This window comes from Corynebacterium casei LMG S-19264 (assembly GCF_000550785.1).
Lineage (GTDB): Bacteria > Actinomycetota > Actinomycetes > Mycobacteriales > Mycobacteriaceae > Corynebacterium > Corynebacterium casei.
The window spans coordinates 458,357-573,066 of the sequence record NZ_CP004350.1 but is presented as its reverse complement, the minus strand read 5'-3'; the positions used below and the strand labels follow the sequence as shown (position 1 = coordinate 573,066).

111 protein-coding genes, 4 tRNA genes, 4 pseudogenes and 1 riboswitch (2 of these 120 running past the window's edge) are annotated in these 114,710 nt (G+C 56.0%); of the genes and pseudogenes, 36 read left to right on the top strand and 83 right to left on the bottom strand.

Going from position 1 to position 114,710, the window contains the following annotated elements; translation table 11 throughout:
• Positions 1-1,687 carry the 3' portion of a sucrose-specific PTS transporter subunit IIBC gene (locus CCASEI_RS02840; protein ID WP_025387082.1) on the top strand. 290 nt of this gene lie to the left of the window's left edge, so only the last 1,687 of its 1,977 coding nucleotides appear in the window; its start codon lies off the left edge, out of view; its stop codon occupies positions 1,685-1,687.
• Between the two features lie 150 nt (positions 1,688-1,837).
• Here CCASEI_RS02840 and CCASEI_RS15270 read toward each other — a convergent pair.
• From CCASEI_RS15270 to rpsJ, 12 genes and pseudogenes are all read right to left on the bottom strand, one after another.
• A pseudogene (locus tag CCASEI_RS15270) lies at positions 1,838-3,040 on the bottom strand (IS3 family transposase).
• Positions 3,041-3,113: 73 nt separating this feature from the next.
• Positions 3,114-3,398, bottom strand: coding sequence for a 30S ribosomal protein S17 (gene rpsQ, locus CCASEI_RS02825; RefSeq protein WP_006823230.1), 285 nt, complete (start codon positions 3,396-3,398; stop codon positions 3,114-3,116).
• A 2-nt stretch (positions 3,399-3,400) separates the two neighbouring features.
• Positions 3,401-3,631 carry a 50S ribosomal protein L29 gene (gene rpmC / locus CCASEI_RS02820; protein ID WP_006823229.1) on the bottom strand — a complete coding sequence of 77 codons (231 nt, stop codon included), beginning with the start codon at positions 3,629-3,631 and terminating at the stop codon, positions 3,401-3,403.
• A complete protein-coding gene (gene rplP / locus CCASEI_RS02815) occupies positions 3,631-4,047 on the bottom strand; it encodes a 50S ribosomal protein L16 (protein WP_006823228.1) in 417 nt (138 codons plus the stop codon). The genes rpmC and rplP overlap by 1 nt, the downstream gene beginning before the upstream one ends.
• Before the next feature lie 3 nt (positions 4,048-4,050).
• Complete coding sequence (rpsC, locus tag CCASEI_RS02810; protein WP_006823227.1) at positions 4,051-4,794, bottom strand: 30S ribosomal protein S3; 744 nt, start codon at positions 4,792-4,794, stop codon at positions 4,051-4,053.
• Positions 4,794-5,156 carry a 50S ribosomal protein L22 gene (gene rplV, locus CCASEI_RS02805; RefSeq protein WP_006823226.1) on the bottom strand — a complete coding sequence of 121 codons (363 nt, stop codon included), beginning with the start codon at positions 5,154-5,156 and terminating at the stop codon, positions 4,794-4,796. The genes rpsC and rplV overlap by 1 nt, the downstream gene beginning before the upstream one ends.
• 3 nt (positions 5,157-5,159) lie before the next feature.
• A complete protein-coding gene (gene rpsS / locus CCASEI_RS02800; protein ID WP_006823225.1) occupies positions 5,160-5,438 on the bottom strand; it encodes a 30S ribosomal protein S19 in 279 nt (92 codons plus the stop codon).
• 13 nt (positions 5,439-5,451) lie between these two features.
• The gene (gene rplB, locus CCASEI_RS02795) at positions 5,452-6,288 is read right to left on the bottom strand and encodes a 50S ribosomal protein L2 (protein ID WP_006823224.1); all 837 of its coding nucleotides are present in this window, start codon (positions 6,286-6,288) and stop codon (positions 5,452-5,454) included.
• A gap of 28 nt (positions 6,289-6,316) precedes the next feature.
• On the bottom strand, positions 6,317-6,619 hold the full coding sequence (rplW, locus tag CCASEI_RS02790; protein ID WP_006823223.1) for a 50S ribosomal protein L23: 303 nt from the start codon (positions 6,617-6,619) through the stop codon (positions 6,317-6,319).
• Positions 6,612-7,277, bottom strand: a complete 666-nt coding sequence (rplD, locus tag CCASEI_RS02785) for a 50S ribosomal protein L4 (RefSeq protein WP_006823222.1) — start codon at positions 7,275-7,277, stop codon at positions 6,612-6,614. The genes rplW and rplD overlap by 8 nt, the downstream gene beginning before the upstream one ends.
• The gene (gene rplC, locus CCASEI_RS02780; protein ID WP_098073191.1) at positions 7,274-7,930 is read right to left on the bottom strand and encodes a 50S ribosomal protein L3; all 657 of its coding nucleotides are present in this window, start codon (positions 7,928-7,930) and stop codon (positions 7,274-7,276) included. The genes rplD and rplC overlap by 4 nt, the downstream gene beginning before the upstream one ends.
• Positions 7,931-7,959: 29 nt before the next feature.
• Positions 7,960-8,265 carry a 30S ribosomal protein S10 gene (gene rpsJ / locus CCASEI_RS02775; RefSeq protein ID WP_025387081.1) on the bottom strand — a complete coding sequence of 102 codons (306 nt, stop codon included), beginning with the start codon at positions 8,263-8,265 and terminating at the stop codon, positions 7,960-7,962.
• Positions 8,266-9,023: 758 nt separating this feature from the next.
• Between rpsJ and CCASEI_RS02770 the strand changes: the two genes are divergently transcribed.
• From CCASEI_RS02770 to CCASEI_RS02745, 6 genes are read left to right on the top strand one after another with little or no spacing between them, the layout of a single operon-like run.
• Entirely contained in the window at positions 9,024-9,587 is a 564-nt protein-coding gene (locus CCASEI_RS02770) for an Asp23/Gls24 family envelope stress response protein (RefSeq protein ID WP_006823220.1), read from the top strand.
• Between the two features lie 48 nt (positions 9,588-9,635).
• Positions 9,636-9,986, top strand: coding sequence for a hypothetical protein (locus tag CCASEI_RS02765; protein ID WP_006823219.1), 351 nt, complete (start codon positions 9,636-9,638; stop codon positions 9,984-9,986).
• Between the two features lie 41 nt (positions 9,987-10,027).
• A complete protein-coding gene (locus CCASEI_RS02760) occupies positions 10,028-10,219 on the top strand; it encodes a hypothetical protein (protein WP_006823218.1) in 192 nt (63 codons plus the stop codon).
• On the top strand, positions 10,219-11,136 hold the full coding sequence (locus CCASEI_RS02755; protein WP_006823217.1) for an Asp23/Gls24 family envelope stress response protein: 918 nt from the start codon (positions 10,219-10,221) through the stop codon (positions 11,134-11,136). The genes CCASEI_RS02760 and CCASEI_RS02755 overlap by 1 nt, the downstream gene beginning before the upstream one ends.
• Complete coding sequence (locus tag CCASEI_RS02750) at positions 11,129-12,013, top strand: DUF6286 domain-containing protein (protein ID WP_025387080.1); 885 nt, start codon at positions 11,129-11,131, stop codon at positions 12,011-12,013. The genes CCASEI_RS02755 and CCASEI_RS02750 overlap by 8 nt, the downstream gene beginning before the upstream one ends.
• Positions 12,006-12,563 carry a hypothetical protein gene (locus CCASEI_RS02745; RefSeq protein WP_006823215.1) on the top strand — a complete coding sequence of 186 codons (558 nt, stop codon included), beginning with the start codon at positions 12,006-12,008 and terminating at the stop codon, positions 12,561-12,563. Before CCASEI_RS02750 ends, CCASEI_RS02745 begins: the two co-directional genes overlap by 8 nt.
• 56 nt (positions 12,564-12,619) lie before the next feature.
• Here CCASEI_RS02745 and CCASEI_RS02740 read toward each other — a convergent pair whose 3' ends face one another.
• Positions 12,620-13,300 (bottom strand): GTPase domain-containing protein, encoded by a 681-nt coding sequence (locus CCASEI_RS02740; RefSeq protein WP_006823214.1) that lies wholly within the window; start codon positions 13,298-13,300, stop codon positions 12,620-12,622.
• Between the two features lie 119 nt (positions 13,301-13,419).
• On the opposite strand from CCASEI_RS02740, the gene ppc reads away from it, so the two are divergent.
• Positions 13,420-16,194, top strand: a complete 2,775-nt coding sequence (gene ppc, locus CCASEI_RS02735) for a phosphoenolpyruvate carboxylase (RefSeq protein ID WP_025387079.1) — start codon at positions 13,420-13,422, stop codon at positions 16,192-16,194.
• Between the two features lie 112 nt (positions 16,195-16,306).
• Here ppc and tuf read toward each other — a convergent pair whose 3' ends face one another.
• The 10 genes from tuf to rpoB all read right to left on the bottom strand — a co-directional run bounded on the left by tuf (position 16,307) and on the right by rpoB (position 33,195).
• Positions 16,307-17,497, bottom strand: coding sequence for an elongation factor Tu (tuf, locus tag CCASEI_RS02730; protein WP_006823212.1), 1,191 nt, complete (start codon positions 17,495-17,497; stop codon positions 16,307-16,309).
• A 388-nt stretch (positions 17,498-17,885) separates the two neighbouring features.
• Entirely contained in the window at positions 17,886-20,015 is a 2,130-nt protein-coding gene (gene fusA / locus CCASEI_RS02725; protein WP_025387078.1) for an elongation factor G, read from the bottom strand.
• A gap of 365 nt (positions 20,016-20,380) precedes the next feature.
• Entirely contained in the window at positions 20,381-20,848 is a 468-nt protein-coding gene (gene rpsG / locus CCASEI_RS02720; protein ID WP_006823210.1) for a 30S ribosomal protein S7, read from the bottom strand.
• Between the two features lie 6 nt (positions 20,849-20,854).
• Positions 20,855-21,226: a 30S ribosomal protein S12 gene (gene rpsL, locus CCASEI_RS02715; RefSeq protein ID WP_006823209.1), complete on the bottom strand. Its 372-nt coding sequence runs from the start codon at positions 21,224-21,226 to the stop codon at positions 20,855-20,857.
• Positions 21,227-21,539: 313 nt separating this feature from the next.
• Entirely contained in the window at positions 21,540-22,265 is a 726-nt protein-coding gene (locus CCASEI_RS02710) for a nucleoside/nucleotide kinase family protein (RefSeq protein ID WP_225868432.1), read from the bottom strand.
• Positions 22,266-22,527: 262 nt separating this feature from the next.
• Positions 22,528-23,298, bottom strand: coding sequence for an energy-coupling factor transporter transmembrane component T family protein (locus tag CCASEI_RS02705; RefSeq protein ID WP_025387076.1), 771 nt, complete (start codon positions 23,296-23,298; stop codon positions 22,528-22,530).
• Complete coding sequence (locus CCASEI_RS02700; protein ID WP_025387075.1) at positions 23,291-24,646, bottom strand: ABC transporter ATP-binding protein; 1,356 nt, start codon at positions 24,644-24,646, stop codon at positions 23,291-23,293. The genes CCASEI_RS02705 and CCASEI_RS02700 overlap by 8 nt, the downstream gene beginning before the upstream one ends.
• Entirely contained in the window at positions 24,646-25,251 is a 606-nt protein-coding gene (locus CCASEI_RS02695) for an ECF transporter S component (RefSeq protein ID WP_006823205.1), read from the bottom strand. The genes CCASEI_RS02700 and CCASEI_RS02695 overlap by 1 nt, the downstream gene beginning before the upstream one ends.
• A riboswitch (TPP riboswitch) is annotated at positions 25,242-25,360 on the bottom strand. (Overlaps the previous gene by 10 nt.)
• Positions 25,361-25,553: 193 nt before the next feature.
• Positions 25,554-29,549, bottom strand: a complete 3,996-nt coding sequence (locus tag CCASEI_RS02690) for a DNA-directed RNA polymerase subunit beta' (RefSeq protein ID WP_006823204.1) — start codon at positions 29,547-29,549, stop codon at positions 25,554-25,556.
• Between the two features lie 148 nt (positions 29,550-29,697).
• Positions 29,698-33,195: a DNA-directed RNA polymerase subunit beta gene (gene rpoB / locus CCASEI_RS02685; protein ID WP_025387074.1), complete on the bottom strand. Its 3,498-nt coding sequence runs from the start codon at positions 33,193-33,195 to the stop codon at positions 29,698-29,700.
• A 519-nt stretch (positions 33,196-33,714) separates the two neighbouring features.
• Between rpoB and CCASEI_RS02680 the strand changes: the two genes are divergently transcribed.
• Positions 33,715-34,671, top strand: coding sequence for a DUF3068 domain-containing protein (locus CCASEI_RS02680; RefSeq protein WP_006823202.1), 957 nt, complete (start codon positions 33,715-33,717; stop codon positions 34,669-34,671).
• 38 nt (positions 34,672-34,709) lie between these two features.
• On the opposite strand, the gene CCASEI_RS02675 is transcribed toward CCASEI_RS02680, so the two are convergent.
• Both CCASEI_RS02675 and CCASEI_RS02670 read right to left on the bottom strand, forming a co-directional pair.
• On the bottom strand, positions 34,710-35,723 hold the full coding sequence (locus tag CCASEI_RS02675) for an NADP-dependent oxidoreductase (RefSeq protein WP_006823201.1): 1,014 nt from the start codon (positions 35,721-35,723) through the stop codon (positions 34,710-34,712).
• Positions 35,724-35,827: 104 nt separating this feature from the next.
• A pseudogene (locus CCASEI_RS02670) lies at positions 35,828-36,757 on the bottom strand (IS256 family transposase); the annotation flags it as partial.
• Between the two features lie 71 nt (positions 36,758-36,828).
• On the opposite strand from CCASEI_RS02670, the gene CCASEI_RS02660 reads away from it, so the two are divergent.
• Positions 36,829-38,030 (top strand): IS3 family transposase gene (locus CCASEI_RS02660; RefSeq protein ID WP_404825269.1). Its coding sequence is split into 2 segments (ribosomal slippage): positions 36,829-37,123 and positions 37,123-38,030, totalling 1,203 coding nucleotides; the frame shifts between segments, so codons are not numbered across the junction.
• Between the two features lie 37 nt (positions 38,031-38,067).
• Here CCASEI_RS02660 and CCASEI_RS02655 read toward each other — a convergent pair.
• Positions 38,068-38,481 (bottom strand): annotated as a pseudogene (locus tag CCASEI_RS02655) (transposase); the annotation flags it as partial.
• Between the two features lie 33 nt (positions 38,482-38,514).
• The gene (locus CCASEI_RS02650) at positions 38,515-38,919 is read right to left on the bottom strand and encodes a DUF1304 domain-containing protein (protein ID WP_025387072.1); all 405 of its coding nucleotides are present in this window, start codon (positions 38,917-38,919) and stop codon (positions 38,515-38,517) included.
• Positions 38,920-39,028: 109 nt separating this feature from the next.
• On the opposite strand from CCASEI_RS02650, the gene CCASEI_RS02645 reads away from it, so the two are divergent.
• The gene (locus tag CCASEI_RS02645; protein ID WP_025387071.1) at positions 39,029-39,601 is read left to right on the top strand and encodes a TetR/AcrR family transcriptional regulator; all 573 of its coding nucleotides are present in this window, start codon (positions 39,029-39,031) and stop codon (positions 39,599-39,601) included.
• Between the two features lie 154 nt (positions 39,602-39,755).
• The gene (locus tag CCASEI_RS14665) at positions 39,756-40,958 is read left to right on the top strand and encodes an IS1249 family transposase (RefSeq protein WP_025387070.1); all 1,203 of its coding nucleotides are present in this window, start codon (positions 39,756-39,758) and stop codon (positions 40,956-40,958) included.
• A 186-nt stretch (positions 40,959-41,144) separates the two neighbouring features.
• Here CCASEI_RS14665 and rplL read toward each other — a convergent pair whose 3' ends face one another.
• The 12 genes from rplL to CCASEI_RS02580 all read right to left on the bottom strand — a co-directional run bounded on the left by rplL (position 41,145) and on the right by CCASEI_RS02580 (position 48,840).
• Positions 41,145-41,528 (bottom strand): 50S ribosomal protein L7/L12, encoded by a 384-nt coding sequence (gene rplL, locus CCASEI_RS02635; RefSeq protein WP_006823198.1) that lies wholly within the window; start codon positions 41,526-41,528, stop codon positions 41,145-41,147.
• A 76-nt stretch (positions 41,529-41,604) separates the two neighbouring features.
• A complete protein-coding gene (rplJ, locus tag CCASEI_RS02630) occupies positions 41,605-42,120 on the bottom strand; it encodes a 50S ribosomal protein L10 (protein WP_006823197.1) in 516 nt (171 codons plus the stop codon).
• 270 nt (positions 42,121-42,390) lie between these two features.
• Positions 42,391-42,936: a DUF1990 domain-containing protein gene (locus CCASEI_RS02625; protein WP_038574371.1), complete on the bottom strand. Its 546-nt coding sequence runs from the start codon at positions 42,934-42,936 to the stop codon at positions 42,391-42,393.
• Positions 42,937-43,041: 105 nt separating this feature from the next.
• Complete coding sequence (gene rplA, locus CCASEI_RS02620; protein WP_006823195.1) at positions 43,042-43,746, bottom strand: 50S ribosomal protein L1; 705 nt, start codon at positions 43,744-43,746, stop codon at positions 43,042-43,044.
• Positions 43,747-43,827: 81 nt separating this feature from the next.
• Entirely contained in the window at positions 43,828-44,274 is a 447-nt protein-coding gene (rplK, locus tag CCASEI_RS02615; protein ID WP_006823194.1) for a 50S ribosomal protein L11, read from the bottom strand.
• Between the two features lie 165 nt (positions 44,275-44,439).
• The gene (nusG, locus tag CCASEI_RS02610; RefSeq protein ID WP_006823193.1) at positions 44,440-45,396 is read right to left on the bottom strand and encodes a transcription termination/antitermination protein NusG; all 957 of its coding nucleotides are present in this window, start codon (positions 45,394-45,396) and stop codon (positions 44,440-44,442) included.
• A 109-nt stretch (positions 45,397-45,505) separates the two neighbouring features.
• A complete protein-coding gene (gene secE / locus CCASEI_RS02605; protein WP_006823192.1) occupies positions 45,506-45,823 on the bottom strand; it encodes a preprotein translocase subunit SecE in 318 nt (105 codons plus the stop codon).
• A gap of 147 nt (positions 45,824-45,970) precedes the next feature.
• Positions 45,971-46,046: transfer RNA gene (locus CCASEI_RS02600), tRNA-Trp, on the bottom strand.
• Positions 46,047-46,144: 98 nt separating this feature from the next.
• Positions 46,145-46,216: transfer RNA gene (locus tag CCASEI_RS02595), tRNA-Met, on the bottom strand.
• A gap of 49 nt (positions 46,217-46,265) precedes the next feature.
• Positions 46,266-46,338: transfer RNA gene (locus CCASEI_RS02590), tRNA-Thr, on the bottom strand.
• Between the two features lie 165 nt (positions 46,339-46,503).
• Positions 46,504-47,160 (bottom strand): response regulator, encoded by a 657-nt coding sequence (locus CCASEI_RS02585; protein ID WP_025387068.1) that lies wholly within the window; start codon positions 47,158-47,160, stop codon positions 46,504-46,506.
• Entirely contained in the window at positions 47,161-48,840 is a 1,680-nt protein-coding gene (locus tag CCASEI_RS02580) for a sensor histidine kinase (RefSeq protein ID WP_025387067.1), read from the bottom strand.
• Positions 48,841-49,069: 229 nt separating this feature from the next.
• Between CCASEI_RS02580 and CCASEI_RS02575 the strand changes: the two genes are divergently transcribed.
• The gene (locus tag CCASEI_RS02575) at positions 49,070-50,635 is read left to right on the top strand and encodes a CitMHS family transporter (protein ID WP_025387066.1); all 1,566 of its coding nucleotides are present in this window, start codon (positions 49,070-49,072) and stop codon (positions 50,633-50,635) included.
• Positions 50,636-50,779: 144 nt separating this feature from the next.
• Here the strand turns inward: CCASEI_RS02575 and CCASEI_RS02570 are convergent.
• Both CCASEI_RS02570 and CCASEI_RS02565 read right to left on the bottom strand, forming a co-directional pair.
• A tRNA-Tyr gene (locus CCASEI_RS02570) sits at positions 50,780-50,865 on the bottom strand.
• Between the two features lie 98 nt (positions 50,866-50,963).
• Positions 50,964-51,953, bottom strand: a complete 990-nt coding sequence (locus tag CCASEI_RS02565) for a polyprenyl synthetase family protein (RefSeq protein WP_006823188.1) — start codon at positions 51,951-51,953, stop codon at positions 50,964-50,966.
• Between the two features lie 109 nt (positions 51,954-52,062).
• On the opposite strand from CCASEI_RS02565, the gene CCASEI_RS02560 reads away from it, so the two are divergent.
• Complete coding sequence (locus CCASEI_RS02560) at positions 52,063-53,277, top strand: geranylgeranyl reductase family protein (RefSeq protein WP_025387065.1); 1,215 nt, start codon at positions 52,063-52,065, stop codon at positions 53,275-53,277.
• Between the two features lie 140 nt (positions 53,278-53,417).
• On the opposite strand, the gene CCASEI_RS02555 is transcribed toward CCASEI_RS02560, so the two are convergent.
• From CCASEI_RS02555 to CCASEI_RS02520, 8 genes are all read right to left on the bottom strand, one after another.
• Positions 53,418-54,113 (bottom strand): demethylmenaquinone methyltransferase, encoded by a 696-nt coding sequence (locus tag CCASEI_RS02555; protein WP_025387064.1) that lies wholly within the window; start codon positions 54,111-54,113, stop codon positions 53,418-53,420.
• A gap of 10 nt (positions 54,114-54,123) precedes the next feature.
• On the bottom strand, positions 54,124-55,311 hold the full coding sequence (locus CCASEI_RS02550) for a glycosyltransferase family 4 protein (RefSeq protein WP_025387063.1): 1,188 nt from the start codon (positions 55,309-55,311) through the stop codon (positions 54,124-54,126).
• 182 nt (positions 55,312-55,493) lie between these two features.
• Complete coding sequence (locus CCASEI_RS02545) at positions 55,494-55,928, bottom strand: DUF3592 domain-containing protein (protein ID WP_006823184.1); 435 nt, start codon at positions 55,926-55,928, stop codon at positions 55,494-55,496.
• A gap of 5 nt (positions 55,929-55,933) precedes the next feature.
• Positions 55,934-57,562, bottom strand: coding sequence for a 2-succinyl-5-enolpyruvyl-6-hydroxy-3-cyclohexene-1-carboxylic-acid synthase (menD, locus tag CCASEI_RS02540; protein ID WP_025387062.1), 1,629 nt, complete (start codon positions 57,560-57,562; stop codon positions 55,934-55,936).
• A gap of 31 nt (positions 57,563-57,593) precedes the next feature.
• Positions 57,594-58,151, bottom strand: coding sequence for a hypothetical protein (locus tag CCASEI_RS02535; protein WP_025387061.1), 558 nt, complete (start codon positions 58,149-58,151; stop codon positions 57,594-57,596).
• An 11-nt stretch (positions 58,152-58,162) separates the two neighbouring features.
• A complete protein-coding gene (locus CCASEI_RS02530) occupies positions 58,163-59,131 on the bottom strand; it encodes a S41 family peptidase (RefSeq protein WP_025387060.1) in 969 nt (322 codons plus the stop codon).
• On the bottom strand, positions 59,124-60,530 hold the full coding sequence (locus tag CCASEI_RS02525) for an FtsX-like permease family protein (protein WP_025387059.1): 1,407 nt from the start codon (positions 60,528-60,530) through the stop codon (positions 59,124-59,126). Before CCASEI_RS02525 ends, CCASEI_RS02530 begins: the two co-directional genes overlap by 8 nt.
• A complete protein-coding gene (locus CCASEI_RS02520) occupies positions 60,527-61,234 on the bottom strand; it encodes an ABC transporter ATP-binding protein (protein ID WP_038574367.1) in 708 nt (235 codons plus the stop codon). Before CCASEI_RS02520 ends, CCASEI_RS02525 begins: the two co-directional genes overlap by 4 nt.
• 85 nt (positions 61,235-61,319) lie before the next feature.
• Between CCASEI_RS02520 and CCASEI_RS02515 the strand changes: the two genes are divergently transcribed.
• Together CCASEI_RS02515 and CCASEI_RS02510 are read left to right on the top strand one after the other, a co-directional pair.
• Positions 61,320-62,087, top strand: coding sequence for a sensor histidine kinase (locus CCASEI_RS02515; RefSeq protein ID WP_025387057.1), 768 nt, complete (start codon positions 61,320-61,322; stop codon positions 62,085-62,087).
• Positions 62,088-62,096: 9 nt separating this feature from the next.
• Positions 62,097-62,753, top strand: a complete 657-nt coding sequence (locus CCASEI_RS02510; protein WP_006823177.1) for a response regulator — start codon at positions 62,097-62,099, stop codon at positions 62,751-62,753.
• A 4-nt stretch (positions 62,754-62,757) separates the two neighbouring features.
• Here the strand turns inward: CCASEI_RS02510 and CCASEI_RS02505 are convergent, their stop codons facing one another.
• Together CCASEI_RS02505 and CCASEI_RS02500 are read right to left on the bottom strand one after the other, a co-directional pair.
• On the bottom strand, positions 62,758-64,692 hold the full coding sequence (locus tag CCASEI_RS02505; protein WP_006823176.1) for a vWA domain-containing protein: 1,935 nt from the start codon (positions 64,690-64,692) through the stop codon (positions 62,758-62,760).
• A 99-nt stretch (positions 64,693-64,791) separates the two neighbouring features.
• A complete protein-coding gene (locus CCASEI_RS02500) occupies positions 64,792-65,817 on the bottom strand; it encodes an o-succinylbenzoate synthase (protein ID WP_006823175.1) in 1,026 nt (341 codons plus the stop codon).
• Between the two features lie 35 nt (positions 65,818-65,852).
• Between CCASEI_RS02500 and CCASEI_RS02495 the strand changes: the two genes are divergently transcribed.
• The 4 genes from CCASEI_RS02495 to CCASEI_RS02480 all read left to right on the top strand — a co-directional run bounded on the left by CCASEI_RS02495 (position 65,853) and on the right by CCASEI_RS02480 (position 70,047).
• Positions 65,853-66,800 carry a 1,4-dihydroxy-2-naphthoyl-CoA synthase gene (locus CCASEI_RS02495; RefSeq protein WP_006823174.1) on the top strand — a complete coding sequence of 316 codons (948 nt, stop codon included), beginning with the start codon at positions 65,853-65,855 and terminating at the stop codon, positions 66,798-66,800.
• Between the two features lie 317 nt (positions 66,801-67,117).
• Positions 67,118-67,837: an Abi family protein gene (locus tag CCASEI_RS02490; protein WP_025387056.1), complete on the top strand. Its 720-nt coding sequence runs from the start codon at positions 67,118-67,120 to the stop codon at positions 67,835-67,837.
• Between the two features lie 102 nt (positions 67,838-67,939).
• Positions 67,940-68,401: a DoxX family protein gene (locus CCASEI_RS02485; RefSeq protein ID WP_025387055.1), complete on the top strand. Its 462-nt coding sequence runs from the start codon at positions 67,940-67,942 to the stop codon at positions 68,399-68,401.
• Positions 68,402-68,679: 278 nt separating this feature from the next.
• Positions 68,680-70,047 carry an FAD-binding oxidoreductase gene (locus CCASEI_RS02480; protein WP_025387054.1) on the top strand — a complete coding sequence of 456 codons (1,368 nt, stop codon included), beginning with the start codon at positions 68,680-68,682 and terminating at the stop codon, positions 70,045-70,047.
• On the opposite strand, the gene CCASEI_RS02475 is transcribed toward CCASEI_RS02480, so the two are convergent.
• The gene (locus tag CCASEI_RS02475; RefSeq protein ID WP_025387053.1) at positions 70,044-70,310 is read right to left on the bottom strand and encodes a hypothetical protein; all 267 of its coding nucleotides are present in this window, start codon (positions 70,308-70,310) and stop codon (positions 70,044-70,046) included. The two genes, CCASEI_RS02480 and CCASEI_RS02475, sit on opposite strands and share 4 nt — an antisense overlap.
• A 36-nt stretch (positions 70,311-70,346) precedes the next feature.
• Entirely contained in the window at positions 70,347-71,027 is a 681-nt protein-coding gene (locus CCASEI_RS02470) for a metal-dependent transcriptional regulator (protein ID WP_025387052.1), read from the bottom strand.
• A gap of 93 nt (positions 71,028-71,120) precedes the next feature.
• Between CCASEI_RS02470 and CCASEI_RS02465 the strand changes: the two genes are divergently transcribed.
• From CCASEI_RS02465 to CCASEI_RS02440, 6 genes are read left to right on the top strand one after another with little or no spacing between them, the layout of a single operon-like run.
• Positions 71,121-72,077 carry a metal ABC transporter substrate-binding protein gene (locus CCASEI_RS02465; RefSeq protein ID WP_038574364.1) on the top strand — a complete coding sequence of 319 codons (957 nt, stop codon included), beginning with the start codon at positions 71,121-71,123 and terminating at the stop codon, positions 72,075-72,077.
• On the top strand, positions 72,074-72,784 hold the full coding sequence (locus CCASEI_RS02460) for a metal ABC transporter ATP-binding protein (protein WP_006823529.1): 711 nt from the start codon (positions 72,074-72,076) through the stop codon (positions 72,782-72,784). Before CCASEI_RS02465 ends, CCASEI_RS02460 begins: the two co-directional genes overlap by 4 nt.
• Before the next feature lie 8 nt (positions 72,785-72,792).
• Positions 72,793-73,662, top strand: coding sequence for a metal ABC transporter permease (locus CCASEI_RS02455; RefSeq protein WP_006823530.1), 870 nt, complete (start codon positions 72,793-72,795; stop codon positions 73,660-73,662).
• A gap of 1 nt (position 73,663) precedes the next feature.
• Positions 73,664-74,500, top strand: coding sequence for a metal ABC transporter permease (locus tag CCASEI_RS02450; RefSeq protein ID WP_006823531.1), 837 nt, complete (start codon positions 73,664-73,666; stop codon positions 74,498-74,500).
• Positions 74,501-74,522: 22 nt separating this feature from the next.
• Positions 74,523-75,662, top strand: a complete 1,140-nt coding sequence (gene menE / locus CCASEI_RS02445) for an o-succinylbenzoate--CoA ligase (protein ID WP_006823532.1) — start codon at positions 74,523-74,525, stop codon at positions 75,660-75,662.
• A gap of 47 nt (positions 75,663-75,709) precedes the next feature.
• The gene (locus CCASEI_RS02440; protein ID WP_006823533.1) at positions 75,710-76,981 is read left to right on the top strand and encodes an alpha/beta fold hydrolase; all 1,272 of its coding nucleotides are present in this window, start codon (positions 75,710-75,712) and stop codon (positions 76,979-76,981) included.
• An 85-nt stretch (positions 76,982-77,066) separates the two neighbouring features.
• Here the strand turns inward: CCASEI_RS02440 and CCASEI_RS02435 are convergent.
• Together CCASEI_RS02435 and CCASEI_RS02430 are read right to left on the bottom strand one after the other, a co-directional pair.
• A pseudogene (locus tag CCASEI_RS02435) lies at positions 77,067-78,213 on the bottom strand (NAD(P)-dependent malic enzyme).
• Between the two features lie 303 nt (positions 78,214-78,516).
• Positions 78,517-79,692, bottom strand: coding sequence for an MFS transporter (locus CCASEI_RS02430; RefSeq protein WP_025387050.1), 1,176 nt, complete (start codon positions 79,690-79,692; stop codon positions 78,517-78,519).
• A 248-nt stretch (positions 79,693-79,940) separates the two neighbouring features.
• Between CCASEI_RS02430 and CCASEI_RS02425 the strand changes: the two genes are divergently transcribed.
• Genes CCASEI_RS02425 through CCASEI_RS02415 form a run of 3 tightly spaced genes read left to right on the top strand, consistent with a single transcriptional unit; the run spans position 79,941 to position 83,114 of the window.
• Complete coding sequence (locus CCASEI_RS02425) at positions 79,941-80,813, top strand: 1,4-dihydroxy-2-naphthoate polyprenyltransferase (protein WP_225868431.1); 873 nt, start codon at positions 79,941-79,943, stop codon at positions 80,811-80,813.
• A 3-nt stretch (positions 80,814-80,816) separates the two neighbouring features.
• Complete coding sequence (locus CCASEI_RS02420) at positions 80,817-81,716, top strand: AEC family transporter (protein ID WP_025387048.1); 900 nt, start codon at positions 80,817-80,819, stop codon at positions 81,714-81,716.
• Between the two features lie 33 nt (positions 81,717-81,749).
• Positions 81,750-83,114: an alpha/beta hydrolase-fold protein gene (locus tag CCASEI_RS02415; protein WP_025387047.1), complete on the top strand. Its 1,365-nt coding sequence runs from the start codon at positions 81,750-81,752 to the stop codon at positions 83,112-83,114.
• 4 nt (positions 83,115-83,118) lie between these two features.
• Here CCASEI_RS02415 and CCASEI_RS02410 read toward each other — a convergent pair whose 3' ends face one another.
• The gene (locus tag CCASEI_RS02410; RefSeq protein WP_006823538.1) at positions 83,119-83,448 is read right to left on the bottom strand and encodes a DUF4229 domain-containing protein; all 330 of its coding nucleotides are present in this window, start codon (positions 83,446-83,448) and stop codon (positions 83,119-83,121) included.
• A gap of 48 nt (positions 83,449-83,496) precedes the next feature.
• Here CCASEI_RS02410 and CCASEI_RS02405 point away from each other — a divergent pair, with 48 nt between their 5' ends.
• Complete coding sequence (locus tag CCASEI_RS02405) at positions 83,497-83,793, top strand: hypothetical protein (RefSeq protein ID WP_006823539.1); 297 nt, start codon at positions 83,497-83,499, stop codon at positions 83,791-83,793.
• Between the two features lie 47 nt (positions 83,794-83,840).
• Here the strand turns inward: CCASEI_RS02405 and CCASEI_RS02400 are convergent, their stop codons facing one another.
• The 7 genes from CCASEI_RS02400 to hemL all read right to left on the bottom strand — a co-directional run bounded on the left by CCASEI_RS02400 (position 83,841) and on the right by hemL (position 90,344).
• The gene (locus tag CCASEI_RS02400; RefSeq protein WP_006823540.1) at positions 83,841-84,101 is read right to left on the bottom strand and encodes a helix-turn-helix transcriptional regulator; all 261 of its coding nucleotides are present in this window, start codon (positions 84,099-84,101) and stop codon (positions 83,841-83,843) included.
• 5 nt (positions 84,102-84,106) lie between these two features.
• Positions 84,107-85,162, bottom strand: coding sequence for a c-type cytochrome biogenesis protein CcsB (gene ccsB, locus CCASEI_RS02395; protein WP_025387045.1), 1,056 nt, complete (start codon positions 85,160-85,162; stop codon positions 84,107-84,109).
• A gap of 132 nt (positions 85,163-85,294) precedes the next feature.
• Complete coding sequence (locus CCASEI_RS02390) at positions 85,295-86,929, bottom strand: cytochrome c biogenesis protein ResB (RefSeq protein ID WP_025387044.1); 1,635 nt, start codon at positions 86,927-86,929, stop codon at positions 85,295-85,297.
• A 27-nt stretch (positions 86,930-86,956) separates the two neighbouring features.
• Entirely contained in the window at positions 86,957-87,718 is a 762-nt protein-coding gene (locus CCASEI_RS02385; protein WP_051461238.1) for a cytochrome c biogenesis CcdA family protein, read from the bottom strand.
• A 33-nt stretch (positions 87,719-87,751) separates the two neighbouring features.
• Positions 87,752-88,366, bottom strand: coding sequence for a TlpA disulfide reductase family protein (locus CCASEI_RS02380; RefSeq protein WP_006823544.1), 615 nt, complete (start codon positions 88,364-88,366; stop codon positions 87,752-87,754).
• 39 nt (positions 88,367-88,405) lie between these two features.
• On the bottom strand, positions 88,406-89,014 hold the full coding sequence (locus CCASEI_RS02375) for a histidine phosphatase family protein (protein WP_025387042.1): 609 nt from the start codon (positions 89,012-89,014) through the stop codon (positions 88,406-88,408).
• Between the two features lie 7 nt (positions 89,015-89,021).
• Entirely contained in the window at positions 89,022-90,344 is a 1,323-nt protein-coding gene (gene hemL, locus CCASEI_RS02370; protein WP_006823546.1) for a glutamate-1-semialdehyde 2,1-aminomutase, read from the bottom strand.
• A gap of 153 nt (positions 90,345-90,497) precedes the next feature.
• On the opposite strand from hemL, the gene CCASEI_RS02365 reads away from it, so the two are divergent.
• Positions 90,498-91,067, top strand: a complete 570-nt coding sequence (locus CCASEI_RS02365) for a hypothetical protein (protein WP_025387041.1) — start codon at positions 90,498-90,500, stop codon at positions 91,065-91,067.
• Between the two features lie 30 nt (positions 91,068-91,097).
• On the opposite strand, the gene CCASEI_RS02360 is transcribed toward CCASEI_RS02365, so the two are convergent.
• A complete protein-coding gene (locus tag CCASEI_RS02360) occupies positions 91,098-91,412 on the bottom strand; it encodes a DMT family transporter (RefSeq protein WP_006823548.1) in 315 nt (104 codons plus the stop codon).
• A gap of 40 nt (positions 91,413-91,452) precedes the next feature.
• Between CCASEI_RS02360 and CCASEI_RS02355 the strand changes: the two genes are divergently transcribed.
• Positions 91,453-92,289: an NAD(P)-dependent oxidoreductase gene (locus CCASEI_RS02355; protein ID WP_006823549.1), complete on the top strand. Its 837-nt coding sequence runs from the start codon at positions 91,453-91,455 to the stop codon at positions 92,287-92,289.
• A gap of 125 nt (positions 92,290-92,414) precedes the next feature.
• On the opposite strand, the gene CCASEI_RS02350 is transcribed toward CCASEI_RS02355, so the two are convergent.
• From CCASEI_RS02350 to CCASEI_RS02310, 9 genes are all read right to left on the bottom strand, one after another.
• Entirely contained in the window at positions 92,415-93,836 is a 1,422-nt protein-coding gene (locus tag CCASEI_RS02350) for a protoporphyrinogen oxidase (RefSeq protein WP_025387040.1), read from the bottom strand.
• Positions 93,837-94,895, bottom strand: coding sequence for a uroporphyrinogen decarboxylase (hemE, locus tag CCASEI_RS02345; RefSeq protein ID WP_006823551.1), 1,059 nt, complete (start codon positions 94,893-94,895; stop codon positions 93,837-93,839).
• A gap of 59 nt (positions 94,896-94,954) precedes the next feature.
• Complete coding sequence (locus tag CCASEI_RS02340) at positions 94,955-95,437, bottom strand: hypothetical protein (RefSeq protein ID WP_025387039.1); 483 nt, start codon at positions 95,435-95,437, stop codon at positions 94,955-94,957.
• 70 nt (positions 95,438-95,507) lie between these two features.
• Positions 95,508-96,449 carry a hypothetical protein gene (locus CCASEI_RS02335; protein WP_006823553.1) on the bottom strand — a complete coding sequence of 314 codons (942 nt, stop codon included), beginning with the start codon at positions 96,447-96,449 and terminating at the stop codon, positions 95,508-95,510.
• 50 nt (positions 96,450-96,499) lie between these two features.
• The gene (gene hemB / locus CCASEI_RS02330) at positions 96,500-97,492 is read right to left on the bottom strand and encodes a porphobilinogen synthase (protein ID WP_025387038.1); all 993 of its coding nucleotides are present in this window, start codon (positions 97,490-97,492) and stop codon (positions 96,500-96,502) included.
• Between the two features lie 53 nt (positions 97,493-97,545).
• Positions 97,546-99,270, bottom strand: a complete 1,725-nt coding sequence (locus tag CCASEI_RS02325) for a bifunctional uroporphyrinogen-III C-methyltransferase/uroporphyrinogen-III synthase (RefSeq protein ID WP_006823555.1) — start codon at positions 99,268-99,270, stop codon at positions 97,546-97,548.
• A gap of 343 nt (positions 99,271-99,613) precedes the next feature.
• The gene (gene hemC / locus CCASEI_RS02320) at positions 99,614-100,507 is read right to left on the bottom strand and encodes a hydroxymethylbilane synthase (protein ID WP_025387037.1); all 894 of its coding nucleotides are present in this window, start codon (positions 100,505-100,507) and stop codon (positions 99,614-99,616) included.
• Between the two features lie 29 nt (positions 100,508-100,536).
• A complete protein-coding gene (locus tag CCASEI_RS02315) occupies positions 100,537-101,889 on the bottom strand; it encodes a glutamyl-tRNA reductase (RefSeq protein ID WP_025387036.1) in 1,353 nt (450 codons plus the stop codon).
• Positions 101,890-102,139: 250 nt separating this feature from the next.
• Complete coding sequence (locus tag CCASEI_RS02310; RefSeq protein ID WP_038574359.1) at positions 102,140-102,400, bottom strand: glutaredoxin family protein; 261 nt, start codon at positions 102,398-102,400, stop codon at positions 102,140-102,142.
• 115 nt (positions 102,401-102,515) lie between these two features.
• Between CCASEI_RS02310 and CCASEI_RS02305 the strand changes: the two genes are divergently transcribed.
• Entirely contained in the window at positions 102,516-103,589 is a 1,074-nt protein-coding gene (locus CCASEI_RS02305) for an HAD-IB family hydrolase (protein ID WP_025387034.1), read from the top strand.
• A 110-nt stretch (positions 103,590-103,699) separates the two neighbouring features.
• On the opposite strand, the gene CCASEI_RS14660 is transcribed toward CCASEI_RS02305, so the two are convergent.
• From CCASEI_RS14660 to CCASEI_RS02285, 5 genes are all read right to left on the bottom strand, one after another.
• Positions 103,700-103,801 (bottom strand): 30S ribosomal protein bS22, encoded by a 102-nt coding sequence (locus CCASEI_RS14660; RefSeq protein ID WP_003855542.1) that lies wholly within the window; start codon positions 103,799-103,801, stop codon positions 103,700-103,702.
• A 252-nt stretch (positions 103,802-104,053) separates the two neighbouring features.
• The gene (locus tag CCASEI_RS02300) at positions 104,054-104,245 is read right to left on the bottom strand and encodes a helix-turn-helix domain-containing protein (protein ID WP_006823560.1); all 192 of its coding nucleotides are present in this window, start codon (positions 104,243-104,245) and stop codon (positions 104,054-104,056) included.
• 265 nt (positions 104,246-104,510) lie between these two features.
• Positions 104,511-105,308, bottom strand: coding sequence for a pyrroline-5-carboxylate reductase (gene proC, locus CCASEI_RS02295; RefSeq protein ID WP_025387033.1), 798 nt, complete (start codon positions 105,306-105,308; stop codon positions 104,511-104,513).
• A 116-nt stretch (positions 105,309-105,424) separates the two neighbouring features.
• A complete protein-coding gene (locus CCASEI_RS02290; protein ID WP_025387032.1) occupies positions 105,425-106,471 on the bottom strand; it encodes a hypothetical protein in 1,047 nt (348 codons plus the stop codon).
• 4 nt (positions 106,472-106,475) lie between these two features.
• Entirely contained in the window at positions 106,476-107,405 is a 930-nt protein-coding gene (locus tag CCASEI_RS02285) for a Ppx/GppA phosphatase family protein (protein WP_081748507.1), read from the bottom strand.
• Positions 107,406-107,439: 34 nt separating this feature from the next.
• Between CCASEI_RS02285 and CCASEI_RS02280 the strand changes: the two genes are divergently transcribed.
• Positions 107,440-108,372, top strand: a complete 933-nt coding sequence (locus CCASEI_RS02280; RefSeq protein WP_006823564.1) for a hypothetical protein — start codon at positions 107,440-107,442, stop codon at positions 108,370-108,372.
• A 252-nt stretch (positions 108,373-108,624) separates the two neighbouring features.
• Here CCASEI_RS02280 and CCASEI_RS02270 read toward each other — a convergent pair whose 3' ends face one another.
• The 5 genes from CCASEI_RS02270 to mshA form a co-directional block, all read right to left on the bottom strand.
• Positions 108,625-109,296 carry a hypothetical protein gene (locus CCASEI_RS02270; protein WP_025387029.1) on the bottom strand — a complete coding sequence of 224 codons (672 nt, stop codon included), beginning with the start codon at positions 109,294-109,296 and terminating at the stop codon, positions 108,625-108,627.
• A gap of 205 nt (positions 109,297-109,501) precedes the next feature.
• On the bottom strand, positions 109,502-110,194 hold the full coding sequence (locus CCASEI_RS02265; RefSeq protein ID WP_006823566.1) for a response regulator transcription factor: 693 nt from the start codon (positions 110,192-110,194) through the stop codon (positions 109,502-109,504).
• On the bottom strand, positions 110,191-111,444 hold the full coding sequence (locus CCASEI_RS02260; RefSeq protein WP_025387028.1) for a sensor histidine kinase: 1,254 nt from the start codon (positions 111,442-111,444) through the stop codon (positions 110,191-110,193). The genes CCASEI_RS02265 and CCASEI_RS02260 overlap by 4 nt, the downstream gene beginning before the upstream one ends.
• A 130-nt stretch (positions 111,445-111,574) precedes the next feature.
• Complete coding sequence (locus tag CCASEI_RS02255) at positions 111,575-112,321, bottom strand: phosphoglyceromutase (protein WP_006823568.1); 747 nt, start codon at positions 112,319-112,321, stop codon at positions 111,575-111,577.
• 62 nt (positions 112,322-112,383) lie between these two features.
• Positions 112,384-113,652, bottom strand: coding sequence for a D-inositol-3-phosphate glycosyltransferase (gene mshA / locus CCASEI_RS02250; protein WP_035095895.1), 1,269 nt, complete (start codon positions 113,650-113,652; stop codon positions 112,384-112,386).
• Positions 113,653-113,712: 60 nt separating this feature from the next.
• Here mshA and CCASEI_RS14320 point away from each other — a divergent pair, with 60 nt between their 5' ends.
• Positions 113,713-114,228, top strand: a complete 516-nt coding sequence (locus CCASEI_RS14320; protein ID WP_006823570.1) for an aminoacyl-tRNA deacylase — start codon at positions 113,713-113,715, stop codon at positions 114,226-114,228.
• 209 nt (positions 114,229-114,437) lie between these two features.
• Positions 114,438-114,710, top strand: the 5' portion of a protein-coding gene (locus tag CCASEI_RS02240; protein WP_025387026.1) for a long-chain-fatty-acid--CoA ligase. 1,443 nt of this gene lie beyond the right edge of the window; 273 of the gene's 1,716 nt are visible here — the first part of the coding sequence; it begins with the start codon at positions 114,438-114,440; its stop codon lies beyond the right edge, outside the window.

The window sequence follows — 114,710 nt, the reverse complement described above, 5'->3', positions numbered from 1 at the left end:
GAATTCCGGAAACTGGTTCTCCCGCGCCGTTAAGATTCTCGCGGACATCTTTGTGCCACTGATTCCGATTCTGGTCGGCGGTGGTCTGCTCATGGCCATCAACAATGTGCTCACACAGCCAGGTCTTTTCGGTGAGCAGTCTGTGATTGAGATGTACCCGGCGTGGGAGGGCACCGCCGGGCTTATTAATACTCTGGCGTCGGCGCCATTCGCGTTCTTGCCTGTGTTGGTGGGATTCACCGCAACCAAACGCTTTGGCGGCAATGAATTCCTCGGCGCCGGAATTGCCATGGCGATGGTAATGCCGGACCTGATCAATGGCTACGCCGTTGCTGCCGCGATGGAAGATGGCTCGATGACCTATTGGGACATTTTCGGCTTTGATGTCACGCAGACTGGTTACCAGGGCTTTGTCTTACCGATTCTTGTTATTTCCTGGGTGCTGGCAACGCTGGAGAAGTTCTTCCAATCCAAGTTCAAAGGCACCGTGGACTTCCTAGTCACGCCAGTGTTGACGCTACTCATAACAGCATTCATTACCTTTATGGCTCTGGGTCCTGCCCTGCGTTGGGTCGGTGACCAGTTGGCGTACGGGCTGGCCAACATTTACGACTTCGCCGGTCCTGTGGGTGGCCTTCTCTTTGGTCTGGTCTACGAGCCAATCGTGATTACAGGCCTGCACCAGTCCTTCCCTCCTGTGGAAACCATGCTGTGGACCCAGGGTGGTTCCTTCATCTTCCCAATCGCAGCGATGTCGAATATTGCGCAGGGTGGAGCAACACTCGCGGTCTATTTCCTGGCCAAGTCTGACAAACTTAAAGGTCTTTCCGGCGCTTCTGGTGTCTCCGCGCTCTTTGGTATCACTGAGCCTGCCATGTTCGGTGTTAACCTGCGTCTGCGCTGGCCTTTCTATATCGCCATCTGTGCCTCCGCTATTGGCGGTGCACTCGTCGCGCTCTTTGGTGTTCTGGCCACTGCGCTGGGTGCCGCGGGATTCATCGGCCCCGTCTCGATCCAAGGGTCTTCCGTGCCAGCGTATCTGCTAATTTGTGTGATTACGCTGGTCGTGTCCTTTGCTGGGGCATACATCTACGGCCGAGTACTGCTTAGCCGCAATGGCACCATCGATCCAGATGAGATCCCAGCTGCTGCAGATTCTCCTGCACAGGAACCTCTCGTGGCGCCTGCAGACAACGCCACGACTATTGCATCACCGCTGCACGGTAACGCAATGAATCTGTCGGAAGTCAGTGACCCAATGTTTGCAGCTGGCAAACTCAGATCCGGCATGGCGGTTGAGCCAGAGACCGGAAAGCTGCTCTCCCCTATTGACGGCAAAGTAACCGTCACATTCCCCTCAGGGCATGCCTACGCTGTTCGCGGTAAAGACGCCGAGGGGAACAACGTGGACATCTTGATGCACATCGGTTTCGACACCGTGAATCTCAAAGGAGAGCACTTCACCGCGCACGTAAACAAGGGCGATGAAGTCAAAGCCGGGGATCTATTGGCTGAATTCGACATCCCAGCAATCAAGGCAGCTGGCTACCCGGTCACCACACCAGTGGTGGTATCGAACTCTAAGAAACTCGGTGCGGTCCTACCAGCGGCAGTCGCAGGCCAATCCGTAGGTTTCGGAGATGCACTATGCACGGTCGACCCGCCGGTTGTAACTTCGACTGTCTAGCTTTTCGAGGCCATATGCTCCTTCGCCTAGTTTAAAGACGCAAAATGCGGGCTACATGATTTCTCATGTAGCCCGCATTCGTTTCCGCGGTTAAGCCGTGGAGAGGGTGTAAGTGGGCCTGACCCCCGGAAAGTAGACACAGGGATTTAATCAAGAAGCACGTTTGAGTGTAGCTTCATTGTGCCGCTCAAACACGTTTGGTGCGAGGTGATTACACCACGAGTGCCTTCGCATCGTGTTGTACCTGGTGCACCACCGGAACACCTCCCTCCGACACACCAGCTGGTTAGTGAATGTTTTAGAATCTTGCAGCACTTCACGCTTCATTGAGGCGTTAAACGATTCAGCTAAGGCGTTAATCTGCGCTGGTTCCAATTGCTCCCATCGACTGTTTCACCCCAAGTAGCGTGCATGTCTGCTGGAATGCTTGCGAGGTATAAACACTGCCGTGATCCGAGTGAAATATTGCCCCTTTAAGGCTGCCTCGCTGGCCTTTGGCAGCTGTAAGGGCATCTTGAACCAAGCTAGTGCGCATGTGATCCGCAATCGCGAAACCGATTAGCCTGCGTGAATAGCAGTCAATCACGGTAGCCAGGTACATATTTGCCCCACCGTCAATCGGCAAATACGTAATGTCACCGACATAGAGCTGATTTGGCTTGTCGGCAGTGAACTTCCGTCCGACTAGGTCCGGAAACACTGGTTTTTTCTTATCCGAAACAGTCGTGGTGACTTTGCGTTTTTTCGTGAACCCAAACAATTTCATTGACCTCATCACCCGTGCGACCCGTTTATGGTTGACAGGTCTATCTTTTGGATTGTCGTTGAGTTCTGCCGTGACGCGTTTGGCGCCGTAGCAGCCCTTTTCTGCGGCGAACACGGCCTTGACTTTCGCGCCGAGGATAGCATCGCTAAACAAGCGTTTCTTGCGCTTGGCTGCACTAGATTTCCATTTGTAATACGAGGAACGATTCAACGTCAGAACTTCACATAACCGCTTAACCGGGTAGGTTTTTCGCGCGTCGTCAACGAACCGGAAGCGGATCACCAATTCGTCTCTTCCGCGAAATATTTAGCAGCCTTTTGCAAAATATCGCGCTCTTCTTGCAAGCGTTTAACTTGGCGTTCAAGCTGCCGGATCCGCTCGGTGTCGGTGACCGAGGCCGACGAGGAAGAATCCGGGGTAATGATCGTGGTGCGCGCGGCCGTCCCGTACCTTTTGACCCAGTTATGCAAGGTAGCGCGGTTGATCCCGAGATCAGTGGCAATAGTGGTCAATGAAGCACCCGAGGAATTCTCATAGAGTGCGACAGCATCACGCTTGAACTCTTCGGTATAGGTCTTGCTTGGCATAGTGAGGAGATTACCTTTCAGTCCCACGTTGATGGGATATTAGGTGTCTACCAAACAGGGGTCAGTGCCAGTCTTACTTAGCCTTCTCTACAACTTCAACCAGACGGTGGTGCTTGTCCTTGGACAGTGGACGGCATTCCTGAATCAGAACGCGGTCGCCGATGCCGGCGGTTTCGTCTTCGTCGTGGACCTTAACACGTGGGTTGTTACGCATGATCTTGCCGTACAGTGCGTGCTGCTTACGGTTTTCCAACTCGACAACAATGGTCTTGTTCATCTTGTCGGAAACTACAACACCAGTACGGGTCTTGCGGTTGCCCTTTTCATTCTGGGTTTCGTTCACAATTGCCTCACTCATTTTTATGCCTCAGCTCCCGGAACGACGGACAAACCAAGCTCGCGCTCACGCAGAACGGTGTAGATACGAGCAATGTCGCGCTTTACGGCGCCAACACGCTGGTTGTTGGTCAGCTGACCGGTTGCCTTCTGGAAACGAAGGTTGAACAGTTCTTCCTTCGCATCCGCAAGACGCTTGTCCAGTTCAGCGTTGTCGAGTTCGCGGAACTCGTGGGCAGGGGTACCTAGTGCCATTAGAACTGGTCCTCCTTCTTGATGATACGGACCTTGCAAGGCAGCTTCTGGCCTGCACGACGCAGAGCCTCAATAGCGGTTGCTTCATCAGGGTAGGACATCTCGAAGAGAATGCGGCCTGGCTTAACGTTAGCCACCCACTTCTCAACTGGACCCTTACCGGAGCCCATACGAACACCAAGTGGCTTCTGGGTCAAAGGACGGTCTGGGTAGATGGTGATCCATACCTTGCCACCACGCTTGACGTGGCGGTTGATGGCAATACGAGCAGCCTCAATCTGACGGTTGGTGACGTATGCAGGCTCGAGAGCCTGGATTGCGTACTCACCGAAGTTGATGCGGTTTCCGCCCTTGGACAGACCGCTACGGGTTGGGCGGTGCTGGCGGCGGTACTTTACGCGCTTAGGGATAAGCATGAATTAGCCCTCCTGCTTCTGTGCACGCTGGCGGCGCTGGCCACCACGGCGTGGACGGCCGCCACGGTCACCGCGGTTGCGGCCCTGAGACGGAGCGTTCAGTTCGGACTCGCGCACGCCACCGACTACGTCGCCCTTGTAGATCCACACCTTGACGCCGATGCGTCCGAAAGTGGTGTGTGCTTCTGCAAAGCCGTAGTCGATCTCAGCGCGAAGGGTGTGCAGTGGAACGCGACCCTCGTGGTAGCGCTCGGTGCGGGACATTTCTGCGCCGCCCAAACGGCCGGAGCACAGAACCTTGATGCCCTTGACCTGTGGCTGACGCATAGCGCCCTGGATAGCCTTGCGCATCGCGCGACGGAAAGCCACACGGTTTACAAGCTGCTCAGCGATGGACTGTGCAACCAGGTTAGCGGATGCATCGACCTGCTTGACCTCGAGGATGTTGAGCGCAACCATCTTGCCGGTGAGCTTCTCGAGCTCGCGGCGGATGCGGTCAGCCTCAGCGCCACGACGGCCAATCACGATGCCCGGACGAGCGGTGTGAATGTCGACGCGGACGCGGTCGCGGGTGCGCTCGATGACAACGTCGGCGATGCCGGCGCGCTCGAGGCCCTTGGACAGGTACTCGCGGATCTTGATGTCTTCGGCTACGTAGTTTGCGTAGTCCTTATCGGCAAACCAGTGGGTCTTCCAGTCGGAAGTGATGCCCAAACGTAGGCCGTGAGGATGGATTTTCTGGCCCATTACTTGGCCCCTTCCTTCTGGCTCTCGACCACCACGGTGATGTGGCTGGTGCGCTTACGGATCATGAATGCACGGCCCTGGGCGCGTGGCTGGAAGCGACGCATGGTTGGACCCTCGTTAGCATAAGCCTCAGAGATGACCAGGGTGCGTGGGTCCAGACCGAAGTTGTTCTCAGCGTTAGCTGCAGCAGAAGCTACAACCTTAGCTACTGGCTTAGCAGCGCCCTGAGGTGCGTACTTCAAGATAGCCAGAGCTTCGGCGACGGACTTGCCGCGGACCAAATCGATGACGCGACGTGCCTTCATAGGGGTTACGCGAACGAAACGGGCCGTTGCGGATGCGGAGGTGATGGTTTCACTCATCGCTTATCGACGTCCCTTCTTATCTTCCTTGACGTGACCCTTGAAGGTCTTGGTTGGTGCAAACTCGCCGAGCTTGTGGCCGACCATGGAGTCCTCGATGAACACTGGGACATGCTTACGACCGTCGTGGACGGCGAAGGTGTGACCAATGAAATCAGGGAGAATGGTCGAGCGGCGAGACCAGGTCTTGATGACCTGCTTGGTGTTTGCCTCGTTCTGAGCATCCACCTTGTTGAGGAGGTGCTCATCTACGAATGGGCCTTTCTTAAGGCTGCGTGGCATTGTTTACCTCCTCTTAGCGCTTCTTGTTCGGACGACGACGTCGTACGATCATGTTGTTGGAGTAACGGTTAGGGTTACGGGTACGACCCTCTTTCTGGCCCCAAGGGGACACAGGGTGACGACCACCAGAGGTCTTACCTTCACCACCACCGTGTGGGTGGTCGACCGGGTTCATAACGACACCACGGACGGTTGGGCGAACGCCCTTCCAACGCATACGACCAGCCTTGCCCCAGCGGATGTTCATCTGGTCAGCGTTGCCGACCTCACCCACGGTTGCGCGGCAACGAATGTCAACGCGGCGGATTTCGGAAGATGGCATACGCAGAACTGCGTACTTGCCTTCCTTACCCAACAGTTGGATGGAGGAACCAGCGGAACGTGCAAGCTTTGCACCAGCGCCAGGCTTCAATTCAACGGAATGGATAATGGTACCGGTTGGGATGTTGCGCAATGGCAGGTTGTTGCCAACCTTGATGTCGGCGTTAGCGCCGGCCTCAACAACGGTGCCCTGCTTCAGGCCCTTAGGAGCGATGATGTATCGCTTCTCGCCATCGAAGTAGTGCAGCAAAGCAATGTTTGCGGTGCGGTTTGGGTCGTACTCGATGTGAGCGACCTTTGCCGGGATGCCGTCCTTGTCGTGACGACGGAAGTCAATCACGCGGTAACGACGCTTGTGGCCACCGCCGATGTGGCGGGTGGTGATGCGACCGTAGTTGTTACGGCCACCAGTCTTGGAAATAGGGCGCAGCAGAGACTTTTCCGGGGTCGAGCGAGTGATCTCCTCGAACATGGAAACGGAGCTCTGGCGGCGACCCGGAGTTGTCGGCTTGTACTTACGAATAGCCATAGTTATTCCTTACCTCTCGACTTTCCTCTTAGGCGCTTGCGCCGAAGATGTCGATGGAGTCGCTGCCTTCACGGAGAGTCACGTAGGCGCGCTTGGTGGACTTACGTACGCCGTAGCCGGTGCGGGTGCGCTTACGCTTACCTGCACGGTTAACGGTGTTAACGGAGTCGACCTTCACGCCGAAGATCTTCTCTACGGCATCTTTAATCTGGGTCTTGTTGGAATCCGTTGCGACGTAGAACGTGTAAACGTTCTGCTCCATCAGACCGTAGGACTTTTCAGACACTACTGGTGCCAGGATGATGTCGCGTGGGTTAGCAATCTTAGACATTGTTGGCCTCCTTAGCCTCATCCTTGCCGCCTGCGCGGTTGATGAAGGAGTGCAGAGCCTCAACAGAGAACACAACGTCATCAGCGTTGAGAACGTCGTAGGTGTTCAGCTGACCAGCGTCCAGAATGTGAACGTTAGACAGGTTGTTGGCGCTGCGGCGAGCATTCAAGTCTTCGCGGCCGACAACCAGCAAGACAGTCTTGCGGTCGGTCAGGCTCTCGATGAATGCCTTAGCAGACTTGGTAGATGGGGTCTGGCCCGCTACCAATTCTTCGATTACGTGGATGCGCTCGTTGCGAGCACGGTCAGACAGTGCACCGAAGAGAGCAGCCTTGATCATCTTCTTTGGGGTGCGCTGTGCGTAGTCGCGTGGCTTAGGGCCGTGTACAACGCCGCCGCCGGTGTAGTGCGGAGCGCGGATGGAGCCCTGACGTGCGCGACCGGTGCCCTTCTGACGGAAAGGCTTACGGCCACCGCCGCGAACCTCTCCACGGGTCTTGGTCGAGTGCGTGCCCTGACGAGCAGCAGCAAGCTGAGCGTTGACGACCTGGTGCATCAAAGCGATGGACACCTCTGCGTCAAAGATCTCGGCCGGCAACTCGACTGAGCCATTGGTCTTACCCTCAGCAGTCTTGACGTCTAGCTTAAGGTTGCTCATGCGTGTGCACCGCCCTTCACTGCGGTCTTGACGGTGACGAGGCCACCGCGAACACCAGGGATAGCACCCTTGATGAGCAGCAGGTTGGACTCGGCATCGATCTTCTGAATCTTAAGGTTCTGCGTGGTTACGCGATCGGAACCCATGCGGCCAGCCATGCGCTTGCCCTTGAAGACGCGGCCTGGGGTAGCAGCGCCGCCAATGCCACCGACGCGGCGGTGAGCAGCCTGGTTACCGTGAGCAGCGCCCTGGCCAGCGAAGCCGTGGCGCTTCATAGCACCAGCGTAGCCGTGACCCTTGGAAGTACCGGTGACGTCAACGAAGGTGCTGCCCTCGAAGATTTCAACGGTGACGTCCTGGCCGATTTCGTAAGCAGAGACATCATCCATGCGGATTTCTGCTACGTGGCGACGTGGGGTTACACCAGCCTTCTTGAAGTGGCCGGATGCTGGCTTGTTTGCCTTGCGTGGGTCGATCTCGCCAAAGGCGATCTGGATGGCGTTGTAGCCATCGGTTTCTACGGTGCGAATCTGGGTCACAACGCATGGCCCAGCCTCGACGACGGTTACCGGTACTACGCGGTTCTCCTCGTCAAAGACCTGAGTCATGCCGAGCTTCTTGCCCAGAATGCCCTTGATCTCGTTAGTCATTATTATTTCTCCACCAAAGTTTTATTCGTCGATCACTGGATATTGACGTCGACACTTGCCGGAAGATCGATGCGCATAAGAGCGTCAACGGTCTTCGGGGTTGGGTCGAGAATGTCGATGAGGCGCTTGTGGGTGCGCATCTCGAAGTGCTCGCGAGAGTCCTTGTACTTGTGTGGAGAACGAATAACGGCGTATACGTTCTTCTCGGTCGGTAGTGGCACCGGGCCGACAACACGAGCACCCGTGCGGGTTACCGTCTCAACGATCTTCTTTGCAGAAGCGTCGATTGTCTCGTGATCGTAGGCCTTCAGCCTAATGCGGATTTTTTGTCCCGCCACGCTTATCCTCTTCCTCGCTTCCCCACTTTCACATTCCCGGCTTATCCGGGGCGCGAAGCGGTGGGAAATTGCTTCTCGATGTTCTCTATAACGTTGTCCGGGCAAAGAGCCTGGTCGCAACGCCAGTTTGATTCTGACTTACATAACAGCTGCTGCAGCCTGACAAAATCGCAGGCACAGTAGTGGTTCATAATGAGCCAAAATCCGGAAGGGGATGGTGTGGTCACGCATTACACGTGGCACGCAAAAAATCCCTTACGTATACTGCCGCTGTTCATTTGCCATGCTCCTTCTCCGGTCTGGCATCTCGGGTTGCCTCTGCTTATGCGCGGACATCGCCCGATGAACCAGCCTTCCCGTCGTTGTGCTTTCGCACTGACATCGAAGGTGTCATGTTCGCCTCACCAGCGCCGCGTTTTGCACAGTTAATCCGTGCGCCTCACGACGTGTTAAGGCAACCTATGTATTTAAGCATGCTGCGGGGCATTTTCCAAACCCTTTTTCAAAACGTTAGGAATTTCACTTTCGGGACGCATCGGCAGGTGCCGCAACACTGCGACTCTGCAACGCGACAACACTTCAGCGCTGAATATGTTGGCAGAAAATCTTTCTATAACAGTTATGTTGACGTTCGTTAACGATCGTCGCACTCGGGCGCCCGGCAATTGAATTTTGCGTAGGCTTTATTACGTTCGCCTTTGCCTATGAGGCGCCACACTGAAATTTCCTAAGTATCCAATGAAAGCGAGTGAAATATCATGGCTGACAATAATAATGACAACAACTTCTTTGGTGAAGAAAACCCAACCCCAAAGACCGTTGCTGGGGCAACCGGCGCTGCAACCACCGACGCAGTAGAGACCCCACGCAAGGTCAATGAGAACTTGGAGACCGAGTTCGGTACCACCACCATCGATAATGCTGTCGTTTCCAAGATTGCCGGCATCGCAGCACGTGAAGTATCTGGTGTTGCAGCACTCGGTGGCGGCGGCGCTCGTCTGGTGGGCACCATCCGCGAATCCTTCGGCGGCAATGAAGATGTACGCCAGGGCGTTTCCGTAACCGTTGCTGAGGGTGTGGCTTCCATCGAGGTCGCGATCATCGCTGAGTACGGTGTGGCAATCCACGAGCTGGCTGAGGCCATCCGTCGCAACACCATCAACGCTATTGAGCGCATGACCGGCCTTGAGGTCGATCGCGTGGACGTTGTTGTCCACGACGTGAAGCTGCCTAATGAAAAGGTCGAGGACTCCCAGGACGAGTCTGAGAACAACAACGCAGCGGTTGCATCCCAGCAGACCCCTGCTATCAACCACTTCTAGTTAGCACCTTCAGTCCTAACTAGAGAATAGAAACGGAAGTCTCGGTTTATGACATCACCCCGTACAGCACGTCCTCAGGACTCTCGCTTCGTGCTTGATTTAGCGACGGCGCAGCGCATTCGTGATGAAGTGCTCGCCTTGAACGGCGTCGGCGGATTGTCTGCGGGCTCGTTCGGTGAGGTTTCACTGCTGTTCGCTGGGGATCGAGTCACCGGCCTTCGGAAGCCTTCCCCGCGTGAAGACACCGTGATTGAAATCCATGTGGTTGTGGATGTCTCCGCGGAGAAGGTACTGCACGAGCTGGGCGCAGAGATTCGGGGCGCAGCACTCTCTGCCTGCCCTGAGTTAACTCGCGTCGATGTCATCTTTGCCGACGCCATTTCAGGCACGAGCGCGTAATTTTTAAAGATTTTTTAAATCCACATAGCGAAGGAGTTCTTATGAAGAACTACACCTATATTGGCGTCGCACTGGGCATTATTTTAGCGATTGCCATTATGACTAACGCCTGGCCATTGTTCTTCCTGGCTGTCATTCTCGGCGCCGTCGGTGGTGTAATCGGCGCGCACTTTGATGGCCGCATCAACCTGGGTGAAATCTGGAACAACGTCGTAGGTAAAGGCCGCGGCTAATGACTATCACACCACACGCACCCCAGGCGGATGCTGGTGGTGTCCATGTTGCTAACGCCCCGGGCACCACAGAGATCAGCGTCCGCACGTTAGAACGCATTGTTGCCCAGGCTATCAAGGCCGTTCCCGGCACTGTCACGATTGATTCCAAGCTGGCCGGCATCGGCGGCCGTGGATACCCACGCAGCATTGTGCAATCCGATCCAGATGCCCGGATGACGGCTGTGGAATCCACCATCGCGGTGGCATGGCCTTCGCCGGTTACTCAGGTTGCAGCACAGACCCGTGCGGCGATCATTTCCGCGATTGCGCAGTTCACTGGATACTCCACCACGCGTGTCAACGTCACCGTTGGCCACTTGGAGCCAGGAAACCGCGTCAGCAATTCTGCGGCGGCAGCGCCGGTGAATTTCCATGCTTCAATTCCGGCGGTCTCACCAACGAAGGTCAACCATCCGGTCACACGTTCCTCTTCCACGAATGTGCATCGATTTGATGCCGCTGAGTGGACTGATAGAACACGAGCGGAATCAGTGGCTACGCCTGCGCCGAAGCAGTTGCGTCCAGTAAATTCCGCAGCGCCGGTGGAAGTTCGGTCTGTTGAGACGCCAAAAGAAGTTGAGATTCGCCCAAGCGGTGAGGTCAACCCACGTTTGGAGGAGGTTTACGTGCCTAAGTCCAACCCACGCGAGCTGCACTTGCAGGATGTTCACGTTCCAGATGAGCGTGAGCTGAAGCAAATAGACGTTCCGGATGAGCAGCCTTTGCGCGAGATTCATGTGGAGTCCGCTAATCCTGAGCCTTCGCGCGTCTTCGCACCAAAGCCAGTGCAGCTTCGCCATATTGAGGTTCACCCGGTTGAGGTGCGCAAGCCAGAAATTAGGCCGACGATGGGAACGGAGTTCGGTCATGAGTGATAAGTCATCGAGCAAGAAGTCATCGTTTGAAACCGTAGAGTTCAAGTCTGTTGCACAGCAGCCTGCCGATGACACTCCGACCGCAGTGACTCCCAAAGTCGAAGTACCGTCTGCGCAGGAACCACAGCAGGTTGAGCCGACTGAATCGACCGGGCCAACTGAAACGGTTGAACCGGCTGAGCCGGAGACGACGTTGTCTGTGACGGAACCGCAGAACAAGACTACCGCGCGAACCTCAGCGGATGGCTATGTCACGGCTGCGCACACGACGTTGGAGGGTTCCGCCCCGGCTTTTACTTCTAAGCAGCCGCGTTTGTCCCCGCCAGTTCGTTGGCTTGCCATCTTGTTGGGCCTAGCGCTCATCGCACTGGCGTGTGTGGCGTGGCGCGATATGTGGGTGACGTATTCCGAATCCACGCGTGAGCTGTGGACAGCGCCGGTCTTTGAGTTGATTGGCACTCCTCCACTCCCAATGTGGATGGTGTGGGCTGGTATTGGTTCCATTGTTGTGGGTTTGTTGTTCTTCCTCATTTCGGTGCGTCGCGGACGGATGACGCATGTCCCAGTTGGCCCTTCCCCTGCTGTGGAAGCTGGTCAGGGCACAACGGCTGCTATGTGGATTCGCCCCGTTGATATTGCGCGTTTGGTCAGTGCCACCGCACGGCGTTTGCCAGGTGTGAGCACAGCGCAGACCCGCACGACAGGAAACACCAAGAAGGGCCTCAAAGTTGAGGTGACCATCTCTGGCGACGTTAATGATCCGATGCTGGCGCAGCGCGTTACTGATAGTGTGAAGCACTCTTTGAAGGAGCTTGGCACCACGGTTGATGTGTACGTCGAAGTAGAAAAGAAGCAGGAGTTGGGAAACAATGTCTAAGGCATTACGCGGTATCGACCGCACAATCTTCATCCTGCTGGCGCTCATCCTGATCGTGCTCGGTGTATGGCCAGTTCTGATGTACTTCAACGTGGAATTCGCGAACTACCTCGCCGAGTGGGTCCAGCATGACGTGTGGGCCGCTGTGCCAGAGCAAAGCTGGTACATCTACGTCCTGATTGCGACGGGCATCCTGGCGTTGTTCTTCGGCATCTGGATGGCCATTGCCAATGTGCGCACCTACCGCTTCAACGGTGTGGAATCCGCGGTCAGCGATGACAATGGCACCATCAAGACCATGTTCAACGCTGCCGGGCAAGGCATTGCGCAGTCATTGGCAAAGCAGCCAGGCATTGAAAGCGCCAAGAGCAAGGTCGCGATTCTGGAAAAGCAACAGACCATCACCTTTACGGTCTTGGCGAATGCCTCGACTGAGCTATCGGAAGTTCGCCGACTTGTTGAGGAATCCGAGTCAGATTTCCGGGCAGCTTTCCCCGATGCTGATGTGCAGACGGTCTATAACCTGCACTTCGATAAAGTAGGCAAGTAATACGAATACATTAAGCGCGTTAATGGTCCTAACCATTAACGCGCTTTCGTTATGTCTTAAGTTTCCGCGAGTAGAACCTTGGTCGGTGTTCCAAGCTCCAGGAGCTCACCGCCGGCAAGCTCAACGATAAGCGGGGCGTGTGAGATCACGCGGTTCCACTGATAGTGGCTTACTTCAAGGCTACGGCGGTCAGCGGAAGAAACCTCCAAGCGCCGCGATAGCGTCACAGTGCGCCCGTCTTCGGTCACGATGCCGTAGACGGCATCACCAATATCAGCCCGGCTGAGTCCCTTAAGGTCAGCGCGATTGGAGTCTGGCTCAAGGCTGGTGATGCGCTCGGTGATTCCCAGACGATGGTCAATACCAGCAGTATCGGTAATCACCAGAGGGAAGCCAGGGCCAGTGGTGCGGAAACTATCAAATTCCCACACCACTGTTTGATGGCTCGGGTGACTGCGGACGATCACGTGGGAATCGACAAGCGAAATGCGAAGACCTTTATCCATCATGGTGAGCATGAAACCGCCCCCATCTGCCAGGTCGTCCGGTGTGATTTCGGGCGGGTAGTTCTGAGCGATGGACTCCAGGTAGCCAATGAGTTCCTCATCACTGCTACCCCACCCGATGCCCTGATTCGCGGCCATTGCCATCAACGTGGGCAGCGTGAGATCCGGCTGTCCGGCCCAAGCATTGCGAACGGCGCGAAGGATTTCATCAATGCGCGTGGGATCTTTCATGCCCTCAACCTTAAACCGGAGGTAGTTTAGGGAAAAATATACACCCATTTCGCGCATCACACCGGGCAGTCGACTATGTTCGGTATCACTACCTATCCCCTGAAAGGAATTCCAGCGCAATGAGTGAACAGGTTCGCGACGATATCCGCTTGCTTGGTCGAATCCTCGGCCGGGTTATCGCTGAGCAGGAAGGCGAGGACGTATACGAGCTGGTGGAGTCCACCCGCCGGCTCGCGTTTGGTGTGGCGCGCGGTGAGGAAGACGCCGAGGCTTTGCTATCGACGTTTCGCGATGTGGATGAGAACAAAATCAATTTGGTTGCGCGTTCCTTTAGCCACTTTGCGCTGATGGCGAATATCGCAGAGGACTTGGATGATGAATCGGCATTGGCAGCGCGCGAAGACTCGGGCGAGCATGCTCCCGATGCCTCATTGGAAGGCGTGCTGGCCAAGCTGAAGGCTGCCGATGGCGTGAGCACCAGCGAAGTCACCCGCGTGCTGGATGCAGCACTGGTCTCCCCTGTCTTTACTGCGCACCCGACAGAGACGCGACGACGCACGGTCTTTGATGTGCAAAAGCGCATTATCAAACTGCTGCGCGAGCGCCACGGGATTCTGGCACAGCCGCAGACACCGCGGCGGATTACGCGCCTAGCTGAGATTGAGCGTGAGGCGCACTTGCGTATGACCATCTTGTGGCAAACAGCGCTAATTCGAATTGCCCGGCCGCAGATTGAGGACGAGGTCAATGTGGGTCTGCGCTATTTCAAGCGCAGCTTGCTGGAGCAGGTACCTGCGATTAATCGCGACACGATTGCGGGCCTGCGAGACGTTTTTGGCGGCGCAGTGCCCAACCGTCAGGTGGTGCGTACCGGTTCCTGGATCGGCGGTGACCATGACGGCAATCCGTACGTCACCGGTGAGACGCTGACTTATGCCACGCGTACGGCTGCGGACACGGTGCTGGAGTATCACGTGGACCAGCTCGGGTTGTTGGAAAAGGAGCTGAGCATCTCCGATAGGTATTCAGAAAGCTCTGCGGAATTGCAGGAGTTAGCCGCGCGCGGCAATAACGACGTTCCAAGCCGCGTGGATGAGCCTTATCGTCGCGCTATCCACGGCGTGCTGGGGCGCATGACTGCGACGCGAGCAAGTATCGCAGGAGACAGTGTTAAAGACGCAGCTCAAGATGAGGTCAACGAATTTGCGCCCTATAGCTCTCCGGCAGAGTTTAAGGCCGAGCTGGACATCATTGACCGCTCGCTGCGCCAATTCAATGACGCCATCATTGCCGATGACCGCCTCCTGCGTATCCGCTCCGCGCTGGACTCTTTCGGTTTCCACCTCAACGCCTTGGATTTACGCCAGAACTCAGAGTCCTTCGAGGCGGTGCTGGATGAGCTTTTCGCGGGAGCGGGTGTCACTGCTTCTGGTGCTGGCTATAAGGGCCTGAATGAGCAAGCCAAGCGCGAACTGTTAGCTGCTGAACTGACTTCTGCACGTCCGCTGACCTTCCCGTGGTCTGCAACCTATAGCGAGGTGACTGAGAGGGAACTGGGGATATTTCGGGCAGCAGCAGACGCCGTGGACACGCTCGGCGTCGATGTCGTCCCGCACTGCATTGTCTCTATGACAGGCACAGTAAGTGACATTCTGGAGCCGATGGTGTTGCTCAAGGAGGTTGGCCTGCTGAGCTTCGATCCTGCGCGCGGGCGACTGGTGGGTTCCGTGGATATCGCACCGCTGTTTGAAACCATCGATGACTTGAAGGCCGGCGCGAAGATTCTACAGGAGCTATGGGATGTACCGCTCTACCGTGACTATTTGCGTGGGCGCGGAGACACCCAAGAAGTTGTTTTGGGCTATTCGGACTCTAATAAGGACGGCGGGTATCTTTCCGCCAACTGGGCGCTCTATGACGCGCAGCTGGAGATTGTTGAGGCCTGCAATACCCACGGTATCGGTTTACGTTTCTCGCATGGCCGCGGTGGCGCTGTGGGCCGCGGTGGTGGACCGACCTATGACGCCATCTTGGCACAGCCAGAAGGCGCAGTGCGCGGCTCAGTACGCATCACCGAACAAGGTGAGGTCATCTCCGCTCGCTATGGCACAGCAACCACTGCTCGCCGTCACTTGGAAGCATTTGTCGCGGGCACGCTAGAAGCCTCACTTTTGAATACGGAAAAGCTGAAAGAACCAGAGCGTGCTTATAGCATCATGCGGGAAATTTCCGGGCTCGCCGGCGAGAAATACGCCAGCCTGGTGCGCCATGATGAGGGATTCATTGACTACTTCACCCAGTCCACACCGCTGCATGAGATTGGTGATTTGAACATGGGCTCACGCCCGACGGCCCGCAAGCAAACCGAGTCCATTGCAGACTTGCGTGCAATTCCGTGGGTGTTGTCATGGTCGCAGTCGCGCGTGAATCTTCCCGGCTGGTTCGGTGTCGGCACCGGCATCACGCGTTGGGCTGGCGATGATGATGCTCGTTGGGATGACCTGCGTACGCTATACCACGCATGGCCATTTTTCCGCTCCGTGCTGGATAACATGGCGCAGGTCATGGGCAAGGCTTCCATGGATTTAGCGAAGATTTACTCCACCTTGGTTGATGATATTGAGACGTCGCAGCGCGTGTACAACACCATCGCGGAAGAATACGCTCTTACCCGCGAGGTCTTCCATCGCATTACTGACCATGATTCCCTGATGGCCGGCAATGAGCGTCTGGAGCGCTCAGTACAGCGCCGCTACCCTAATCTGCTGCCGCTTAACGCGATTCAGATTGAGCTGCTGCGCCGCTACCGTGCCGGCGACGACTCATTCCTAGTGTCGAAGACCATCCAAGTCACCATGAACGGGCTTGCCACGGGATTGCGTACTTCAGGTTAATTCAGGCTAGTTCGAGTTAGTTCTGTTCTAGCTGGTAAGTACCAAAACAGCAAAAATCCGCTTTCCCCAACAAGGAGGAAAGCGGATTAAGCGTTAGTTAGAGAGTAAAGATTTACTCAACAACCTTGGTCACACGACCAGCACCAACGGTACGGGAGCCCTCGCGGATAGCGAAGCGCAGGCCCTCGTCCATAGCAACTGGCTGGATGAGCTCAACGGACATGTCGACGTTGTCGCCAGGCATGACCATCTCAACACCCTCAGGCAACTTCACAACACCGGTAACGTCGGTGGTGCGGAAGTAGAACTGTGGACGGTAGTTGTCCATGAATGGGGTGTGGCGGCCGCCCTCTTCCTTCTTCAGGACGTAGACGGAGCCCTCGAACTTCTTGTGAGGGGTGTAAGCGCCTGGCTTAATAGCAACCTGGCCGCGCTCAACTTCTTCACGCTTGGTACCACGCAGAAGCAGACCACAGTTGTCGCCAGCCTCGGTGTAGTCCATCATCTTGCGGAACATCTCGATACCGGTAACGGTGGTGGAGATGGACTTCTCCTGGATACCGATGATCTCGATGTCCTCGTTGACCTTCAGCTGACCGCGCTCAACACGACCGGTAACAACGGTGCCACGACCGGTAATGGTGAAGATGTCCTCGATTGGCATCAAGAATGGCTTCTCAGTCTCACGAACTGGGTCTGGGATAGCGTCGTCACAAGCCTGCATGAGCTCGATAACGGAGTTAACCCACTTCTCTTCGCCGTTCAGGGCGCCCAGAGCGGAGATGTGAACGATTGGAGCTTCCTCGTCGAACTCCTGCTCAGCCAGAAGTTCACGAACTTCCATCTCAACGAGCTCGATGATTTCCTCATCGTCAACCATGTCGCACTTGTTCAGTGCAACGAGGATGTAAGGAACGCCAACCTGGCGAGCAAGAAGAACGTGCTCACGGGTCTGTGGCATTGGGCCGTCGGTTGCAGCAACAACCAGGATAGCGCCGTCCATCTGAGCAGCACCGGTAATCATGTTCTTGATGTAGTCGGCGTGGCCTGGAGCGTCTACGTGTGCGTAGTGGCGCTTAGGGGTGGAGTACTCAACGTGGGAGATGTTAATGGTAATACCGCGCTCCTTCTCCTCAGGAGCCTTATCGATCATGTCGAAAGCGAACGCTTCGTTCTCATCAGGGTACTGGTCAGCCAGAACCTTGGTGATAGCTGCGGTGGTGGTGGTCTTACCGTGGTCGACGTGTCCGATGGTGCCGATGTTTACGTGCGGCTTCGAACGCTCAAACTTAGCCTTTGCCACTGTATGTCCTCCTGGACTTCATTGTGACTACGACTTTCGCAGCCACGTGGTTGACAGTTGTCACGGCACCTGGAATATCCCGAAAGATAGTCCCAAGCGCACATGACGCTTTCTTTTCGTGCCAGTTACACGATCCTAGATTTATGCCACGGATTTTTCAAACCAGCTAAAGGGGCTTGAAATTGTCCGCGGAAGATTTGTGCGGACGTTAGTCCTCGACAAGAATCATCTGGGATCCTAGGAGGGTAACGGCCAGCTCAACCAACAGTATTCTACCTGCTGCTTCAGCGTGACCCCTACCCTCCTCAAATGCTACCTGGACTTGGTTGGTTCAACTGGCGGAAAATACCAGCCAAGTCTTGTTCAGGCAGCGTTTAGAGCAGGTGGCTTACTTGGAGCCGCCGGTGCGCTCTTCAATGATCTCCTGGGATACGGAGGATGGAACCTCAGCGTAGGAGTCGAAGACCATGGAGTAGTTAGCGCGGCCCTGGGTGCGGGAACGAAGGTCGCCAACGTAGCCGAACATCTCAGACAGTGGAACCTTTGCCTTAACCAGCTTGGCGCCAGCGCGGTCTTCCATTGCATTGACCTGTCCACGACGGGAGTTAACGTCACCGATAACGTCGCCCATGAACTCTTCTGGGGTGGTGATTTCCACTGCCATCAAAGGCTCCAGCAGAACTGGCTTTGCCTTTGCAACAGCTTCCTTCAGAACCTGGGAACCAGCCAACTTGAAGGCCATTTCCGAGGAGTCAACGTCGTGGTAAGCGCCGTCTTCCAGGGTTGCCTTAACGTTAACCAGTGGGAAGCCTGCGAGGAAGCCGTACTGCATTGCGTCCTGGATACCAGCGTCAACGGATGGGATGTATTCACGAGGAATACGGCCACCGGTAACGGCGTTCTCGAACTTGTAGGTTGCGGACTCGCCCTCTTCCAGCTCGGATGGATCTGGGTTGTAAGGCTCGATGGAGACGATAACCTTTGCGAACTGACCCGAACCACCGGTCTGCTTCTTGTGAGTGTAATCCAGAGACTGAACAGTCTTGCGGATGGTCTCACGGTAAGCAACCTGTGGGTTACCGATGTTTGCCTCGACCTTGTATTCGCGCTTCATGCGGTCAACAAGAACGTCCAGGTGGAGCTCGCCCATGCCGCCGATAACGGTCTGGCCGGTCTCATCATCAAGTTCAACGGTGAAGGTTGGGTCCTCAGCAGCAAGCTTCTGAATAGCGGTACCCAGCTTCTCCTGGTCGGCCTTGGTCTTAGGCTCGATGGAAACCTTGATAACTGGATCTGGGAAGTCCATGGACTCCAGAATGATTGGGTTTGCGCGGTCGGACAGGGTGTCACCGGTGGTGGTGTCCTTCAGGCCGATAACAGCGTAGATGTTGCCAGCTACTGCCTCTTCAACAGGGTTTTCCTTGTTGGCGTGCATCTGGAACAGCTTACCGATGCGCTCCTTCTTGCCCTTGGTGGTGTTCTGAACTTCATCACCAGGGGTAACCTTGCCGGAGTACACGCGGACGAAGATGAGCTGACCGAAGAATGGGTGAGCTGCAATCTTGAACGCCAGGCCGGAGAATGGGGATTCGATGGAAGGCTTACGGGTAAGCTCCTCGTCCTCATTGCCAACAGCGTGGCCGTGAACCTCGCCCACGTCAAGTGGGTTAGGAAGGAAGTCGATAACAGCGTCGAGCAATGGCTGAACACCCTTGTTGCGGTACGCGGTACCACAGTAAACAGGGTAGATCTCGGAGTTGATGACCATCTTGCGGATAGCGGTCTTCAGCTCGTCGATGGAGATTTCCTCGCCACCGAAGTACTTTTCCATGAGCTCTTCGTCGGACTCAGCAACGGTCTCAACGAGCTTCTCGCGGTACTCGTTAGCCTTGTCAACCAGGTCAGCAGGGATTTCCTCAACGGTAGCCTCGGTGCCGATCGCGGTCTTGCCAGGCCACATGAGTGCCTTCATCTCGAGCAAGTCGACAACGCCGTCGAAGTCATCTTCAGCGCCGATAGGCAGCTGCATAACCAATGGCTTTGCGCCCAGGCGGTCAACGATGGTGCTGACGGTGTAGTAGAAGTCTGCACCCATCTTGTCCATCTTGTTCACGAAGCAGATACGTGGAACGTCGTACTTCGCAGCCTGACGCCAAACCTGCTCGGACTGTGGCTCAACGCCTTCCTTGCCGTCGAAGACAGCAACAGCGCCATCAAGAACACGCAGGGAACGCTCAACCTCAACGGTGAAGTCAACGTGACCCGGGGTGTCGATGATGTTGATCTGGTTACCCTCCCAGAAACAGGTAACAGCAGCGGAGGTAATGGTGATACCGCGCTCTTTCTCCTGCTCCATCCAGTCAGTGGTGGATGCGCCGTCGTGGGTCTCGCCTACCTTGCGGTTGATACCGGTGTAGAAGAGGATACGTTCGGTCGTGGTGGTTTTACCGGCATCGATGTGCGCCATGATGCCGATGTTGCGAACCTTCTTCAGGTCCTTAAGCACTTCTTGTGCCACGGTTAATACCCCAACTCGTTTGTTGTCACGTTCGCCCAAGAGAGTTCATCTCTTAAACAAACGCAGTTACGTACATTAGTTCTCGATCAATCTTGCCACTATTTGCGCTCATTAGCAGCCCAGAGAGCGAATTCTTAGATGAAATTTATCTTAAGAATTGCTACACGAACTTTTATTGTGATTCAGAGTGCTCATTAGTGACCAGTTTGCTCTATATGCATCGAAAACGATGACCCGAGCAAATCACATTTTTAAGTTATCCGGCCCAAGGCGCTTAAAAGGCCTGGGTCGCTGTAACGGCTAGCACGCTAGCGAAACAGAACGAACTTAACCGGTGTGTTGCTCGGGTCATGGTCAGCCACAAACTACCAGCGGTAGTGAGCGAAGGCGCGGTTAGCCTCAGCCATCTTGTGGGTGTCTTCGCGACGCTTCACGGAAGCGCCCAGACCGTTGGATGCATCCAAGATCTCATTTGCCAGACGCTCGATCATGGAGTTCTCACGACGCTGACGGGTGAAGGTGACCATCCAACGCAGTGCAAGGGTGTTTGCACGGCCTGGACGAACCTCGATTGGAACCTGGTAGGTTGCGCCACCAACACGGCGGGAACGAACCTCAAGGTCAGGGCGGATGTTGCCAAGAGCCTTTTCCAGGGTGCCTACTGGATCGGTGCCGGTCTTTTCACGGCAGATCTCCAGAGCGCCGTAAACGATACGCTCTGCGGTGGACTTCTTACCGTCGAGAAGGACCTTGTTTACCAGCTGAGTAACCTGCTCAGAGTTGTAAACTGGATCTTTGACTACGGGACGCTTTGGAGCAGCATTCTTACGCATTTTTAATTACTGTCCCTTCTTAGCACCGTAACGGGAACGGGCCTGCTTGCGGTCCTTAACACCCTGGGTATCCAAGGAGCCACGGACGATCTTGTAACGAACACCAGGAAGGTCCTTCACACGACCACCGCGAACGAGCACCATGGAGTGCTCCTGCAGGTTGTGGCCCTCGCCTGGGATGTATGCGGAAACCTCAATACCGGTGGTCAGGCGCACACGTGCAACCTTACGCAGAGCGGAGTTAGGCTTCTTAGGAGTGGTGGTGTAAACGCGGGTGCATACGCCACGACGCTGAGGGGAACCCTTCAGCGCAGCAGTAGCGACCTTGGTGCGCTTATCATGGCGGCCCTTGCGGACCAGCTGCTGAATAGTTGGCATTATCAGTCTTTCTTAAGTGGTAGAAATTTCTTGCCTCGTCAACGTATCTCACCAGATTCATGCGCCGCGGTGCGAAATAGATGCCTAAACACGCAAAAATAAGGACTCTTTTCCGGGGTCCTACCGCGTGTCCAGATACCTATTCCCCACCGAGTCACAACTGACTGGTGTGTGTTGCTGAGAAAAGGTTCAGACTCTTCGTCACAAAATGCAACGAACTTCCGCTAACACTACCAAAGCCTCACCGGTTTTAACAAAACGCGGTTGTGCTCTAATTGTTCCTCTGATCTGCGACTATCCGATCACTGCTTCATTACTGCTCCGCGCGGTACTGCCACTCCCACACCAAGTCTGGTTTCAGGTCGGCTTCAAATAGCCGCGCGAAGTGTTCAGTTTCTTGACGCTCCCAAGTTTCAAACCAGTCTTCATAGCCTTCATCACGGTCCAATGCGCGGGAGCGTCGTGCTTCGCGGGGCCCGGTGACCATCACCGTAATAACTGATCCGCGTCGCGCTGCGGCCGCAATGTTTTCTTCCGTCACGGCGCCAACGCCTTCCACGATAAGGTCATCGCGGCCGTCGAGGCTGTACCACTCAGCGGGAGCATTGGCATGCCAATCCCAGCGCCAATATCCCGGGTTCATCTTGCGCAGCACCTGGCTTTTGACCATGTCGCTGCCCTTTTCCAGTCCATGCCAGCCGGGATAGAACTCATCTAGATGCACGGTTTGCCACAGCATGTGCTCTGAAAGCCGTGCTGCGAACCATGTCTTGCCGGCGCCCGAAGGGCCATCGATAAGTACTGTGACCGGGCGCATGGGCTTGTTGCGCTTTGCTGCAAGGCTTGCGATGTTGTCTTCCAGCAAGTCCTGTGCCTGCTCAAAAGACGTAGTTTCCACTACTTCCTGCTCAGCCTCTTCTTGGCCGACTGGAACGGGCGTAATTTCTCCAATATCACCTTCGTCATTCGGCAGAAATCCGTTGGGCACGCCTTCCGTGTTGTCCGCAAGGTCAATGATGGTTTCAATAATCAGTGTCATGGAATTGGGATTAGCCATTAAGAACTGCGTCGATACTTGTTTATCGTAATCTCGATCTTCAACGCGATTCTGTGCTTTCCTAGCCACACCTTTCAAATGCTTTGCCAAAAGTTTCGGCCCGAACTACGTCCTTCTCATGGTAGGCGCTAAATCGATTTCGGGTACGAACTTTGCTCTTCTTATTCGCAAGTCTCCTTCTGCCTTCCGCTCTAACGCAAAATTACGTCGACTAGTCCGCAAATTCGCGTTCAGCGATTTTGCGTTAGAGCCCGAGGAAGCGCCAGGAATCAGTGGCGACGGAGATGATGACGGGAAGGCTGGCTAGTATCAGGCTGCACAGCATGACTATCCAGTCGGTGCGGGTGAGCTTTGATTCTCGTGCCCAGGTACGTTTGTTTCCGCCGGGAATGGGGCGGCCAAAGCCACGCGCTTCCATCGCGGTGGCAAGCTTGCCGCCGCGGCGCAGGGCAAGAACCAGCAGGCCGAAGGACATGGACAAGGTATGAGCTATTTTTCCGCGGTCCGCTAGTCCGCGTGCGCGTCGCGCCTGCGTCATGGCTTGCCAGTCGTCTTTAAACAGGGTCAGCATGCGCACGCCAGCTACCGCGCCGATGACAAAGCGTGCGGGAAGCCGGAGGATTTGTGCGAGGGCATCGCCGAGTTCCGTTGGGTCGATATCGCGCGCGAGCACAATGACGGGCAAGGCCACCGCCAGCACGCGCAGCATCATGGCCAGGGCAAGCTCGATGGAATTGTCAGTCACCGTAGCCAGGAAGAAGGAGAAATATTCCCTTCCACCTTCTTGCGCATAGAGCAACATCGAAATGCCGGAAATAGGTGAGATGATAAACAGCGGCCAAGACATCTTCAGCAATCGCACAAGCCCGATGCCGCACAGGGGCGCGAAGATAAAAGTAACCAGCAATGAGACGGCAGCGCTCACCCAATCCACAGACAACAGCAGCGGGGTGGTGATAAGCAGTATCAGCGCCAAGCGCGTGAGCGGATTGACCCCACGAATCAGGTTAGGCATGGGCGCTCACCACCAGGTGGGCATCAGCCAGAGCCGAAATAAATAGTTCATCGTGGGTAATGGATGCCACGGTGACACCGGAGTCAGCCAACTCACGAATCATGCGCACGAGCTCCGCGAAGGTCTGCGGGTCCTGGCCAAAAGTCGGCTCATCCAATAGCACCACTTCAGGTGCGGTTACCAGAGCCGTTGCCACGGACAGTCGGCGTTTTTCGCCACCGGACAGAGTAAACGGGTTGGCATTGACCAAAGAGGTTAGCCGGAGTCGCTCCAGCAGCTTGTCGATGCGGTCTTGGTCGACCTTCTCCCCCATGACCTGCGGACCGACCCGCATTTCGTCGATGACGCTTCGCGCGACAAATTGGTGTTCTGGGTTTTGGAAGACGTATCCAATGCGGTGTGCCAGCTGCGCTGAAGTCCACTTGTGCGGGGACTTAGCTAGTCCCTTGCGCACGCTGTCGGAATATCCCAACTCGCCGGAGATAGGGTCAATAAGCCCTGCCATGGTCATCAACCAGGTGGTTTTTCCAGAGCCGTTTGCACCGGTGATAACTGTCGATGCACCTTCGGGAATCGCCAAAGTACGTGCCGGACCAAAGCGCGTGATGAGGTCTTTGGAGCACAGCGCCGAAGAAGCATCGGCAAGCTGTGTGCGTGCCACCGGAAGATCTGTAATCTTACGTGCCTCGATGGCTGGCTGCACGTCGCCGTCATAAACCTTCGCGCCGTGATGCAACACGATGGCGCGATTCAAAACCGGCGCCCAATCTTTGTAGTTGTGTTCAATGACTATCAGCGTGGCGCCGGTTTCTTCCACCACGTGGTTTACCGCCGCGACGACATCGGCAGCGCCTTGCGCATCCAAGTTCGCGGTGGGTTCATCCAGCAAGATGACTTCCGCACCCATGGCAATAACCCCCGCTAGCGCCAGGCGTTGCTTCTGCCCGCCGGATAGCCGCGCAGTGGGATGATCAATGTCGAGGTCAAGGCCCACCATTTCTAAGCTGCGGTGCACGCGGTGCCAGATGTCATCGCGTTCAAGGCCGAGGTTTTCACACCCGAAGGCGACGTCATCTCCCACGCGCGAGGCAATGACCTGCGAGTCAGGGTCTTGTAGGACGAGGCCGACATTAGCAGCATTGATAGTGAGCTCACCCTGCAAAGTGCCTTCATCATCCCCTCCCAGCACACCCGCGAGAGCAGCCATGAGCGTGGACTTTCCGGAGCCTGAATCACCGGCGAGTAAAAGACGTTCGCCGTGTTCAATGCTCAGGTCTAGTTCATTAATTGCGGGCTGATGCCGGCCGGCATGTTGCCAGCTCAGCCCGCGGGCAACAATCTGTGGCATTAACGCTCGCGCTGCTCGCGTCCTACGGCAAAACGGTCCAAGGCACCGGTCTTAGCCAGAGCTTTCACCGCGAAGAAGCTCAGTGCTCCCGCGAGGATTGCGCCCGAGATTACCAGGCAGGTGAGGTAAATGAGGTTGAATTCCAAGGACTTAGCGATGTTCGCGGAGGTAAACAGCTCGAGGACAAACGCTCCGATGGCCGCGCCGATACCGCCCAGCGCTGCGACGGTCAGGCTGAAACGGCGGTAGAGGAAGATAGCGAAGACGATTTCCACGCCCAAACCCTGTGCCAGGCCGGAGTACAAAGTCTCTGGTCCCCACTGGGAGCCGAAGACAGCCGAGACAGTTGCCGCGAGAGTTTCCACGTAGATTGCTGCGCCCGGTTTGCGGATGACCAGCGCACCGATGACACCGCCGGCGAGCCAAATGCCGGTTGCCAATCCACCAAGACCGGGAGTGAGTGCGTCCATGGCCATAAACCAGGCGTAGCCAACTGAGTTCCAAAAGACGAACACTAGGCCGCAGGCTACTGCGAGGATGGAAGCAACGATAATGTCTACGACTCGCCAACTGAGAGTGCGAGCAGGGTTAGCTAAAGTAACCATTTCTTTTATCCTTTCGCCGGCATTATCCGGTTCAAGTTCGACGGTTTCCCAGCGCCTGCGCCAGGGGTCTCAGCCCGCACTTTGCTTGCGAGCACCCGTAAATGAATATGATGCTCCTCAAGAACTACCAGAGTGCTCATACGCATGGCAAATATCTCGCCTTGAACCACCACGTGGGCAAAACAAAACGGCAGCGCCCGCGCTACTGAAAAATCAGTGCGCGGGCGCTGCCCTTATCTCGCAGGGACTACTTCTAAGTCTCCCGGAAAGTGGCCACGGAATTTCTTCCGTGAACAATTCCCTTAGAAGGTGAAGTCCTCATCCAGTGGGACGGAAGCGCCGGTGAACTCACCGAAGCCGTCGTCGCCGTAGATGGAATCGCCGTAAGTCGGAATCGAGTATGCCGCGTTGCGGGCAGCCTCGGTTGGCTTAACGGAGATGTTGCGGTAGCGAGAGATACCGGTACCAGCTGGGATCAGCTTACCGATGATGACGTTCTCCTTGAGGCCGATTAGCTTATCGGAGCGCTTGTTAATAGCGGCATCGGTAAGCACGCGGGTGGTCTCCTGGAAGGACGCCGCAGACAGCCAAGACTCGGTAGCCAAGGAAGCCTTGGTAATACCCATGATCTCTGAACGCAGCTGTGCTGGCTCATTGCCCTCTGCCTGCATCGTGGCGTTGATCTGGCGTGCCTCGGAAAGGTCAACCAGAGTACCTGGCAGCAAGTCGGTGTTACCCGAATCGATGACGGTACCGCGACGCAGCATCTGACGGATGATGATCTCGATGTGCTTATCGTGGATGGCCACACCCTGAGCACGGTAAACAGCCTGAACTTCATCAATGAGGTGCTTTTCCACACCACGGCGACCGAGAACCTCGAGCACGTCGTGTGGGTCAGCCGCACCGCGCATCAGACGAAGACCGGTGGTGACATGGTCACCGTCACGCAAGGAGCGCTCGATCATCGCGTTCGGGTTGGACTCCATTGGGCGACGAACCTGAGCAAGGCCCTGACGCTTCGACAGCTTCTCGTAGACCACGTTGTCCGAACCATCGTCCGGAGTAATGGTCAAGGTCCAGAAGTTACCTTCATCAGACAGCGAGATGGTGCCATCGACAGAAGCGATTGGTGCACGGTTCTTAGGGTTACGTGCCTCAAACAGCTCCTGAACACGAGGCAGACCACCGGTAATGTCGCCACCGACACCACCCTGGTGGAAGGTACGCATTGTCAGCTGGGTACCAGGCTCACCAATGGACTGCGCTGCAACAATACCGACGGCTTCGCCGATATCGACCAGCTGGCCAGAAGCCATGGACTTGCCGTAGCACTTTGCACAAACACCGGCTGGTGTCTGGCAGGTAAGCACGGAGCGAACCTTGACCTCAGTAACGCCTGCGTTAACCAGCTTGTCGGTCAGTTCCTCAGTGAGGTCTGCGCCTGCTTCAGCAACAACGTTGCCTTCAGCATCCTTGACATCGGTTGCAACAACACGGCCCGAAGCTGAGGTCTCCCACAGCTCGTGAACAGCGTAGGTGCCTTCAGCAACTTCCTCGCCGATTGGGACGCGAACGCCCTGACGGGTGCCACAGTCGTCTTCGCGAACGATGACATCCTGCGCAACGTCAACCAGACGACGGGTCAGGTAGCCGGAGTCAGCGGTACGCAGAGCGGTATCCGCCAGACCCTTACGGGAACCGTGGGAGTTGTTGAAGTACTCCAGAACCGACAGACCTTCACGGAAGGAGGTCTTAATCGGACGGGTGATGTAGTCACCCTTAGAGTTCACAACCATGCCCTTCATGCCGGCCAGGGTCCAGATCTGACGCATGTTACCTGCTGCACCAGACTTAACGATCATCGGAATTGGGTTGTCGTCAGGGTACAAAGCCTCAACCGCGTTACCCACGGAGTCGGTTGCATCCTTCCATAGCTCAACCAGACGGTCGTAGCGCTCACGCTCAGTCAGCGCACCCTGATCCCAGTACTTGCGCTCAATGCGCTCTGCTTCCTTCTCATAAGACTCGAGCATCTCGGTCTTGTTTGGAAGAACCAGAACGTCGTGCATGGTGATGGTGACGCAAGAGCGGGTTGCCCAGTAGAAACCGGCATCCTTCATCTTGTCCAGCACCTGCGCCACGGTGATCATTGGGTACTTGATAGCGAGGTCGTTGATGACGTCACCGAGCAGGACGATGTCCTTGGAGCCGCCCTTACGGACCATGACGCCCTCAAGGTATGGGTAGTTCCATGGCAGGAGCTCATTGAACATGATGCGACCCAGGGTGGTCTCAGCCATCCAGGACTCGCCCTTGGTCCAGCCGTCTGGGAACTGAGCTGCCTCAATTGCCTCAGTTGGACGCAGGTGATCAATGCGAACCTTGATTGGAGCCTGCAGGCCAAGGACACCACGGTCATAAGCCATGATGGCTTCTGCGTAGGAGGAGTACACGCCCTGTGCAGGACCGTTCTCATCCGCTGGTGCGTAGCGGCCGTTGCCACCAATTTCATCCTCGCGCTTGTTCATGGTGAGGAAGTACAGACCGGTCACCATGTCCAGGCGTGGCATAGCCAGTGGCTTACCCGACGCTGGGGAGAGAATGTTGTTGGAGGACAGCATCAGAACACGAGCCTCAGCCTGTGCTTCTGCGGACAGTGGCAGGTGAACTGCCATCTGGTCACCGTCGAAGTCGGCGTTGAATGCTTCACAAGCCAGTGGGTGCAGCTGAATAGCCTTACCCTCAACCAGCTTTGGCTCGAACGCCTGGATGCCCAGACGGTGCAGGGTTGGTGCACGGTTCAAAAGAACTGGGTGCTCAGAAATTGCTTCTTCCAGAACGTCCCATACCTCTGGACGCTGACGCTCAACCATGCGCTTAGCGGACTTGATGTTCTGCGCGTAGTCATTTTCAACCAGTCGCTTCATCACGAATGGCTTGAACAGTTCCAGAGCCATCAGCTTAGGAAGACCACACTCGTGCAGCTTCAGCTGAGGACCAACAATAATTACGGAACGACCAGAGTAGTCAACACGCTTACCCAGCAGGTTCTGACGGAAACGACCCTGCTTACCCTTGAGCAGGTCGCTCAAGGACTTCAGTGGACGGTTGCCAGGACCGGAGACTGGGCGGCCACGACGGCCGTTGTCAAACAGTGCGTCAACAGATTCCTGCAACATACGCTTCTCGTTGTTCACGATGATCTCAGGTGCACCGAGGTCGATCATGCGCTTGAGGCGGTTGTTGCGGTTGATGACACGACGGTAAAGGTCGTTCAAGTCGGAGGTTGCGAAGCGGCCACCGTCAAGCTGAACCATTGGGCGCAGCTCTGGTGGGATCACTGGGATGGAGTCCAAGACCATACCAGCTGGGTCATTGCCCGAACGCTGGAATGCAGCAACAACCTTGAGGCGCTTGAGCGCACGCATCTTCTTCTGGCCCTTGCCATTGTTGATGATGTCGCGCAGCTCTTCTGCCTCTGCGTCGAGGTCGAAGTTGCGGATCAGGGTCTGGATAGCTTCCGCGCCCATGCCGCCGGTGAAGTAATCCTCGTAGCGGTCAACCAGCTCTTCGTAGATGGATTCATCAATGATCATCTGCTTTGGAGCAAGCTTGTTGAAGGTGTTCCAGATTTCATCCAGACGCTGTACCTCACGCTCACCGCGCTCACGAATATGCTGCATTTCCTTATCAGCAGCATTCTGAACCTTGCGGCGGGCATCAGCCTTAGCACCCTCTGCCTCGAGTGCAGCCAGGTCATCTTCCAGCTTGGAAGCACGCTCAGCGATTTCAGCCTGAACGTCATCCTCAACGTCCTTCTTCTCCAAGAGCATTTCGCCCTCGAGAGTAGACAGGTCATTGTGGCGAGCCTCATCATCAACAGAGGTGATGATGTTAGCTGCGAAGTAGATGATGCGCTCCAGGTCCTTCGGAGCAAGATCCAACAGGTAGCCCAAACGGGATGGGACACCCTTGAAGTACCAGATGTGGGTTACTGGCGCAGCGAGCTCAATGTGGCCCATGCGCTCACGACGAACCTTGGACTTCGTGACCTCAACGCCACAACGCTCACAAATAATGCCCTTGTAGCGGACACGCTTGTACTTACCGCACTGGCACTCCCAGTCACGGGTAGGGCCAAAGATACGCTCACAGAAAAGGCCGTCCTTTTCTGGCTTCAAGGTGCGGTAGTTGATGGTCTCAGGCTTCTTAACCTCGCCCTTAGACCAACGGCGAATGTCGTCGGCGGTGGCCAGTCCAATACGAAGCTCGTCGAAGAGATTTACGTCGAACACGTAACGTCTCCCTTTCATCCTCCTGAATCGGAGGAAGTTGATTGGCTTTTAGTTCTAATTAACGTTTCATCCATCGCCTGCGCCCAAACTGCACACGACTGCAAATTGCAGTCCTGCGGGTTTAGGCGCTTGCGACGCCTAGCACTTGTTAAGCGATGTCTGCGGAAGAGTTCTCATCACGGGACAGGTTAATGCCCATGGAAGAACCGGATTCCAGATCATCTTCGTCGGTGCCAGAAAGCTCCATTGGAGTGCCGTCAGTGGAAAGAACTTCAACGTTCAGACACAGGGACTGCAGCTCCTTGAGCAACACCTTAAAGGACTCAGGAATACCTGGATCCGGGATGTTGTCGCCCTTAACAATTGCCTCGTAGACCTTGACACGACCAACCACGTCATCGGACTTGATGGTCAGGAGTTCCTGCAGGGTGTAAGCAGCGCCGTATGCCTGCATTGCCCACACCTCCATCTCACCAAAGCGCTGGCCACCGAACTGTGCCTTACCACCCAGTGGCTGCTGGGTAATCATGGAGTAAGGACCGGTGGAACGTGCGTGGATCTTCTCATCAATGAGGTGGTGCAGCTTCAGCATGTACATGTAGCCAACCGAGATTGGGTACATGTATGGCTCGCCAGAGCGGCCATCGAAAAGCTGTGCCTTACCGTTCTCATTCACCATGACGTCACCATCACGGTTTGGCTTGGAAGAAGCCAGCAAACGGGTCAGTTCCTCATTGGTTGCACCGTCGAAGACAGGCGTTGCAGTCAAAGAGTCAGCCGGAACGTCATAGAGTTCTGGAGGCAGAGTCTTCAGCAGCTCCTCATTATTTGGATCTTCAGTGTCCACGGTCCAGCCGGTCTTTGCCAGCCAGCCCAGGTGCAACTCAAGAACCTGACCAATGTTCATACGACGTGGAACACCGTGGGTGTTCAAGATGACGTCAACTGGGGTGCCGTCAGCCATGAATGGCATGTCCTCAGGAGGCAGAACCTTACCCACAACGCCCTTGTTGCCGTGGCGGCCAGCGAGCTTATCGCCGTCCTGGATCTTACGCTTCTGAGCAACGTAGACACGGATCATCTCATTGACACCAGGTGCCAAATCATCATCATCTTCACGGGAGAAACGAGCAACGCCAATAACCTTGCCGGTCTCACCGTGAGGAACCTTCATGGAGGTGTCGCGAACTTCACGAGCCTTCTCACCGAAGATGGCGCGCAGCAGGCGTTCTTCTGGGGTCAGCTCGGTCTCACCCTTAGGAGTGACCTTACCTACCAGGATGTCGCCTGGGCGAACATCTGCACCGATGCGGATGATGCCGCGATCATCCAGATCACGAAGAACATCTTCGGACACGTTTGGAATCTCACGAGTGATCTCTTCTGCACCCAGCTTGGTGTCACGAGCATCAATCTCGTGCTCCTCAATGTGGATGGAGGTCAAGATGTCCTCTTCCACAATGCGCTGGTTCAGGATGATTGCATCCTCGTAGTTGTGGCCTTCCCATGGCATGAACGCCACGAGCAGGTTACGACCAAGAGACATTTCACCGTTGTGGGTACCTGGACCATCAGCAAGCACCTGGCCTGCCTCAACACGGTCGCCCATGTTGACCAGAGGAGTCTGGTTGTAGTTGGTGCCCTGGTTGGTGCGCTCGAACTTGCGCAGCATGTAGGTGTCGCGGATGCCTTCATCGTCCATGATGGTGATGAGGTCAGCGTTGACGTTTTCTACAACACCAGCCTTCGGGGTGATAACCATATCGCCAGCATCGTATGCAGCGCGCAGCTCCATACCGGTACCAACGCAAGGTGCCTCGCCACGAACCAGTGGAACAGCCTGCTTCTGCATGTTCGCACCCATCAGTGCACGGTTAGCATCGTCGTGCTCCAAGAATGGAATCATCGCGGTACCAACAGAGACCATCTGACGTGGAGAAACGTCAACGTAATCAACGCCGTTAGCGTCGGTCACGCCGATATCGCCGTCCTTGAGACGAACCTCAATACGGTCGCCGATGATGTTGCCTTCAGCGTCCTGCTCAACCTCAGCCTGCGCGATTGAGTAGCGGTCCTCTTCATCCGCGGTCAGGTAACGAACCTCGTCAGTGACGCGGCCGTTCTCAACCTTGCGGTAAGGAGTCTCAATGAAGCCAAAAGCATTCACGCGAGCGTATGAAGCCAAGGAACCGATCAGACCAATGTTCGGACCTTCGGGAGTCTCAATTGGGCACATACGGCCGTAGTGAGATGGGTGAACGTCTCGAACCTCAATGCCGGCGCGCTCACGGGACAGACCACCCGGTCCTAGCGCAGACAGACGACGCTTGTGTGTCAGACCCGACAGCGAGTTGTTCTGGTCCATGAACTGCGACAGCTGGGAAGTTCCGAAGAACTCACGGATAGCTGCAGAAACAGGACGAACGTTGATCAAAGAGGTAGGAGTGATGGACTCTGCGTCCTGGGTGGTCATGCGCTCACGCACAACACGCTCCATACGGGACAGGCCAACACGAACCTGGTTCTGAATCAGCTCACCAACAGTACGCAGACGACGGTTACCAAAGTGGTCGATGTCGTCGGTGTTTACTGGAATGGTGTCACCGTTAGGTGCCTTCATCTCACGCTCACCAGTGTGAAGACGGACCAAGTATTCCAGGGTGACTGCAATGTCTTCTTCGGTCAGGGTCATCAGACCTTCATGATCGCCACCAAGACCCAGCTTGCGGTTGACCTTGTAGCGGCCAACGCGTGCCAGATCGTAGCGCTTTGCACGGAAGAAGGAGTTGTCCAGCAAGGACTGTGCAAGATCGCGGGTTGGCTGCTCACCTGGACGCTGCTTGCGGTAGATCTCCAGCAATGCTTCGTCGGTGTTTGCAACGCCGTCGGATTCCAGAGTGGACATCATCAACTCGGAGAAACCGAAACGGTCGCGGATCTGCTGTTCGGTCCAGCCCAATGCCTTCAGCAATACGGTGACTGGCTGACGACGCTTGCGGTCAATACGCACACCAACGGTGTCGCGCTTGTCCACGTCGAATTCGAGCCATGCACCGCGGGATGGGATGACCTTCACGGAGTGCAATGGGCGCTCCGTGGACTTATCAATAGTCTGGTCGAAGTAGACACCTGGGGAACGCACCAGCTGAGAAACAACAACACGCTCGGTGCCGTTGACAATGAAGGTGCCCTCATCGGTCATCATTGGGAAATCACCAATGAAGACGGTCTGAGACTTAATTTCCTGGGTGTCGTTATTGATGAACTCTGCCGTGACGTACAGCGGTGCAGAGTAGTTAATGTCCTTTTCCTTGCACTCATCAACGGTGTTCTTCACCGGTTCAAAGCGTGGCTCGGACAGCGACAAAGACATGTTGCCGGAGTAGTCCTGAATTGGGGACAACTCGTCCAAGATGTCTTCGAGGCCAGAGGAAATGCGGGCTTCAGCGCCGCGCTCTTCCTGCTGACGCTCACGCCACTCAGGCGTGCCGATGAGCCATGAAAACGATTCAAGTTGTAGATCAAGGAGGCCCGGAACCGCAATTGGCTCGCTAATTTTAGCGAACGAATAACGCTTCGGAGCTCCAGGGATATTGGCCACTGACTTGGTCTGGCGGGAGACTGCCAAGATGGGTCCTTCCAGCACCTCACGCGGAACGTTTCCTCAAGAACCACCTTGAGGAACGAAAACCGCTGGTAGATTTAGCATTCGGTCTGCTGTGGAATAGTCGGGTTCAGATAGCACAAAATCACCCTGTCAAATCAGCTTTACCATTACTGTTCGCCAAGGCTAAATGCGCACTGAAGATCCGGATTCCAGCGCAAAGAAACAGCCTAGTCTAAATATGCCCCCATGTAAAGTTAGACTTGACTTTTTTATTCGACACAGACTATTGCGCGAACTACTCCGGATCTTTGCAGTTCAAGCACAGTGTGCATTCTAAGCGTTTGTCGAAGAATTTCCATATCGGAGATTCTCGAGCACCTAGGAGAAGCTTTAGATTCCATGAATCTTCTTCAACTTCTCAGCATCAGCTGTGGGCGGATTTCACGCGCCATTGCGCGTTGTGTCCTACCGCGGCAATCTACCATGAGGCTTTCGGATTATGAAACATTCGGCCCGCGCGTCAAGAGATCCTCATGGTGCCGGGTAGACTAATGCCCCATGCTGCCTAAGTCTCGAGTTATATCCATTGTGCTGCTAGGTCTCGGTGTCGCGTTGCTGGTTGCGGGCATTGTTGCCCCACAGTTTCTTCATTCCAGCGCTCGCCTTCCGCTAGACCTGACCGGCGCAACATATACGTTGACAGATGACAATGGCACCGCGCAGGAAATTAGTGAAGAAGGCACCGAGGAATACAACGGCGTCGTCACTTATCAGATGCATGTGGATATCCAGGACCCAGCGGATGAGCAGAACGCGACGGTTAGCATTGGAGAATCCACGTTTCGCGGCGAGGGCGAAGATGATGCGATTGAGAACCTAGTTCAGGCTCAAATCTGGAGCTACACCGTGGACCGCGTGACTGGTGAGGCCACCAGCGAGGCAGACATTAGCTACCAGCTCGCTTCACCAATGGCCACTTCGGCTGTCGATGGCTACTGGTTCAAGTTCCCCTCCAACGCCGAGAAGACCACCTACCCGGCATTCGATCCAACCTTGCGCCAGGCACGCGATGCCGTGTTTGAAGAAGAACTCGACATGGAAGGCCGCACGGTTTACCGCTACCACCAAGAAATTGAACCGGTGAACGTTGCGACTCTTTACGCTGGGGCATTCAACACCACCCAGCTGGAAACTGAAGAAGGCGGCACTGAGGCTGGCTATCTTTTCCACTCCGGTACCCGCGACCTTTACGTCGACCAAGAGACCGGGCTGCTAGTGGGCATGGACGTGGACATTCATGATTATTACGCTGACCGCGAAGGCAACGCCGACCATGACGCGCTAGTTCTCAACGCATCAAGCACAGAAGAAGACCGCGCAGCGATGCTCGCTCAGGCAGCAGATATCCCCCGCGAATCCACCGCCCGCACCGTGCGACTTTCACTACTCATCGCCGGCGGAATCATCATTCTGCTGGGCTTAATCGGCACGTTCTGGCCTCGCCGTCGGGCTTAGAGCTTGCAGCTCCTAAGCTCTACGGTAATTAAAGGGACCTAGATGACGCGGACCAGCATCTTGCCGGTGTTAGCGCCCCACATCATGTCAAGGAAGGCATCGACAGTATTCTCAATGCCATCAACAACCGTCTCATCGTAGGCAATCTGGCCCTCTGCAAACCATGGCGTCATCTTCTCACGGAATTCCGGCGCCAGGTGCAGATAGTTGGCCAGGGTAAATCCCTCAAGCTTTAGCCCACGCGTGATGATGTTGGCCATATTGTCCGGACCTGGCGTGCGGTCGGTGGAGTTATACCCCGCAATGGCGCCACACAGAGCAATGCGCCCGCCGTCTTTCATGACATCGAGAGCTGCTTCCAGGTGGTCCCCACCGACGTTATCGAAGTACACATCCACGCCTTCTGGCGCTACAACGGCCAGTTGCTCCCGGACGTTGACTTCCTTGTAATTAAAGGCCTCGTCATAGCCGTACTTCTCCGTTAGCAATGCAACCTTTTCAGCCGAACCTGCTGAGCCAATAACGCGCCCGGCACCCAGTAGCTTGGCAATCTGGCCAGCGGCTGTGCCCACAGCCCCTGCCGCGCCGGAGACAAACACCGTGTCACCTTCTTTCAGCCCGGCAATAGCCGTCAGACCAACATAAGCGGTAAGCCCCGTCATACCCAAAATGTGAAGGTGCACTGACAGCGGAACACCTTCGATATCAGGCACTGGGCGGAAGGTTTCCGCGTCTGCTTGAATGACATCGCTCCAGCCATGCTGATGCAATACCGCGGTGCCAATGTGCAGGGAGTCCGATGCCGACTCGACCACGCGGCCAACCGCGCCACCGGTAATGGTCTCCCCGAGCGCGAATGGCGCAACATAGCTGCGGGTGTCATTCATGCGCCCACGCATATACGGATCAACCGATACAAACTCATTGCGAACGCGAACTTGTCCCGGCTCAAGCTCACCGTACTCAACTGACTCCACGCGGAAATCATCATGCGTTGGCCATCCGTTGGGGCGGTTGATGAGTTGGATGTGGATGCTTGTGATGTTGGACATTATGGGACCTTCTTTTAAAAGCTGGGTGGTATTTTCTGCTGAGTTAAAGCGCAAGCGCGGAGCGTGTCAAGTATTTTGTGTGTGGGGCTTTCGGGGTTAGTGATTTATAGGTAGTTGGTGAATCGTTCGGGGTAGGCCACGGCCATTTGGTTGATGGCTTGTTTCCAGTTGGTGACCTTTCTGCCTTCGATGAGTCTTCCGCTGGTAGCAGCAGCTTTCTTGCCCTGTTTTGCGCGTTTAGCCGCGCGTTTATCCTCAATATTGCAGATCATCAACCACAGCGTCTTAATCGCGGAATCATCATTGGTAAATTGCACGCGGTTACGGGTAGCTTTACGCAGCTCGTTATTCATCGACTCAATCGAGTTTGTCGTATAGATGACCTTTCTGGCCATCGGCGGGAACTGCAGAAACGGCACGAAACGCTCCCACGCATCCGTCCAGACCTTGACTGATTGGGGATATTTCTGGCCCAGTTCTGAGTCGGCGAATTCATCCAACGCTGCACGTGCGGTTGCCTCTTCAGGCGCGGTATACACCTTCTTCAACGCCGCAGATACGGTCTTACGATCGCCATAGGCCACCCACCGGTTTGCTGCACGAATCAAATGCACCACACAGGTCTGCACCATCGAATCCGGCCACGTTGCTTCCACCGCTTCCGGCAGGCCTTTCAAACCATCGCAGCAGACAATAAACACGTCCTGGACTCCACGGCTTGCCAGGTTCGCGCACACATGAGCCCAGAAGGAGGCGCCTTCTTCTTTCGCCAACCAGATACCCAGGATGTGTTTGATCCCGTCCATATCCACGCCGATAGCCAAAAAGGCGGACTTGTTAACTACTCGTCCACCGTCGCGAACTTTGATACGCAGGGCATCTAAGAAAATTACGGGGTAGAACTCGTCTAGCTGACGGTTTTGCCAGATCATGACTTCATCTAGCACCGCATCAGTCACTGCGGAAATCGTTTCATGCGAGATATCAACCCTCATGGCCGTGGCCATATGATGCTGGATATCGCGCACTGTCATGCGGCACTGACCCCTGTTTGGTAGACACCTAATATCCCATCAACGTGGGACTGAAAGGTAATCTCCTCACTATGCCAAGCAAGACCTATACCGAAGAGTTCAAGCGTGATGCTGTCGCACTCTATGAGAATTCCTCGGGTGCTTCATTGACCACTATTGCCACTGATCTCGGGATCAACCGCGCTACCTTGCATAACTGGGTCAAAAGGTACGGGACGGCCGCGCGCACCACGATCATTACCCCGGATTCTTCCTCGTCGGCCTCGGTCACCGACACCGAGCGGATCCGGCAGCTTGAACGCCAAGTTAAACGCTTGCAAGAAGAGCGCGATATTTTGCAAAAGGCTGCTAAATATTTCGCGGAAGAGACGAATTGGTGATCCGCTTCCGGTTCGTTGACGACGCGCGAAAAACCTACCCGGTTAAGCGGTTATGTGAAGTTCTGACGTTGAATCGTTCCTCGTATTACAAATGGAAATCTAGTGCAGCCAAGCGCAAGAAACGCTTGTTTAGCGATGCTATCCTCGGCGCGAAAGTCAAGGCCGTGTTCGCCGCAGAAAAGGGCTGCTACGGCGCCAAACGCGTCACGGCAGAACTCAACGACAATCCAAAAGATAGACCTGTCAACCATAAACGGGTCGCACGGGTGATGAGGTCAATGAAATTGTTTGGGTTCACGAAAAAACGCAAAGTCACCACGACTGTTTCGGATAAGAAAAAACCAGTGTTTCCGGACCTAGTCGGACGGAAGTTCACTGCCGACAAGCCAAATCAGCTCTATGTCGGTGACATTACGTATTTGCCGATTGACGGTGGGGCAAATATGTACCTGGCTACCGTGATTGACTGCTATTCACGCAGGCTAATCGGTTTCGCGATTGCGGATCACATGCGCACTAGCTTGGTTCAAGATGCCCTTACAGCTGCCAAAGGCCAGCGAGGCAGCCTTAAAGGGGCAATATTTCACTCGGATCACGGCAGTGTTTATACCTCGCAAGCATTCCAGCAGACATGCACGCTACTTGGGGTGAAACAGTCGATGGGAGCAATTGGAACCAGCGCAGATAACGCCTTAGCTGAATCGTTTAACGCCTCAATGAAGCGTGAAGTGCTGCAAGATTCTAAAACATTCACTAACCAGCTGGTGTGTCGGAGGGAGGTGTTCCGGTGGTGCACCAGGTACAACACGATGCGAAGGCACTCGTGGTGTAATCACCTCGCACCAAACGTGTTTGAGCGGCACAATGAAGCTACACTCAAACGTGCTTCTTGATTAAATCCCTGTGTCTACTTTCCGGGGGTCAGGCCCTGCCACCGGCATACAAACTGATGATCATGTCATCGACATCGGTTAACCTGCGTGAGCCTTTCGGCACCATCGTGGGCAAGAACGTGCCCTGCCGATCACGTGGGACGGTGACATCGACCGGGCCGTAGTTCGAATCAACCTTTTTGACATAGGATCCGTTGCGATAATTATCGCCACCACCGGCCGCTTTGGTCTCACGATCGCCTTTGGAATAACCCAGGTGGGCATCCATTTCGGCTTCCAAGCCACGGGTGACCGAAGCTTGCAGTAATCCCCGGACTAGGTCGTTGGCGTCCGTTGCTGTGGTTCCCAGCTCGTCAATGAGCTTGGATATCTCCGGGTTCGCGAGCAGTTTCTGCTCGATCGCTTTAATCTTCGCGGAATCTTCCGGATCTCGTTTCGCCACAGAATCCATTATGGTTTATCTCCTTCATGTAAGGGAAACCCCTCACACACAAACCATTAGACACTCTCCAAGCGCGAGCACCAAGGCTATGAGCCCAAGTGCTGGAATCACTCCCTGTTTCAATGCGGCAGCGCGCTTATCAGCACTAAAGATGAACAGAACTACAGCAGCGGCGACCATGGAACCGGCGCCGACAAACAGTAACGTTGCACCAACAGCCTGGTTGCCCAGGGCTAGATAGACCAAGCCGACAAAGACCGCGATGGCAAGGAAGAGATTGTAAAACCCTTGATTGAAAGCCATCTCCTGCGTGCTGCGTGCTTGCTCTTCGGTGAGCCCGAAGGTGGCACGAGTTCGTTTGCTGGTCCACGCGAGTGACTCCATATAGAAGATATAGACGTGGATGAGGGCGGCGAACCCTGTGAGGATGGAAGCTGCAATCAGCATGTCGCGATCTTTCTGAAGTGTGCGACGATTCCAGCGCCGCTTTTTGAACTGAACGGTTCAAATATATACTGAAACGAACGGTTCAGCAACGGCGAGAAGGGAATCTCTCATGACACGCACTGCCGCATTCGATAGAGAAACGGTCATCCGCGCAGCACGCGATGTGTTTTGGCGCGAAGGCTACGCCGAAACAGCACTGCCCACGTTGGAAAAAGCGACGGGACTCAATCGCTCCAGCATTTACAACAGCTTCGGCTCCAAGCGCGGGCTATTCGATGCCGCCGTGGACAACTACCTCGACGAGGTCGTACGCCCCCGTCTTCGACCTCTCACTCAGGAAAGCGTTGAACCTACTGCCCTATCCGACTATCTCTCGGGTTTGAGCAAAGCCTTCGAAAAATTGGAGTCAGCCCCCGGCTGTCTACTCGTCAATGCAACAGGCACCACTTTGGCCCACGACCCGGAAGTCTGCCGCGTTATCACCAACTACCTAGAAGAGCTTCGCAGCGCCGTTACCGCGGGCGTACGCGCCGCCAAACCGCATCTGGATTCCCCCGCCCAGTCCCGCCTTGTTGACGCCATAACCGCGATGACGATTAGCAGCTTCACGTTGGTGCGTATTGACCGTTCGCAGGCTATCAGAACCTTGGATACCGCCCGCAAGCTTCTCACGGCGGGCTAATGGTCAAAAGGTGTTGGTAAAATAGTCCATTTCTGATACCTGAGCTGCCGTAACCATGGATTGTTGCTCTCCTCAGGGGCGGTAGCTACGGAATCGGGCGGAAATGCAGGCGTCCGCGCCTGAGTGTGCTACACGCCCTGTCCAAAATATGAGGATGAGCAACAGATCCCCCTCATGCCCCGCCTGCGGCGAACCCAGCATCAAACATGGAACTACCCGTGGCAAACGCCAACGATATCGCTGTAAAACCTGTCGCCACACCTTTACCCGCGATACAAACGACAACGCAACACACGCCAAGTGGTTCGCCGTATTCATCCATTGGCTTATCAACGGACACTCACTCAAATACACAGCACAGCAACACAGCATTAGCCTGTCAACATTGCAAAGACGATTCCGATGCTTCTGGTACATCCAGCCACCCGTACCCGTTGATCGGCAACGCGTCTATGACCAAGTCTTTATCGACGGCACCTACTTCAACACAAAATGCCTGCTCGTAGCAGCCGATATCAACCACGTTATTTCATGGTTTTGGTGCCACACCGAAGACTCCTGGTCATACTCCCGACTCCTTGACACTATGGCCCCACCACGCATAGTCACCATCGACGGCCATCACGGCACCCACAAAGCCCTTCAAACTATCTGGCCAGACACAAAAATTCAGCGATGCCTCGTCCACATCAAACGCAACATCCAACGCGCAACAGGACTACATCCTAGTTCTGCCATGGGCAAAGCCCTACGAAGACTGTCTCAAGACCTACTGAAAGTACGCACACTCGACCAAGCCGCAGAATGGACAATCAAGCTGCATAAATTCGGTCAGACCTTTCGTCACCAACTCAACGAAAAGACCTACGTCAAAGACACTCCCATCGAGCAGATCCCCGCATCCAAAAGAAACAATAAACAGTGGTGGTACACCCATTACACCCACCGCGGAATCTATTACCAACTTGAAAAGCTCGCCAAAAATCAGCACCTATTTACATTTCTAACCGAACAATCTGGTGACACAGAAATCAAGCGCACCACCAACAGCCTTGAAGGCGGAATCAACTCACCTATCAAAGACCTGACCTACAACCACCGTGGATTACGAGATGAACACCAACGAATCGCCTGCGACTGGTGGCTCTACCTACATACGCAGCTGCCTGGCGATCCCATAGAAATCGCCAGGCAACAAAACTGGGGCAAAGACGCACTCGCCAAAGCAACAACCCTTGCCAACCAGGAACAACAAGCCACCAACGGTCACGAAGACGGACGTCCAGCAGCCCTAGACAACGCCATAGACACTGCCTACAACCACAATATGGGAATCAGAAAAGGCCGGATGCGCTAACCCCCACCAACACCTTTTGACCATTACGACAACACGCCGCAAAACAACACCTTTTGACCATTAGCCCCTCACGGCGGATACCAACGAAAGCTAGAATCCGCCCTCATCTTGAGATCGAAAAAATCCCCCGGCAACTGTCGGTGTGAACCAACGGTTGGCGGAGGATTTTTGAAGTAAAGCTCTAAATTACTTGAGCTCGACGGAAGCGCCAGCTTCTTCCAGCTTAGCCTTAGCAGCTTCAGCGTCGTCCTTGCTTGCAGCTTCGAGGATAGCCTTAGGTGCGCCCTCAACGAGCTCCTTAGCTTCCTTCAGGCCCAGGCCGGAAACGATTTCGCGAACAGCCTTAATAACGCCGATCTTCTTTGCACCAGCGTCGGTCAGGACAACGTCGAACTCGTCCTTCTCTTCCTCAGCAGCAGCCTCTGCACCTGGTGCAGCAGCAACAGCAGCTACAGGAGCAGCAGCGGTTACGTCGAAGACCTCTTCGAATTCCTTAACGAACTCAGAGAGCTCGATGAGGGTCATTTCCTTGAACGCTTCAATGAGCTCGTCCTTGGTGAGCTTAGCCATGGTAGGCATCCTTTCTTTAGTCGAACTTTTCTAAATCCGACATGTTGTAGATTGTGTTGCGCACGTGGTGCGCGACTTAAGCTTCCTTCTTCTCCTGAAGTGCAGCCGAGAGGCGTGCAATCTGAGAAGCAGGGGCATTGAACAGGCCTGCAGCCTTTGCCAAGTTGCCCTTCATTGCGCCAGCCAGCTTTGCGAGAGTGGTCTCGCGGTTGTCCAGGTCGGCGATAGCCTTGACTTGGTCGGCAGACAAAGCGTTGCCGTCCATGTAGCCGCCCTTGAGAACGAGAGCCTCGTTATCATCGGCGAACTTCTTCATAACCTTGGCAGCGTCGACTGCTTCGCCCTTAATGAAGGCGATAGCGGTTGGGCCGGTCAGGTGTTCATCAAGGCCTTCGATGCCAGCTTCGTTGGCAGCGATCTTGAAGAGGGTGTTCTTGGCGACGGAGTAATTAACATCAAAGCCCAGGTTGCCACGCAGCTCCTGAAGCTGTGCAACAGTCAGGCCACGGTACTCGGTGATAACGATGGAGGAAGATTCAGCAATCTTCTCCTTCAGCTCAGCCAAGTCCGCAGTGTTCTTTGGGTTTGCCATTTCCTTACTCGCCTCCTTTCAAAACATCTCTTTTGTTCCGCCGGAGCCAATCTGATGTCAAACATCAAAAAAGCCCCGTGCAAGAGCACGAGGCACACAATCAAGCCAATCTAATGGCCAGAGTGCAACAAGCGTCTCCTGCGTGGGCTGCCCCAATGAGTGCGGGGTCCTTCGATCCGAATACTTCAGATAACCTACGGTCTTCGGTGAAACTTGAGCACGAACCTTCACTTGGAACCAAGTGGGTTCGTCCAAACTTCGGGTCTTACTCTAACGCCCTACTACCACATTCTCCAAATCACGACCCATACCACGTACATAACGTTTCGTCGCCCATCGCTGGACGATGCGTGCCGGTCCGCTAAAAAGCCTGGCCAACCACCACGAATGCTGTGAGAAGGCAACACAGCGGCCGATGACCTCATCATCCGAATCCAGCTCAATAATGAAGGCTTCTTCGCCGCATTCGATGTGCCCATGCATGGTTCCATATATCAAATCCACGCGTCGTGGACTGCGCTTAACAGAGATGATTCGGCATGGCGATACCGTCGGCCCAAAATACAGCTGAACTGTCTCCCCTGGTTCAGGCTCCCCTTTTACCCTGACACACGCAGCGCGATGCGCCCGCCAGGACAACAGGTTATCGACCGCCCGCGCGAAGTCATCTTCACCACGGCCAATCGTCCGGGAATAGTCCACGACGTGCCAAGAGTCATCGGGACGCCATTGAGCATTAGCAAGCAATAGGCTCTTCCCCACCAGCTGCCGCGGATAGGACAAGCCTTGAAAGTTGGAATTTTTGTTGTCCTGCATTGCTCCTCCAGGTTCACGGTGGCGCCACCTACTCAATATATGCGAAAACGCCCCCACCGAAGTGAGGGCGTTAAACATTAGCCAGTGAACTGACTAGCTGAAGAATTACTCAGCGAAGTTCTTCTGTACAGAAGAATCAACTGGGATACCAGGGCCATTAGTGGTGGACAAGGTGATCTTCTTCAGGTAGATACCCTTGGAAGATGCTGGCTTGATACGCAGCAGCTCGTCGAGCAGAGCGCCGTAGTTCTCAGCCAACTTCTCAGCGTCGAAGGAAGCCTTGCCGATCATTGCGTGCAGGTTAGCTGCCTTGTCAACGCGGAAGGAGATCTTGCCGCCCTTGACGTCAGCAACTGCCTTAGCAACGTCGGTGGTGACGGTGCCGGTCTTAGGGTTAGGCATCAGACCACGTGGACCCAGGACGCGAGCTACGCGGCCAACCTTAGCCATCTGGTCTGGGGTTGCAATTGCAACGTCGAAGTCCAGATTGCCAGCGTTGATTGCCTCAAGAAGAGCCTCGGTGCCGACTACCTCAGCGCCTGCAGCCTCAGCCTCGGTTGCCTTCTCGCCTTCAGCGAAGACAGCAACGCGAACGTCCTTACCAGTGCCGTGTGGCAAAGATACGGTGCCGCGAACTAGCTGGTCTGCCTTACGTGGGTCAACGCCCAGACGGAAAGCAACGTCAACGGTTGCGTCGAAGTTCTTGGAGGAGGTGTCCTTAGCCAGCTTTGCAGCCTCGATTGGGCGGTACAGACGACCCTTGTCAACGAGTTCCGCAGCGGCCTTGTATGCCTTGGAGTTCTTGCTCATTTAAATCAAATCCTTATGAATGAGATGGTGGATTGGTGTGGTGTTTAGCGGGCCGAAGCTGGCCCTGCCACATGAAGTTGTTTATTCTGGAGCGCCGTCAACGGTGATGCCCATGGAGCGAGCGGTACCAGCGATGATCGCTGCGCCAGCTTCGATGTCACGTGCGTTGAGGTCTTCCTTCTTGGTCTCTGCAATTTCCTTGCACTGATCCCAAGTCACGGAGCCGACCTTGTCGGTGTGAGGAACGCCGGAGCCCTTCTTCAGACCTGCAGCCTTGAGCAGCAGCTTAGCTGCTGGTGGGGACTTCAGGATGAAGTCGAATGAACGGTCTTCGTAGACGGTGATTTCTACTGGGACAACGTTTCCGCGCATGGATTCGGTTGCAGCATTGTACGCCTTGCAGAATTCCATGATGTTAACGCCGTGTGCACCCAGTGCAGGACCGACTGGAGGAGCTGGGTTAGCAGCGCCTGCTTCGATCTGCAGCTTGATGAGGCCAGAAACCTTTTTCTTCTTCTTAGGAGCCATCGAATTACCTCTTTCCGTGTTACCGGGTTATCCCGCCACGATGAATAGCAAGGCCCGTCCGGATGCCACCTTTGTGGCCACCGGGGATATAAATGAAAAATCGACGTGTGCAAGAAATTTACACACGTAGACCTAGCCTAATCTAGATACTAGGCATTACCCAAATTAGTTAATGCGCTCAATCTCAGTTGGAGACAGCTCAACTGGGGTCTCACGTCCGAAGATGGAAACCAGACCAACCATCTTGCCGGTTTCTGGATCGATCTCAGAGATGGTTGCAGAAACAGAAGCAAATGGGCCGGACAGAATGGTCACTGACTCGCCAACAACATAGTCGTGTGCGTACTTCTTTGCTTCTTCCTTCTCCGGCATGGAGATAACCTGCTCGCCCTCGGCTGCATTCGCTGCTGCATCGCCTGCAGCCGCTGCACCTTCCTTTGGCAGCAAGAACTTAGCAACATCGCGGTGCTTAACAGGGGTTGCGTTACCCTCATTGCCCACGAAGCTGGTCACACCTGGGGTATCACGAACAACAGACCATGCAGCATCATTGAGATCCATGCGAACCAGAACATAGCCAGGAAGCAGCTTGCGCTTAACAAGCTTCTTCTTGCCGTCCTTGTTTTCAACAACCTGCTCAACTGGAACAACTACGTCGAAGATTGAGTCTTCAACTTCCAAGGTCTGGGCACGCATGTCCAGGTTGGTCTTAACCTTGTTTTCGTAGCCGGAGTAGCACTGAATGATGAACCACTGCCCTGGAAGCTCCTTGAGCTCCTTGGTGTACTTGCGCAGACGGCGGCGGTAATCTGCCTCGAAGTCAGACTCGCCCTCGGCAGCTGCATCCTCAGCGTCAGCTGCCTCTGCAGGCTCAGCAGCCGCTTCTTCTGCAGGAGCGTCTTCAGCCGGAGCTTCCTCAGCAACCTCAACGCCTTCAGCGTCAGTAACGTCGGAGTCAACAGCGTCGGACTCAGCTACTTCAGCCTCGACGGCTTCGGTTTCAGCTTCAGCAGCTTCTACTGCTTCTGCCGCTTGGGTCTGCATGGATTCGATAAAAGCTTCACCAAGGTTGTTGCCGGTGTCCTCAGGATTGGCGTTCGTGCTCTCGTTGTTCTCGGTCATAATGTGCTCCATCTTCAATAAATTATCCCGCCGTTCCACGGAGAGGAACTAGCGGGATGATAGTGAACTTAGCGGCTATTCTACTGTAAAAAAGCCAGTTTGTATAACGCTAGCGAACTAGCAGCCATTCTATGCCCATGCCGGTCACAGAATCTACGCCCCACACAAGAGCGGTCAAGATAATCAAGAAAGCGAAGACCACGAGGGTGTACTGCAGCATTTCCTTCGCGGTAGGCCAGACGACCTTCTTCATTTCAGAGACAACCTCAGGCACGAATGCCACAGCACCGCCGCCTGGCTTGCTGTCGCCTTCGCCCGCTTCAGCGCGGACTACTCGCTTGTTCTGGTAAGCATCCGAGGACGTTTCAGCAGCACCAGAGAGTTGGCGCTTGCCAGTTGGGCGTTGTGCCCCAGAATTATCAGTCACTGCGAGAATGCTCCTCTAAGGAAAATACGTGCAAAGATCTTCGATGATCTTGTTGAACCTGAACGAGTCTATCAAAGCCAGTCAAGGTGGCCAACCATCAGACAAAAGTTAGGCCCGACCATTGCTGGCCGGGCCTAACTTTTTCTTTGGCAGGGGCGACAGGACTCGAACCTGCAACCTACGGTTTTGGAGACCGTTGCGCTACCAATTGCGCCACGCCCCTTTGAGACGATGGTTATGTTACCAGAGTCATCATCTGGGATATAAAAAGCACCCAGCTTCTTCAATTTCACAATCGAAGTTGCGGGAGCTTTTACCCGGTAGCGATGGCGAGAATTGAACTCGCGACACAGCGATTATGAGTCGCTTGCTCTACCACTGAGCTACACCGCCAGAGGCCATTTACTAACCAAGATTATAGACCGTGGCGATAAATGAACAGAGCCCCCTGACAGAATCGAACTGTCGACCTTTTCCTTACCATGGAAACGCTCTGCCGACTGAGCTAAGGGGGCTTAGCTTCTTTGATTATGTGCTTTCGCGCTCTCTCTGAAGCCTTGAAAAGATTAACCCGAAACGAGTTACAAACACAAATCGCCAGTTAATCGCACATTTTCTACATACCCTATTCATGTTTCTTTTGACTTATCTGTGAGTCTTCATGCGTCAGCTATTAAGACTCACGACATTTTGGAGTAAAGATGCTCAGGCCTGCCTGCTGCGCCGTAGCGCAGACGAATCTGGACAACACCTTGGCTCGCCATCGTGGCTAGGCGGCGTTGCGCTGTTTCGCGGGAGACGCCGGCAATTCCGGCGGCTTCGGCGGCGGAGAGTTCGCCGCTCTCTAAGGCATCGAGAAGCAACTGCTCTGTCGATGAACTGGAAACCGGCAGCGTCGGTGCCGCCCCATGCAGGATGGACATGGCTTGATCAATCTTGTCCTGACGCAACCCGCGCTTGCCTTCCACCACGTGGCGGTAGCGGGCGTAGCGGTCGAGGCGATCCAGCAGCTGGGCACGTTGAAATGGCTTGAGCAAGTACCCCAAAGCGCCCGCGCGCATAGCCCGACGCACGGTGGCGGCTTCATCCGCCGCACTGAGAATAATCGCGTCAATGCCGGTGTGGTGGACCAGTTCAATGCCATCACCATCAGGCAGGAAGACATCAACCAACATCAAATCAGGCGGAAAGGACTTGATGGCGTCTTGCGCCTCAGCGATGGTGCGTACCGAATTTTGCACGGTGAAACCGGGAGCGGAGTCAACCATTTCCGCGTGAATGCCGGCGACCCGGAAGTCATCATCGACAACCAGCACGGACCATGTGCGATCAGTCATTTACTTGTCCTCCTCTTGCACTTCACGGTAGTTCACGCTGTCGTCCGGTTCCATCACATCGGGCAAACGCGCGCCAAATACTGCTCCGCGGCGGGACTTTTCGCCGCCGGGCTCAACGAGCCATACCTCGCCGCCGCGGCGCTGCGCCATGTCTTGTGAAAGCGTGAGCCCAATGCCGTGGCCATGGATATGATCTTTCAGCTGACCGCTGTCTTGGTCATTCTCAGCCAGCTTCTTCGGCTGATGGGCGAACGGGTCGGCGCCTGGCGTTATACCCGGGCCAGAATCGGCTACGACGATAACCAGCTGGTCAGCATCATCCAGCAGTGTGACCTCCACCAGCCGCAATTCATCGCTAGCTACTGCTGCTGTCACGGCATTATCCACCAAGTTGCCCAGAACGGTAGCTACGTCTTCTACTTCAGCAACGTTGCCCAGCACCAGCGTTTCCTCCCGGATCTGCAGGCTCACGCCACGCTCCGAGGCTTCCAAAGACTTTGCACCCAAGAACGCCTGGAGGAATGGCTCGGTAATCAGCTCTACGCCCACCAGCGGATAGTCCACGGGGCCGCGGCTGCGCATAGTGTGCAGGAATTCAGTGGCTTCCTGCATGCGCCCGGCTTCCACCAATCCCGCGGCCACGTGGATGCGGTTGGCGAATTCATGGCGTTGCACGCGCAGCGCTGAGGTCATAGCGCGCACGGAGTCGAGCCGCTCCGAAAGTGCCATCAAATCCGTGCGGTCACGCACGACGATGACAGAGCCCAATGCCTGCCCGCCACGGTCCACAGAGCGCGCTTCCAAGAAGATCACTCGGCCATTGGCGACTACTCCATCACGCGCAGTGCCTCCTTCCAGGTCAGCCACCACGTCATCGGCGAGATCCAAATCCGCTAGTGTCAGGTTCTCCGAATCCAATATTCCAAAGATGCGGTTAGCCGCCCCATTGCTCAGGCGGATAACGCCATCAGTATCCAGCGCAATCACGCCATCACCAACACCATCCAAGACCGCCGCTTGGTTTTGCACCAGCACCACCAGTTCCTCAGGCTGCAAGCCCAAGGTCAACTTCTCCCAGCGCTTCCGCAGAATCAGCGAAGCAATCAGACCGATGACCAACGCCAACAGCGCAGCTGCGCCGATAAACAGCAGTTTGCGCGGCAAGTCATCAAACACACCAGCGCGTTCAAAGCCGACGCTGACTTCCCCGACTGGCGTATCACTACCTGGGGCAAAGACCGGAACCTTCGCGCGGGCTGATTCGCCCAAGGTTCCGCGCTCCCAGGCCACAACTTCACGGCCTTCCATCGCTTCAGAGAAGCTAGTGCTTACCAGCAGATTCAGCAGGTCCTCATCCGGGTGCGCCAAGCGCATGCCGTTTTGGTCAGTGATGACCACAAACAAAGCACCTGTGGACTGCGACGCCGCGACCGCGTACTGCTGCAGCTGCCCCTGGGCAAGCTCTTCTGCGGGCGGATTTTCCTCATCTTGCGCTTCCTCGGCCACCAGCTCACGCACCTCAGGTTCAGCGGCCACAGTGCGCGCAATCATCAGGGCGGAGGTTTCTGCTTCATCGCGAAGCTGCGCCATGCTCAACCCGATGAACACCGCAGTGCTGGTGGCAACAACTGCCACCACGGTGAGCAGCTGCAAGAGCAGCACACGGGTGGTAAAGCGCATGAGTGAAACTTCCTTAAACGTTTGAGGGTGAAAATATCATTTGAGCACGCCAAACCATGGAGTCCAAACCAGGTGAACTAAATGCACTAAACGATGATTTTGCACTACTAATAACCCAAAGCACCAAACACTTGGCTAGTGACAAAGCCCACTTTAGGCTGTCGCTAGTCTTCCAGGGCACTTCGATGTTCCTGGGGTTACTGCCACAGTCCCCATTCAAGGAGTCAGGATGTATTCCCCCACCATTTACACGTTGGCCGCCGAGTACGCGCCGAGCCATACGTTGTCCGACGGAATCCTCGTCGGTTTGGGCTTTGCCATGATTGTCACTTTCATGACGCTCATTATGATCGGCCGTTCAACCCCCATGGTTGCGCTGATTTTGGTCCCCACCATCTTCGGCCTCATCGCCGGCGCCGGCCTCGGTATCGGCGATATGGTCATCGACGCCATCAAGGACATGGCGCCCACAGCGGCGCTGTTGATGTTCGCCATCATGTACTTCGGCATCATGATTGACGTCGGATTGTTTGACCCGCTGATTCGGGTTATCACCCGGGCTTTGGGCAATGACCCAGCGAAGGTTGTGCTTGCCACCGCGCTGTTGGCTGGCGTTGTCTCTCTCGACGGCGATGGCTCTACCACCTTCATCATCACTACTTCGGCAATGTTGCCGCTATACCTGCGCCTCGGCATGAGCCCAGTAGTCTTGACCGTGGTTGCTGGTCTTATCAACGGCACCATGAACATTCTGCCGTGGGGCGGGCCTACCGTACGCGCGGCAGCAGCCTTGGGCTTGGACCCAGCAGAGGTCTTCGTGCCGATGATTCCATCGCTGGTAGCTGGCGTCATCATTGTCTTCGCCTTCGCGTGGTTCCTCGGCATTGCTGAGCGCAACCGCCTGGGCGGCAAGATTGATTCCTCCCGCTTCAATGGCAACGCTGACAATGCTGACAATGCTGACGATGATTCCGCCACCGGCGGCACCGGCGGCGGCAGCTCCCGCGGCAAGAACAACGACACCCCACGTGGCGATGGCACCGGCGGTGGCGGCGTGCTTGTCGATGTCCGTGAGAACAAAGTCGATGAACATGTCTCCATCAACTCTTTCGAGGATGAAGACTCTCAGGATGGCTTGACCGACACCATGTTGGATCCACACCGCGCAACGCTGCGCCCGAACCTGATTTGGTTCAACCTGGTTTTGACCATCGTGGTCATGGTCGCCCTGGTTGCTGATATCTTCCCACTAGCATTCGTGTTCATGGTCGGTACCGGCCTGGCACTGGCCGTGAACTTCCCGAAGGTCAAAGACCAGGCAACGGAAATGCTGGCGCACTCCTCTTCCATCGTCGGCGTAGTCTCCATGGTTCTAGCAGCAGGCGTCCTAGTTGGTGTCTTCTCTGGCACCGGCATGGTCGATGCAATGGCGGCCTGGATTACCTCCATCATCCCGGATTCCATGGGCGCCTACCTTGCCCCAATCACGGGCTTGCTGTCCATCCCAATGACCTTCTTCATGTCCAATGACGCTTTCTACTTCGGCATCCTGCCGGTACTTTCTGAAAGCGCCGCGCACTTCGGCATCGAGCCTGTTGAAATGGCACGTGCCTCCATCACCGGCCAGCCAGTGCACATGCAGTCCCCTCTGGTGCCAGCTATCTTGCTGCTGGTGTCCTTGGCCAAGGTGAACCTGGGCGACCACCACAAGAAGGTTCTGTGGCGCGCAGTCATCGTTTCCCTCACCATGCTGGCCGTCGGCATCCTCGTCGGCGTCATCCCACTAGCTGCCTAAGAATTTCCCCCGCTTCACCCCAGTCCACGAATACGCTCCAGCCCTAACCCACGGGCTGAGAGCACTGGGTCAGCGTGAAGCCAGGGTTAAGTAAAGAAAAAGTTGAGCCCCGTTTGGAAAATCAAACGGGGCTCAACTCTTATTTGGTGCCAGGTAGAAGATTCGAACTTCTGAAGGCATACGCCGGCGGATTTACAGTCCGCTTCCTTTGGCCGCTCGGACAACCTGGCAGGCACTTTTCGGTGCGGTTAATTACTCTACTACGCGCACCCAGCATCTAAGCAAATCGGCAGGTTAACCCGCACATTCGCGCGTGTTAACGCCTACACTATCCCACGCGGGCAGCGGTGTAAGACGCCAGGCTCAACAACGCGTGGGTGGCTGGGATATCCGGCAGCGCCGAGCATTCGGCGGAAACGATGTCGAGGTAACGCTGGACGTCTGCAAGCGCGCGCTCACGGCCATTAGATGCGCGCAGAAGCTCCAATGCACGCTCTACGTCAGCATCGGCCCCCAAAGGGCCCGTGAGCAAGCCACGAAGGCCCTCTCCGGCTTCAGAATCCTCTTCCAGGGCATACAGGACTGGCAAGGTGAACACGCCCTCACGCAGGTCTGTGCCTGGAGTCTTTCCGGACTCCTGGGAATCGGAGAAGATGTCGATGATGTCGTCGACAATCTGGAAGACCATGCCGATTGCGCCACCGATGGTGCGCAGCGCTGTGGCCTGCTCCTTGGTGGCACCGGAATGGTAAGCACCCAAATAGCCTGCGGAAGCGATCAGCACCGCGGTCTTTTCCTTGATGACCGCCATATAGTGCTCAATCGGGTTTGCTTCACCTGCGCCGATGGTTTCACGCATCTGCCCGGTGACGAGCTCTTCAAAGGTTTCAGCAAAATGCTCAACGGTGTGGGTATCCAACTGACTCATCAAACGCGAGGCGTGCGCCAGCAGCGCGTCACCCGCGAGGATGGCAACGGAGTTATTCCAGCGGGAGTTCGCTGACTCCACGCCACGGCGGCGGTCAGCTTCATCCATGACATCGTCGTGATAAAGCGTTGCCACGTGCACCATCTCCACGACGGTGCCGGCTTTGACAACGCTTTCACTGCCTGGCGTCTGGCCATACTCGGACGCCAAAAGGGCCATTATGGGGCGGAAACGCTTTCCGCCAGCTTCAGATAGGTGCTGTGCTTTGTCGGAAACAAAGGACGCTCCGCGGTTGGTTTCATCGTGCAGCAAGCGTTCAACGGCGGCAACGCCGGCAGCAATGCGATCATTGAGCTGGTCATCCCCCAGATCCACGGCGTGGTTGCTCATTGTGTACAGGTCCTTGTGCTCGATAAAACTAAACTTAGACAAACAATAACCGTAGTCGAACTAAGGTGCATAACCCACTTCAGGGTACCCGCGTGCGACAATAGTTCGCATGGTTGAGCTTTTTGATGTTGCTGTCATCGGCGCGGGCCCCAGCGGAGCAGCAGCAGCACTGCATGCTGTGCGCCGCGGTTTTGAGACCGTGCTGATTGATTCTTCAGAATTTCCGCGCGATAAAACGTGTGGTGATGGCCTCACCCCGCGGGGTATGCACCAGCTGAACCAGCTTGGCGTTGAGGTCAACGCAACTTACCGCAATAAGGGTTTAAAGCTGCACGGTTTCGGAACGTCGGCGACAGCCCCGTGGCCAACAACTTATCTGTGTGCCGAGGGTACGGCGTTGCAAAGGCACCACTTGGACGCATTGCTTGTCGATGCCGCCGTAGCCGCCGGCGCCACCTTGCTCGCCGGAACACCCGCTACAAATCCCGTGCTAGAGGGCAATCGACTTACTGAATTCAGCGTAGGCGATACCAAGATTCGCGCGCGTGAGGTCATCATTGCCGATGGTGTGCGCTCTACTTTTGGGCAGAAACTCGGCCGGCAATGGCACAAGGGTGAAGTCTTTGGCATTGCGGCGCGCTCCTATTGCGAGTCCCCGTTTTCTGATGAGCCGTGGATGCATTCGCACGTGGAATTGCGCGATGAGAGCGGCGTGGTGCAGCCGGGTTATGGCTGGATTTTCCCGATTGGTGATGGCTCCGTCAACCTTGGTTGTGGTGCCTTGTCCACGGAAAAACGCCCGGCAAAAGTAAACACGAAAAAGCTGCTGTCGCTGTACGCCAGCCAGCAGCGGGAGAAGTGGCAACTGGGCGATGAGAAGTTTGTCACATCCGCCGCTTTACCTATGGGTGGCGCGGTGTCCAACGTGGCTGGCGCGAACTGGATGATCATCGGTGACGCCGCCGCTTGTGTGAACCCACTCAATGGCGAGGGCATTGATTATGGCTTGGAAACCGCCGCACTGGCAGCAGAATTACTGGGCACCAACAAAGACCTCACCTTGGTGTGGCCTGACTTGTTGCGCCGCGAGTATGGCGAAGCTTTCATGCTGGCGCGCACCCTCGCGCGCGTGCTGACTTACCCGCAGTTTCTGCCGCTGGCTGGCCCTATTGGGCTGCGCGGACCAATGCATGTTGCTGCGCGTTTGATGGGCAATCTCATCACCGAGGAAGACCGTGATTTCACCGCTCGCCTGTGGCGTGCCGCCGGCAGCGTGGTCTCCACCGCCCGCGCTGGTTCGCCCCTGTGGGACTCCACGGTCTAATTCACGCTTGCTGGCTGGGGTAGCCCCTTTTCGGTAAACCCGAGGCGTTGTCGTGCGCTTTCTCCGGTAAATCCGAGGCGTTGTCGTGCGCTTTCTCCGGTAAAGCCGAGGACGGAAGACCGCAGGCTTTACCGCCGCCCTTAGGCCGCGGGCTTTACCGCGGAGTGAAGCGCCACGATGCCGCCGGTGAGGTTCTTCCAGCTTGCACCTTCCCAACCGTTGCGGTTGATCACTGCGGCTAGTTCTTCCTGTTCTGGCCATGCGCGGATGGACTCGGCCAGGTAGACATAAGCGTCTGCATTCGAGGATACGAAGCGCGCGATGGGTGGTAGAAGGCGCATCAAATATTCTTTGTAGAACGTGCCGAATACCGGGATTACTGGCTTGGAGAATTCGGCCACGGCAAGACGTCCACCAGGCTTGGTCACCCGTGCCATCTCGCGCAGTCCCAGCTCAAAGTCGTGGATGTTTCGTAGGCCATAAGAAATGGTCACGGCATCAAAGGTGTTGTCTGCAAAAGGCAGGTTCATGCCGTCACCGGCAACCTTGGGTACGTCACGGTCGGTGCCCGCTGCCAACATGCCGCGGGAGAAATCACACGCCACACACCACGCGCCCGACTTGGACAGTTCAACAGTGGACACCGCGGTACCAGCGGCAAGGTCAAGTACTTTTTCACCCGGCTGCAGGTTCAAACGCTCGCGCGTGATCTTGCGCCATCGACGGTCCTGGCCAAAGGACAAGACGGTGTTGGTGATGTCGTACTTCTCCCCGACGGCGTCAAACATGGACGCAACGTCGAGGGGCTTCTTGTTTAAATCTGCCTTTTTACCCACGCAGAATAGTTTAAGCTACGCGCGCACCAAGAGCGCGAGTAGCCCACCTCGGCAGCTCTGGACGCTGCCCCAAAATGGTCAACGGAACCTTGCGTGTGGACTCCAGAACTTCCTCGTAATAGCCCATGAGCTGACGGCATAGCGCTTCCCAGGTTTTGTTCTCAATGGAAGCACGCGCATTCACACCAAAGTCGGGGCTATCAATGGCATCGACTGCTGCCGGCAAGTCTTCAATGAACGTGTCTACCTCCAACAAGTAGCCGTTAACGCCTTCTTCGATGAGGTCTACTGGACCACCCGCGCGTGGACCGATGGTGGGAACACCAGAAGCCTGAGCCTCCTGGATGGCCTGGCAGAAGGTTTCAAATTCGCCGGCGTGCACGAAAATATCCAGCGAAGCATAAGCATGTGCAAGTGCTTCCCCGCCCAAGGCGCCGGTGAATACAGCGTTGGGAAGCTGAGCTTCCAGCAGCGGGCGCTCTGGACCATCACCAACAATGACCAGCTGAATATCCTCGCGATCATTTAACGCGGAGAGGCGGTGCACGCCTTTCTCCGCGGCAAGGCGTCCCACGAATCCGACGATCCGCTTGTTCCTCGTTGGGTCCCACTGCTTGCGCAGTGACTCAGAGCGCTTGGAAGGATGGAAACGCACCGCGTCCACACCACGTCCCCAGTGGCGGACATTTTTGATGTGGTGGTGTTCTAAGTCTGCGATGGTCAAAGAACTTGGCGCCAGTGTCATCTGGCAGGAATTGTGGATGGTGCGCAGCCACTCCCACACGCCGAAGGCCAGCGCTGAAAGCTGGTATTTGGTGGCAAAGCCCGCCACGTCGGTTTGATAGAGCGCCACCGCGGGGATGCGCAGCTGGCGTGCGGAGAATGCTCCGGCCGCGCCTAAAACGAAGGGGCTTGCTAAGTGAATGATGTCCGGCTGGAATTCACGAAGTTCACTATCCACCACAGTGGTTGGTACACCGACAGGCAACGAGTCAATCATTGGAACCTTGACGGTGGGCACCCTGCGGATGGGGAAACCAAGATAGTCACTGACTTCTTCTTGGCCATTACGAGCCCCCGGCGCAATGACTATCGCTTCATGGCCTTCCCTATGCAGGTGCTCCAAAACTCGCAAAACCGAGTTGGTCACACCATTAATGTTTGGGAGGAAGGATTCCGCAACAATCGCTACACGCATAATCTCTCATCTTCGGCGAATAAGGTTATATTTGCGTAAAATCTGCACGAAATTGTGGATAATTTCCTTGCTACCCCGCTATTTGTGCAGCTTGGCGCATACGCGAACCATCCTAGTCACCGAAGCCTAATTTGGCAGTGACGCTCATTACTCACCCGGCCCACTCAAGTGCGCGCTTGAGCCTATTCTTCGGTGTCCATGGTTTCACGTTTGCGACGGTAATTCACTAGCCACCAGGCGCCGCCGGCGATAAGGGAGCTAACGGCAGCGACAGAAAGAGCAGGAATGATGGACAGTGTCCATTCGCGGCCTTCAACCTTGACCAGTTCGGGATTATCCCCGGCATAGGTCACCCAGACTTGCTGGCCTGTGGCAAGACCCGTGGGATAAAGCAGACCTGAAGATGGCTGGTAGTAGATGCCATCGGCATCTTGATATTCCACGGCGGTGCGCATCCAATCAACACCAGTGATTGTGCCCAAGGCACGTTGCGGGTCAGCACCAATCTTCATGTCATTGATAAATGGCCCCACGACCATCGCCACGGCAGCCAGCAGTGCCGCGGCGTACAGACCCACGATCAGCTGGTTGACGCGGCGACGGACTCTAAAACGCATGGTGGCTAGAACGCATTCTTCGAAGAGATTTCTTGATGCAGTGCCCGGCGCGACTGGCGGTTCACACGGGCTTCCACCACGGTGATCCCCACAGCGAATTCGGCGAGTTCTGCCAGAGTGTCCAGTAGTTCTTGGGCGGTATCCGCGCGGCGGTAGTCTAAGCCGAAGCCTTCGATGAGGGGCTCGATTTCTACTTCGTGTGGGGTGCCAAAGGCTTTTTCAAAGTCACCGCGCAGGGAGTCCCGGCCGGTTTCGAGAGTCTCAAAAATACCGCCGCCGTTGTCATTGGAGATGACGATGGTGAGGTTTTCTGGACGCACCTCATCAGGGCCGATGACCAGGCCGGTCAGGTCGTGCAGGAAGGTTAGGTCGCCCAATAGCGCTACGGTGCGCGGCGCGCGTGGCAGTTTGCGCTCACGGGTTTGGGTTTCGACGGCTACGCCAAGTGCTTGGGAAATAGAGCCGTCAATGCCGGCGGCACCACGCGCGGAGTACACATCGACGCCATCAAACGGCAAGCCCACCAGGGACATATCGCGGATTGGGTTGGAGGAACCAATGAAGATGGAATCCCCTACTGCCAAGGTATCGGCCACAGCGGCAGCCGCATGCAGACCAGTAAAGCCATGTTCTTCATTCTCTAGTGCTTCACGCACGGCATCAGAGCCTGCTTTAGCGGCGCCTTCACAAATCTTCATCCAGTCACGAGTTGGTTGACCGCTGACTTTGACGGTGGTGCCAATGCGCGCGAGTTCACCGCGCGGGTTGGTGATGTCTGGGGTGCGTGACAGACAAATCAGATCAACATCTGGGTCAGAAATCAACGCCATCACATCGCGGTGCAAGGTCGGGTGTCCCACCACAATGACCTGATCGACGCGGGTGTTGACCACATAGTCATTCGCGGAGACCTGGTCTTTGCGGAAAACGCGTGCGGCAGCCGGGTGCACGGGGTGATACGGCGCTGGTGCGGTTGGTTCCGCGATGGTTGGGATGTCTTCGAGTCCTTCCACGGCCCACGCTTCATCACCGGCAATCACCAGCGTGTTGCGGGACAGATCAACCTCGACTTCACCGTGGTTGACCCAGCCGGCCATCGGTGCACGCTGCTGCGTGCGATCAGTTGGGGCCGGCAGTGCAGAGTCTTCCAGCAGTGGCGCATCAAGTGCGACGTTGATATGAATCTGGCGGCGGGAGGTAAACGCCTCTGCCATAAATGGAATATCGGTAGGTTCAGCCACCTGCACGGTATCGGCATACACCCCGAATAGCCCCTGCTGTTCAATTGTCTGTGAGGCACCCGTGCCTACTAGCCGCACGGGACGGTCAGCGCTGACAACCGCTAGAGGAACATGGCTATAGTGCGCTTCAATCATCGCTGGCAAAGCATTTGCCACGGCGGTGCCCGAAGTCATCATCACCGCAACGTGACGGCCTGATACCCGTGCCAATCCAAGCGCGAAGAATGCGGCGGTGCGCTCATCAATGCGGGTGTGAACACGCACGTCTTCCCGCGCCAAAAGCGCCAATGACAATGGCGAATTACGCGACCCCGGGCAGATCACCACATCGGTGATGTGCCGGGAAAGTTGCGCTGCTACGGCTTGTGCGAGAACTAAAGACTTCGAATTCATGCCTCTAATCTACTGTGCGTGACCAAATTACCTATTGCCGCTGTCCGAAGATGTCATTGACCCAGTTCTCAACGTCTTCTGGATCTTCAGGGACCTCTGGCAGATCAGACATATCAGGCAGCGGACTATCGGTCACCGTGGTGGTTTCAGTCTCCGTCTCGGTTTCAGTAACTGTTTCTGTTTGCATTTCAGTTTCAGTCTCCGTGACCGTTTCCGTCACTGGTGGCGGTGGCTCCTTATCAGCCTCATCCGCGGAAGAGCGCCACAGGAACAACAGCGCACCTGCAGCAAGCAAGGCTAGGGCTGCGATGACACCAAGCGTGACGGTTAGGCCATTGCCTCCGCCGCCCCCGTTGCTGCCCGCGCCGCCAGCGTGAGCGCCAGCCGCGGAAGCTCCCGCTGCACCTGCCCCACCCGCATAAGCCTGCTGGTCTTCGGGGAACTCGTAGAAACCCTCCGCTTGCGGCTGCTGGGAGTAGCCGTGCTGCGGCTGCTGGCTGTAACCCTGTTGGTTGTATCCCTGCTGTGGTTGCTGGGAGGCGTTGGGATCGTCTTCGCCGGGGAAGTATTGCCGTGGTCGATCATTCATGCCTCAACACGCTACCGGCAACCGTGTTCAGAAAGCCAAGCCTGTGCGGAGCCCATCGCATCATCCACAATGTGGTCTGGTTCAACAGGTTCATCTCCATAGATGTCGCCGTTTCGGTCCATATCCTGCGCAATCGTCAGCATGAGGTAGCTGTCATCAGGGAAGTCATAGACCGTATTGGCGGAGGCATAACCGGCGGTGGGCTGCCCGAAAGACACAGCATTTTCCAAGCCTTTAAAGGCCAACATGGTGGCTTCGCCGGAGGAGGCGGTGCCTTCATCGACAAGCACGGCGATGGGAATATTGGTGTTCTTTTTCGCATCGACACTCAATGCTGTGCCACCGCCTGTGGTGGATGTGCCATCCACGGTGACCGGAGTATCGCCCATCGCCGAGTGGAAGAACAGTGCATCACCATCGGGCAGCAGCGGTGAGAGCCCAGCGAGCATTGGCCCCATATCGCCGCCGCCATTGCCGCGTAAGTCCACGGCCACGCAGGTGGCATCTTCTACTCCGGCAGCAATCGTATCGGCGTAGCCCTGCACGTCCGCATTACGGTTAACACCAGGTACCTTTACGGTCACGATACCGCCTTGACTGTCGATGCTTGGCTGCTCCGCCGTTTCAATCGACTCATCGACTTCAGCGCTCTGATCTGGTGTGACCAGGTTGGAGTGCTTGCCGCCGGCAGCTTTGACTGCCTTCTTCAACGGCTCATAGAGCTCGTCCCGCGAGTCAGCGGATTCGATGGCTGCCTGGGCTTCCACTTTGGCGCGAGCGAACTCTTCCGAGTCCGCATAAATGCCTTGAGTTTCTGCAAGGGTCAGCACGGCGTTGCCGTAGCGCTGCGGGCTGTCATGGCCTAAGAAGATGGCCTTGCCCGTAAACATCGCGCCCATGGTGGGTCCGAGGAAGTACACGGCGGCAAGAACAGCGCCGATGATGACAACGAAGAGGGATAGAAGAATCTTCTTAATCATTGTTTCGTCCTATAGTCAGTGTGCGTTTGCGCAGCGGTTCCACTGCCGAGATAGCCGCGAGGGTAAACAACCAGCCCACGCCGAGGAATGCGCCAGCCATGGAAAGACGTGCCACCAGGTTCACCTCGGCCATCGCGGAAGAGAGCATGACCATGCCCACCATTGCGCCGAAGGCGAAACCAATAAGCGACACAATGATGATGGGGCCGAGGGTTTCAAACAGCTGGGTGCGGAAGTAGAAGCTGCGCTTTACACCCATCAGGTGCAGTGACCGGGTCAGACCTGCTTGCTCAAAGAGCTGGGAAGACAGTCCGAGGAAGATAGCCATGGAGGACAGCACAAACCCGAAACCCAGGGTGAGCAGGCCACCGGTGGTGATGTCTGTGAACATCATCAGCGCGCCAGGGTCTTCGCTCATCAGGCTGGTCAGACCATCATTGCCCAGTGGTGAGATAACCAAGAAACCTGCGATGACGCCGAAGAAAGCCATGGAAGCGCTGCGCCGCCAGGTAGTTTTGGCATCAGCGGCAATGCGCTGGCTTGCCACAAAGTGTGAAGTACCCGGCACAATCGACAGCATGCGGTAGAGAATCTGCAGGATAAAAGGCACAAACCAGTTGATCAGCATGATGTTGATGGAGATAACCAATGCTGTAAATCCAATCGCAGAAATACTGGAGTTCAGGTTCGTCTGGTTAACAAGCACCAGGGTGAACACGGTAAAAACCACGAAGATGATGACGCCGCGGTACTTCAATGCCGGTGGCATTTCCTTGCGCGATACGCCCAAAGGTCCCACGCGAACACGCTGCATACCAGCAACCGATGCACCGCTGGCTAGGAAGAAGACCACGGCAGCGACGGCGAGATACCCCCACCATGGAAGCAGAATTTCAGAGGTACTGATCTGCACGTGTTGGAAGGACAAATTAGAAAAGATGGGTGCCAAAAGCACGCTGATGAATCCGCCGAGCACGATACCGATGATGGCTTGAACTGCGGTTTCCAGCATGGTCATGCGGGTGATATCCCCGGAAGATAGACCGAGCAGGCGGAGGGTGGCCAGACGCTTTTCGCGTCCCGATGCACCGAGCACCGCAGCCTGTGATGTGAGAGAAAAGATGGTGGGCACCAGGAAGGCGCAGGCAAACAGCGCCAGGATGACCCAGGTTCGCATCATATCTTCTACTGGGCCACCGCCCATGGATTCTTGAAGGATTGGAAAGTCTTCCGGCCGTTGTTCACGCGAGTAGAACATCCAGGTACCGCCCGCGACAAGGAAGGCGATGGTGGAGCTTACCGTCAGGCTCATAATGGCAAGCAGCGTGACGATGCCTGTGCCAGTGCGGGTTTGCAGCGCGGCTTTGTGAAGGTCAAAGACTAGAGTGCTGGTTTTCATCGGCGGCCACCTACCAAACGATCGTCATGGATGATGCCGTCGCGGATTTCAATGCGGCGTTCCATCCAATCAGCCACCTGCGCGTCATGGGTGACCATGACCAGTGCGGCGCCGGTGCGCTGCACCACGGCGGAGAGCAACTGCATGACTTCATGGCCCGTTGCTTGGTCCAGTGCACCGGTTGGTTCATCGGCGAAGATGACAGCCGGAGAGGTTACCAGCGCTCGCGCAATAGCGATGCGCTGCGCCTGGCCACCAGATACCTGGCCAGGACGGCGGTCCACCAGCATTCCCAAACCAAGTTGATTGAGCAGTTCTTGTGCTTTATCGCGTGACGCCGAGCGCGAAATTCCCTTGAGCATGGCTGGCAGTGCCACATTGTCGAGTGCGCTGAGTTCTGGCAGCAGCTGGTGGTCTTGGAAGACGAACCCGAAATCCGAGAGACGGGTGCGGGAGCGGGCGGCATCGGAGGCCTCGGAAAGCACGGCGTTGTTAAACACCACCTTGCCGGATGTTGGGGTGAGCACGCCGGACATGCAGTGCAAGAGCGTGGATTTACCTGAACCCGATGGGCCCATGATGGCGACGGTTTCGCCGCCTTTGATGTCGAGGCTGATTCCGGACAGGACTGGCGCGCCACCGAAGTCTTTGGTGACGTCATCCAGATGAAGAATGCTTGCTGTGTTGTTTGGTGTATTTCCCATGCTCACTATTTCACTCGCTCCGGTATTTAAAAACCATGGTGCCAGCGTTGCACTTTCAGGTAGTGCTGGCACTACCCTGGGTGGCATGTGGAGAAAGCGCAACCGCGACAAACCCGGTGTAACGAGTGAGCAAACGCAGGCAGAAAAGATAGCTGAGCTCACCAAATCCCGGCGCGCCATCGCCGATGCCTATGAGGTGGAACGCTCCCGCATTGAGCGCGACTTACATGACGGTACCCAGCAATACCTTGTGGCAGCATCCATCAAACTGGGCGAGGCACTGCTTGATGCCCCGCCGGAGGTAGATGAACTCATCCGCGCCGCGCAGCAGGACCTCAACGATGGCTTGGATGCCCTGCGCAAAACCGTGCATGGCATCCACCCGCAAGTTCTTGCTGACCGCGGACTAGTGGCCGCGGTCAAAGACATGGCCGCCGGCTACGGCCCGCACGTGCTGGTCTCGGCACCACATCCCTTGCCGCAGCTATCCCCCAGCGTTCTTGCCGCCGGCTATTTCTTCTGCGCTGAAGCACTGACCAACTCCGCCAAGCACGCCCCCGGCGCCGACGTTTCCGTTCTTCTCATCGCGGACAAGCACTTACACATCACGGTGGTGGATCAAGGCCCCGGCGGCATTCGCCTCAAGCCCGGCGCGGGGCTTGCCGGCATGCGCGATAGGCTCGATGCCTTCGGCGGCTGGCTGGAAATCACCTCCCCCGAAGGCGGTCCCACCAGCGTTTCCGCGCGGATTCCACTGTTGGTTGACCGCGGGCAACCCACTTTTACTATCGGCACCGCTGCAAGCAGTGGCACCGCAGGGAAAATTGACAAAGGCAGCAAAGAACAGGACTAAGGAGTAGCAATGGCAGAACTTTCCATCGTGGTGGCCGATGACTCAGCACTTCTTCGTGAAGGTATCGCAGGGCTCCTTGAGCGCCGCGGGCATAAAGTAATCGGGCAGGCTTCCAGCGCGCCTGAGCTCATTGAGGTGGTTAAAGAACAGGTCCCGGACGTTGTTATTACAGACGTGCGTATGCCTCCATCCATGTCTGATGATGGCCTGCAGGCAGCAGTAACCCTGCGTGAGACCTACCCAAACCTAGCGGTCATGGTGGTCAGCCAATATGTCGCGCCAGTCTATGCTTCCGAGCTATTCGCCGATGCCACGGGTGGTACCGGCTACCTGCTCAAAGACCGCATCAGCGAAGTCGCTTCTTTCTTGGATTCCCTCGCCATCGTGGCAAGCGGCGGCACCGTCATTGACCCGACTGTTGCCAGCGCCTTAATGTCCACGTCGCGCTCCGGTCTTGCCACGCTCACCCCGCGTGAACAAGAAGTCCTCGAGCTCATGTCACAGGGCATGTCCAACAAAGACATCGCCTCCAAGCTCGTGCTGTCATCAGCGGCGGTGGCCAAGCATGTCTCCAACATCTTCATGAAACTAGGCCTTGACGCATCCGAGGACAACCGCCGCGTCAAGGCCATCTTGGAGTACCTAGCTACTCAGAACCTGAAGTAGGCTCCTATTTTTTCTTCGACTTTGAGAAGTACACAAAGACCACGCCTGCGATAACCAACATCACAAGGCCCGGCAGCACCCAAGCAATAACGCCAATGCCCTCTGAAGCACTGCTACCTTGTTCGCTGTCCTCAAGGGAATCTGCCGCAGCATCATCGGCTTCTACATCTTCGGAGTCTTCGGCTGGTGCTTCAGAATCGGAATCTGCGGAGGCTGCAGTAAAGGTTGGGCCGGGTTGTGCTTCGCCGTCTACTAGTGCTGCGAGTGAGTAGCGGGCGGTGTGTTGTTCACCGTCGCCGACTTCTTCATTGCCGCTGTTGGACATCCGTTGGTAGTTTACCGCGATGTATTGGTCGCCGTCTTGGTACAAGCGGCCGGTGCTACTGTCACCCTCTTCCATGTTGCGGTAGTTCAGGGGCGCGGCATGGCCGAAGACCTTGGGATCATCATTATTGAGCTGCACGTTTTCCGAAGGCAGCACCGGTTGACGGGCTTCGTTATAGACGTTAACCACCAGCTGGTCCACGGAGATACCGCTCCCGCGCTCAACATCCGTGCCATCATTTTGAATGGCTGCGGCAAGACGCTGACCATATTCCACAGGCACCTTGTAAAAGTGCGTTTCACCCGGAACAATATCGGCGCTCACGCCCTGCTCATTGCCATCGGGCAGCTCAGCTGCATCATCAAACCAAGTACCAGGTGCAGCGGTCTCGGTGTTTTCCGGAATGCTGACTTCACCAAGTTCAGATTCGGCTTCAGGGTCTGGTACCTCACTGACGTCCTCACCGGCAAAGCGGGTGATTTTCAGTTCCATCGGGATATCTTGGCCTTCAAGATAATTGCCAACGCGCGAGATAGAAAAGTCCACGTAGCCATCTGCACCGCACTCTTCGCCTGCGATCTCACTGATGGCTGCGACTGCCTGCACACCCTGCGCTGAGCTGGAATCAACCTGATTCCAGTCTGAAGCCCGGCATGCAGAGTCCGCGAAATCCAGGCTCATACCGAACCGGGTATCAAACAACCCACCAAAGCTCGGCGGCTGAACGGTCAGACCTGAAATGGCCAGGCGCTCGCCTTCTTCTACTGGAATGCGCCAGTGCTGGGCAGGGCTGTTGATTTCATTAAGTGCTGCACCTGGATCATGCAGCGGTGAGGAGAAAGCCTCCACGTCCGCGGGCACTTCCGTTGGCGCGGTTTCACTATCGGAGCCTTCGTATTCTTCCAAGTCTGACTCATACGCGTTGATTGAGCGTGTGTGCAGCACCCGCATGGATTCAGCCAAGCTATCAGCATCATTGGCATCCAGGTACTGACCGCCGCCCGCTTCAGCTATGCACTCAAGCTCGGCGCGCGCTTCACCATCAACTAAGAAGCCCACGGTGTTGATGATCAGGTCAATGCCTTGATCATGTAGTTCTTTCGCCACATCACAGACCGGTGGTGGCGCGCAGGTATCAATGCCGTCTGACACCAGCACCACGTTGCGCGCGCCTTCTTCAGGAAGTTCATCAGCAGCCTGGCGCAAGGCTGGTCCCATCGGGGTGTAGCCGGAGGCCTCAATGCCATCGACTTCCCCGCGGATATCATCCAGCTGCCCGCTGGCTAGCGGCGCCAGGGTGGTCACATCTTCACAGCCGGCCTCGCGCTCTTCCGGCGCATTGGAAGTCCCCGTGCCGTAGGTGATGAATCCAAGTTCAGAATCCTCCGGAACGCCATCCAGGAAGGTGTGCGTTGCTTCCTTGGCGGTGTCCATGCGGGTCTGCCCGCCAGCATCGGTTTCCCCCATGGAGCCAGACGCGTCAAGGATGAGCATGGTTGGAGGTACGTTATTTTCCCCGGCTTCTTGCGACTCCTGCGCCATCGCAATTGGCGCGCTGGTTGCGGCAAGCCCAAGGACCGTCAGAATGCCTGCTACTACTTTGCCTGTGCCCATGCCACCCTAGAGTATCCAGCTGTTAATCACCTCACAACAGGCTGACCTGCATGGAAAATTAACACCAGGTGAACAACCGCAGGTCACCGGCTGGGAAAATTATTTTGAATTCAATACCGAATAGCATTCACGAACGCGATTAAACCACCAGTCGCGGCGCTCAGCGGGCGCAACGAGCGCTTCCAGCCGATCTAATTCGGCGGCGATAGGCGCTGCGGGCAGGGCGCCACCCACAAGCTGGCGCGGTGCCGCCACATCTTCCAAGAACAATGAGCCCGTAGCAAGCCCCGCAGCGGATGGAATTACATCAATATCTTCATCGTCATAAATCTTCGGCAGTGCCGCCACGGTTGCCAAACCCATGGAAATACCAACGGCCGTATCCAGCGCGGAGGCAACAGTGACATCCATGTGCCGCGCGCGCAGGTTGCGCGCAATCTCCAGGGTCTTGCGCACACCGCCTAAGGGAGCAGGCTTGACGATTGCCACGTCTGCCGCCTGCAACTCCGCCACCCGGTAGGGGTCATTGGCCTTACGAATGGATTCATCCGCGGCAACGCGCACAAACAATCCGTTGCGCATGAGCTGACTGCGTACCTCAGCGAGCTCCTCAGCTGTCCGGCATGGCTGCTCCATGTAATCCAGCGGCATCATTTCTTTTGCCGCTGCAATGGCCTCCTCCACGCTCCAGCCGCCGTTGGCATCAACCCGAATAATGGGAGACAAACTCGGGTTATGCTCACTCGCATATTCGCGCACGGCGTTAACCCGCGCGATATCGTCGTGCAGGCTTTGTCCTGGCTCAGCCACCTTTACTTTCCAGGTGCGCACGCCTGGGTATCGGTTCATTAATTCCGGCACTTGCTCTGCCGCAACCGCTGGGATGGTGCCGTTGACTTCGACTCTGTCTCGCACCAGTTCGGGGAAACCTTCGTAAGCTGCTTCCAGACCTGCGGCTAGCCACGACGCGGATTCTTGCGGACCATATTCCACAAATGGTGAGAACTCGCCCCAGCCTGCCGGGCCATCAATCAGTAGTGCTTCACGCGTGGTGATTCCGCGGAATTTTACGGCCAGTGGAAGCGCGACAACGTGCGCGCGGTCTAGGATATCGTCGATCTGCATGCTGCCTAGTTTAGCCGGCGACTAGATTAGAGTGCATGACTGCAACCCGAACTTATAGCACTGACAACCCTTTCGATGCCTCCCAGTGGCGCACAGTGGAAGGTTTTTCCGACCTCACTGACATCACTTACCACCGCCACGTGGGTGAAGGCCGCGCGAACGGCATCGTGCGTATCGCGTTTGACCGCCCTGAGGTCCGCAATGCTTTCCGTCCGCACACCGTGGATGAGCTCTACCACGTGCTCGGCCATGCGCGCCGCACCCCGGATGTGGGCACCGTGCTGCTGACCGGCAATGGTCCAAGTGAAAAAGATGGCGGCTGGGCATTTTGCTCTGGTGGCGACCAGCGTATCCGTGGCCGCTCCGGCTACCGCTACGCCGATGGTGAAACCGCCGATACTGTTGATGCCGCCCGTGAAAAGGTGGAAGGCGGCCGCCTGCACATCTTGGAAGTACAACGCCTGATTCGCACCATGCCGAAGGTTGTCATCGCCGTGGTCAATGGTTGGGCCGCCGGCGGCGGGCACTCCCTGCACGTGGTCTGTGATCTGACCATCGCATCACGCCAGGAAGCCGCTTTCAAGCAGACCGACGCCGATGTCGGATCCTTCGACGCCGGCTACGGCTCTGCCTACCTGGCAAAGATGGTTGGCCAAAAGTACGCCCGCGAGATCTTCTTCCTAGGCCGCACCTACTCCGCTGAGCGCATGCAGCAGATGGGCGCGGTTAACATCGTGGCCGACCACAAGGATATTGAGCAAGAAGCTATCGATGCCGCCCGCGAAATCAACACCAAGTCCCCCACCGCGCAGCGCATGCTGAAGTTCGCTTTCAACCTCACCGACGACGGCCTCATGGGCCAGCAAGTCTTCGCCGGCGAAGCCACCCGCCTCGCCTACATGACCGACGAAGCCGTCGAAGGCCGCGACTCCTTCCTCCAAAAGCGCGACCCTAACTGGGAAGAGTTCCCGTACTACTACTAAGAAACGGATTCTCCATCTTTGCAGCCACGGTCGTGAATCGGCACTAGCAGGTGCGCACTCCTAGCTCCTTCTCAGCCAAGGATCTCGTCCATTCGGAACCGAATTGCCCACTTTAGTGGGCAATTTTTCAAACCATAGTCTTTGTCAAGTTCTGACTTTCAAAAAAGGCGAAAACTAATCAGACAAACCAGCCAACAAAACAACTGGTAGATGAAAGATTTTCGAAAAACAACAGCCCCGAGCAATTGCTCGGGGCTGTGGGGTAAAGTGCACCGACCTACATCGACGCTCTACTTCCAAAGATACCATCGAATTCTATGAAAACAAAGGCTGAAATAGACAGAATGCTCGGCGCGGCTCGCTTCATACGATATCTCAACGCCGCCGACCAGAACCTTGAAAAAGCGATTCAACTTTATCGATGGAATACCCAGCTAGCCGGCGCAATCCATTCCCAGCTTTCACACTTTGAAGTCCTGACCCGAAATTCAATGGACCTTGTGCTTCAGGAATGGAATTACCAGGCCTGCGGATACCGAGATTGGTCTCTCGAACACCAGACAGGCGAGCTCCTTCATGAGATGTTCAAGAGACCCCTCGCTCAAGCTCGGCGACGGGCGGCGAACGCATCCAAGCATCGAACAAGCGGACATCGCCGTAAAAATGCGCCACTCACTCATGACGATGTAATCGCCCAATTGTCACTTGGAAATTGGGCAAATCTTCTGGGTGAAGCACTCCCGGCTCATAGACAACGGGCTCAGGTTCTCTGGCAGGAAGGGCTTCACAAAGCTTTTCCTCGAATTCAAAACTCTGACGCTTCCCGCAAAGAAATAGGCAAGAGAATTGAACGCCTTACACGACTACGAAATCGCGTTTCACATCAAGAGAATTTGCTTGAAACTAATATAAGGCATCGCCTAAACGACATGCTTTCTGTACTTCAGGCAATCGATAACACCTACCCAGCATGGGCAATTACAGGCAGCCAATTGCGCCAAGTTGCACAACACGATCCACGCAGGAGCTGGAAATAATGCATCCCCTTCACTCCAGCTTCACTCTGCTGCAATTCACTCATTTGAAATTAGTTAAAGGTTTAAGTTGATGCGACAACATGAGTGGTTTACACTTCCCTCATGCTTAATTTAACTTCAAGCTTTAAGTCACCGGTTGAGTCCGCAGGACTTCTCATTGCACGTATCATCCTCGGTTCTGTCCTCATTGCCCATGGCTGGCAGAAGTTCAACGAATGGACTATTGCAGGCACCACCGAAGCATTCAACGGCATGGGCGTTCCCGCCGCAGGCATTGCCGCTCCTATTGCTTCCGTCGTCGAGCTCGTCGGCGGCATCCTAATCCTCATTGGCCTTATCACCCGCATTGCTGCAGGTCTTGTAGTTCTGCAGATGATTGGCGCTGGTATCTGGGGTGGACACTTCGCCTCCGGCGTCATGATTGACGGCAACGGGTGGGAGCTGGTCATGACCATCGCTGCCGGCGCAGTCATCTTCCTTACCGCAGGTCCTGGCCAGTACGCCGCAGACCGCTTCATTTTCAAGAACAAGGAAGCATCAGTTAAGACCCCTGTAGCTGCTTAGCTTCCAGTCAATCACCTGGAATCAAACTAGCGCTATATATCTTCAACCGCACTTCAGTCGACACCTTCGGGTGTCGGCTTTCGACGTTTTCGATTCGGTTTGGCGCCCATGTTTCCCCGCGTTGGTACCCGCTTGCTGAATTCGCGCATTGCGGATGCTTCCAGAGCTGGACTAATTGAATATTTCGGCACGAGCCGATTGGGAAGGCGTTAGGCTTCACAGAAAGCTTTTAATCAGCTCTGCAGCCCTGCAACCCTGAACAAAGATTGAAGGACTTCATGAGCTCACACGCATTGACCACCCCTCCGACTGATGAACTTCGTGAATTCTTTACAGACCGATTCGTATCGGAAGGCGCTGAGCTGGACCACGTTTCGCGGGATGAGTCACGTTATAGCCCTGAAGGCACAGCACTCGCTGCAGTCTTCCCTGAAACAACGGAGGAAGTATCCACGGCACTTCAGTGGGCTAATCGCAATGGAGTGACAGTTTCGGTGCGTGGAACTGGTACGGGCTTGAGTGGTGGTGCGCTCGCTTATGCTGATGGACTCGTCATCTCTTTGGAGCGCATGAACCAGATCGATTGGATCGACCCGGTGAACCGACTCTCTAAGGTCCAAGCCGGAGTTATCAACGCCAGGCTGAATCAGGCAGCGGCTGAGCACGATCTCTTCTTCGCCCCCGATCCAGCCAGTGCTGAAATCTCCACCATCGGCGGCAACATCGCAACAAATGCCGGTGGGCTTCGCTGTGTTAGCCACGGAGTTACGCGTGATTCAGTAGCTTCGCTCGAGGTTGTTCTCGCCGACGGCAGTATCCTGCACACCGGTGCGCGGACAATAAAGAATGTTGTGGGCTTGGACTTGACCAGCTTGTTCGTCGGTTCGGAGGGAACGCTCGGTGTGGTCACTAGCGCTACCGTTCGGCTCAAACCAATTGCACCTGGAACTCCGCGCGTGTTCCGCGCCAGCTTCGACTCGATCGAGGATGCCGGGCGCGCGGTGACAGCTATCGTGAACGGCGCACAGAAGCCAGAAGTTTTGGAGCTTTTGGATGCCCGCAGCGTGCAAATCATCGAGCAATACAAGCCATCTGGCCTCCCAGCAAACGGCAGTGCATTGCTCATCGGCCAGTTCACCGGACTGCACGCAGAGGCATCTGCCACCGAGACCACCCAGCTATGCCGCGAATTTGGCGCCACCGAAGCCATCATCGCCGAAGGTGACAGCCTGTTGGAAGCACGCCGCTTGGCCAATCCCGCTCTCAGCGCGAAGGGACTGCGAGTTTCCTGCGATGTCGCGGTACCAATTGGCGAACTCGCCACCATCTTTCATGGCATCGACGAGATTTCGGCCGCACGCGGATTGGAAGTTTCAGTCGTTGCCCACGCCGGTGACGGCAACCTGCACCCCACTGTTGAAGCCGATGACACTCCAGAAGGCTATGCCGCAGCAGAAGTCGTCATCGACGACATCACCCGCCTTGCTCTCAAACTGGGAGGAACTATCAGCGGCGAACACGGCATTGGAATGGTCAAACAGGCTGAATTGCCATTGCAAATAGACAGCGCAACCCGCCATGCCCAGCAACTGATTAAGAACGCTCTGGATCCAAAGAACATTTTGACCCCAGGGCGTGGCATTTAATCCACAAAATCACCCCAATCCTCATCCCCTTCTTCATCAGAAAGCTGGATGAATTCGTGAATAGCTTGAGGCCATGAATCGGGCACGCTCCCGTACATTTCCGGACTGCCGTCTGGGTCAATATAAACACCGGGTAATCCCTTGGTATGGCCATCCCCCTCTGGCCGAACTAACCACCCATCGTTGTGCATCCTTTCGGCATAGACCCACACAAAGTCCGGATAATATTTATTGGCAATTTCTAACGCTTGCTTCTCGTTCATTGGAATCCCCTCGGCCCGTTATTGATGATCGCGAGTTTAGTCAGCGATAGCCCGCACGGTGATTTCGTGGGCAGCGACTTCGGCAAGGGCAAAGGGTTTCCCGCCATCGACTTTGATGTGAAGAAGGCCGGCGAGTGGGGCTTCGACAACTTCGATGGTGGCTCCGGGACGCATGTTTTGGGTGGCTAGAAAGCGCAGGAGCTCCGGATCGGAGTCGTTGACTTGTTCCATGATGACTTCTTGGCCAGCGCTGATGCCCGCGAGGGTGCAGGTGGATAGGGGGTCCGTGGTGCCATCGGCAAGCGGGATGGGATCCCCGTGCGGGTCGCGCTTGGGGTAATCCAAGTGGGCATCAAGGCGGGCAATAAAGCGGTCAGAGCAAGCGTGTTCAAGCACGTCTGCTTCCTCATGCACCTCATCCCAGGTATAACCCAACGTGGTGACCAGGAAAGATTCCAGCAGACGGTGACGGCGGGCAACCTGCCGCGCCAGGTCCCGGCCCAGGTCCGTCAGCGTCACGCCGCGGTAGCGCTCATGAACAACTAGGTCTTTGGCCGCCAGGCGCTTGACTGCTTCGGATGCGGTGGGCAGTTTCTGATCCAAGGCGGCAGCCAAGTCCCCCAACGCGAGGGGAAGGTTAACCCCGGAGCGCTCCTCATGATTGAACAATTCCTTGAGGTAATCCTGGGTGCGCTCAGGTAAATCTGTCACGTGCATACCCCCATCGTAGACAAAGCGTTTTAAATATTAATCTTCATCCGTATGCTTTCGATTGTTCAACCCATTGAACCTAGATTTTCAAGGATGGAAATGAAACGACTTTTTCTTGGACTCACAGCCGTTGGCGCTGTGTGTGCATTGACAGCTTGTTCCACTGACTCGGGAGTTGGCCCCGGCGCAAGTGCCGATGGGAATGCAGATGGCTCCGGTGAATCGCTCAGCATCTTTGCTACCACTGGTTACCTGGCGGATGCGGCAAAGAACATCGCGTCGGATGCAGATGTGTTCACCATGGTTGGGCCAGGCGGCGATCCGCATACCTACCAGCCGTCCACCAAGGACATCGAAAAGATGCAAGACGCGGACCTGGTGCTGTGGAATGGCCTGCACTTAGAAGCCCAGATGATCACCCAGTTGGAGTCTTTGGGTGACAAGCAGCTAGCCGTTGGTGACCAGCTTGATACCGCTGACCTGTTGACATGGCCGGAAGAAGGCGCTGGCGGCGAGCAGCTCTATGACCCACACATCTGGAATTCGCCGGAGCTGTGGACTGAGGTTGTGGACCTCATCGGTGACAAGCTCAGCGAGGTTGACGCAGACAACGCCGATACCTATGCAGCGAATGCTGATTCCTACGGCGATGAAATTGACGCGGCCGCTAAAGAAGCATCCGCGGTGCTGGAAGGTGTCTCCACTCGCACTCTGATTACCGGCCATGATGCCTTCAATTACTTTGGCAAGACCTTTGACTTTGAGGTGCACGCAACGGACTTTGTCAGCACCGAAGCAGCCAAGTCGCCACAAGAGATATCCCAGTTAGCTGACTTGATTGCGGATGAGGAAGTGCCGGTTATCTTCCAGGACAACCAAGCGAATCCGCAGGCAATCACCTCCTTGAGTGAGGCCGTGGACTCCCGCGGTTGGACGGTGGAAGTCTCCGATGAAGAGCTCTTCGCTGACACCTTGGGCCCAACGGCACCAACTGATACCTACTTGGGCGCGTTCAAGCACAACGCCGAAACCGTGGAAGCAGGCTTGAGCAAATGATTGATATCGCAGGTCTTTCAGTCAGCTATGGTTCCAATCGCGTACTCAGTGGGATCTCCACCCATGTGCGCCGCGGGAGAATCACCGGGCTAGTCGGGGCCAACGGTTCCGGGAAGTCCACGCTGGTTAAAGCAGCAGTGGGTTTGGTTCGGGCGGAGCCCGGCGCGCAGGTGCTTTTCGATAGTCAGTCTTTAGACGCTTTCCGGCGTCGCCTGGGATATATGCCGCAGCAAGCTGACTTAGATTGGTCCTTCCCCGCAATCGTCGAAGACCTTGCACTCATGGGTCTTAGCGCACGACTGCCGTGGTACCGGTGGCCCGGCAAAGCTGAGAAGCAGGCAGCGCATCGCGCGCTGGAGCGCACCGGTGCTGCTGACTTGGCGCGCCGTCCGATTGCCGCGCTTTCTGGTGGTCAGCGTCAACGCGTACTGTTGGCACGCACTTTGGCCACCGAGCCGGACTTGTTGATTTTGGATGAGCCTTTCGCCGGAGTCGACGCGGCTAGCCAAGACGCCATCGTTGCCGTGCTGCGTGAACTACGCGATAGCGGCGTGACGGTGTTGTTGGTTCACCACAACCTGGCGGAAGTCGCCACCTACTGTGATGACGTCATTTTGCTGGGACCAGAGGGCATCATCGCTAGTGGCCCCACTGCTGAAACCTTGACTGATTCAGCCATCTCCCAACTTTTCTCCCTCCCCCGTTGATATCTGTGATGAATCCACTCGAACTTCTCACGGACTACACATACTCCCAAGCATTATGGGGCACGGTCATCATCGGCCTGTGCGCCGGCGCATTAGGACCCCTGGTTCTGGTGCAGCGCCAAGCGCTTATCGCTGATGCCATCGCGCACTCCAGCCTGCCCGGGTTACTCGGTGTCTTCCTCATCTGCACCTGGCTCGGGTTTGATGGCCGCAATCCCCTGCTGCTGATAGTGGGCTCCGTGGTCACCGGCCTCACCGCGGTGGCAATAATCTCTGCGATAACGCAGCGCACCATCATTCATCGTGATGCTGCAATGGCTGCGACTTTAACGACTTTCTTCTCACTCGGCATGCTGTTACTCCAGTACATTTCCCGCAATCCACTACCCGGCAAAGCCGGCATCCAGGATTACCTGCTGGGAAATGCCTCGACCCTGACCCGCGCCGATGTGAGATCCGCACTTGTCATTGGCGGCGGCGTACTGCTTATCCTTTCGTTGGTACACCTTAAGCAGTCCGCTGTCGTCTTTGACGCCCCTTTCGCCCAACTCGCGGGCATCAAAATAAATATCATCCGCGCCATGGGCTTTATTGCCCTGGTCGCCACCACCGTCATCGGCGTCAAAGTCGTTGGCGTGGTGCTCATGGTCGCAGTGGTTATCGCCCCGGCGATTGCCGCGCGCCAATGGACGCACCGTCTGATTCCATTCATTGTGTGCGCCAGCCTCATCGGTGGACTTTCTGCTGCGATTGGTTCTTATCTTTCCATCGCCGTTGGCAATACCGCGCTCGGCGCAATCCCCACTGGCCCGGCTATTGTGCTGGTCCAGGCACTTATCGCCGCGGTTTCTCTAGCGTTATCAAAGGTGCGTGCTTAACATGACTCTTGCACTCAGTGCCTGCTTATTAGCTATTACCACGGCTCTTGCCTGCGCGATTCCCGGGGTATTCGTGGTGCTTAAACGCGATTCGATGCTTATCGATGGCATCGGACACGCCGTCTTACCCGGCATCGCCGTGGGCTACATGTTCACAGCTGACCTCAACTCCCCGTGGTTGTTGCTCACCGCCGCGCTCGGTGGATTGATGGTGGCGCTGCTGACCGAATGGATTGGCCGCTCAGGGCTTATCACCAATGACGCAGCACTCGGATTAATCTTCCCGGCACTGTTTGCCGCCGGCATTATCCTGATTTCTACTCACCTCTCGCACGTGCACTTGGACGTGCACGCCGTCTTGGTGGGTGATCTCAACCTGGTGGCCTTTTCTAATCCGGGATACAGCCTGGTCATGCTAGTTGTTGCCATCGTCAACGCCGCCTTTATCCTGCTGTGCATGCCGCGGCTGACCACCGCGACCTTCGATTCAGGGTTCTCCCGCGTTGCCGGTATCCGCACCCGCGGGCTGCACACCATATTTATTGCACTTGTTGCTGCCACCGCCACCGCTGCCTTCCATGCGGCCGGCGCCATGCTGGTCATCGCGCTGATGGTCTTCCCGGCTATCTGCGCGCGACTTCTCAGCAACCGGGTTCCCACCATGCTCGCCGTTGCCTGCGGTGTTGCACTGTGCGGTGCGCCGATTGGTTTCTGGCTGGCTTATCACGCCAATGCTTCGACCTCAGCGTTCATGGCAGTTGCCTATGCCGGAATCTTCATCCTTATTCTTGGGTTTCGTTTTCTTATCAGCCCACGTCGCAGAAGTAAAAGCAGCTGAAAGCTGACTAAGATTTAGCTCCGTGCCCAATGTTCTACGTCCTTTACCTGTCTCCCCCTCCAACCCGCTTGCCATCCTCCCTGATTTAGAGATGGCTATTACCGGGCGTTATTCCTTGCTGCCTTTGCCTGCGAATGACACCACTAAATCCACGCTGCTGAAAAACTCGCAGCGGGCCGGGCAAGAAATCGACTCTAGCGTTGCCCTAGTGGTGCCCACTTCCGGTTCCACGGGCACACCCAAGGGCGCGCAGTTAACCGCGCAGAATCTTATTGCCAGCGCGGATGCCACCTATCAACGCTTAGGCGGCATGGGGCACTGGCTACTCGCCATGCCCGCGCACCACATCGCAGGGCTGCAGGTGCTCATCCGTTCCATGGTGGCAGGGGTTGAGCCTTTGGCTATCGATGTCAGCCGCGGCTTTAACATCGATGAATTCGCCGGCGCGACCCGCGAGCTCAAAGAAACTGGTGAACGCACCTATACCTCGCTCGCTCCGATGCAGCTGGCTAAGGCCACGGACTCAAACAACGGCGTCGAGGCCCTGCAAACCTATGACGCCATCTTGGTCGGCGGTGCAGCTACCAACCCGCAGTTGTTGGACGCTGCAACCAAGTTGGGTATCAACATCGTGACCACCTACGGCTCATCGGAGACCGCCGGCGGCTGCGTCTATGACGGCGTTGCGCTGCCCGGAACGGAAATCCGCGTGGACGGCGGCCGCATCCATTTGGGCGGGCCGACCATCGCGCATGGCTACCGCAATGCACCAGGACATGAAGCATTCGCCGAACCCGGCTGGTTCCAAACTTCCGATGGCGGTGTCCTGAAGGCCGGCGTGCTCACGGTGACCGGCCGGTTAGACAACATCATTGACTCCGGCGGGCTTAAGCTGCACCCGGAGGTATTAGAAACCGCGATGCTCAAAGTCGCTGGCGTTGACCAAGCTTGCGTGGTGGGCACACCGCACCCACGCCTCGGCCAAGCAATCGTTGCAGCCTATACCGGCTGGGCGTCCATGCCGGATATTCTCGAGTCCCTCGAAGAGACAGATATCCCCCGCTGGCAGCTGCCCAAAGAACTCAAGCGCCTTCCGGAGATGCCCGTAACGGGTCCTGGCAAAGTCGACCGCCAGGCGGTGTTGAAACTCTTTGGGCGATAAGCCAATCTCACAACGTGGACACGCCACAGGCCGTAAAGTTGAGTCCCATGAGGACAAACCGACACTTTGGCTATGACTTTTTCACCCACACCATCCAGGTTCCTTGGGATCCTTTCACTGCCCCGGATGGTGATACTTTTGAGCTTTTCGCACGCGAAATTGTGGCGCCGGACAAGCACGATGCCCCAGCAATAGTCTATTTGCAGGGTGGCCCGGGCTCCCCTGCCCCACGCCCGGTCAATGACTCCGGCGTGATCGGCGAGATGCTCAAAGAATTCCGCGTCATCTTGTTGGACCAGCGCGGCACGGGTAATTCACACCGCATTGATTCGGCGAATCCTGCCGATGTTAAGCGATTGAATTTGCTGCGCCAGGAGTACATCGTTGAAGACGCTGAGGCGCTGCGCAAGCACCTGAACCTGGACAAGTGGTCACTGTTTGGCCAGTCGTTCGGTGGTTTCTGCATCACCTCTTATCTCTCCCGCCACCCAGAATCCGTGGAGCACGCCTATCTCACGGGAGGTTTGCCCACCCTTGATGCGCCCGTGGATGATTTGTACCGCACCACTTTTGCCAAGCTGCAGGTGCGCCACGATCGTTTCTACCGCGAGTACCCCTGGGTTGAGGACCGCATCCGCGAAATCGCAGCCCACCTGGATGAGTCGGATGAAACCCTGCCCACGGGTGAGCGCCTTTCTTCGAGCCGATTCCGCACCATCGGCATCAATTTAGGCCGCGGAGTGGGCTTTCATTCGCTGGCTTATTTGCTGGAAAACCCTTTCCACACGACCGGCGGCGAGAAGCGTTTGCGCACGGACTTTTTGGCTAATGTGGGCGCGCAGGTCTCTTTTGAGGGCAACCCGCTGTATGCCTCTATTCATGAGTCCATCTACGGCGGTGTCGGCGGACAAGCTGCCACCAATTGGTCAGCGCACCGCATGCGCGAGGAAATCGCCGGCTTTGAAGAAAACCTAGATCCACGCACCGCGGAAAAGTTCTACCTCACCGGCGAGCACATCTTCCCGTGGCAATTCGACGAAGACCCCGCGCTCATCCCGGTCAAAGACTCAGCGATGGCCGCAGCCGCCCACGAGTGGAGCACCTCTCCTTATGACGCCGCAGTGCTTGCCGATGCCCCCATCTCCGCTGCCGAAATCTACCTCGACGACATCTACGTGCCGTTTGTATACTCCCTCGATACCGCAAACGCCTATGGCGATCTGCGCAAGGAAGTTACCAACATGTTCCAGCACGATGGCATTGGCCACGATGGCGCCGGCATCTTCCAGCGCCTGCGCGGTTTGATTGAAGACCACTAGAAAAAGGACTTTTGAGCCGTAAATCCTCCACTACTTCCGGTTCAAAAGTCCTTCATTTTTGCCATTTCATAATCCGCTTAGCGCATTAAGCGCCTTGTCCTTCAGCGGCTGCCTGCACTGCGGCCTTGACGGCTGGGGCGACGCTTGGGTCGATTGCCTGTGGCACGATTTTGCCTACGGCGAGGTCTTCTGCGGCGATGGCGGCGATGGCATCGGCAGCAGCAAGCTTCATCTCCGGGGTGATCTTCTTCACCTTTGCAGCCAGTGCACCGGCGAAGATACCTGGGAATGCCAGGACGTTGTTGATCTGGTTTGGCAGATCGGAACGGCCGGTTGCCACAATCGCGCCGTACTTCTGTGACAGAGCAGGGTCGATTTCAGGGGTTGGGTTTGCCAGGGGTGAACAGGATTGGACCTGGCGCCATCAGCTTCAAAGCATCTTCGCCGATGCTGCCGCCGGAAACGCCGATGAACAGCTCAGCGCCGGTAAAGGCCTCATTGATGCCACCAGTGACGCCGCGTGGGTCGGTCTTTGTAGCAAGCGCGGCCTTGACCTCAGACAGGTCAGTGCGGGACTCGTGGATGACACCGCGAGAGTCCAGGACGATGATGTCGGTGGCACCAGCTTTCTTGAGCATGTCCACGGCAGCGACACCTGCAGCACCTGCGCCGGAGATGACAATCTTTAAGCCCTTGAGCTCACGCTCAACCAGCTTGAGTACACTCTTCAGGGCCGCGAGGATGACCACGGCGGTGCCGTGCTGGTCATCGTGCATCACTGGGATGTCCAGGCGCTCAATCAGACGGTGTTCTACCTCAAAACAACGCGGCGCAGAGACATCTTCCAGGTTGATAGCACCGAAGGATAGTGCGATTGCGGCGATGGTTTCCACCAGCTGATCAACGTCCTGGGTATCCAAAACGATTGGAACGGACTTCAAACCAGCAAACGCGCTGAACAGCTGCGCCTTGCCCTCCATAACGGGCAGGGATGCCTGCGGTCCGATGTCGCCCAAGCCCAGAACTGCGGAACCGTCGGAGATGACAGCAACGGTGTTGCCAACGCCAGTGTGGGTGCGGGCAACCTCTGGGGCTTCAGCAATTGCTTCACACACCTTGGCAACACCCGGGGTGTACGCCAAGGAGAGGTCACGCAGGTCGCGCAGCGGACGAGTGGATCCGATGGACAGCTTGCCGCCTTCGTGCGCGTCGAAGATTTCTTCTTCAGTCAGGTTCTGAGTGTTTCGCTGTAATGTTGCGGTCTTGAAGTATCGCCTAGCTTCTCTTTGAGTCGAGAGTAGTTTCTAATCCGAAAAGAATAGCCAAATCTATTGCCTAATAGGAAGTACGATCTGCGAACATTTGTGAATTTTGCGCTGACCATTGTTGCTAGCTTTGCAAGCCTACGATTCACAGTGAACATAAATAACGAAGGCCACTTCCCTTGCTGGGATTTTCGCGAGCGGAAGTGGCCTAAAATATGCGCTTTGCAGCGCATCTAGTTCAGCTAGCCCAGTAGCACTAGCGCAGTAGTACTAGCGCAGTAGTGGGCGCGACCAGAGCGCGAGCACCAGCGTGGACGCCAGGGACAGACCGGCCATGATCCATAGGGTGCCGGCGGTCCAGGAGGTATCGACAGCCAAGGCACCCAATGCCGCGCCGGAAGCGATACCCACCTGGTAGGTCACCACGTACAGCGAGGATGCTGCATCCGGGTTATCACGCGCCGCGTGCAGGAAAATGGTCGTGCCCAGCGTTGGCAACGCGCCATAAGCGCCGCCAAAGACGGTGATAGCGAGGAACACGATGACCACGGACACCACGCCTTCTAAGCCGAAGGCGAGCTGGCCCAAAATGGCGGCGATGACAAAGAGCGTGGTGGTGTGCACACTGCCGCGCAGCATGCGGCGATCCACCGTGCGGGTTGCCACGGTAACGCCCACCAGCCCGAGCGCACCGAATGCAAAGAGACCAGCAGAAACGAAGCCATCGCCGGCGGTTTCCGCGATGATGAGGCCGAGGTAAGTGTAGGCGGCGAAGACACCGGTGACCGCGAGCATCAAGAAAATCACCAGGGAGATAAGGCCCCACGGCAGTTTCTTCTTAGCCTTTGCAGCGGTTTCCTTGGGCAGCGGCGGCAAGGACGGCACGGTTGGAACCAGAACTGCGACGGCTGCGATAGTCAGCACGCCCAACAGCCAGGTCGCAGGACGCCAGCCGATAAGCTCACCAATCCAGGTTGCCAGCGGCGATCCGACCACCAATGCCATTGTGGAACCGACGGAGACAACACCCACGGCCTTGCCCGTATTCCCCGGTGACATGCGCGCGGCCATCGGGCCCACCAGCGCCCAGAAGACACCGTGGGTTAGCGCCGCGATGATGCGGCCGACAGCCAGCATTGCGTAACTGACGGTCAGCGCCTGAATCACAATGCCGGCGGCCAAAAAGCCCAGGGTAATCAGGAAGATGGTGCGCTTATTAAAACGCGCGAGCCACATCATCGCCGGGATTGTCACAATCGCGACCACTGAGGCATAGACCGTCATCAGCAAACCAATGCGTGACTCAGAGACATCCAAGTCACGGGCCATGGGGCGAATAAGGCCCACGGCAAACATTTCAAAAGTGACGTAGACGAATGCCGCGAAGCTCATCGCTGTCAAAGGAACAATGGGGAAGCGTGCTTCAGTTGCGTTGGAGGTGCTCATGGGTACGCGCCTTCCTTTGAACGGGCCTAAAAGGGCAGGGTGATTGGGAGTCAATCGGTATGACTCAAGTCTTGGGGCGGCTATGTCCTAACAAACGGTAGACCTCTTGTGGGAATTCAACTAGTTCAGAGACCGAATTGCCCCAGTTGAGTTAGCAATTTAACTCCCCTTGCAACCAAGCCACCTACGCCACTGTTGCTATTTGGCCATTGCGGCGGTGATTTTTACATCGTGAGACAATGGACGCTATGTCTAGTGCTAAAAATTGGCTCGAGGGCGCGCGCCCACACACCTGGGCGAATGCATTCGCCCCTGTCTTGGCTGGTAGCGGTGCTGCCGCAGCCATCGGTGGGTTCCACTTCGGGCGAGCGTTGCTGGCGCTCATTGTGGCTTGGGCGCTAATTATTGGCGTGAACTTTGCCAATGATTACTCCGACGGTATCCGCGGCACTGATGATGACCGCTCCGGGCCGCAGCGTCTCACCGGCGGTGGTCTGGCTAAGCCGCAGCACGTTAAGTTCGCTGCTTTCGGATGCTTTGCCGTCGCAGGTGTTGCCGGCATCTGGTTGTCCCTGGCAGCTGGCGCATGGTGGTTCATCCTCATCGGCGCACTCTGTATCGCCGGCGCATGGTTTTATACCGGCGGCAAGAACCCTTATGGCTACCGCGGCCTGGGCGAAGTCGCAGTCTTTGTGTTCTTTGGCCTAGTCGCAGTACTTGGCACCCAGTTCACGCAGGCGGGCACGTTGTCCTTTACCGGCTTACTGCTTGCACTTGGTATCGGCGGTATGAGCGCCGCGGTGAACCTGGCCAACAATATTCGTGACATTCCCTCAGACTCACAGACCGGCAAGATCACCTTGGCCGTGCGCCTGGGGGACGGACGTTCCCGCACCTTGTTCACCATTTTGCTGGCGCTGCCCGTGGCGTACACACTGCTTATCGCCATTGGTTCCTGGGCTGCGCTGATTGGTCTGGTGTACATTCCGTTTGCGCTGACCTCAGTGCGCATTATCAATAAGGGGGCACGCGGCCCGGAGCTCATTCCGGTGCTGGGACTAACGGGCCGCGCCATGTTGATATGGGCCGTGACCACCGCTCTTGCTGTAGCGCTGGTGTAGTCCATGCTGGGAGTAATCACCGGATTCACCATCATCTTGGCCGTCATTTTTACCGGCTGGATGTTGGCGCGCACCAAGGTTATTCGCTCTAATTCAGAGCGGTTGATGTTCAACCGGGTGGCCTTCTATGCCGCTACCCCAGCATTGCTTTTCGATGCCGTCTCCACCTCCGACCCAGAGAACTTCCTCACCCCGGTCACGCTGGTTATCAGCTTGGCCACGATTTTGGTGTCGGTAGTTTATGCCATTTTCTTCTTCCGCCAAGGCGCGGCTGGGGTGGGAATCGGCGCGGCATCGGCAAGCTATTTCAACTCCGTCAATATTGGCCTGCCGGTGAGCATCTACGTCATTGGCGATGCCACCCATGTTGTGCCCATCATGCTGCTTCAGATGATGGTGTTTACCCCGGTCATCCTGGGCATGCTCGGCGGCGGCTCTTTTTGGGGTGCGGTCAAGACTGGCCTACTCAACCCCGTTGTGCTGGCGTCAATTGCTGGTTTCATCGTGGCCGTTATGGGCTGGGAAGTCCCAGCGCCTGTGGCCGAACCCATCGCGCTGTTGGGAGGCGCGTCCATTCCGATGGTGCTGATGAGCTTTGGTGCATCCATTTCCGGTTCGGGCGTACTCTCCGATGCAAAGTCTCGCCCTGCGGTTCTTACCGCCACGGCACTCAAGCTCGTCGGCATGCCGCTGGCAGGCTTTGCCATGGCAACCTTGCTGGGCTTAGAGGCCGACCTGGTCTACGCCTGCACCATCTTGTGCGCGCTGCCCACCGCGCAAAACGTCTACAACTTCGCCGCCACCTTTGAACGGGGACAAACCATCGCGCGTGACACCGTGTTCATCACAACATTCGCATCCCTTCCGGTGATGCTGCTTATCGCGCTACTGTTTGGACGATAGATTCACCCGCTGTATCCCACCAAGGAAACCCTCGTGTCTGCAGAACCCCGCGTACCGCGCGCGAAAAAGCCCACCGCTAAGTCCCGCAAGGGTACGGAAGCAATTGCTGCCACTGTTGAGAACAAGCTGGTGCGCAGGCTGAAGGCTGCGGCGAAAAGCGGTGAGCTGGAACTAGACAGAGCGTGGATGGGTGTCTCTTTAGGCTCTGCTGAATTTGATGAGAAAACCAACACCGCTACTTTCGCGGTGCGGCTTTTTGATTTGTCTAGATACCACTGGAAGTTGGACCTGGAAACCCGCAAGGTCACCGGCGTGCATCTCAATCTCAACCGCATTACGGAAAAAGAGAATTACGACTATGGGTTAATGCGCCACGTACCTGGCACCGATATTTGGGTGCGCACGCTGCCGCTAAGCCCTACCTACTGCGGCGCCTATAGCTTCAGTTTGCTCACTGACGATGATGAAGCCGCCGAGATACCGCGCCAGCCGGGGCCGCCTCGGCACCCGCGTACGGACCGCGCAGTAGTGTCTGGGGTTTCTTTATCCACCAATTTGGATGTGGATGAGGAAGGCCGCGGCATTTCCCTTATCTCAGGTCCGCTTGCACCATCCCAAGACCATTGGCACGGCAGGGATAGAAAGCTGCGTGGTGAGGTTCGTACCACTTACCTGGAGGACTCTGGGCTGAAGATTTTCGCCTACCTGCCCACGCATTTAAGTAAGGAAGAGCCTGACGCACAGCCGTGCAGGTTGCTTACGCTTTTCGATGCCGAAACCTGGTTCTTTAAACACGACCTCCCCCGCGCGTTAGAAAACGCGATGGGTGATGGAATGGAGCCGGTCGCGGTGCTGGGCATTGTTAACCACAATAATGAACACCGCTTGGAGCAGTTAAAAGCCAATGCGGAGTTCTTAGAAGATGTGGGCACCGCGGGTGAGGACTGGATTCGCCAGCAAGCAGAAGATGCCGGGATTGTTCTTGCACCAGCAGCCAACCTCATTGCTGGGCAGTCCCTCGGCGGGCTTTCGGCGCTGTATGCCGGCATCCGCCACCAGGAGCGATATTCCACCATCATTGCGCAGTCACCGTCTTTGTGGTGGAGTCCCGAACCAGGCAGTACGCCGCGTGATTTGGCCCGGCCGACGCATGGCTGGCTCACGGAGCAGTATTACCAGGCAAAGGCCAAAGCACTTCCCCAACACGTTGTCATTGACGTTGGCGTACGCGAAGGCGCGATGGTGAACAAAGCGCACATGCTAGCCATGGCGCTGAAGGCACGAGATATTAAGCACGAGCTGCATGTCCATGACGGCGGGCATGACTGGGCGTGGTGGCGCGTAGCGCTGCTCGAGCACTTAGGCGCGAAGCCTGAAGCTGGAAGGCTGGAAAGCTAAAAGGTTAGTAATCTTCGTCGCCGTCGGCGCGGCCGGAAAGCTCACGCTGAACCCACGCCTTGTGCTCTTGGCGCTGACGGGAGTATTCCGCGATGGACTCGGTGGCTTCGAGGCGCCACTTGGAGAAAATCAACATCGACAGTGGCAGGGCTACGAACAACGCCAATAGTGCGGTGAATACCAGCGGGATTGGTGCGTCAATGAGCACCGCCAGGGTTTGAATGACCACGGTTAGACCGATAAAGAGGCCAAGGCGGGCGAGGCCGTATTTGATAACTGCGCGGCGCGATTTCGCGCGGAGTTCTGGGTCTGGAATTGGTGCTTGATCATCCACAGGCACTTAGTTTACCTCCTTAGATTCCCGCCCCGTATCATGGGCTGTATGGGTCGGATAATATTACTGCTACTGATTATCGCTGCTGTTATTTTGGTCTGGAAAGCCTTTGGTCCAAGCTCTTGGAAGCGCAAATCCCAGGCCGTACAGCAGCAACCTAAGCGTGAGATTAAAGGCCCTGATGATGACGAAGACTTCCTGTGGAATCTCGAAAAAGAAGCCTTCAAACAACGCCGGGCTCGGGAGCGCGCTGAAGAAGAAAATCGCCGCACCAACCCGAAGAACCTGGATGAACCCAAGAACCCGGATTCAAGTCCGGATGAGTTAGACGGCGATGAAAAATAAGCCAGCTAATCTGCAGATTTCTAGGCGCCTTGTTTCTAGGCACCTTTTTAAGCGCCAGACTTTCTAGGCACCAAAGCTAAGTCGAAGTTCAGTGCCTGGGCGACAGCAATGACTTTCTCCCAGCGCACGCCTTCCCCACCATGCTCGATGGTGTGCAGCGTGGAGCGCGAGACACCCACCGTTTTAGCGAGGTCTTGCTGCACGATGCCGCATTCACGGCGGCGCTGCGCAAGCTCGTTTCCGAGCTCAACTAACGTGTGGTTGTCACTTGCGGGCTTGCCTTGCTTATTGCGAGTTGGATTGACCATGTAAGTTAATTCAGTCCAGCGTAGGAATGGAGGCCAGAGACCACCATATTGATGAAGAACAAATTAAAGATCATCGTAGCCAACGCAACAATATTGATCCACGGCGCAAACTTCGCCCAGGATGGTGTCGCACGTGCGTGCAGGTAAGCAGCGTACAAAATCCAGGTAGCAAAGGACACGGTTTCCTTCGGGTCCCAGCCCCAGAAACGACCCCAAGCGGCTTCCGCCCAAATAGCGCCAAGCACAATACCCAGACCGAGTGTTGGCAGGGTAACCACGGCAACGCGGTAGGCCATCTGGTCCAGCTTCTTTTCTGACGGCAGTGGCTTTGCCATTGCGCCGAAGAAGCCCTTTTCCTGGCCCTTTGGCTGCGAGCGACGCAGCAGGTGCAGGACAGAAGCGATACCGGAGACGATGCCTAAGGAACCACCTAGAGAGACGATGGTGACATGTACTGGCAACCAGTAGGATTGCAGCGCTGGTACCACTGGCGCGGACTCAGCATAAAGCTTGGTGGAGCCGTAGAACATCAACGCCAACATCGGGGTCAACAGCCATGGCCACAGGGTGCGCCATTCCTTGCGCTGCATCGCGATCATGACCGCCAACATCGCACCGAAGGTAATCATCATCATGTACTCATACAGATTGCCCAGCGGGAAGCGGTTGACCGCCAAGCCACGCAACACAATCGATGCCAGGTGCAAGACCAGGGCCACCCACAACAGTGACTGCGTCATGCCGCCCAGGCGATCTACCTTGGATTCCTGCGCAGCAATATCTGACTCTGATCCATTACCGATCGGCCTTGACGTGGAGTCAACGCCGGAAGCATCGTCTTCGACGATATCGGAGCTGCCAGCAGCAGAACCGTTCGCAGCAACGGTTGCCTTCGCCTTCGACGCGGCGGCTTTTGCTTCGGAGTGCTGACGGCGGGCATCAATCACGCCGTTGAGACGGCCGTAATAAATGAGGGACAAAACCAACGCGACTGCATAAACAACAAATGCTGTTTGAAACGCAATGTCTGAGAAGTTGGATAGATTCTGATTAACCGGCATCAATTTCTTACCTATCGGAGTTAGACCACTAAAAAGCAGCTTATATGCACAACACCCTACTACTTTTGTTCATCCCAAACCAACTTTTGGAGGATTAGTGTGATGCTGTGAATCATTATGGTGCAAGGGCTATTAGTCCTCGGTAAATAGCGCGTCTTCCTCGACTTCATCGGGGTCCGGAAGTTCCAGAAGATCGCGGTAGAGCTCATCAAACTCTTCCGACCAACCAGCACGGTCCGTGCGGGCTAGGCCGGCCATTTCAATGGACGTGCCCTTGTCATCGCCAAGCGGGCGCAGGCGAATCCAAATGCGGCGGCGCTTAATCACCAGCGAGAAGACCAAGGAAATCAACATCGTCATCGCAGAAACCAAGACCCACTTTTGGGTTGGGTCATAAGAAATCTGGAAGTTGGCAAACTCATTAGCGCCGTTGAAGGTCACCGTGGTGCCATCATCAAGCGTGACCGATTCATCCATGGTCAGATTGACGCGGTCAATGCGCTGCAGCTGGCCCGAGTGCACCAGTGAAGAGTCCAAATCAAAGATGGACTGCGCGGTACCGGTATCCAGGCCAGCGTCACCACGGTAGATATCCACCGCCATCGCAGGGTCCATCATGGATGGGAAGCTGGAGGTCAACAACTCATTGTTCTCGCCATCCCAGCTAGCCGTAGGCGCGAACAGGCCCTGGATAGCCAACTGATTTTGGCGACGCTCATACAAATCTGGGTACATGCCTGCTGGTGGGTCAAAGCGCATCACACCAGAAGACAAGAAGAAGGTTGGGTCATCCGGGCGGAACTGCACGGTCTGCGTACGGGTTTCACCATTGGGCCACTCCACCGTAATGGTTGGCGCAAAGCCGTGACCCTGCAGGTAAATACGGTTGTTGTCCGTACGCAGAGGGTGGTTGACCTTCAGCTCATAGTCATCCCAGGTCTCAGGATCAGTGAAGATGTCTTCGCCCTCGGCATAGGAGACGTTGGAGGTAAACATTTCTGCCTGGCCGTTCGGCAGGTAGTCACCCACAAAGTCATGGGCTTGGAAGCAGAAATCGTGCAACCCGGTGCCATCGAAAAGAGCACCTGCACGGAAGCTGTCATAGTTAGACAACGAGGTATTACAGAACTCTGTGGACTGCTCCAGATCGGAAGAGCCGGTATTGGTCACCACAATGACCTGGCCTTCGTAGTACACCAGGCGGCCAAAGGCCACGGTGACCAAGACAGCCACGAGAGAGACGTGGAAAATCAGGTTCGCCAATTCACGGCCATAACCGCGCTCCGCGGAGAACGCGAAAGCGCCCGCGCGGTCTTCTTCCGGCTGAAATTCTGAAACGCGCCACTTCTTCAGCTTAGTTTTCACCTGCGCGTACATCTCATCAAAGCTGCGCTCAGTCTCACCCTCCGCGTGCATCTGCATGCGGTTGAAGTTGCGCGGCGCACGAGTTGGTTCTGTCTTCCACGCCTTGTAGTGATCCCAGGAACGCGGAATGATGCAGCCCACCAAGGAGATGGTCAGTAGCACAAAGATGGCCGTAAACCAGGTGGAGTTGAAGACATCAAACAGCTGCAGCTTGTCATAGATTTCTGCAACGCGGCCGTTGGAGGCGATGAACTCATTGACGTTGGTTTCATTCAAGTCGCGCTGCGGCAGCAGCGAGCCGGGGATGGCAGCGAGTGCGAGCAAGAACAGCAATGCGAGTGCGGTGCGCATGCTGGTGAGCCAGTGCCAGGCACGGCGAAGCCAAGTACCAATTTTCTTCATGGCGGGGACAGTCTCCTATTTCTACGCTTAAATCAGCGTCATGCCGTATTCGACGGTCCATTGACGAACCCAGTTGATGAAGTATGCCCACGCGCCAGAGGTGAGCAGGACACCAACGATGATCATGGTGATACCACCAATGATTTGAATCTTGCGGGAGTGCTTGCGCATCCATTCAATGCTGCGCATCGCACGGGCTGAGCTCAGTGCAACCAGCAAGAATGGCAAGCCCAGACCCAGGCAGTAACCGATGACCAAGATGGTTCCGCGCGCGGCCGTCATGCCTTCGGTTCCTGCTGAAACGGAAATGATGGCGGCCAGCGTTGGACCCAAACAAGGGGTCCAACCCAGTGCAAACACACCGCCCAGCAAGGGCGCACCAAGCCAGTTCGTCCAGCGCTTTGGTGCCATGCGCGTGTCATTTTGCATAAAGCCAATGCCGCCCATGAACACAATGCCCATCAAGATGGTGATGATGCCGCCGACGCGCATGAGCATCTCAGCGTTTAGCGTCAACATCGAAATTGCACCGAAGACAGACACTGTAGCCAGCACGAATACGACGGTAAAGCCCAAGATAAACAGCAGTGCCGCACCAACCACGGCCCATTGGCGTTGCTTGGTCACCACGGGGCTGTTGCCCTTGAATTCCACCTGGCCGCCGACAAGGCCTGCCAAGTAGGACATGTAGCCCGGTACCAGTGGCACCACGCATGGCGATGCAAAAGACACCAAGCCGGCGGCAGCGGCTGCCAAGATGCCTAAGAGCAGCGGGCCGCTAGCGGCCATGTCTGCGAAGGCGGTTCCGATATCAGTCACGTGTTAGCTCGCTTGTTCTTGCTCGAGGTCATCAATGACAGTCAAGATGTCACTGTCTGTAATGCCGCGCAAGAAGACTGCGGCCGGACGGTGCTGGTTATCCAACACGATGGTGGTTGGCACCACCGAGGTGGGCACGCCGCCGAGCGCTGCCGCCGTCTTAAACGGTGGGTCATAGATGGACGGGAAACTCACACCGTTATCTTCTTTAAAATCACGGGCAATCTGCGGATTGTAATCACGCACATTAATACCCAACACGGTGCCCAGCTCGCGCTCTTCCAGATCCTCCTGCACACGCTGCAAGTCATCTACTTCCGCACGACACGGTGCACACCACTGCCCCCAGGAGTTGAGAACAACAATCTGGCCCTCATAATCATCCAGAGAAATAGTCTCTGATTCTTCCATCAAGGATTCACCAGAGAAGGTCTGCAGTGGCTTGCGCTCTGCCTCATCATAGAAAATCTCTTGTTGGCCACCGGGTGTGATGAATTCGAAGGTGCCGCCAACGGCAACTGCGTTTTGGGCATTGTCGGATTCTTGGGCGCACGAGGCCATGAGCACGCTGGCGGCGGCAATAACAGCCGCTGACGCTAGGCGCTTGGAGTCAAACATGAAAGAGACTTTCTAAAACGTGAGAAGGTGCAGTAAAACTTAGATGCTTTGTGCTGGTGAAGAGTAGAAAATATCGACGATCTTGTCGTCGTCAAAGACGATGGAAGACACCGACGCCAGATCACATTCGCGGTTCCACGGCGCATGCGGCAAACGCAGTCCAAGGACGGTGCGCTGCACCATGACGATTGGCAGCTGGTGGCTAACAACAATCGCCTCATGTCCTTCGGCGTTGACGCGGGCGCGTTTCACAGCATCCATCATGCGAGATGCGATCTCTGTGAATGGCTCGCCCCAGCTCGGCTGGAGCGGATTGCGCAGAAGTGGCCAGCGTTGTGGATTCCACAGCGCTGAGCGTACGCCCTTAACATGCAGACCCTCAAAACGGTTTCCTGATTCAATCAGAGCCTTATCAATTTCCACGTCAAGGCCTGTGACCTTGGCAAAAGGCTGTGCAGTTTCTTGGGTGCGCTGCAAAGGTGACGCCGCTAGATAGGTCACATCGTGGCCTTCGAAGGCTTTCGCTGTGCGCGCTGCCATGGAATGTCCACGGGCCGAGAGGTGGTAGCCAGGGATACGGCCGTACAGAATTTTATCTGGGTTGTGGACCTCGCCGTGGCGCACGAGGTGGACGATAGTTTTCGTCACAGCTGGATTATCCTTCCGCTTGAGCAGCTGCCTTGGCAGCAGGCTTGAGAGCCTTTTCGATTACCTCAAAATCATCGTCTGTTAGCGCATCAGATACAAACCAGGTCTCAAATGGGCTTGGTGGAACCATGACGCCAGCGTTCAACAATTCGTGGAAGAACGGGGTAAAGCGGAAGGTATCGGCTGCCTTCATGTCGTCAAAGTTGCGGCCCTCGCCCTCAGCGAAGCGGATGGACAGCATGGAAGATGCGCGCTGCATGTGGTGCGCAACGCCTTCAGCTTCAAGCGCTGCCGAAATCATGTCGGAGAGCCTGTCGGCGTGGGCAGCAAGGCGTGGGTACAAAGATTCATCGGCAAGCTTAAGCGATGCCAAACCTGATGCCATGGCCACCGGGTTTCCGGACAACGTACCTGCTTGGTAAACCGGACCGACTGGCGCCAGGTAATCCATGATGTCCGCGCGGCCACCGAAAGCTGCCGCTGGCAAACCACCGGAGACAACCTTGCCGAAGGTCACCAGGTCACCAGCGACCTCATCCACGCCGAACCAACCCTTGTGGGAGGTGCGGAAGCCAGTCATGACCTCATCCAAAATCAACAGCGCGCCATCAGCGTGCGCAATCTCCTTGAGCGCCTGATTAAAGCCTTCTTCCGGCGCCACGGTACCCATGTTGCCCGCTGCTGCCTCAGCGATAATGCAGGCAATCTCACCTGGATTATCAGCGAATGCCTTCTTGACTGCTTCAATATCGTTATAAGGAACAACGATGGTATCCGCTGCCGCCGCACCGGTAACACCTGGGGAATCTGGCAGCGCCAGCGTTGCCACGCCGGAACCAGCCGCGGCCAGCAAGGCATCCACATGGCCGTGGTAGCAGCCATCAAACTTCAAGACCTTGGCGCGGCCGGTAAAGCCACGTGCCAAACGCACAGCGGACATAGTTGCCTCCGTGCCAGAGTTGACCAGACGCACCTTTTCCGCAGCGGTACGGGAAATAATTTCTTCCGCCAGCAAGGTCTCCCCCACCGTTGGGGCACCAAAGCTCAAACCATCAATAGCCACATCTTGTACAGCCTTGACGATGTCAGGATGCGCATTGCCGTGAATCATTGGTCCATAAGAGCCCACGAGGTCAACAAAGCTATTGCCATCAACGTCAATCAGCTTGGAGCCCTTCGCGGATGCAATAACGCGGGCCTGACCACCAACGGAGCCAAATGCACGAACCGGCGAATTCACACCGCCCGGGGTGACATTGCTGGCGCGGGAAAACCACTGCGCAGAGTTAGAAGTTTTAGTTGAATGTGAGGAGTCCGGGGAAGAAGCCATAGCCCTCATTGTACGTATTTTTCCGTTATACGAAAGTTTGAATAAACGCTGTGATGCGCCTGCTTTACAAGCGCGCTAGACTCTTAGAAGGTTAAGGGGAAGAAGTTCCGGGGGAATCTATTTATATTTCAGGTTGCATTTGGGGGTTTTGCAATGCTTTTCGATGTTCCATCGACCAACCACACCACCACCCGCCGTGGGAGGTTTCCGCTGCTCATTGGCGCCATTGTTGTCATGTCAGCATCGATGTTGACTGCATGCTCGGCTGAAGAGGAGCCGATCGAAAACACCGCCGCGCATTCCTCCCATGCATGGCAACCGGCGCACCTGCCGCAGCCAATCTCCCGGCGCGCAGGCTTCGGTGAGAACATCTCAACGTCACCGACATCACAACCGGCAACCAGCACCGCTGCCCCGGACGATGATGACGCCGCGTCGCGTCCCGCATCTGAACCGGTGGATTCCCCCGCTGCGGTAGCTCCTCCTGCCCAAGTTCAATCCCCGATTGTGCAGCCCCCTGCCCCGGCCGCGCCGGCTGCACCTGCCACCCCGGCGTACACGCCGCCACCAGCACAGCCCGCACCGCAGCCAGCTCCACAGCCGGCACCGCAACCTGCCCCGAAACAGACCCCGAAACCAGCGCCACAAACCCCAGAAAAGCAGGGCCCAGTGCTGAAATTCCCCGGCTCCGACATCCCGGACCTGCGCCTCGTGGTTCCTTAAATCGGCGCAGCCCCTAATTCAGCAGGGCACTTAATTGACCACGCGCAGGCCAATAAGGCCGGCGATGATCATGAGCAGGAACACAAGTTTGAGCGTAGTTACGGCTTCTTGGCCGGTGGCGAAGGAGTAAATGATGGTAATAGATGCGCCCACACCAACCCACACGGCATAAGCGGTACCCACTGGTAAGGACTTCATAGCCCAGGCCAGCCCACCCATGGAAATGACGACCGCCACGAAGAAGGTCACTGACGGCCACAGGCGCGTAAAGCCTTCTGACCTAGAAAGAGCGATTGCCCAGACGGATTCGAATGCGCCGGAGAGAACAAGAATGATCCATGCCATAAGCTCCCACTTTGGCAAATCTTTGGCACAATAGGCAACTATGAAGATTGCATTTTTAGGTACTGGACGCATGGGCTCTGAACTGGCGCGTTATGTCATAAAATCGCACGACGTCACCGTATGGAACCGCACGGCTGAGCGCGCGCAGCCCTTGGTGGATGAGGGCGCAACTTTGGCGGACTCTCCTGCCGCGGCGGTTGAGGGTGCTGAAGTAATCATCACTTCTCTGTTCGGCCCGGATGATATCCGCGAGGTTGTTATTGGCCAAGATCTGATTCCTGCTGGCATTACCTGGATTGATACCACTACTGTTTCCCCGGAAGCCGCACGCGAATTCGCCGATGCTGTGGAATCTTATGTCCACGCCCCAGTTGTAGGTTCTTTGATTCCGGCGCGTAATGGCGAGCTCGGCGTTTATGTGGGCACCCCGGATGATGCCCGCCGCGAGGTAGCTCTTGATATCGCCCGCCCCTGGGCTGGTGAGAACAAGCTAATCGGTGTGGATTCTGCCGCCAAGGCCGCCACCGGCAAGCTTCTGGCCAACCTGGCTTTGTCCGTTACCGCACAGGGCGTTCTGGAAGCACTTAACCTCGGCGAATCCGAAGGCTTAGCTCAGGAAGAAGTCCTAAAGATGCTGGACATCACCGGCCTGGCGTTTATGAAGAACATGAAAGCCCCATTCATTCTTGGTGAGCGTGACACAGCCCCTGGTGATTTCACCGTGGACGCGCTGTGCAAAGACTCCAAGCTGATGGTGGACACCGCTGACCAAGAGCTGCCAGCCGTGCAAGCCGCCATTAAGAACTTTGAACGCCAGCAAGAACTCGGCCACGGCGATGAGGACTTCTCCTCCATCTTCGTCTACCGCAAAGACTAGTTAGTGTTTCCACGACCGCTAGATTCTGGCTAGGAGCTAGCACACGCAGCAAGCCCCGGGCCACAGGATTTTCCTGTAGCTCGGGGCTTGCCTAGTTGTATGCCAAAGTGCGTGGCAGGGTGGTTCTAGCCTTCGCGGACGCGCTTAGCCGCAGCGCGTGCGTCTGCCACAACGGCAGGAACGCCAACGCCGCCGGCCCAGGCGCCGGTGACGTCCAGGCCCGGTTGTGCGGTGAGTTTCTCACGAACCGTTGCTACGGTGGCGAGGTGGTTTTCGTCAAAGCGTGGCAGGCCGCCAAACCAGCGCTGGGTGTAGATTTCACTCACGCCTGCTTCCCGGGCATCAAAACCGGTGATTGCCAGCAGGTCATCAAGGGCGTAATCCACCAGGGTGTCTTCATCCTCACGCGCCAGGGAATCATCGCCGAAGCGTCCGAAGCTTGCGCGAATGACAGCGCCATCACCAATACGGTTTTTGATGTGCGGCCACTTCTTCGAGCTAAACGTAAACGCCTTCGCGTGTACGCCCGGCTGGTCCGCTGCGATGAGCAGCCCGGAAGAATCCGGCAAGCCAGCATCAGAATCAAACTTGAATCCAACAATCGCAGAGCTTGCCAGCTTCACTGGCTTGAGCGCTTCCGCGGCTTCCGGCGCTGCCTTGGACAGCAAGCGCGCGGTGGTTGGCGCGGGGGTTGCCACAATCACGCGGTCATAAGGTTCAGCATCACCCGGAACTCCTTGGCCGGCGATAGTGTAGGTGGAGTTCTTAGCGTCAAAGGTAATGCCTGAAACGAAAGTATCGAGGTGGATATCCGCACCGGATTTCTCCGCCAGGGTTTCATATAGCTCCGCATAGCCACCAGCGAAAGCATTAAAGACTGGCTTGGCCTCACCACCACCAGGCGCCGGACGGGACTGTTCAATCTTGGAAACTGCACCAGACAAGGTGACCCTCTCCCCTGCTTCAGCCAGGGCGTCCAGTGCTTCTGCCAACTGTGGGACAGTCGCGCGGATACCCAAGTCATCAGCCAAGCAGGAGTAGACACCGCCGAGCAGTGAAGAGACGACACGGTCCACAACTTCATCGCCGTAGCGCTCACGCACTAGTTTGCCGATACTGCGGTCTTCTCCGACCGTCCAATTAATCGCCGCGGTATCGGCCTCAGCATCAATCTTGCGCGCGGTTTCTTCGCTGACCAGGTGCGCAATCGGTGCAGAGGTAGATGGAATACCCATCACGCCACCGCGCGGCAGATTCTGTAATTCACCGCCGGAGTACACCAGCGAGGATTTACCGGATGGTTCAACGAGAGAATCAGCCAGGCCGAGTTCAGTAAAGAATTCCACGGCATCTTCACGCCGGGCCAGGAAAGCTTCCGCACCAAGGTCGACGGGGCCATCATTAAACGGCACTGTGAACAGCTTGCCGCCGATCCGGTCAGAAGCTTCAAAGACATCCACCTGGGAATCCTCAGCTGCTGCTACCTCACGAAGCTCATAAGCAGCGGTAAGTCCCGCTAGACCTGCGCCAACAATGGCAATTCTCATTTAGCCCTCCTCGTGAATGATTGATACTGCACGCGTGATTGCTTCAGCCTCAGTGGTTGGCAAGACGCCGTGGCCAAGGTTCCAAATATGTCCAGTGGCGTGGCCTGCAGCTTGCGCCGCCGAAACCTGGTCACGGATGTTGCGGACGGCGCCGCGAACGGCGTCATCACCAGCAAAGAGTAATGCTGGATCCAAGTTACCCTGCAGTGCATGCGCGCCGTGTGCCGCGTGGATTCGCTCCGCAGCCTCGTCCATGCGCACGCGGTAATCCACGCCCATGACTTCAGAGCCTGCTTCAGCCATGGCCGGCAGCAGTTCACCGGTTCCCACTCCAAAGTGGATACGCGGCACTACACCTTCAACATGCTTCAGAATCTGCGTGGAGTACGGCAGTACAAAGTTACGGTAGTCCTCGCGGTTGAGGTATCCCGCCCAGGAGTCAAAAAGCTGCATCGCATCAATACCCGCTTCAACCTGTACGTCCAGGAAGTTGGTAATCGTTGGCACCAGGCGTTCCATCAGGGCATGCCAGGTTTCAGGCTCGGAGTGCATCAAAGCCTTGGTCTTTTCATGGTTCTTCGAAGGACCGCCCTCAATCAAGTAGGAAGCCAAGGTAAATGGTGCGCCGACAAAACCGATTAGAGACTGCTTGTCGGTGAGCTCATCAATGATGATCTTGATACCTTCGGCAACCTCCGGCACGTCATTGTCCAGGATTGGGAAGTTCTTGACGTCCTCGCGGGTGGTGACAGCCTTATCCATGACTGGGCCACGGCCAGCAACGATATCTACTCCGACACCGGCAGCTTTGAGTGGGACTACGATATCGGAGAACAAGATTGCCGCATCAACATCGTGGCGACGTACTGGCTGCAGGGTGATTTCAGCGAGGAGTTCTGGCATGAAGCACGAATCCAGCATCGAAATGCCCTCGCGCACTTGACGGTATTCCGGCAACGAGCGGCCGGCTTGGCGCATAAACCACACTGCTGGGCGCGATGGGGTCTTTCCAGCAGCAGCATCAAGCAAGGGAGCATTGGTCAGATTACGTTTCGACATGCTTGCTATTATGCCTCACCGTCGTACAAAAGTATGAGTCCAGCAGGGTGCGGTGATGATCAGTCCCAAGTGGGATCGCCGGACTTCTTCGCGATGTAATCATTCGAGGAAGGCCTAAACATCATCAACAGTGCCGCTGCCAGCAAGACAGGGATGATGATGAGGAAGAATCCGGATACTCCAATGAGGAATCCGGCGACAACAACAAAGAGCACTACCACTGCCGTGCCGGTGATAATGCGGCGTGCCAGCTTGGATCCTTGCGCCAACTGCGGGGAGACCAAAGAGAAGACAATCGCGCCGATGATGTTAGTTCCGACAATCAGGTAGTGGTTGAATTTCACCGCACCTGGTTCTTCAACGGGTTCTGCACCCGTTCCGAAGATTCCAATGAATCCAGCGCACAGCATGACCACGGCGGCAAGAACAAGAATCCAGTACGCCCACCGCAGCGGGCCTGGTGAAACTTCCTGCGGAACGCGCGGCGGGGTGTACTTACGGTTGTAATCAACCGGTCCTTGTTGTCGATCGTAATCGGCCATCGCACGAATCCTTTATCTTTGAAATCTACTTGCGCAGCGGCAATGCCACCACGCTTAGTTGATTGAGACTTTACTTAGCGTCCTTGTCTTTGTCGTTTTTACCAGCATCATTTTTGCTGTTCTTCTTGTCATTCTTGCCGCCCTTGGTCCAGCGGCCAAGCATGCCCTTGAAGGTGCCGTAGTCGGCTTCATCCTGCACGTTCTTGCCGCGCTTAGAGCCTTTCGCGCCCTTGCCCGTCTCGCCGTTTTCCAGCTTTTCTTTGGCCTCACGAGCGCGCTGTTCCTGCAGTTTTTTCTGCTCTTGTTCAAACTGGCGGAGCTTTTCCATCTCGCCGGTGTATTCCAAAGTTTCCTCACGGGAGGAAAAGACCAGAACAAGAACTGCGGCAACGCCCACCAGGATCTGCAGGGATCCATCGACCACGTACAGCCAGTCCGGGGAGTTGGTGCCGGTGGCAGGCCTGGTCATAAACACCAGGAAAAGCCGGAACGTGAAGTACAAGGAGAACACGAACAGCATGCGGCGCGCAGTGCCCGCGTGCTTGGATTTCTTGTACAAAAGCCGCAGCATAACGGCCAAAAGACCAATGATGGTCAAAGAAATTAGGGTGGTCAGCGCCAATGAACCCCAGGCAGTGAGGTTGATCAGAGTATCTGACAGCTGCGAATCTTCACCGATGGTGCGCTTTGCAGTGGCGCGAAGAACATCGAAGTTCACAATGGCCAGGATGAAGGAGAAAATCTGATGGATGAACTCCAGGATTACTGCGCCACCCATTATTTTGATGAGCAGCTGCACAGATTCCGGCTTGCCCGCTAGCGGGCCGTTTGCGTCCTTGCCCTGTCCGTCTTCATCACCTTTGGCAGGTGGCTTCGGCGCGGCTTCGTGGTGCTCGGGAAGGTTCCGCTTGTCGTCTTTGAGCTGGGGTGTGGAGTCCTCACCGTGATTTTCTCCTAAACCCGGTGGGTTTGGGCTGGTTTGCTGTGCGACAATCGATGGCACGGGAATCACGGTGGGGAGGCCTCCTTGAGACGGCTTCTAGTTGCTAGTTAGCGAGCTATTTAAGCCTTCTTCGCCAGAATACGGGCGGCTTCGGTAGCGAAGTAGGTGAAAATTTGATCAGCGCCTGCGCGCTTAATGGAGATTAAAGACTCCATCATAACTGCCTTTTCATCAACCCAGCCATTAGCGCCTGCAGCCTTTATCATCGCGTACTCACCAGAGACCTGATAAGCCGCAACTGGGACTGGGGAACGCTCCGCCACGCCGGACAGTACGTCTAGGTATGGCAACGCTGGTTTGACCATGACGAAGTCTGCGCCTTCGTCAATATCCATGTCTACTTCCAGCATTGATTCACGGTAGTTCGATGGGTCCTGCTGGTAGGTACGGCGGTCGCCTTCGAGGGAAGAACCGACTGCTTCGCGGAATGGGCCGAAGAAAGCAGAGGCGTACTTCGCCGAGTAAGCCACGATGGCAACGTCCTGGAATCCTGCTGCGTCCAAGCCTTCACGGATGGCACCAATCTGGCCGTCCATCATGCCGGACGGTGAGACGATGTGTGCGCCGGCGCGTGCCTGCGCAATGGCCATAGCTACATACAGTTCCACGGTGGCGTCATTGTCCACGCGACCTTCTTCATCGAGCACGCCGCAGTGACCGTGGTCGGTGAATTCGTCTAGGCAGGTATCAGCCATGATCAGCATGTCATTGCCGAATTCCTTACGCAGCAGGCGCAATGCGCGGTTGAGGACACCTTCTGGGTCCCACGCTGGTGAACCTTGCGCATCTTTGTCTTCATCACGCGGTACGCCGAAAAGGTCCACGCATCGCACGCCAGCTTCATAAGCTTCTCGCACTGCTTGCACGAGGGATTCTTCGGTGTGCTGGTAGACACCAGGCATGGAGGAAATCTCACGTGGTGCATCGATTCCATCCGCGAAGAACATCGGAAGAATGAAGTCCCGCGGTGAAAGCTGGGTTTCCGCTACCACTTCCCGCATTGCAGGGTTTTGGCGCAAACGACGTGGACGACGATGTAGAAAATTGCTCACCTTGATCAGGCTCCTTCAGCTTGAAGTCTCTTACGTTAAAGTGCGCTAGCACTTTAACCTTCGACTTTAACGGTCTTCTTGCGTGCGCGGCGTTTCTTGCGGGGTGCGGGCAGGTTGCCGGAGGCGCGCAGGGCTGCGACGTGGTCGGCGAGGGCATCAACGAGTGATGGAACATCGGCGACTTCTGGCATGACGTCAACGCGCAGACCCATCTCTTCGGCAGCAGCCTTGGTGGATGGGCCAATGCAGGCGATGATGGTGCGCTGGTGTGGTTTACCGGCAATGCCAACCAGGTTGCGGACGGTCGAGCCGGAGGTAAACGCCACGGCGTCGAAGCCACCGGATTTAATCATGTCGCGAACTTCAGATGATGGTGGTGCCGCGCGCACGGTGCGGTAAGCAACAACGTCATCAACTTCCCAGCCCAGACCTTCCAGGCCGGTAACGAGTGCTTCGCCGGCGATATCAGCGCGTGGCAAAAGCACGCGGCCAACGGCGTCGATGTCTTCAACGAAGTTCGGGAAAACGTCAACCAGGCCCTCAGCGTTTTGGCGGTTTGGCTTTGGTAGCACCTCAGGCTGCATGCCTTTTTCGCGGATGGCGTCGGCGGTCTTCTCCCCTACGGCGGCAAGGTTGACGCCAGCGAAGTCACGCGCGTCGAGGCCGAAGTCAGCAATTTTGTCCCACACCGCGGTCACGGCGTTGACGGAGGTGAAAACAATCCACTTGTAGCGGCCTTCCACGATGCCCTTGATAGCGCGGTCCATCTGCGCTGGGTTGCGTGGTGGCTCCACAGAAATGGTGGGCACGGATTGCGGGATGGCACCGTAGGATGCCAGACGCGCTGACATGGGCGCAGCCTGGTCCTTTGGACGTGGCACCAGCACACGCCAGCCGTAAAGGGAACGGTTCTCCCACCAGGAGTACTTGTTGCGGTCGTCAAAGCTGCGGCCCAAAGTAATGACCAACGGGCCAGCCAGTTCCGCATTCAGCTTGCCGATGGTCCCCAAGTTCGTCTCATACGTACGCTGCAAACGGGTAGTACCGTGCACGGTCACAAACGCTTCCGTATCAGCTGGTAGACCACGAGACAGCAGCTCTTGAGAAATCAGTGGAAGATGCTCAGCGGTTGCCTGTAGCACAAGTGGCTGTGCCGCCTGTGCAAGGCGGTCCCAGTCAACTTCGCCGTCGGTGACATCTGCTTCGGTGTAGGTAGAACCCAAGGCCAGACCAGCGAAGGAAGGCACGGTGGATGGCAAAGACATGCCTGGCACGACCTGGAATTCCAAGCCAGCTGCTGCCACTGCGTTGATCTCTGCCTTAATCGATTCACGGTTGAGTGGGTTTCCGGCAACGAGGCGGATGACATCCAGGGATTCTGGGTGGTGATGCTCCACGGCAAAGGCCTGCGCTTCTTCCAGTCCCTTGGTGACAGCCTCTACATTGGCAGCTACGCCAGATTCCCCATTGGTGGGGGTTGCTTCGCGCAAATCCGCTGCGGTTGGCGCCACTGGACGTGGCGGCTTACGACGCGCGCCTTGTGCCTTGGCTTCTGCAACAAGCTCTTCATAGTGAGCTTCATATGCTTTGAGCTTGTCTTCCGGAACTGGAAGAGCGCAGCCAACTATGTCCCGAACACCGTTTAAAACCTCAGAATCTACGATCGCGATCGCGTTATGGGCTAGTACTTCACGGGCACGTACGGTCAGTAACTCAGGGTTTCCTGGGCCTGCGCCAACGAAGATAACTTTGCCAAGCTGGGGCACGGCATTGCTCATTAAAGGTTCTTTTCTAGTATCAACGGCAATCAATGTGGTCTTTGCCACCGCGCGCCACCATAGAGATCGTGCCGGTGGAAACGCTGGACGCTAAAGACCGTTGAGCCAATGTGCAAAACGGAAATATGAACTGGTCATTACGGTCAAAAGCCCAGGGTTTTCCACCCTGGGTGCTCTTAAAGGGAGCCGATAAAACATCCGGAATAGACCATGTGATATTTACACCATATAAGTTGAACTGGCCGCAATCAAAACCCACACCTATAACAGGTGCCACGTCACACAGTTCCACAGGCTCCGGATGCTCGCCCCACGCGGGGCTCAGCGAGTATGAGAAGAGTTTTTAGCTAGCGTCGAGGATTTCGCTTGCCCCCTGCTCGAGGAGAGATTCTGCGACCTTGACTCCCAGGTCATACGCGTTTTCCAGCGGACCGGTCTCAGCGGCAACCATCTGCTTGGAGCCGTCGAGTGCGAAGACCCCGCCGTGGACGGTGATCATGTCACCATCGATGACCGATGTCGCTGCCACTGGCGCGGTGCATCCTGCTTCGAGACGGCGCAAGATTGCGCGCTCACCAGCAGCTTGCAGCCCTGCCTTGGCATCAGATACTGAGTTCACTGCGTTGACCAGCTCGGCATCGGAAGCATTGACCTCCACAGCCAACGCGCCCTGCGCTGGGGCAGGCATGATGACATCCGGGGAGAATACCTCAGTGGCGCGGTCGGCATAACCTGCGCGGACTAGTCCGGCATAAGCCAACATGACAGCGTCTAGTTCGCCGTCGGTGACATAAGACATGCGAGTTTCAATGTTGCCGCGCAGCGGGCGGATATCCAGATCCGGGCGCAACGCCTTGAGCTGGGACACACGACGTGGTGCAGAGGTACCTACCTTGGCCCCCTTTGGCAGCTGCTCAAGCGTGAGGCCGTCACGTGCGATAAGCGCCTCACGGTTATCTTCACGCGTTGGCACGATAAGGTGGAAACGCTCATCCGGCGCCGTGGGAAGGTCCTTGAAAGAATGCACCGCGATATCGCATTCGCGCTCATGCAGCGCCTCGCGCAGGGCATGGGTGAACACACCCACACCAATGCGCTCAACGGGCGCCATGTTGACGTCACCCGCAGTAGTCACAATGTGCAGTTCACTAGGAGTGCCATTCGCCGTAATCCAGTCCCGCACATGCCCAGCCTGCGTTGTTGCCAGCTTGGAGCCACGGGTGCCAATCTTTTTCAGTGGCTTGTCCTGAGTAGTTTCAGACATTCCTATACATCCTTTCCTGATACCTGAGCATCAAGATTTTCTGGTAATTCTTTGACATCAACGGCAACGCCGGAACCTTCAAGCTGCAGGCCAAAGAGTTCTTGCAGTGCGGTTTCATGGCTGACTGTACCGGAGTTCGCAGCCAGCTTCTTCGCGCGAACAGTTGGCTCATGCAGCAACTTGTCCACCACGCGCTTGAGCGCTTGGGAAACGTCCCCAATTTGTTCATCGGTAAGCTCTGGCGACTTTTGCTGCAACCTGCCCAACTCGCACTCGACGACGTCTGCTGCGCGACGGCGCAAAGCCGCTACCGCTGGCACAACCTCTCGCACACGCTGCGCGGAGCTATAAGCCTCCAACTCTTCGCGCACAATCTTTCGCGCTGCAACCTGCGGATCTGTACCGCCCGCGACCTCGGTATCTGCTGCTTCCAAAGAGTTGCTGAGGCGCTCAATATTGATCAGCGTCACGCCCTCATGCTCCATCACGGCATCATCAATATCGCGTGGCAAAGACAAGTCCACCATCATCAAATTGTGGCCCGCTGGAATATCGTCCTTAGCCAGAGTGAAGTCTTGGGCGCCAGTGGCGGAAATGGCCAAATCGACATCGGCAAGCACCTGCGCGCGGTCCGCGAAGTCAATCGCCTCTGCCTGCACACCCGCCTCGATGGAATGTCCCACCAAACGCTCCGCACGATCAAACGTGCGATTAGCAATGATCAACTTATCCACGCCCAAACGACCTGCCTGCGTTGCTGCCAGCGAAGACATAGCACCCGCGCCGAGAATCAACGCCGTCTTACCGCGTAGATCCACTGCCCCCATACCCATCATGGCCTGGTCAAAAGCGAAAGAGACCATCGAAGATCCGGCCTCATCAATTGTTGTTTCAGAATGCACGCGCTTGCCAGTGTGCAACGCCGACTGCGCCAAGGCGTGAATGCGCGGACCAATCGCGCCCTGCTCCGCCGCGTGCTGGTAGGCCGTGCGAACCTGACCAATAATCTGCTGCTCACCCACCACCATGGAATCCAAGCCCGCTGCAACGGTAAGCAAATGCTCCGCCGCGGCATCGGCATAGCGCACGTACAAATAACCGCGCAGCTCATCCTCATCCACACCTGAATTGGCAGCCAATACCTTCACCACATCCTGGACACCAGTGTGGAAAGAATTAGTGACGGTATAAACCTCAAGGCGGTTACAAGTGGACACGATCATCGCCTCAGACAATGACGGCTTCTGAGTCAAAACCTCACAAGTGTCATTACGAACCGTGTCATCCATGCTGAGTCGTTCTAGCAGCGCCACTGGGGCTGACTGGTGGGACATTCCCACAACGAGCATGCTCATGAACATTCCTCCACGCGTGCGGATGCGGCGTTAGCTGCTCACAATGTGCACTGCCACAGCGGCCGCTTTAAAAATGGGGACTTTAAAAGCTGTCTTCTTGGCAGATTCATGGGGCTGTGAGCGCTTAGAACACCGCACCCCTTTTATCAATAAAAAATACGATATTTAAGATCAACCCAAAGGATACCCTTTTAGTTGACGGATCCCGAACTGAGCGGCCACCAACGCTCTGCTCAGCTGCAATGTGCGCTTACTGTGCAAGCTCCGCAGCGAGTTCGGCATTGTCTACTTCCCAGGCGCTAAATTCTTCACTGTCAACCACCACAACCGGAACGCGGTCACCGTATTCCGCAGCCAGCTCCTTGTCATGGTCAACATTTCGCACCACAAGCTTGGCACCAGCATCTGCGACGACTGGCTTGATTTGTTCATGGACGCGTTTACACGATCCGCACGTGGTGCGAACCATCAATTCAACGGTGTGGATGGCAGTTCTCCTTTTCAACAGCATGAGTAACCCTGAGGGCTTCTTGCGTCTTGGCTCCGCAAGACGCACAGGCCTAAAACCATTACTATGGAAACGTTACTGAAAGACTTTGAGCTTTAACCTCTCCCCCAGGAACGCGATGACTTCTAACCCTACCCCTCCAGGCTTCCCGGAATCACCTCGTGATTTCCTGGCGAACTGGACGGCAAGCCGCGGCAACCTGCGCAATTTCGTTGAAAACACCTACCTGCCGCCCATCAATGATGAAGCTCAGCGCGCCGCCGGTGAAGCTGCTGCAGGAGCCGCGATTGAAGAAGTCTTCGGGCTAGATTTCGACTCTTTCACCAAAGGCGTGGATTCGGTTTCTGGTTCTTTTGACGCTGCTGGCAGCAAGCACATCACCGCAGCCGACCCTGATATCCCGATTGATTCTGGTGCGGCAGCATTCTTTGATGTTGATAACACCTTGATTCAGGGCTCTTCCCTGATTTCATTTGGACTGGGCCTGGCGCGCAAGCGCTTTCTGACCTTCAAACAGATCCGCACCATTGTGTGGAAGCAGTTAAAATTTCGAATCTCCGGCAAAGAAAACGCCCAAGACGTGGACAAAGGCCGCGAATTAGCCTTGGATTTTTTCAAAGACCGTTCCGTGGATGACATGGTGGCTTTGTGTGAAGAGATTGTGGATAATTCCATGGCCCGGCGCGCTTATCCTGGAACCCGGGAGTTGGCGCAGATGCACTTGGATGCCGGGCAACAGGTTTGGCTTGTCACCGCCACCCCGGTGCAGTTGGCGCAGATTCTTGCGCAGCGATTCGGCTTTACTGGCGCGCTCGGCACCGTCGCGGAGGTCAAAGACGGCAAGTTCACCGGCAGGCTCGTGGGCGATATCTTGCACGGCCCCGGCAAGCGCCATGCGGTTGCGGCTCTTGCCACCATTGAACAACTAGATCTAGCTCGCTGCACCGCTTATTCCGATTCTGCGAACGACGTCCCCATGCTGTCTATGGTTGGCACCGCCGTGGCGATTAATCCGGACAAGAAACTGCGTGACTACGCCGAGGACAACGACTGGCTCATCCGTGACTACCGTTCCGTTCGCCGGGCCGTCCGCGCCTATGGCCTTCCAGCCCTTCTCACTGCCGTCTTCTCACTCGGCAGCTGGCGCCTGATTCTCAAGCGTGGCACCAAGGGCCCAAAGAGTACTAAGTAGAAGGCCCGCTCCCTAAGTCACATTTATCCACCCAGCATGCAAGCCCGGATATAACACAAGGCTCTGAGTTCCCACCGAAGTGGAGACTCAGAGCCTTGGCTTTTGAAGCTTTACTTGCCCAGCTTACGACGCTGCACGCGAGTGCGGCGAAGCATCTTGCGGTGCTTCTTCTTGGACATGCGCTTACGACGCTTCTTAATAACTGAACCCATAGGAGGTTTCCTTTCAAACTTTTAGTACGTACTAAACCTGTCAGCTCCTTACCCGCTCAAGGTGCACTCTTTAGCAGGCCGCAGCCAGAATCGGCGCGCGGGCGCTGACACGAATGCATATCATTCTACTGGTCGAAGTACCAGCGCCCAAAACGCCCCTTTTATAACGCATACAACAGCGCCCTCCACCTTCTGTCCACAAACAGTGAGACACAAAGAGGAGGGCGCTGCGAGACTTAAAACAGGAGCGGACTATCCAACGTCGTAAACCGAGTTGTTCAAGTAATCCTGAACTGCCTTGTCGTTAACGCGGAAAGAACGTCCCACGCGAACAGCTGGCAGATCGCCTGCATGAACCAGTCGGTAAACAGTCATCTTCGAGACGCGCATTATATCCGCGACCTCTGCGACCGTTAGAAAGGTTCCCTTATCTTCATTAGCCATAATCCAATACCTTTCAGCCCGAAACGCGCTGTAGGCTTCCCCTCCCACAGAATGATCACGTTCGTGCTGGAACCAGCCTAGCGTGAAACATGTGACTAATGCGACTCAAGTGTAAAAATTTCCTGTCACAACTATTCATTTCACCCCCGCGGGTATCACACGTACGTTATTTACCCTGCGTGTACCCTGGGAAACTTTGAGCGCTCAGGACACTTGAGTCAGATTTGTCACATTGTTCACATTGTCGGAATAACCGGCGGATTGTCTAGCTGATTGAGCGGGTACGCTCCACGCACTTCTCAATTGCGCGGAAGAATGCGCCACGGATGCCGGACTCTTCGAGCTCACGTAGTGCTGCCACGGTGGTGCCGCCCGGGGAGGAAACACCGTAGCGCAGGCTGCTGGCGTTCTTCTCAGACTCCACCAGAAGCTGTCCTGCGCCGGCCGCGGTAACATTTGCCAATTCCGATGCCTGATCACGAGTAAGACCCAGGTTCACGCCTGCGTCGATGAGCGCCTCGGTAACAAGGAAGTAATAAGCCGGACCAGAACCAGCCAAGGCTGCCGCCACGTCCATCTTGTCTTCGGTCAGCTCCAATACCTGGCCCACGGTGGAGAGCAGTTCCTTAACGGTGTCTAGCTGCTCACTGGTGACGTTCTTGCCCGGAACCACAATGTTCATGCCGTTTCGTACCAGCATTGGTGTATTAGGCAAAGAACGCACGACTGGAACCTTCGGTCCCACAGCGCCTTCGAGCTTCTCCAGATTGATTGCCGCGGCCATGGACACAACAACGGCACCCTCAGGCAGGCTGTCGTTGATTTCTGCGAACATGTCGACGATTGCGTATGGCTTCACGCAGACGAACACAACGTCTGCGTCGCTTACTGCTTCCTGGTTGTTGTCCGTGGTGTTGACCTTGTAGGTTTCCTCGAACTCCTTGCGGCGTTCTGCCCCACGGTTGGTTACAACAATGTCTTTTCCATCAAATCCTGATGCGATGAGACCACCGGTGAGTGCTTCACCAATCTGGCCACCGCCGATAATTGCAATTTTTGTCATGTATTCCAGCGTGCCAGACATTGTCAAAGCCGGCCACCACCAGAAGGTAATAGCCGGCAAATTTCTCGAAATTGAGACCTTAATTCGACATGTGCGGATTCATACCGCGATTGGACCTACAGCAGGATGATAAGCAGTGGGCCGAAGGTCAAAATCAGACCGACGACGCCCGCCAAAGACATTGAGACTGCGTCTCGTGCAGTGCGCAGCGCGTGAACGATACCAACCATGGCGCCAGTAACAACCAGCGCCAAGATGGAGACGATGATGCGGTCAAAGCGTCCCCAAAGTACTTCAAAGCCCTTGAATACAATCGCACCGACGATGATGCCGACAAGCGCTAGAACCACGATGGATACTGCGCTGAGCTTGCCATCATCTTCCGCCTCATCCAGCTCAGCATCATCGCGCTGTGCAAGCTTGGCCGAATCAGGCTGACGCTCATCTTCAACTACTGGAATCTCACCAGTTGACTCGGTGTCCTTGGCAGCTGGGCTAGCAGTAGCCGTCTTGGCTTCTGCCGCCTTCACACCAGTAGCCGCAGTTGCTGGCTGTGCCGGCATAACGGTGGTTTCATCCGTCTTTGCAGCCTTCGGGCCCGCCGCAGCATCCTTAGCCTTCGAAGAATCCTCGGCAGGAGCGTCGACCTTCTGAATGACTGTCGTGTCATCATTGGCCGGCTTCTCAGCCTTCTTCTCGATCTTCTCACTAGCCTTCGCCGCTGGCTTAGCGACAGTGGGCTTCGCCTCTGCAGACTTCGCAGCAGCAGTTCCCTTGGATGCTTCCTTTGTGTCTGCCTTCTCACCAGCCTTTGCTGCTGGCTTAGCTTCAGGCTTGGCCTCTGGTGCCTTGGCTTCAGAAGACTTGGATTCAGCGGGCTTCTCAGTCGTCTTCGAAGCGCGGGTTACAGCAGCTGGGGAATCACTTGTGCTGGAGTGACGGGAACGCGCAGGCTCAGCCTCGACACGCTTGATGGAGCCGGTGAGCTCCGCGACGGATACTCCGCCCTCATCCAAGCTGCGTCGACGGCGACGGCGCGGAGCTTCTTGTGCTTCGGCACCTTCGGTTTCCTTAGCGGAAGCGCTCTTTTCTGCACGGCCCTCACGCTCTTTGGCGTTGCGAGCAAGCAGTTCGGCAACCGTTAATTGCTTTTCCTCAGCCATGTTCTTAATCCAGTCCCTTGTCAGTCCGGCGCAAAATTACGCCTTCACGCAATGCCCACGGGCAGATTTCCAACTTTTCTAGGCCTAATGCACGCATAGAAGCTTCAGCCACGAGGGCACCAGCAACAATCTGGTGCGACCTATCAGAGCTTACGCCCTCCAGATCCGCACGGTCTGCCGCTGTCATTCGAGAAATAAAGTTTATCAGCTGGCGCAAACCAGCAGCCGTCAGCGTGCGCTGCACGAAAGGACCGGCGGACGACGGTGCTGAACCAGTCAGGCGCGACAATGAACGCAACGTCTTCGATGTGCCAACAGCCAGGCGAGCAGGGCCCAGGCTCTTCATCTGTGAGGCCGGGCCTTCGAGCTCCGCGTCGATGTAGTCACGCAGGGCCTGAACATGCTTCTTCGCCGGTGGGTCAGTATCAAACCAGTTGTGGGTCAACCGGCCCGCGCCCAAGTCGAGAGAGAAGGCCATCTCTGGGTGCTCGTCTGAACCTGTGGATAGCTCAAGCGAGCCACCGCCGATGTCGATGTTGGTCACACGGCCTGCGGACCAACCGTACCAACGACGCACAGCCAAGAAGGTCAGTTGTGCTTCTTCCTCACCGCTGAGCACCTCCAGGCGGACTCCGGTTTCTTTCTCGACGGTGTCCAAGACCTCATCAGAGTTCGGCGCGGAACGCACGGCGGAAGTAGCGAAGGCAATGAACTCATCGCAATCGAGCTTTTTGCCCAGCTCAGCAGCCTCGCCGACGGAGGCGACAAGCTTCTTCACACCTTTGGCGTGAATGTTGCCGTCCTTGTCCAGTTGCTCGACAAGACGCAACGGAGTCTTCCAGTCACTCATCGGGGTCGGACGGCCGCCATTGGTGGCATTGACTGCCACGAGGTGGACAGTATTACTTCCGACATCTAATACACCTAATCGCACACCCAACAGCGTAGTAGGTCTACCGTGGGTAAGTGTGAATCGCCCGGATTTTTTACAGCAATACCAACCATCGTCGAAAACTGTTCACCTTGGTTTTCCCGAAATCTCTCCGGCCGCCGCATCCATCCGCGCAGGCCGCGAGTTAGCGCCGGATTTTCCCAGGGAGTGGTTTGAATTTACCGACCCCGCAGATGAGTTCCACGTCTATTCCGTGGATTTGACCTGGTTAGAGTCGCATTACACCTGCCAGTTCGGAACTGAGCGTTGCTTTGGTATTGATTCTGAGAATCCTGATGTGGGCTGCTGTGGTCATGGGGCATTCATGGCTGATGAAACTGACCGGGATCAGCTCTATGACGCTGTTGCGAATATGCCAGCAAAATACTGGCAAAACCGCCCTGCGGGGGCAGACGAGTTCTTGGCGGCCGAAGATCCACTCCAGGTTGAGCCGTGGCTGGTGTGGGATGAGCTCGATGGCGATGATGGTGAACCAGAGCCAGCGCTCAAGACCAAGGTGCTGGATGGCGCTTGTATTTTTGCTAACCGTGCTGGCTGGGCAACCGGTGCGGGTTGTGCTTTGCACCAGTGGGCTATGGCCGAAGTCCACGATTTAACCGTGGTTAAGCCGGAGGTGTGTTGGCAGCTTCCTATCCGCCGTCATGAAGAGTGGGAAGAGCGCACCGATGGCCAGGAGATTCTGCGCACCACTTTGGGTGAATATGACCGTCGCGGTTGGGGCAATGGCGGCGAGGACTTTGATTGGTATTGCACCACGGACTCTGACTGTCACAACTCTCCTGAGCCGATGTGGCGTTCGCATGTTTCAGAACTCACCGCGTTGTTGGGCAAGGAGTCTTATGAGATTCTTCGTGCGCATTGCGAGCAGCGTGCCAAGCTTCGCGATGCCGCCAAGACCGTAAACGTCGAGTTGCCATTGCACCCGGCGAGCAAAAAGGCCGGTTGGTAGAAGCTTCTACCAACCGGCAATATCCGCAGATTTAAAGGTTTGCGTGTCGGGTTACCCTGGCCCAATACAGAGATACTCCTGCACCGATCAGAGGCACTAAGATTATTAAAATCAACCGAACCACTGCATGCCGAGGTCTACCCTTTTCTCGTACAAGCTCGACTATCGCCCATATCGCCAAAGCAAAAGCAAGGACAACCAAGGCCATCATCAATCCGTCCAGTACCGAAGGGATTAGCGGATTCATGCTTTCTATCTCCATCCTCGACTTACTACAGTTCCGTATCCACTCCCCGAAACAGTTTGAACCTGTTCTTTGGTAGACCAGTCAATGGTACCCCAGGCGGTAGGAATTCCTCTCTGCACTCGAACACGACAATCAAAAACTGCATTTTTCCCGTTTACGTAAGAAGCAGATTGGTTAGTGTTAACGTTGGTAAACGGCTGAAAATTCCGAACTACAGTACAAGAATTCGAGAGAATTCTCTTTGCAGAACTACCCTGTGCAGTATACCGACCAGTCACCTTTGTTTCAGTAACTTTAATACCCGCAAATGTAAATGCGCTGGTATACCAAATCGTCCGAGATTGAGTCGCAGCGGCCGCTGCACGAGGTACCACACCGCGTTCCACTACAATTTCCTCGTCAAGATTCGTGGAAGGTTCCCATGTACGCTCTCCGGTAAGCAGCTCGGCCAGTTCCGATCTCTGCTGCCGTGTCAATGAGTCAAACGACTCAACACTTTCAGCTGCTTCAGCATCTCCAGCTTCCGATGCTTCAGCTAGGTTTTCCCTGAATTGTTCAAGTACAACTTGTTTTGCAGCCTCAGCACCTGTGACAGGCGCGGCACTGGCCACAGGAGCCCCAATTACCGCAAGGGCCACTATCGCCACCCCCGTAATCAAGCCTTGAATTGACTTCATTTTCGATTCCCCTTACCGAAATAAGATTTAGTTGGACTCAGTTTGAGCCCAACTTCAACGGTTATCCCCGGTCAGCGCCCCTATGAAGAATCACCAACCTAGAATAGAATTAAGACTAGCCTAACCTCTTTAGAATTTCAATGGGGTACGGTGCACGACTTAATGAGATCTTTCTGATCGCTATCGAGACTACTTATCCAACTATTTAGACGTCGAACTTATACCCCAACCCGCGCACGGTTACGAGGTGTTGTGGGCGTGAGGGTTCGGATTCGATCTTGGAGCGCAGGCGCTTGACGTGGACGTCTAGGGTCTTGGTGTCGCCGACGTAATCTGCGCCCCAGATGCGGTCGATGAGCTGGCCGCGGGTGAGTACGCGTCCGGCGTTGCGCAGGAGGTACTCTAGAAGGTCGAATTCTTTCAGCGGCATGGAGACTGCTTCGCCGTCGACGGAGACGGTGTGGCGTTCGACGTCCATGCGCACGCGTCCGCCTTCGAGAATCTGGTCATCAAATTCTTCATCGGCTTCGACTGCTTCGCCGCCGCGACGCAGCACCGCGCGAATACGAGCAATGAGTTCGCGGGAGGAGTATGGCTTGGTGACATAGTCATCGGCGCCGAGTTCTAGTCCGACGACTTTGTCGATTTCAGAATCACGGGCGGTCACCATAATCACGGGAACCGAAGAAGTAGCACGCAGTTGCTTGCACACATCGGTTCCTGACATTCCGGGCAGCATCAGATCCAGCAGTACGATGTCCACGTCGTGGCGGCCAAACTCAGCGAGTGCGGTTTTGCCATCGTGCGCCACGATGGGATCAAACCCCTCTTTTCGGAGAAGGAACGCCAGCGGATCTGCCAACGATTCTTCGTCTTCGACGATGAGGATAGTCGTCATGAGGTTTTATCCTTTCGACGAGAAGCTGCCCGAGCTACCGCAGAGTGCAAGTCAGCCTTCGGAGACTTCTCATGTTCATTATCTGTCGCCGCCGGAATCTTTTCAGGCTTTGGTTCGTGATAAATAGGAAGTTCAATTGTAAATGTTGATCCAGTGCCAAGACGAGACCACAATTTAATGTTTCCGCCGTGGTTTGCAACAACGTGCTTTACTATTGCCAATCCTAGGCCAGTTCCGCCAGTTTGCCGCGATCGGGCTTTATCAACACGGAAAAAGCGTTCAAACACACGCGCTTGATCCTCAGGAGCGATACCAATTCCGCGGTCCGTGACGCGGATGGCAACGATGTCATCATTGATGCGCTTTTGGGAGATGGATACCGGCATTGCCTCTGGTGAGTAGTGCACCGCGTTGGCAATTAGATTGGAAACTGCGGTCACCAGCAGTGCCTTGTCACCCTCAACCAAAGCGTCAACGCTCATGCCACGAGTGATCTGAATTTCATGGGATTCGGCGGTCAGCTGGTTGCGGATGATTGCTTCATTCACAATCGCATCCACGGATACTGGTTCCAATTCTGGGAGTGCCTCGGCGCCCTGCAGCTTGGATAGTGCGATGAGCTCATTGACCATATCCGCCATGCGGTAGGCCTCTTTTTGCACGCGCGAGCCGAAGTATTCGACATGCTCCGGATCTTCGGGAGAATCCAGCAGCGCTTCCGCCAGCAAAGCGATACCGCCAACGGGTGTCTTGAGTTCGTGGGACACGTTGGCCACAAAGTCACGGCGCGCTGATTCCATGCGCGCGTATTCAGATTCATCTGTGGCGAAGATAATGACAAAGCGGTCATCAATAAGCGTTAGCGGTTTAACCAGTGCGCGAATCTGCAGCACTCGGTTGCCGGTGCGGCGTTTGGAAATGGAATGGTCAATGATGCGCTCTTCTTTATCATCAAAGACTTTTTCGGCAACGCGCCACAGCTCAGGGTTGATGGAGCGGTCATGCACAATCGTCATCTCGTGTGCCGCCGGATTAGACAAAATGACATCCCCGGATTGGTCCACCACTGTCACGCCAGTCGGAGCGCCTTGAATAGCCAAGTGCAGCACCTGGCTCACGGTGGTGACCTGGTTAGCTTCAATCGAGCTGGATTGCCGGGAGCTTAAGACCCGGCGTTGGATGAATCGGAAAACCGGCATTGCAATGAGGCAGACGATGATGCCTGCGATGAATGCAATTGCCGTTGCCACTATTTCTCCTACTCAGGTAAAAGGCTAGAACTCTTCAGGGCTCAATCTCTTTGGCCCGAAGCCCTGGGCACTGAAGCACCCCAGGGAAATTATGCGCTCCCTGGGGTGTTTGTGCCAGCTGAAACTTCTTTTACTTGCCGCCCTGCGCTGCGACTGCTGCAGCGCCAGCTGCTGCTGCTTCTGGGTCCAGGTAGGTACCGCCTGGGTTGACAACCTCGCCGGATTCGGTGATTTCATACACCAGTGGAATGCCGGTTGGGATGTTGAGTTCCGCAATGTCATCATCGGAGATGTTGTCCAAGTACTTCACCAGTGCACGCAAAGAGTTGCCATGGGCCGCTACCAAGACGGTCTCGCCGCGCTGGGCGCGAGGCAGAATTTCTTCCTTGAAGTAAGGAATGAAACGCTCAACAACATCCTTAAGGCACTCGGTGCGCGGGACGGTATCCAGGTGTGCATAACGAACGTCTTCGGCCTGGGAGTACTCAGCGTCATCGGCAAGCTCTGGCGGCGGGGTGCCGTAAGAACGACGCCACTCCATGAACTGCTCATCACCGTACTTATCCTTGGTCTCTGCCTTGTTCAGCCCCTGCAGCGCACCGTAGTGGCGCTCATTCAAACGCCAGTCACGGATGACTGGAATCCAGTGACGATCCGCTGCATTGAGGGAAATGTTGGCGGTGCGGATCGCACGGCGCAACAAGGAGGTGTACACAACAGAAGGCAAAATGTTGTTTTCTACCAACATCTCACCGCCACGCTTGGCCTCGGCCTCGCCCTTTTCGGTCAAATCAACATCAACCCAGCCGGTGAACTGGTTGGATTCATTCCACTTGGACTGGCCATGGCGTAAAAGAATTAGCTTTCCGTTAGTCATGCCCTCAAGCATGCCACGAAACGATGCTTAACGCGCCTTTAATATTTGTGATTTAAAAAGCTTTAGATTCCGGCAGCTTGGCGCGGGCCGTGGCATTCAGACATGTCCAGCTTGGTTGCTTCTTCGTAGACCTTCAACAGGTCCTGCGCCGAGGCAGCCCAACTAAACTTCGCCGCATGCCCCACGGCTTCCTCGCCCATGGCGATGCGCCGTTCGTCATCATCGAGCAGCTCTCCCAGCGAATCAGCCCAGGTTGCGGGATCGTGGCCATCAATAAGCAAGCCCGTGACATTGTGGTCAACGGCAATCGGCAAACCGCCCACGCGCGCAGCAACAACAGGCGTACCGGTGGCCTGGGCTTCCATAGCTACCAGACCAAAAGACTCGTTGTAACTTGGCACCGCAACAATATCCGCAGCCTGATACACCGCAACTAGCTCCTGCGGCGGGCGGGCATCAAGGAAACGAATGCGGTGGGTAACGCCCAGCTCACGCGCTAGTTCGTGGTAGCTTTGCACGTTCGACGCCTCACCCGATGCCCCACCACAAATAACCACACGGAGATTTCGGTGCGGGTCACGCTTAAACAATTCTGCCGTTGCGCGAATGAGCACCTCTGGGCCCTTGAACTTCTGCAATCGGCCCACGAATGCCACAACTTTGGTGTGCAGCGGAATACCTAATTCACGGCGACTACGCTCAGTATTGCGGTCGGTGCCGGGAGTAAAGAGATCCGTGTCCGCGCCAGGAGTGATCACATCAATGTGGCATTCCTGCGCATCATAATGCGCGATCAGCTCGCGCTTTTCATCCTCAGTGTTGACCACCATGACATCCGCATTATCTGACAGCTGCTGCTCACAGATACGTCGCGCTTCCGACTCCGGGGAATCATCGGCAGCCCGGTAAGCATTCTTCACCGCCGCCAGGGTGTGTGCCGTGTGCACGAAGGGAATGCCCCACAAATCACGCAACAGCCAGCCCACCTGGCCCGAGAGCCAATAGTGGGAGTGGATGAGATCATAGAACAAGTTATTGCACTTAATAAACTGCACCATGCCACCAGAAAACGCCGCCAACTGCGTTGGCAGCTCTTCTTTGCTCAGGCCCTCAAAAGGACCCGCCACAATGTTAATGACGCGCAGGTGCGGCTCAATCTCCACAATCTCGCCCTGGCTCGGACGGGTCGCGCGCGTGAAAATATCCACGTCCACGCCCTTGCGCGCCAACTGCGTTGCAATGGACAGCACGTAGACGTTCATCCCGCCAGCGTCACCGGAGCCAGGCTGGGCAATTGGCGAGGTATGCATTGCAATCATGGCGACTCTCATACCGGACATCCTAGACTTTCACTACGCCCCATACACCTTGAGTGAAAGAATCTAAGCCGCATGAGCCAGCCTGAAAACAGCACCGCCACCGATTCCGCCAATAACCCCGCTGCGAAACCAGACAACGCTCCAGATAACATTGTCGAAGTCATCACGATGAACCCGGATGTTTCTGATACCGCATCTTTTATGGAGAAATACGATGTTTCTGCAAGCCAGAGCATCAATTCCATTGTTGTATCCGTCAAAAGCAACGGCGAGCGCGCACCTTATCTAGTGCTGGTGCCAGCAACCCACACCTTGGATAACAAGGGCATGAAACGAGCCCTGGGTGGAAAAGCATCTTTCATGCCGATGGATGATGCGCTGGCATTGACGCAGATGGAACGCGACAGCGTCGGGCCTATCGGTTTGCCAGACGGTCTTGGGGTGGTCGGGGATTCTTCCCGGTTGAATGAAGAGTCCTACATCATCGGCGGCGGCAAGCTGGGCATCAAGTACCGCATTGCTCACGATGCATTGCTCAAGCTCATCGACATTGATGCCCGCGACATATTCAATGAGCGCACACCGTAGTTGTGAAAATAAACTTGATTTATTCGAGAAACAGTTTAATGCGTGATGTATTTTACCTTCGCTACTGAGGGAATCCTCAAGTTTAAGTAGCTACACTGGACGCAATAAACCCTTACGTAACCAACGGTATGGTGTGTGGCAGATCGTGCCCCACAGTCCATCCTGCGCTGCTCAATACTTTGATTTCAATATGAGATTAGAAGGATTAAATGTCTGCTACAGAAAATAAAACTTGGCTTCAGCACTACCCTGAATGGACTCCCCATTCCTTAGACTACGGCGACACCACCTTGCTGGACGTCTATGACAACAACCTGGCAATTAATGGCCACAAGTCGGCGTTGAGCTTCTTTGGCCGCAGCCAATCTTATGCAGATCTGGACCGTCAGGTTCGCCGCGCGGCCGCCGGCTTGAAGGCTTTCGGCGTACGCCCGGGCGACCGCGTAGCAATGGTTCTGCCGAACTGCCCGCAGCACGTCGCC

Coding starts and splice junctions, on each gene's coding strand:
- rpsQ (WP_006823230.1), bottom strand. CDS start 3,398: ATGAGTGAGGCAATTGTGAACGAAACCCAGAATGAAAAGGGCAACCGC.
- rpmC (WP_006823229.1), bottom strand. CDS start 3,631: ATGGCACTAGGTACCCCTGCCCACGAGTTCCGCGAACTCGACAACGCT.
- rplP (WP_006823228.1), bottom strand. CDS start 4,047: ATGCTTATCCCTAAGCGCGTAAAGTACCGCCGCCAGCACCGCCCAACC.
- rpsC (WP_006823227.1), bottom strand. CDS start 4,794: ATGGGCCAGAAAATCCATCCTCACGGCCTACGTTTGGGCATCACTTCC.
- rplV (WP_006823226.1), bottom strand. CDS start 5,156: ATGAGTGAAACCATCACCTCCGCATCCGCAACGGCCCGTTTCGTTCGC.
- rpsS (WP_006823225.1), bottom strand. CDS start 5,438: ATGCCACGCAGCCTTAAGAAAGGCCCATTCGTAGATGAGCACCTCCTC.
- rplB (WP_006823224.1), bottom strand. CDS start 6,288: ATGGCTATTCGTAAGTACAAGCCGACAACTCCGGGTCGCCGCCAGAGC.
- rplW (WP_006823223.1), bottom strand. CDS start 6,619: ATGTCTAAGATTGCTAACCCACGCGACATCATCCTGGCACCAGTAGTG.
- rplD (WP_006823222.1), bottom strand. CDS start 7,277: ATGAGCAACCTTAAGCTAGACGTCAAGACTGCTGAGGGTAAGACCAAT.
- CCASEI_RS02770 (WP_006823220.1), top strand. CDS start 9,024: ATGGCTGACAATAATAATGACAACAACTTCTTTGGTGAAGAAAACCCA.
- CCASEI_RS02765 (WP_006823219.1), top strand. CDS start 9,636: ATGACATCACCCCGTACAGCACGTCCTCAGGACTCTCGCTTCGTGCTT.
- CCASEI_RS02760 (WP_006823218.1), top strand. CDS start 10,028: ATGAAGAACTACACCTATATTGGCGTCGCACTGGGCATTATTTTAGCG.
- CCASEI_RS02755 (WP_006823217.1), top strand. CDS start 10,219: ATGACTATCACACCACACGCACCCCAGGCGGATGCTGGTGGTGTCCAT.
- CCASEI_RS02750 (WP_025387080.1), top strand. CDS start 11,129: ATGAGTGATAAGTCATCGAGCAAGAAGTCATCGTTTGAAACCGTAGAG.
- CCASEI_RS02745 (WP_006823215.1), top strand. CDS start 12,006: ATGTCTAAGGCATTACGCGGTATCGACCGCACAATCTTCATCCTGCTG.
- CCASEI_RS02740 (WP_006823214.1), bottom strand. CDS start 13,300: ATGAAAGATCCCACGCGCATTGATGAAATCCTTCGCGCCGTTCGCAAT.
- ppc (WP_025387079.1), top strand. CDS start 13,420: ATGAGTGAACAGGTTCGCGACGATATCCGCTTGCTTGGTCGAATCCTC.
- rpsG (WP_006823210.1), bottom strand. CDS start 20,848: ATGCGTAAGAATGCTGCTCCAAAGCGTCCCGTAGTCAAAGATCCAGTT.
- rpsL (WP_006823209.1), bottom strand. CDS start 21,226: ATGCCAACTATTCAGCAGCTGGTCCGCAAGGGCCGCCATGATAAGCGC.
- CCASEI_RS02710 (WP_225868432.1), bottom strand. CDS start 22,265: ATGACACTGATTATTGAAACCATCATTGACCTTGCGGACAACACGGAA.
- CCASEI_RS02705 (WP_025387076.1), bottom strand. CDS start 23,298: ATGCCTAACCTGATTCGTGGGGTCAATCCGCTCACGCGCTTGGCGCTG.
- CCASEI_RS02700 (WP_025387075.1), bottom strand. CDS start 24,646: ATGCCACAGATTGTTGCCCGCGGGCTGAGCTGGCAACATGCCGGCCGG.
- CCASEI_RS02695 (WP_006823205.1), bottom strand. CDS start 25,251: ATGGTTACTTTAGCTAACCCTGCTCGCACTCTCAGTTGGCGAGTCGTA.
- CCASEI_RS02680 (WP_006823202.1), top strand. CDS start 33,715: ATGCTGCCTAAGTCTCGAGTTATATCCATTGTGCTGCTAGGTCTCGGT.
- CCASEI_RS02675 (WP_006823201.1), bottom strand. CDS start 35,723: ATGTCCAACATCACAAGCATCCACATCCAACTCATCAACCGCCCCAAC.
- CCASEI_RS02650 (WP_025387072.1), bottom strand. CDS start 38,919: ATGCTGATTGCAGCTTCCATCCTCACAGGGTTCGCCGCCCTCATCCAC.
- CCASEI_RS02645 (WP_025387071.1), top strand. CDS start 39,029: ATGACACGCACTGCCGCATTCGATAGAGAAACGGTCATCCGCGCAGCA.
- CCASEI_RS14665 (WP_025387070.1), top strand. CDS start 39,756: ATGAGCAACAGATCCCCCTCATGCCCCGCCTGCGGCGAACCCAGCATC.
- rplL (WP_006823198.1), bottom strand. CDS start 41,528: ATGGCTAAGCTCACCAAGGACGAGCTCATTGAAGCGTTCAAGGAAATG.
- rplJ (WP_006823197.1), bottom strand. CDS start 42,120: ATGGCAAACCCAAAGAACACTGCGGACTTGGCTGAGCTGAAGGAGAAG.
- CCASEI_RS02625 (WP_038574371.1), bottom strand. CDS start 42,936: ATGCAGGACAACAAAAATTCCAACTTTCAAGGCTTGTCCTATCCGCGG.
- rplA (WP_006823195.1), bottom strand. CDS start 43,746: ATGAGCAAGAACTCCAAGGCATACAAGGCCGCTGCGGAACTCGTTGAC.
- rplK (WP_006823194.1), bottom strand. CDS start 44,274: ATGGCTCCTAAGAAGAAGAAAAAGGTTTCTGGCCTCATCAAGCTGCAG.
- nusG (WP_006823193.1), bottom strand. CDS start 45,396: ATGACCGAGAACAACGAGAGCACGAACGCCAATCCTGAGGACACCGGC.
- CCASEI_RS02585 (WP_025387068.1), bottom strand. CDS start 47,160: ATGACTGATCGCACATGGTCCGTGCTGGTTGTCGATGATGACTTCCGG.
- CCASEI_RS02580 (WP_025387067.1), bottom strand. CDS start 48,840: ATGCGCTTTACCACCCGTGTGCTGCTCTTGCAGCTGCTCACCGTGGTG.
- CCASEI_RS02575 (WP_025387066.1), top strand. CDS start 49,070: ATGTATTCCCCCACCATTTACACGTTGGCCGCCGAGTACGCGCCGAGC.
- CCASEI_RS02565 (WP_006823188.1), bottom strand. CDS start 51,953: ATGAGCAACCACGCCGTGGATCTGGGGGATGACCAGCTCAATGATCGC.
- CCASEI_RS02560 (WP_025387065.1), top strand. CDS start 52,063: ATGGTTGAGCTTTTTGATGTTGCTGTCATCGGCGCGGGCCCCAGCGGA.
- CCASEI_RS02550 (WP_025387063.1), bottom strand. CDS start 55,311: ATGCGTGTAGCGATTGTTGCGGAATCCTTCCTCCCAAACATTAATGGT.
- CCASEI_RS02545 (WP_006823184.1), bottom strand. CDS start 55,928: ATGCGTTTTAGAGTCCGTCGCCGCGTCAACCAGCTGATCGTGGGTCTG.
- menD (WP_025387062.1), bottom strand. CDS start 57,562: ATGAATTCGAAGTCTTTAGTTCTCGCACAAGCCGTAGCAGCGCAACTT.
- CCASEI_RS02535 (WP_025387061.1), bottom strand. CDS start 58,151: ATGAATGATCGACCACGGCAATACTTCCCCGGCGAAGACGATCCCAAC.
- CCASEI_RS02530 (WP_025387060.1), bottom strand. CDS start 59,131: ATGATTAAGAAGATTCTTCTATCCCTCTTCGTTGTCATCATCGGCGCT.
- CCASEI_RS02525 (WP_025387059.1), bottom strand. CDS start 60,530: ATGAAAACCAGCACTCTAGTCTTTGACCTTCACAAAGCCGCGCTGCAA.
- CCASEI_RS02520 (WP_038574367.1), bottom strand. CDS start 61,234: ATGGGAAATACACCAAACAACACAGCAAGCATTCTTCATCTGGATGAC.
- CCASEI_RS02515 (WP_025387057.1), top strand. CDS start 61,320: ATGTGGAGAAAGCGCAACCGCGACAAACCCGGTGTAACGAGTGAGCAA.
- CCASEI_RS02510 (WP_006823177.1), top strand. CDS start 62,097: ATGGCAGAACTTTCCATCGTGGTGGCCGATGACTCAGCACTTCTTCGT.
- CCASEI_RS02505 (WP_006823176.1), bottom strand. CDS start 64,692: ATGGGCACAGGCAAAGTAGTAGCAGGCATTCTGACGGTCCTTGGGCTT.
- CCASEI_RS02500 (WP_006823175.1), bottom strand. CDS start 65,817: ATGCAGATCGACGATATCCTAGACCGCGCGCACGTTGTCGCGCTTCCA.
- CCASEI_RS02495 (WP_006823174.1), top strand. CDS start 65,853: ATGACTGCAACCCGAACTTATAGCACTGACAACCCTTTCGATGCCTCC.
- CCASEI_RS02490 (WP_025387056.1), top strand. CDS start 67,118: ATGAAAACAAAGGCTGAAATAGACAGAATGCTCGGCGCGGCTCGCTTC.
- CCASEI_RS02485 (WP_025387055.1), top strand. CDS start 67,940: ATGCTTAATTTAACTTCAAGCTTTAAGTCACCGGTTGAGTCCGCAGGA.
- CCASEI_RS02480 (WP_025387054.1), top strand. CDS start 68,680: ATGAGCTCACACGCATTGACCACCCCTCCGACTGATGAACTTCGTGAA.
- CCASEI_RS02475 (WP_025387053.1), bottom strand. CDS start 70,310: ATGAACGAGAAGCAAGCGTTAGAAATTGCCAATAAATATTATCCGGAC.
- CCASEI_RS02470 (WP_025387052.1), bottom strand. CDS start 71,027: ATGCACGTGACAGATTTACCTGAGCGCACCCAGGATTACCTCAAGGAA.
- CCASEI_RS02465 (WP_038574364.1), top strand. CDS start 71,121: ATGAAACGACTTTTTCTTGGACTCACAGCCGTTGGCGCTGTGTGTGCA.
- CCASEI_RS02460 (WP_006823529.1), top strand. CDS start 72,074: ATGATTGATATCGCAGGTCTTTCAGTCAGCTATGGTTCCAATCGCGTA.
- CCASEI_RS02455 (WP_006823530.1), top strand. CDS start 72,793: ATGAATCCACTCGAACTTCTCACGGACTACACATACTCCCAAGCATTA.
- CCASEI_RS02450 (WP_006823531.1), top strand. CDS start 73,664: ATGACTCTTGCACTCAGTGCCTGCTTATTAGCTATTACCACGGCTCTT.
- CCASEI_RS02440 (WP_006823533.1), top strand. CDS start 75,710: ATGAGGACAAACCGACACTTTGGCTATGACTTTTTCACCCACACCATC.
- CCASEI_RS02430 (WP_025387050.1), bottom strand. CDS start 79,692: ATGAGCACCTCCAACGCAACTGAAGCACGCTTCCCCATTGTTCCTTTG.
- CCASEI_RS02425 (WP_225868431.1), top strand. CDS start 79,941: ATGTCTAGTGCTAAAAATTGGCTCGAGGGCGCGCGCCCACACACCTGG.
- CCASEI_RS02420 (WP_025387048.1), top strand. CDS start 80,817: ATGCTGGGAGTAATCACCGGATTCACCATCATCTTGGCCGTCATTTTT.
- CCASEI_RS02405 (WP_006823539.1), top strand. CDS start 83,497: ATGGGTCGGATAATATTACTGCTACTGATTATCGCTGCTGTTATTTTG.
- CCASEI_RS02400 (WP_006823540.1), bottom strand. CDS start 84,101: ATGGTCAATCCAACTCGCAATAAGCAAGGCAAGCCCGCAAGTGACAAC.
- ccsB (WP_025387045.1), bottom strand. CDS start 85,162: ATGCCGGTTAATCAGAATCTATCCAACTTCTCAGACATTGCGTTTCAA.
- CCASEI_RS02390 (WP_025387044.1), bottom strand. CDS start 86,929: ATGAAGAAAATTGGTACTTGGCTTCGCCGTGCCTGGCACTGGCTCACC.
- CCASEI_RS02385 (WP_051461238.1), bottom strand. CDS start 87,718: ATGGCCGCTAGCGGCCCGCTGCTCTTAGGCATCTTGGCAGCCGCTGCC.
- CCASEI_RS02380 (WP_006823544.1), bottom strand. CDS start 88,366: ATGTTTGACTCCAAGCGCCTAGCGTCAGCGGCTGTTATTGCCGCCGCC.
- hemL (WP_006823546.1), bottom strand. CDS start 90,344: ATGGCTTCTTCCCCGGACTCCTCACATTCAACTAAAACTTCTAACTCT.
- CCASEI_RS02365 (WP_025387041.1), top strand. CDS start 90,498: ATGCTTTTCGATGTTCCATCGACCAACCACACCACCACCCGCCGTGGG.
- CCASEI_RS02360 (WP_006823548.1), bottom strand. CDS start 91,412: ATGGCATGGATCATTCTTGTTCTCTCCGGCGCATTCGAATCCGTCTGG.
- CCASEI_RS02355 (WP_006823549.1), top strand. CDS start 91,453: ATGAAGATTGCATTTTTAGGTACTGGACGCATGGGCTCTGAACTGGCG.
- CCASEI_RS02350 (WP_025387040.1), bottom strand. CDS start 93,836: ATGAGAATTGCCATTGTTGGCGCAGGTCTAGCGGGACTTACCGCTGCT.
- hemE (WP_006823551.1), bottom strand. CDS start 94,895: ATGTCGAAACGTAATCTGACCAATGCTCCCTTGCTTGATGCTGCTGCT.
- CCASEI_RS02340 (WP_025387039.1), bottom strand. CDS start 95,437: ATGGCCGATTACGATCGACAACAAGGACCGGTTGATTACAACCGTAAG.
- CCASEI_RS02325 (WP_006823555.1), bottom strand. CDS start 99,270: ATGAGCAATGCCGTGCCCCAGCTTGGCAAAGTTATCTTCGTTGGCGCA.
- CCASEI_RS02315 (WP_025387036.1), bottom strand. CDS start 101,889: ATGAGCATGCTCGTTGTGGGAATGTCCCACCAGTCAGCCCCAGTGGCG.
- CCASEI_RS02310 (WP_038574359.1), bottom strand. CDS start 102,400: ATGCTGTTGAAAAGGAGAACTGCCATCCACACCGTTGAATTGATGGTT.
- CCASEI_RS02305 (WP_025387034.1), top strand. CDS start 102,516: ATGACTTCTAACCCTACCCCTCCAGGCTTCCCGGAATCACCTCGTGAT.
- CCASEI_RS14660 (WP_003855542.1), bottom strand. CDS start 103,801: ATGGGTTCAGTTATTAAGAAGCGTCGTAAGCGCATGTCCAAGAAGAAG.
- CCASEI_RS02300 (WP_006823560.1), bottom strand. CDS start 104,245: ATGGCTAATGAAGATAAGGGAACCTTTCTAACGGTCGCAGAGGTCGCG.
- proC (WP_025387033.1), bottom strand. CDS start 105,308: ATGACAAAAATTGCAATTATCGGCGGTGGCCAGATTGGTGAAGCACTC.
- CCASEI_RS02290 (WP_025387032.1), bottom strand. CDS start 106,471: ATGGCTGAGGAAAAGCAATTAACGGTTGCCGAACTGCTTGCTCGCAAC.
- CCASEI_RS02270 (WP_025387029.1), bottom strand. CDS start 109,296: ATGAAGTCAATTCAAGGCTTGATTACGGGGGTGGCGATAGTGGCCCTT.
- CCASEI_RS02265 (WP_006823566.1), bottom strand. CDS start 110,194: ATGACGACTATCCTCATCGTCGAAGACGAAGAATCGTTGGCAGATCCG.
- CCASEI_RS02255 (WP_006823568.1), bottom strand. CDS start 112,321: ATGACTAACGGAAAGCTAATTCTTTTACGCCATGGCCAGTCCAAGTGG.
- mshA (WP_035095895.1), bottom strand. CDS start 113,652: ATGAGAGTCGCCATGATTGCAATGCATACCTCGCCAATTGCCCAGCCT.
- CCASEI_RS14320 (WP_006823570.1), top strand. CDS start 113,713: ATGAGCCAGCCTGAAAACAGCACCGCCACCGATTCCGCCAATAACCCC.